The sequence below is a fragment of the Luteipulveratus halotolerans genome (genome assembly GCF_001247745.1).
Classification (GTDB): domain Bacteria; phylum Actinomycetota; class Actinomycetes; order Actinomycetales; family Dermatophilaceae; genus Luteipulveratus; species Luteipulveratus halotolerans.
This window is the reverse complement of record NZ_LAIR01000002.1, coordinates 3954464-4066264: the sequence shown is the minus strand read 5'-3', so window position 1 is coordinate 4066264 and position 111801 is coordinate 3954464. Positions and strand designations below refer to the sequence as shown.

Genomic DNA, 111801 nt, shown 5'->3' with positions numbered 1-111801 from the left:
TCGGCGGCAAGGCGATCGGGCCGCTCGACACCGACTCGCCACCGGCCGCACACGGCCACGGGGGCTCACCCTCGATGAGCGCGACCGACGCGTCCGGCCACGCCGGGCACGGCGGCGGTACGACGAGCGCGGCTCCGGCTGCTCCGGCGGCTGACGTCCCCGGTGGGCTGCAGGTCGCCCAGGCCGGCTACCGCCTGAGTCTCGACCGGCGTACGTCGCCGGCCGGCACGCAGACGGTCGGGTTCAGCATCACCGGGCCCGACGGCAAGCCGGTCACCCGGTTCGACGTCGAGCACGAGAAGCGCCTGCACCTGATCGCCGTGCGCCGCGACCTCACCGGCTTCCAGCACGTCCACCCGACGATGGACGCCCAGGGCCGGTGGACCGTCCCGCTCGACCTGAGCGCCGGTCAGTGGCGGGTGTTCGCCGACTTCACGCCGACCGGCGGGCCTGCGCTCACGCTCGGCGAGGACCTCGACGTGGCCGGTGCCTACCAGCCCGCCGCCGACCCCGGACCGCGCGCGACGAGCACGGTCGACGGCTACACCGTGCAGCTCACGGGTTCGCTCGCGGCCGGTCGCTCCGCGCCCCTGACGCTGTCCGTCTCCAAGGCAGGCAAGCCGGTCAACGACCTGCAGCCCTACCTCGGCGCGTACGGCCACCTGGTCGCGCTGCGCAGCGGTGACCTCGCGTACCTGCACGTCCACCCGTCCGGCACCCCCGGCGACGGGCGTACGAAGCCCGGTCCGACGGTGACGTTCGAGGCGACCGCGCCGAGCGCAGGCGACTACCGCCTCTACCTCGACTTCAAGCACGGCAACGTCGTCCGCACCGCCGAGCTCGTCGTACGCGTCGGATCCACTGGCACTCCTGCGGGTTCGCCGTCTTCGACCAACCACGAGGACACACCCCATGCCCACTGACCAGCACACCACCGACAGCGTCGAGCTCGCGATCACCGGCATGACGTGCGCGTCGTGCGCCAACCGGATCGAGCGCAAGCTCAACAAGCTCGACGGCGTCACGGCCACGGTCAACTACGCGACCGAGAAGGCGAAAGTCGAGTATCCCCAGTCGATCTCGACCGATGACCTGCTCTCGACCGTCGAGGCCGCGGGCTACAGCGCCGCACTCCCCCAGCCCCCTGCTGAGGCGGGTGCGGCCGACGAGGCCCGCGACCCGGCGTACGAGCACGAGCGTTCGCTGCGCGAGCGGCTGATCGTCTCGGCGATCCTGTCCGTCCCCGTCATCGTGCTCGCGATGGTGCCGGCGTGGCAGTTCGACTACTGGCAGTGGGCGTCGCTGACGCTAGCTGCGCCGGTCGTCGTGTGGGGCGCGTGGCCGTTCCACAAGGCCGCCTGGACCAACCTGCGCCACGGTGCGACCACCATGGACACCCTCGTGTCGGTGGGCACGCTCGCGGCGTTCGGCTGGTCGCTGTACGCGCTGTTCCTCGGCACCGCGGGCGAACCGGGCATGACGCACCCGTTCCGCATCTCGATCGAGCGCACCGACGGCGCGGGCAACATCTACCTCGAGGCCGCCGCGGGCGTCACGACGTTCTTGCTGGCGGGGCGTTGGTTCGAGGCGCGTTCGAAGCGGGCCTCCGGCGCCGCGCTGCGCTCGTTGATGGAGCTCGGCGCCAAGGAGGTGTCGGTGCTGCGCGACGGCCGCGAGGTCCGTACGCCGGTCGCCGACCTGGTCGTCGGCGACCAGTTCGTCGTCCGGCCGGGCGAGAAGATCGCCACAGATGGTGTTGTCGTCGAAGGTAACTCAGCAGTCGACGCGTCGATGCTGACCGGTGAGTCCGTGCCCGTCGAGGTCGGTGTGGACGACGCTGTCGTCGGCGCGACCGTCAACGCGGGCGGCCGCCTCGTCGTACGCGCCACCCGGGTCGGCGCTGACACGCAGCTGTCGCAGATGGCCCGGCTCGTCGAGGACGCCCAGAACGGCAAGGCTCAGGTGCAGCGGCTGGCCGACCGGATCTCCGGGTTCTTCGTGCCCGTCGTGATCGCTCTGGCGGTGGGCACGCTCGGGTTCTGGCTCGGTGCCGGCGAAGGTCCGACGGCGGCGTTCACCGCGGCGGTCGCCGTGCTCATCGTGGCCTGCCCCTGTGCGCTCGGCCTCGCGACGCCGACCGCTCTGATGGTCGGCACCGGTCGCGGCGCGCAGCTCGGCATCCTCATCAAGGGCCCCGAGGCGCTGGAGTCGACGCGCGCCGTCGACACGGTCGTGCTCGACAAGACCGGCACCGTGACGACCGGCGAGATGACGCTCGCATCGGTGACCGCCGTCGACGGCTCGTCCCGCGCGGAGGTGCTGCGCCTGGCCGGTGCGGTCGAGTCGGCTTCCGAGCACCCCATCGCACGAGCCATCGCGGCAGGAGCAGCCGCCGACGGCGATCTGCCTCCGGTCGAGTCGTTCGCCGCCGACGAGGGTCTCGGCGCGCACGGTGTGGTCGACGGTCACGCCGTCGTCGTCGGACGCCCGGCGCTGCTCGCGCAGTGGTCGGTGACGCTGCCGCCCGCGCTCGCCTCCGCGTTGGAGGAGGCGCAGTCGACCGGAGCGACCGCGGTCGCCGTGGCCTGGGACGGGTCGGCCCGGGGCGTGATCTCCGTGGCCGATCAGGTGAAGTCGACCTCGGCCGCCGCGGTGGCAGGGTTGAAGGACCTCGGCCTCCGGCCGGTGCTGCTCACGGGCGACAACGAGACCGTGGCCAGGAACGTCGCCGCCGAGGTCGGCATCGACGAGGTCATCGCCGACGTGCTGCCGGCCGACAAGGTCGATGTGGTGAAAAGGCTTCAGGGCGAAGGACGTTCGGTCGCGATGGTCGGTGACGGTGTCAACGACGCTGCTGCCCTGGCGCAGGCCGACCTCGGGCTCGCGATGGGCACGGGCACCGACGTCGCCATCGAGGCCAGCGACCTGACGCTCGTCCGCGGCGACCTGCGGGTGGCCGTCGACGCGATCCGGCTCGCCCGGCGTACGCTCCGGACGATCAAGGGCAACCTGTTCTGGGCGTTCGCCTACAACGTCGCCGCGCTGCCGCTCGCCGCTGCCGGTCTGCTCAACCCGATGCTCGCCGGGCTGGCGATGGCGTTGTCGTCGGTGTTCGTGGTCTCGAACAGCCTGCGGCTCAGGGGATTTCGCGCCACGGCGTCGACCACGCCCGTCCGCACACCGGAAGGAGCTGCCTGATGCGACGACTCGACCCCATGGCCGCGAGCGCCACGCTGCACTGCCTCACCGGATGTTCCATCGGTGAGATCGTCGGCCTGATGATCGGCACCCACAACGGCTGGTCCAACCTGCCGACGACCGTGCTGTCGATCGCGCTGGCGTTCGTCTTCGGCTACTCGCTGTCGGCGCTGCCCGTGGTGCTCGGCGGCCTGAGCGTCGGCGCCGCGCTCAAGCTCGTGCTCGCCGCCGACACGCTGTCGATCGCGGCGATGGAGCTGGTCGACAACGCCGTCATGAACGTCATCCCGGGCGCCATGGACGCCGGCCTCGACCGGCCGCTGTTCTGGGTGTCGATGGCGATCGCGCTGACAGCAGCCTTCGCGGCGGCGTACCCGGTCAACGTCTACCTCATGAGTCGCGGCAAGGGCCATGCGCTCACGCACGAGTTCATGGGCCACGACCACGCCGCGATGGATCACGCCGCTCCCGCTGGTCGAGGAGGGCGAGCCCCCCAGGGCGAGCCCGCCGCTCCCGCTGGTCGAGGAGGGCGAGCCCCCCAGGGCGAGCCCGTCTCGAGACCAGATGACGAGCACCACGGCCACGAGCACGCGGCACCGGACCGGCTGCAGCGTCGTACGAGCTGGACCGGGCCCAGCGCGTCCACCCTGGCCGTCGGGATCGCGGGCTTCCTGCTCGGCGGGCTCGTCGTGTCGGCCGGGGCGCAGGTGCAGGACGACGCGCCCGCGCCGCCCTCGCACTCGACGCCGACCGCTCACTGACCCCCGCGAGACGACCCGCTCTTTGTCAGACGACCCGCCGATCGGCGGGTCGTCTGACAAGGAGCGGGTCGTCTCGTCCGTGGGCGCCGTCAGCCGGCGCGGTCGAAGGCGGCCTCCACGATGGGCCACCAGTGGCGTACGTCGAGGTCGGGCCGCGCACCGTCGAGCGTCAGCCACTCACCGTCGACGACCGGCGCCGCGGCACCCTCGACAGTGAAGACCGGCACGTGCGCGTACGGCACCGGGTGCGGATAGCCGGCGTCGGGCTCGGGTACGACGTTGCGGACGTAACCGACACAGTGCGTCGTCGCGCCGTCGCGACCGACCGTCGTGCGCAGCAGCTTGGTCAGCCCGTCACCGGGCGTCATGCGCTCACCGTCACGGCCGAGCGGCTGGGTCGGGAGGTCGAGCCCCTTGACCGTCGGCACGCAGAAGAAGCGGTCGCCGCGGATCAACAGCAGCCGCACGATGATGCAGTCGTCGGGCACCTGGCAGTGCGCGCCCGCCCACACCTCGGCCGAGCTCCCTGTGGGGAGCCACTCGGCGTTCGGCGTCGTGGCGATCAGCTGTTCGTCAGTCACGGCGTGAGTCTCACACAGCAACGGCCGGGCCCGCGCCACCGTCGCCCGGCGCGGGCCCGCCGCCTGGCAACAGGGGGGTGTGAGCGCTGTGCACTGGTTCGTGTGGTGAGCCATGCGACCACGTGGTTCACCTGGCGAACCAGTGCACACTGCCTTGACCACCATCCTTCGCCTGCGCCAGGCCGAGCCGACGGCCTCAGGCTGACGAGTCGCCGATGAACGCCTCAGCTGCGGATCAGGTGGTCGAACGCGCTCAGCGCCGCCGTCGAGCCGGCACCGGTCGCGACGACAATCTGCTTGTACGGCGTCGTCGTGCAGTCACCGGCCGCGAACACGCCGGGCACGTTGGTCAGGCCGGCGGCGTCGATCTCGATCTCACCGTGCTTGGTCACCGCGACCGACTCCTTGAGCCACTCCGTGTTGGGCAGCAGCCCGATCTGCACGAAAACGCCTGACACGTCGAGCTTTCCGACGGCACCGTCGGTGCGCGACTCGTACGTCAGGCCGGTGACCTTCGAGCCGTCGCCGAGCACCTCGGTGGTGCGCGCGCTCAGGATGACGTCCACGTTGTCGAGCGAACGGACCTTGCGCTGCAGCACCTCGTCGGCGCCGAGCTGACCGGCGTACTCGATGAGCGTGACGTGCGACGCGAGGCCGGCGAGGTCGATCGCGGCCTCGACACCGGAGTTGCCGCCGCCGATCACTGCGACCGGCTTGCCCTTGAACAGCGGGCCGTCGCAGTGGGGGCAGAACGTCACGCCCTTGTTGCGGTAGTCGTCCTCGCCCGGCACGTCCATCGTGCGCCAACGCGCACCCGTCGCGAGCACGATCGTCTTGCCGCGCAGGGTCGGGCCCGAGTCGAGGCGTACGCCGAGGTGGCCGGCGTCGTCGGTCTCGGTCACCAGCTCGGCCGCGCGCTGCGACTTCACGATGTCGACCTCGTAGTCGTTGACGTGCCGCTCGAGGTCGGCCGCGAAGCGCGGGCCCTCGGTCTGTGACACGGACACGAAGTTCTCGATCGCCATGGTGTCGAGGGTCTGACCACCGAACCGCTCGGCGACGATGCCCGTACGAATTCCCTTGCGCGCCGCGTAGATTGCCGCTGCTGCGCCGGCGGGGCCGCCACCGATGACGAGCACGTCGTACGGGTCGGAGTCCTCCAGCGCGGACGCTGCGCGCTCGGCCGCACCGGAGTCGACCTTGCCGAGGATCTCCTCGAGGGTCATGCGGCCCTGGCCGAACACCTCGCCGTCCTTGAACACCGTGGGTACGGCGAGGACTTCGCGCGACTTGGCCTCGTCGGGGTAGACGCCGCCGTCGATCGCCGTGTGGGTGATGCCCGGGTTGAGGATCGCCATCAGGTTGAGCGCCTGCACGACGTCGGGGCAGTTCTGGCAGGACAGCGAGAAGAACGTCTCGAAGTGGTGCTCGCCCTCGAGAGCCTGGATCTGCTCGATCGTCTCCACGGCCTCCTTCGAGGGGTGGCCGCCGACCTGCAGCAGTGCGAGCACCAGCGAGGTGAACTCGTGGCCCAGCGGGATGCCCGCGAAAGTGACTGCCACGTCAGGAGATTCGGCGCGCACAATGTCGAACGACGGGCGGCGGGCCGCGTCACCGTCGTACTCGGCGCTGACCTGGTCGGACAGGCCGGCGATCTGGTCGAGCAGGCCGCGCAGCTCGGTCGACTTGGCACCGTCGTCGAGCGAGGCGCGCAGCACGATCGGCTGCTGGATCTTCTCCAGGTACGCCTTGAGCTGGGCGGTCAGGTTGGCGTCGAGCATGACGTACTCCTCTGAGGCAGAGTCGAATTCGAGTGGCGGCAACCGGTCGAGCGGCACCAGCCGCTGGTTGAGCCGGCCTTCGCTGGTTGAGCCGGCCTTCGCTGGTTGAGCCGGCCTTCGCTGGTTGAGCCGGGCCGGAGCGCTAGCGGAGGACCGTGTCGAAACCAGGTGCCGGTCGGGGCGAATCTCCCTCCACGACACCAGGTTTCGACACGGTCTCGCCTAGCGGCTCGACCGGCTCAACCGGCGGGTCGAACCGGTTCAACAGCGGGTGGTTCAGATCTTGCCGACGAGGTCCAGGCTCGGGGCGAGGGTCTCCTCGCCCTCCTCCCAGGCGGCGGGGCAGACCTCGCCCGGGTGGTTGCGCACGTACTGCGCAGCCTTGACCTTGCGGACGAGCTCGGTGGCGTTGCGGCCGATGCCCTCGGCGGTGACCTCGGTGAACTGGATGATGCCGTCGGGGTCGACCAGGAAGGTGCCGCGGTCGGCCAGGCCCTCGTCCTCACGCAGGATCTCGAAGTTGCGCGAGATCGCGAGGGTCGGGTCGCCGATCATGGCGTACTGGATCTTGCCGATGGTCTCGGACGAGCCGTGCCACGCCTTGTGGGTGAAGTGGGTGTCGGTCGAGACGGAGAAGACCTCGACGCCCAGGCGCTGCAGCTCGTCGTACTGCTCGGCCAGGTCGCCCAGCTCCGTCGGGCAGACGAACGTGAAGTCGGCCGGGTAGAAGAAGAAGATCGCCCACTTGTCCTTGACGTCGGCCTCGGTCACGTCCACGAAGCTGCCGTTGCGGAAAGCGGTCGCCTTGAAGGGCTTGATCGGGGTGTTGATGAGAGACAAGAGAGCTGCTCCTCGGTCGTGTCGACGGGGGTACGCCGCGCGCTCGGCACCGTTGGTGCGCGGACCTTTTCGTCCGCCGCGGCCTGGCCACGACCCTATGGCCTTTTCTGGAACGATTCCAGTTCAGGCAATGAGACCTGGATCACTCTTGTCGGGGCGTGCGCCGCGAGCCGCACCAGTCCTCGCCGAGAGGACGTAGGCCGTCAGAGCACGTCGTGGCCGGGGTGCGGCTCGCTCGGGATCGTGCCGAGCTTGCCGGCCTCGAAGTCCTCGAACGCCTGGATCAGCTCCTCGCGGGTGTTCATGACGAACGGCCCGTACGCCGCCACGGGCTCGCGGATCGGGCGGCCGCCCAGCACCAGCACCTCCAGGGACGGGTGGCGCGACTCCTGCCGGTCGGACGCGCCGACCTCGATGACGTCGCCAGGCCCGAACACCGCGAGCTGGCCGCTGCCGATGGGCCGCCGCTCGGAGCCGACGTAGCCGTCACCTGACAGCACGTAGACGAGTGCATTGAAGTCGGGCCGCCACGGCAGCCGGGCCCGCGCGCCCGGTGCGACCGTCGCGTGGACGACCGAGATCGGCGTGTGCGTGATGCCAGGGCCGGAGTGCCCGTCGACCTCACCGGCGATGACGCGCAGGAGGGCGCCGCCGTCCGGCGTACTGAGCAGCGCGACCTCGCCGCCGCGGATGTCCTGGTAGCGCGGGTCGGACATCTTCTGGTGGCTGGGCAGGTTGACCCACAGCTGAGTGCCGTGGAACAGGCCGCCCTTCATGACGACCTCCTCCGGCGGCGCCTCGATGTGCAGGAGCCCCGAGCCGGCGGTCATCCACTGGGTGTCGCCGTCCTTGATGACGCCGCCACCACCGTGGGAGTCCTGGTGCTCCATGACGCCGTCGATCATGTAGGTCACGGTCTCGAACCCACGGTGCGGGTGCCACGGCGTCCCCTTGGGCTCGCCCGCGGCGTACTCGACCTCACCCATCTGGTCCATGTGGATGAACGGGTCGAGGGCGGCCATGTCGACCCCCGCGAACGCGCGGTGCACCGGGAAGCCCTCCCCCTCGAAGCCACGCGGGGCGGTCGTGACGGACCGGACGGCCCGGGAGCGCGCGGTGACGTCGGGCTCGGTCACGCGCGGCAGAGTCAGGATGTTGTCGACGGTCACGGCAGGCATGGCATCTCCTCGAGTCGAACGGTCACTCGCGTCAACAGTAGTTGAAGATTAAACATTCCGCACCGGCTTCGTCAGCGCCGAGAGTGCAAGCCGTGTCGCTCCCGGAGACCTCGGAACGACCAGGCTTGCACTATCGGCCGGGTGAGGGCGAGGGGTCGCGCGTACGACGACCGCCGCCGCCCGCGCACGCCGCCAGTGCCGCGAGCGCGGCCATCACGACCGCCAGGCCGAGGAACGCCTGGTCGTACCCGTAACGCCCCACCACGCCGCCGAGGGCGATGGCGCCGATGCCGAACCCGCCGTCGTACGCGACGTTCCAGATCGTGCTCGCGGTGCCGGTGTGCTCACGGCCGAGCCCGTCGATCGTGTCGACGAACGAGTCGTTCTGAGCGGCGCCGAACCCGAGGCCGAGCAACGCGGCGCCCGCGAGCAGCACGGGCGCGCGCGAGGTCAGGGAGACGGCCATCAGCGCGAGTCCCGCTGCCGCGACCACGACCGCGACGAGCAGCACCCGCCCGGAGCCGAGACGGTCGCCGAGCACGCCCGCGCCGAGGCGACCGCACACGAGCGCGATCGACGCGGCCAGCAGCGTGGCCGCCGCGAGACCTGCACTCGGACCGGCGAGGGGCACGAACGTCGTCACCGCGCCGAACGCGGCCGACGACAGCACGAACAGCACGATCGTCACCGCGATCCGGCCGAGATCGCCGCCGGCGACGAGCGTGAAGCTGCTGCGTACGCCGGCCGGCAGACCCAGGGCGACGACCGCACCGACCAGCGACGTCGCCGCCGCCACCCAGAACACCGCGTCGAAGCCCCACGTCTCGACGGCCCACACGCCTCCGGCGAGCGCCGCCAGGTTGGGGAGAGCCGCGGCGACGCCGTACAGCGAGGACGCCGAGGCGAGTCGGCCGGGCGGTGCGAGGTGCGCGACGAGCGTGGCGCCCGAGATCACGACGAACGCGAAGCCGATGCCGCGCACGACCGTGATCGCGAGCACCGGTGCGAGCGCGTCCGAGGCGAGGTAGAGCGGTGTGGCGACGCCGAGCAGCACGGCGCCCGCGACGAACATCGCGCGCAAGGACAGCACCCGCAGCAGCCAGGGCATCGCGAGCTGGGTGGCGACGGTCGCGGCCATCATCGCGCCGGTCGTGGCACCGACCGCGACACCGAACGCACCACCGCCTGCAGCCCACAACGGCACGACCGGCAGCAGCGCGGCGTAGTCGATGAACGACAGGAACGTCGCTGCGAGCAGGACGGTGAGCCCGCCCGCGGGCCGCGTCGGTCGGTCGAGTCCGTGGTGCTCGGTCACCCCTTGGCGCGCTCGCGATGGGCGGCGGCCTTGACCCGGCTCTGGCAGCGGGTCGAGCAGAACCGGCGGCCGCTGTTCTTGGACGCGTCGACGTAGACGCGGTCGCAGCCGGGCGCCTCGCACACGCCGAGCCGGCCGCCCATGTCGCTGCCGAGGGCCATCGCGAGGCCGGCGGCGACGCCGGGCGCCCATCCGGCGTACAGCTCGGGGTCGGACCCGTGGAAGTGCAGGTGCAGCTCGCCGTCGTGGTCGTCGAGGCGCGGACGCGGGCCGGTCTCGTCGAGCAGGGCGTTGACCAGTCGTGCCGCGCGAGTGAGGTCGCTCGCGTCGGCGGCGACGAACACCTCGCGCAGCCGGCCCGCCAGCGCGAGGAAGCGCTCGGCCTGAGCCGCCGTGACCCGTGGCGCGTAGCCGTCGGAGCGCAGCGCTGTCTCGACGGCCGTACGCAGGTCGCGGCCCTCGGGGGCGTCGTACGGCTTGCCGCGGTCACCGCCGGGGGTCAGCGCGTTGACGAGCTGCTCGGCCGCCGCGAGCAGCCGCACCACATGACTGTCGAAACGCACTTGACCAGTCACACTCCTCAGTCTTAACGTGACCATCAATACTACTTTGACCAGTCACAGGGGTTCTCATGCCGTCAGCCACAGCCTCGCAGACGCTCACCTGGCGCGGAGTCCCTCGGCCCGTCCGCGTGCTCGTCCTCGCGCGGACCGTCAACCGGCTCGGCGCGTTCTCGATGGCCTTCCTCGGGCTGCTGCTGACCCGGCACCTGGGCGCGAGCCTCACGACCGCAGGGGTGGTCCTCGCGGCGTTCGGGCTGGCGACCGTGCCGTCGCGGCTGGCCGGTGGCCGGCTGGCCGACCGGATCGGCCGACGCCGCACGATCGTGCTCGGCCTGGTCGGGTGCGCCGTGAGCCAGCTGTGGATCGCCGCCTCGCCGACGGTTGCGAGCGCGGCGGTGGCCGCTGTCGCCTTCGGGCTCGCCTACGAGATCTACGAACCCGCGAGCCAGGCGATCATCGCCGACGTCAGCGCACCCGAGGACCGGCCGGCGGCGTACGCGCTCCTGCAGGCCTCGATGGCCGTCGCCGGGGTGCTCGCCGGAGGCATCGCCGCCGCCGTCAGCAGCCTCGACCTGCGGCTGCTGTTCGTGATCGACGCGGCCAGCTGCCTGGCCTGCGCGGCCATCGTGCGCGCGTACCTGCCCGCGGGAGAGGTGACGGCGCCGGCGTACGACGCGGTCCCCGTCCGGCCCTGGCGCGACACCCGGCTCCTGCTGCTGCTCGGGGTCGGGTCCGTGCTCGCCACGATCTACATGCTGCTGGTCATGGCGCTACCGCTGACCTTGGACGCCCGCGGGCTGCCGTCGTGGCACCTCGGTGTGCTGCTCGCGGCCTCCGCGGTGACGGGCGTCGCGGTCACACCGTTCGTGCCCGTGCTCACGGCCGGGCGCGACAGCTTCGCGACGATGCGTGCGGCGTACGTCGTGCTCGCGGTCGGGCTCGTCGCCTACGCGTACGCCGACCGGCTGAGCCTGTTCCTCGTCGGCACCGTCGTCTGCGGTGCGGCGGAGGTGCTGCTGCTCGGTCACGGCATGGCGCTCGCCGCCGGGCTGGCCCCCGAGCACGGGCGGGCGGCGTACCTCGCGGTGTTCGGGCTCTCGTGGGGAGTCGCGACGACGCTCGCGCCGCTGCTCGGCACCCAGCTGCTCGACCGGGGCGGTCCGGTCGCCGCCTGGCTGCTGCCCGCGGCCGCCGCGCTGGCGTGCGCCTGGGCACAGCCGGCCCTGCGCCGACGCCTCACGCCGTCTCACGATGCGTGCGAAGGGTGAGACACCCCGGATTTCCGCGCCGATCACTGCGAAGGTGGAACTCATGAGCCAGCAGACCGCCGTCGCGACCGAGGCGCCCACCGAGCGCCTCGAGGCGCAGCGCACCATCGCCGCCGAACCTCACGAGATCTTCGCCGTGCTCACCGACCCGCAGGGGCACGTGGCCATCGACAGCTCGGGCATGCTCCAGAGCGCCGACGGCGAACGCGTCGAGCAGGTCGGTGACACGTTCGTCGTCCACATGGACCGTGAGGCGTTGGGCGACCTGCCGATGGGCCGGTACGACGTCACCGTCACCATCACGACCTACGAGCACGACGTCGAGATCGCCTGGACGATCCTCGGCACCGTCCGCCCGCAGATCGGCCACGTCTACGGCTATCGGCTGGAGCCGACCGACGACGGTGAGAGCACCGTCGTGACGTCTTACTACGACTGGTCCGACACCAGTGACGAGTGGCGTGAGAGCGGCATCTTCCCGGTCATCCCGCAGAGCGCGCTGCGCGGCACGCTCGGCATCCTGGAGCGGGCGGTCGTGCGCGGCTACCCGCAGGAGTCTCCCCGCGAGTCCTGACCGCCCCCGGCACAAGCTGGCGAGCAGCACATCATACGTGTGCACGTCACCACCTTTCGCCGGTGGGGTCAGCCGTGCCAGCGGCCGAGGTCGACGAGATAGCCCCGCCGGTCGAGCGGATTCGCCTGCACCCGAGGGCGATCCGCGACCGCGGACCGCGCCGGCTCGTACCTGTCGAACACCGTCGTCAGCACTCCCTCACCGCTCGTCACCGACGGCAGCCGCTGCTGCAGCCCGTGCACCTGAGCCGCCGGGACATCGCCGCTGACGAGGTACGCCGACCCGCGCGGCTCGGTCTCGAGCGGCACCGCTCGCACGGTCGCGAGCAGTGACAACGCCGCGCTGAGGCCCCACTCGGGCACCTCCAGCTCGAACCGGTGCATCGGCTCGCACACCACCGTCCCGGCCTGCCGGAGCGCCTCCATGAGCACCAGCGGGGTGAGCCGACGGAAGTCGCCCGCCGTGCTCGACATGCTCGCGTCGAACGTGCCGTGCGCGTGGCTCTGCCTCGCCCAGTAGCCCGAATCGGTCATGGTGACAACACAGTCCGCGACCTGCCACCCGTGCAGCCCTTCACGGAACGTCTCCGTGATCGCCTCCTCGACGGCCGCGAAGAACGCCGGTGGCATCGACCCCAGCTCGACCCCGAGCTCGAACCGCACGCCGCTGCCCACCGGCCCCGGCTCGACGCGCAGCCCGACCGTCGCGAGGAACGGGTTCGGGTCGACGTCGATCACCTCGACCGCAGCACCGGCGCCCACCGGCCTCTCGATGCAGATCGTAGTTGTCTCACGGAAGGTCACGTCGACGCCGTACTCGTCGGCCAGCATCGAGGCGATGACCTCCTTCTGCACCTCACCGTAGAGCGACACGGCGACCTCGCCACGGACGTCGTCGCGGCGCAGCCCGATCAGAGGGTCCTGCTCGGCGAGCTCGGTGAGCCCGGCGAACATCGCGGTGCGGTCCGCGCTGTCAACCACGTCGACGACGGTCTCCAACGACGGCGGCGCGAAGTGGAAGTCCGCCAGCTTGCTTGTGCCACAACCGATCTCGTCGCCGATGCGCACCCCGGACAGCCCCCACACCTGAGCGACGTCCCCTGCTGAGGCCACGTCGGAGGGCACCGACGACCCGTCGCGGAAGACCCGGACGGCTGTGACCTTCGAGCGCTCACCGCCGACCTCGACCCGATCGCGCACTCGCAGCGCACCGCGCCGGACGTCGACGTACGCCACCCGCTCGCGAGCCTCGCCGCGCTCGACCTTGAAGACTCGTGCGTGCAGCGGTTCGTCGCTCGCGCCCTCACGACTCGGGAGCACCTCGGGCAGGGCGGCCATGAGGTCACGCACGCCCTGACCTGTGACCGCCGAGCCGACCAGCACGGGGTACGCCGACGCCCGGGTCGCCTTGTATGCCAACACTTCTCGAGCGTCGGCGGCAGTCGCCGTGCCTTCGATGAAGGCCGCCAGCAGGTTGTCGTCGTCCAACGCCTCGACGCACTCCTCCGACAGAAGGTGATCGTCGGCGTACGGCACGACGGCCGGCGAGAGGCGGGAGCGCAGCTCGCCGAGCACCCGCTCGGGGTCGGCACCGACCCGGTCGACCTTGTTGACGAAGATGACCGTCGGGATGCGCAGGCGTTGCAGAGCACGCATCAGCACCCGGGTCTGCGCCTGCACACCCTCGACCGCGGACACCACGAGCACGGCGCCGTCGAGCACGCCGAGCACCCGCTCGACCTCGGCGATGAAGTCCGAATGGCCAGGAGTGTCAATGAGATTGACCGTCGTGCCGCCGACGACGAACGACACGACGGCGGACCGGATGGTGATGCCGCGCTGCTGCTCGAGCGCGAGCGAGTCGGTCTGGGTCGACCCGTCGTCGACGCGACCGACGGCGTCGATGACACCGGCCTCGAAGAGAAGCCGTTCGGTCAGGCTGGTCTTACCGGCGTCGACATGCGCGACGACGCCCAGGTTGAGTGATGCCAAGAGAGCTCATGTCCTTTGCGAGGGTGCGGTGGGCCTGCGGCGAAGGCGGGCTCAGGTGGTTCGCGCAACGCCTGTGATGAAAGGTCAGGTGTTGCAGCATGTCTCGTCCTCGTCGTGGGAGGCCGCCGGTGCCGTGGGAGCGGCGTCGGCTGTTCTGGGAGGCGTTGGCCGGTGGTGAGTCGGTCGCGGTCGCGGCGGCCGCGGCGGGCGTGTCCGATCAGTCGGGGTATGTGTGGTTGGCCCAGTCCGGTGGTATTCCTCCGAGGGTGAGTGAGTCCGGTGGGCGCCTGAGCCTGGAAGATCGAGCACAGCTGCAGTGGTTGCTCTCACAGCAGCCGCGTCCGTCGTTGCGGGCGATCGCGGCGCAGCTGGGGCGGGCGCCCTCGACGATCACCCGGGAGCTGGTCCGGGCCGGGGTCGATCCGAAGGACCCGGTCGGTTATCAGGCCGCGCGGGCGCAGCGCCTGGCGCAGGACAACGCGCGGGCCGCCGGCGCGGCCCGGCACGCGGGTCGGCCGTTGAAGCTGAGCCCGGGGAGCCGGTTGTGGGCCGAAGTAGTCTCGGGGCTGAAACAGCGGCATAGCCCTGAGCAGATCGCTCACCGGCTGCGCACGGACTTCCCTGACGATCCGGAGATGCGGGTGTCGCACGAGACGATCTACCAGGCGCTGTACGTCCAAGGGCGTGGCAGCCTGCGCGCGCAGGTCGGTGACGCGTTGCGGTCCGGGCGGGCCCGGCGGATCCCGCGCGGCGCGGCTCGGGCCGGCAAGCACGCGAAGATCGTCGGGATGGTCAACATCAGCGAACGTCCTGCCGAGGCCGATGACCGGGCCGTGCCCGGCCACTGGGAGGGCGACCTGATCATCGGCGCTGGCAACCAGTCAGCGATCGGGACCCTGGTCGAGCGATCGACCCGGTTCGTGATGCTGCTGCACCTGCCCAACGGGCACACCGCCGAGCAGGTCGAGCAAGCCATGACCGCCAAGATCATGACCCTGCCCGAACACCTACGCCGGTCACTGACCTGGGACCAGGGCAGCGAGATGGCCCGGCACGCCAGCTTCAGCCTCGCCACCGGCATCCCGGTCTACTTCTGTGACCCGCGCTCACCCTGGCAACGCGGCAGCAACGAGAACACCAACGGCCTGCTACGCCAGTATTTCCCCAAGAGCACCGACCTGTCCCTGCACGGCCCCGGCATCCTGGACAACGTCGCAGCAGAGCTCAACGGCCGCCCCCGCAAGACCCTCGGCTGGGCCACCCCAGCCGAGAAGCTCAACAAGCTCCTCAACCAGCAAAACGTTGCGTAAACCGCTTGAGACCGCCCGAAGGCATGAACGCAGCTCGCATCACGAATCTCCTGGTCTCGGGTGTCGGTCACCCCAGGACAGCAGCCGCGCGTCGGCGCGGCAACCGATTAAGCGGCAGGGGCGAGGGCGCCGACCAGCGGCCGCGGCGCCCGCTCGGGGTCCAGCGCCTCGACGAGCAGCCGGCCGTAGCGGATCTTGCGCATCGACCGGGTGCCCATGAACCGGTGCAGCTGCTCGACGGCCGTCCGCTCACGCTGAGCGGGCTGCTGCTGGAACAGCCGGTACGACGTCAGCTCGCCCTCCGCCTCGAGCACCAGCTCGACGGCGGCGGTGCCCAGCGCCCGGATCAGCTCGTCCTCCATGTCCGCCACGCACGTGAAGAAGCCGTGCGCCTCGCGGTCGGCACGGCTGTCGACGTCGGTGATGCCGACCCGCCCCAGCCCGCGTACGACGTACCGCTCCTCGCCTGCGTCGCACAGGCCGGCGAGCTGCACGTCGTACGGGCGCAGCGCCTCCAGGAACCACGCGACGTTGGTGATGCCGCCCATCGCGACGACCGAAACGCGTTCGGCCGCAAGGCTTCTGCCCTGCTGGTCGGCCAGGGCTTCGAGGGCGGCCCGGTCGCTCGGACCCTCGACGAGCACCAGCCGGTCGGCCGTCCGGGCAGCGTCCCGCGCGGCGGCCAGGGCCGACGCGAGCGGCTCGGAGACCGTCGTACGGACGTCCGGATCGGCATCCACGCGTTCGAGTGTCACACGGGACCGTGCTCAGCAGGTGATCTTTTCGCGGGCACCCGCGTCCGCGGCGGCGATCGGGTGGTGGACTGGACCCGTCCGCACGGGCATCCTCCCCGAACCACCCGTGACGGCAACCCTCACCGGAAGGACCCTCATGACCGCGCTGCGCGACTTCTCCGCGACCACCCTCGACGGCACCGAGCAGTCGCTCTCGGCGTACGACGGCCAGGTCGCCCTCGTCGTCAACACCGCCTCCAAGTGCGGGTTCACACCGCAGTACGAGGGCCTGGAGCAGCTGTACGAGACGTACCAGGACCAGGGCTTCGTCGTCCTGGGCTTCCCCTGCAACCAGTTCGCGGGCCAGGAGCCGGGCGAGGCCGACGAGATCGGCGCGTTCTGCCAGAAGAACTACGGCGTGAGCTTTCCAATGTTCGACAAGGTCGACGTCAACGGCAAGGACACCCATCCGGTGTACGCGTGGCTGAAGTCGCAGCAGGGCGGTGCGCTGGGCAGCCGCATCAAGTGGAACTTCACCAAGTTCCTGGTCGGCCGAGACGGGCAGGTCATCAAGCGCTACGGCTCGACCACCAAGCCGCAGAGCATCAGCGCCGACATCGAGGCCGCCCTCACCCGCTGAAGACCGGCCCTCCAGCGGCGCCCTCGGGCTAGGCGGTCTCGGACTCCGTGCCCCGCGCCAGGGTGGTCGGCAGGAAGTAGAAGCCCTTGTCGTTCTCCTTGGTGCGGGCGCGGATCACGTCGTTGACGTGCAGGTGCTCGTCGACGTCGATGCGGCCCTTGACCCCCAGCAGCTTGCGGACGGCGTACGCCGGGATGAGACCCTGCCGGCCGCTCTCGTCGACCGCGAGCGCGAACCTCGGCCCCGTCGTACGCACCCGCACCTCGATGGCGTCGGCGTCGTCGAGGTCGGGCGCGTCGTCGGCGTCCGGCGCCGTCTGGGCGCTGGCATCGGCGGCCAGCGAGCCCTCGAGCTCGAGCGCCAGGTCGTCGGCCATGCTGTCGACGGCCGCGAGCATGGCGGCCATCGCGCGGGCGACCGAGCCGTGGAAGGGGCCCGGCTTCATGGCGGCACCCGGTTTGTAGAGGTCCTCGTGGGTCAGCTCGCCCCAGGCGTCCTGCAGGCGGGTCTTGACCTGCACCTCGACGAGCACCGGCTCGGCACCGTCGACGGGCACCTGCAGGATCACGTGGTGTGCGCGGTAGCCGCTCTCCTTGGGCGGGTCGACGAGGTCCTTGTGGTCGACCAGTCGCAGGTCGCCGAGCAGGGCCTCGTCGAGCAGCGCCTTGCACATCAGCGCCTGGTCACGCGGTGACTTGCACAGCACCTTGATGCCGACGATGTCGCGCACCCGCTGCTCGACGTCCTCGACGCTGCGGATCGCCTCGACCCGCCCCTCGGCGATGCGGCGGCGCAGCTTGTCGAGGGCGCGGTCGGCCGCCTTGATGCGGTGGTGCGACACGTCGAGCCGCGACTCGTCGCTCTCGTGCAGCAGGTCGCGGATCTGCACGCGCAGCCAGCGCCGGACGGTGTCGCGGGCGGCCTCCCAGTCGTCGCGACGCTCGCGGTAGGCGTCGTCGACCAGTGCCTCGAGGCGCTGTGTCTCGCGGTGCGTGCTCATCGTTCCCCAGACGGTTGCGGCTGCTGTGCGGTGCCAGCCTGCCCGGGCCGCCCGCCGTTGTCACGACGAATGGTGCACCGGCCCTGTGACAGGCCGGTGCACCAGGTGCTGTCGCGTCGGTCAGTCGGCCGGGTTGGGCGCCAGCAGCATCGAGTTGTACGGCGTGAGGTACGCCGGCACGGCCGTGCCCGCGGGCAACCAGTCGATGCACCCGGTCCCGTACGAACCCGTGCACAGGGTGGCGAGCGCGCCGCCGTACTGGTTGTTGACGATCATGTGTGTGCCGTACTGGTTGTAGAGCTTGTGCGACCCGTAGCTCCAGTAGACGTTCGACGGTCGGTCGCCGTTGTATCCGGCGTCCTGCGGATAGATGCAGACGGCGCCCCATGGACAGCCGTGCCACGACGAGCCTGCGATCTGAGCGGTGGACGGCTGAGCTGCATCGGCGCCGGGCGCGAGTGACGCGGCTCCCGCGAACGTGGCTCCCGCGGCGAGCGCGACGGCAGCAGCAGACTTGAGCAAACGCATGGATCCCCCGATCCGTTGAGGTGCGACCCCCTGTCGCACGACTCTCAACCTGGAAGAGACGTCCGAGAACCGCAAGGGCTGCAACGGAACTCGCGCCGGCAAACGCTCCCAGGTATCGAATTCTGTTGGGGCACAACGAAATTCGCTCACTCCACTTGACAGACCGAGTCAACCCGACGACCGACGTATCACAGGGCGGGGCCCAGGCCTCCTGGTCGAGCCTGTACGCAGGTGCAGTGTCCCCGTCAGTGGCCCGGCCCGTGCGGGCCTCTTCAGGTCGGGGGCTTGCCGTCCTTGCCCGGAGGCGTCGGACGGGGCTTCTTGGTGCGGCCGCTCCCCCGCGCGTCGGAGGTCGGTGTGCGACTGCTCGACGCCGGCTTCGCCGTGGGCCGGTCGGGCTTGCTGCCCGAAGACGTGCTCGACGCGGGCCCCGGGGTGCCACCGGCCGGGGCGTTCGGGCGGGGTGTCGAGGTCGCACTCGACGGGGCGATCGGTGCTGGCACGGCGTTGACTCCCCGCGGCAGCTCGATCGGGGTCGCCGTGTCGCCGGCCACCGCCGATCCGTCGCCGGCGGACGGAGTCGTCGCCGAGGGCGCGACCGTGCCGAACGGGTCGATCTTCTGCACCGGAGCGGTCGGGGTGGGCAGCGGCGCGGAGGGCTTGTCCATGCCGAGGCCGACGAACACGACGGCGGCCGCGCCTCCGGCGACCAGCAACCCGCCCAGGACACCTGCGACGGTCGCGATGCGACGGCGACGTCGGCGAGACAGCTCTCGCTCGGCGCGGCGCGTCGTCGTCATGGTCTCCCCTGGGCGATCGTTCGGCAGGAGTCTCGTGGATCGGCGGCGATTTGTCCGAACCTTGACGAATTTCGTCCGTGGCGTTCACCACGAACGCGGCGAGACCCGGTACGAGCAGGCGCGGGCGCTCGTACCGGGTCTCGTCAGGAGAGAGGTCAGACCGTGGCGTCGACCTCGTCGCGCACAGCCTCCTCGTCGTCGATCTTGCGGACCGTACGACGCAGGGGCACCTCCTTGATCGCCAGCACGCTGAGCAGCGTGGCGACGGCGGCGACCGCGGCGATCAGGAAGATCAGGCCGGTCGAGTCGCCGTACGCGCTGCGCACCACGTGGGCGATCGGCGCGGGCATGGCGTGCACGTCGAGCGTGCCCGTCGACCCTCCGCCGGACGCCTTGGCCGGGTCGACGCCGAGCGTCTGCAGTCCGGTGGCGATGCGGTCCTTGACGTCGTGGGCGAGGACGGCGCCGAGGACGGAGACGCCGATGGCGCCGCCGAGCGAGCGGAAGAACGACACGGTGCCGCTGGCCGCGCCGACCTCGGTGACGTCGACGGTGTTCTGGACGGCGAGCACGAGGTTCTGCAGCAGGCCGCCCATGCCGACGCCCACGAGCACCATGAAGACCGACACGTGCCACAGCGGGGTGGCGTGGTCGATCGCGCCGAGCAGGCCCAGACCGACGATCAGCAGCGCCGCGGCCAGGACCATGACGTTCTTCCAGCGGCCGGTGCGGGTGATGAACTGGCCCGAGCCCGCGGTGCCGACGAGCGACCCGAGCATCAGCGGGATCATCAGCAGACCGGCCTCGGTCGGCGTGTGGTCCCGCGCGATCTGGAAGTACTGACCCAAGAACACCGGCGCACCGAACATCGCGATGCCGACGGCGAGGCTGCCGACGATGGCGAGCGCGGTCGTACGGGTGCGCATGACACGGATCGGGACGAGCGCCTCGTGGTGACGTGCCTCCTGGACGAAGGCGAGGACGCCGGCGACGAGCGCTCCCCCGAGGAACGCCGCGGTCTGCCAGGACAGCCAGTCGTAGGAGCTGCCGGCGAAGGACACCCACACGAGCGGCAGGCCCGCGGTGATCGCGATCAGGATCGCGCCGAGGTAGTCGATAGTGACGTCACGTCGGACGGTCGTCACGTGCAGGTAGCGCTGCAGCATGTAGAGGCTGAAGACCGCGAGCGGGACGCAGACGTAGAAGCACCAGCGCCAGCCGAGCCAGCTGGTGTCGACGATGACGCCGCCGAGCAGCGGGCCGCTGACGGTCGCGAGCGCCATGACGCCGCCCATGTAGCCCGAGTAGCGGCCACGCTCACGGGGCGGGATGACCGAGCCGATGATCGACTGGGCGAGCGCGGTGAGGCCGCCCATGGCGACACCCTGGACACCGCGGAAGACGAGCAGCATCGGCACGTTGGTCGACATGCCCGCGAAGATCGAGCCGACCACGAACAGGATGATCGCCAGCTGGACGAGCACCTTCTTGTTGAACAGGTCGGACAGCTTGGCCCAGATCGGGGTCGTGATGGTCATGGTGAGCAGCGAGATGGTGACGACCCAGGTGTACTGGGTCTGGCTGCCCTCGAGCTCGCCGATGATGGTCGGCAGAGCGTTGGAGACGATCGTCGAGCTGACGATCGCGGTGAAGAGTGCGGCGAGCAGGCCCGCGAGCATCTCGAGGATCTCGCGGTGAGTCATCTGACTCTGCTCGGGTTCGGCGACAGCGGTCATGCGGTGGTGAGCTCCTCCGTGGTGGTGTGGTCTTCGGTGGTCGCCTCGGCGGGGCCGAGGCTGTCGGCCATCTCGTGGATCAGGTCGGCTGCGAGCGCGAGCCGTGCGGGGTCCCAGTGCGCCGTACGCCGCCCGAGGAAGTCCGCGAACGCCTGCGACGTCGCGGCGACCTGGGCCTGACCTGCGGCGGTGACCCGGACGAGTCCGGCGCGGCGGTCGTCGGGATCGATGCGGCGTTCGACGAGGCCCGCGGCCTCGAGGGCGCTGATCTGGCGGCTGATGACCGACGGGTGCACCTGGACGGCGGTGGCCAGGCAGCTCATCCGCACCTCGCCCTGGCTCTCGATGCACTTCAGGGTGGCCAGGTCGGGGCGGGTCAGCGTGCCGGCCGCGTGCTCCCAGTGAGCGGCGGACGCACGGGTGGCGCGGCCGAGCGCGGACAACGCGTCGACCAGGCGCTCATGGGGAGTGAGATCGGGCATGCAGAGACCTCGCGATGAAGGGGTGTGGTGGGCGGCACGACTCTGTGCCTAGCGCAACTATATATCAAATCTATGCATAATGCACATTTCCCGGGTCGGCGGGCGGTCAGGCGTCGCCGGGCAGGCCGGCGTACGCCCGCGCCAGCGCCGACAGCTCGTGGATCAGCTCTTCACGCGAGAGCACGGTCTCGTCGAGCACCCAGCGGGACGCGACAGCCTCGGCCGTGGTGACGAGCACCCAGGCGCGGCGTACGGCCTGAGCGCGATCGAGCCGACCGACGAAGGTCAGGTAGGCGGCCAGCATGTCCCCGATGCGCTGCCCCAGGGCCGCGCGGCGCTCCTTGAACCGGGCGATCGGCAGCTCCTCGGCCACCACACGCATCAGCGCGGCGTCCTGCTCGAGCGCGCCCACGAGTGCCTCGGCGACGGCCCGCACCGGATCGTCCTCGTCGGCGAGGTGTGCACTGAGCGCAGCCGCAACCCGGTCGGAGAACCGCTCCCAGTAGCGGTCGAGGATCACGTCGATGATCGACGCCTTGTCGGGGAAGTACTGATAAAGCGAGCCAGGGCTCACACCTGCGGCGTCGGCGACCCGGTTGGTCGTGAAGCGGCCGTACCCATCGGCAGCCAGGATCTGCTGACCTGCCAGCAGAATGCGTTCGACCGTCTGCCGGGACCGCTCCTGCTGGGGCGTCTTGCGCATGAAACGAATGGTATGCGAGTGATCATTCGCATCAGACTGATGTCATGACGGCACCTGCGCGGACGACGACGCCCACCCGGCACCGTGAGGCCGAGGCGCGCGGTGCCCGGCTGGGCCGTACGCTGCGCCGGTTCTCCGGCCTCCAGGACGAGCCCGTCGACGAGCAGCTGCTCGACCGGCTCGGCGAGGCGCTGCTCGAACGCGACGAGCTCGGCGCGGTGCTCGCGACTGCGATGCGGTTTCCGGCCGGCGACCCCGACCGGGTGACCCGCGCCGACCTGCGGGCGGCCCTGGAGTCCGACGGCGAGGTGCACGCCCCAGCGTCTCTCGCCGTGTTCATGGCAGAGGTCCGGACGCCGCCGCGCTGGGTCGACTGGGACCGTGTCGACGCGGGTGCGCGCGCGTTCAGCCGGCTCGGGCGCAACGCCGGAGACGTCCTGCTGCAGCTGTCGCTGATCGGCGGCTACCGGTTCGGTGGGCCGACCGACCTGCTGGTCGCCACGGGTGGTCTCACCGGCGACGACTCGCTCCGCAGGCTCGCCGAGACCCAGGACTGGACGCTCGGCCTCGCCCGGCCGCGCGCGCTCCGACCCGGAGGCGACGCCTGGCGCCAGACCGTCCACGTCCGCGTCATGCACGCGCTGGTCAACGCGTCGTACGAGAACGATCCGTCGCGCTGGGACATCGCGCGCTGGGGTCTGCCGATCAATCAGGCCGACCAGGCGGGCACGCTCGGCCTCTTCGACGCGACCCTCCTCGTCGGCTGCCGCGCCCTCGGCGTACCCGTGTCGCGCGCGGACGCCGACGACCTGCTCCACCTGTGGAAGTACGTCGGCTGGCTGATGGGCGTGCACGCCGACTTCCTCACCGACGACGAGCGCGAGCGCAACCGCATCAACCTGCACCTCCTGCTCGCGGCCGCCGAGCAGACGGCGGCCGGACGTGAGCTCGCGGCCTCGGTGGTCAGCGCGCAGACGTCCCGCGACTTCGGCTCGCCGACCCCGTGGCGGGCGCGCGTGCACGGCCGGTACGAGCAGGAGCGGCTGCTCAGCATGCTGACGGCCTTCCTCGGTGTGCGGAGCATGCGTGAGCTCGGCCTGCCCGTCCGGCCGCCGTGGGCGTTCGGCGCCCGAGCAGTCGGCAACGTCTGGCGCTACCGCGTCGTCGGCCGTGGGGCCCGCGGTCGACGCGCGCTCGAGCAGCGGGGTCGGGCCCAGCAGGAGCGGGTCGTCGCGTCGTACGCGCACGCCGGCTCGCGCGGTGTCGCTGCCCTGCCCGAGTGACGACCACCGACGCTCGAGGCCCGGGCCTCAGCCGACTGAGCAGCGACCGCAGACACCCGTGACCGAGGTCTCGGTGAAGCAGGTCGGGCAGATCGCACCGCGCCGCGCAGGGGCCTTGTCACGCTTGGCGTCCCGCACGGCAGCGGCCTTCGGCGACCAGGTCGGGCGGGCGTCGGCGGGGACGTCGTCACACCAGCGGCCGTAGCACTCCAGCCGCGCCTTCGCCGCGTGGTTCTCGCGCTCGGTCTCGTCAGTGATCGGGCAGTCGCCGCGCGCCGTGAGCACCGCGTCGTACGCCTCGCCGACCTGACCGTCGTCGCGGCTCACCACGAGGGCGGTCAGCGCAGGCTCGGACGCCGCGTGGCAGCGCTCGACGACGACGGCGAGGACCCCGTCGATCCAGCTGCGCACCGGCGTACGCGTGCGCAGCCCGGATCGGGACTGCACCTCCGCGGCCAGCTCGTGCTGGGTGATGTAGCCGTTGTAGGTACGGGCGGTCTCGACGAGGACGTCGTGAGAGTGCTCAGCCCACACGTCCCGCCCCTCAGCCGCGCGGATGGTCTGTGCGGGTTCGGTCACGTGCTGGGTCACCAGGGAGTCCTGTCATTGCCGACGGCGCGATTCCCACGCCGTGCCCAGTGTGACCCTGTTCGGGCTGCTCCGGCGCCAGCAGCCCGGACAACGGGACCCGTTCGATCCCGGCACGGTCCTCGCCTGCGGTGCAGATCGCGAGCGCCTCGACGTACACCGGTCGAGCGCCTGTGGGCACGATCGGGAATGCTGGTCGCCGTGGAGCCCTCTCGTCGCGCTGTGCTCACGGCAGCCACTGCACTCCCTCTGGCCGCCATGTCGTCGGGCTGCTCGTCCCGGTCGGACAGCGACTCCGTACGCCGGCCGGTCACGCCCACGTCCTCGCGCGGCACCTCGTCGGCCCATCCAGCGCCCCCAGCACTCGGGCCGATCGCGCAGAAGCACGCCGTCCGCCTCGGCGTCTACGCCGTCGACACCGGGTCGCGACGCGAGGTCAGGTTCCACGAGGACGAGCGGTTCGCGTACGCCTCGACCTTCAAGGCGCTCGCCTCGGGTCTGGTGCTGAAGAAGTCCGGGCTCGCGGGTCTCGAGACCGCGGTCGCCATCAGCGCTGCCGACCTGCGGCCCGCGTCACCGGTGTCGAGCAGGTACGTCGGCAAGACCATGACGATGCGCGAGATCATCGACGCTGCAGTGCGATTCAGCGACAACACAGCCGGCAACAAGCTGTTGACTGCGCTCGGCGGGCCTGCCGGTTTCGGCACGTCCCTGCAGGCCACACTCGGTGACCACGTCACCCGGCCGAGTCGCTACGAGGTCGAGCTGAGCGACGGCGTCCCCGGCGACGAGCGCGACACCAGCACCGCACGACAGCTCGCCACCGACCTGCGCGCGCTACTGGTCGACGACGTGCTGCCCAGCCCCGAGCGCGCCTTCCTGCGCGACACGATGTGGCGAAACACCACGGGCGACACCACGATTCGCGCCGGAGTCCCGAAGGGCTGGACCGTGGCCGACAAGACGGGTACGGCGTCGTACGGCGGCCGCAACGACATCGCCGTGATCTGGCCACCCGACCGGGAGCCCGTCGTGATCGCTGTGCTCAGCACACGCGACACCCAGGGCAGCAAGGGCGTCGACGCCGTGATCGCGGAGTCGACGCGCGAGGTGCTGCGCGCACTCGGGCTCGTGCCCGCGGCCTGACCCGACCGCTCGAGGGCCGCTCATGCCGACGCCGCCCGGGCCTGGCGGCCCACGATCAGCCGAGACTGCCCGCCTTGTCGCCGCCGCCCTGCACCCGCAGCATCACGTTCATGCGCGTCGCGGCGTTGATGAACGCGATCTGCGAGACGAGCACCATGAGCTCCTCCTCGTCGTAGTGCTTGGCGGCGGCCTCCCAGATCTCGTCGCTGACGCCGGCGCCGTCAGCCAGACGGGTGCCGGCCTCGGCGAGCTCCAGCGCCGCGCGCTCGGCGTCGGAGAACACGGTCGTCTCGCGCCACGCACCGACCAGGTTGATACGCAACGCGTCCTCGCCCGCACGCGCCGCCTCCTTGACGTGCATGTCGAGGCAGGCGCCGCAGCCGTTGATCTGGCTGACCCGGATGTTGACCAGCTCCATCGTGCCGGTCGGCACGGTCGTCGCGACGAGCTCATGGTGAGCGGCCTGGAGGTGTCGCGTGATCTTGGGGCCGATCTCCGTGGCGAACGGGTTGAGTCGAGCGGGCATGACGGGCTCCTTCGGGTTCGATCTGCTCGGACACCCCCATGACGACGCCGGACCGGCAGAGGTAACGCGATCGGCCGGGCGCGGCTTCGTCGTACGTCACCGATAGGCTCGGTGGTCTTGCGAAAACCTCGTGATACGAGGCGTTTTCGGCTGCCCTGACCGCCTTCGACCTTGGGACCACGACACGATGATGGGCCGTACGCACGCGCTCACGGGATGGTGCGCCGGCCTCGCTGTGGCGCCGCTCGTCGAGGCCCGATCGGTGCACCAGGCCGTCCTGATCGCCGCGACCACAGCGGGTTTCGCCCTGCTGCCGGACCTCGACCACCCGGGCGCGAGCGCCTCGCGGTTCCTCGGGCCGCTGACGGGTCTGCTGTGCCGCATCCTGCGCGCGTTGTCCGCAGCGACGTACGCACTCACGAAGGGCCCGCGCGACGAGGACGTCACGGGCAAGCACCGACATCTGACGCACACGCTGGTGTTCGCGATCGCTCTGGGCTGGGCCACCAACCTGGCCACGCAGGAGTGGGGTGCGCACGCGGTCGGCGTGGTCGTCGTGAGCGGCCTGCTGCTCGCCGAGGCGGTGCTCGGCGACTGGGTGCTGCTGCTCACCGGCGCGGGCGTCGTGGCCTGGCTCGGCACGGCCCACGACTACGTCGCCGACCTGGAGCAGGTGTCGGGCTGGCTCGGTGCCGCGGTCGCGGTGGGCTGCTTCACCCATTGCGTCGGCGACTCGCTCACCCGGTCGGGCTGCCCGTTCCTGTTCCCGCTGCCGATCGCGGGCGAGACCTGGTACGAGATCCGCCCGCCCCGACCGCTGCGCTTCCGCACGGGCACCTGGGTCGAGACCGGCCTGCTCGTGCCGGTGTTCGTGGTCCTGGGTGTGCTCCTGCTGCCCGGCGTGTGGACGGGTTACGTCGAGCCGTGGGTCACCGACGCGTGGGAGCAGGCCCGCGCCCGGGCGTCGGGCTGAGACACTGCGAAGGACGACGGGAGGCTCCCCACAACCGTCAACATCGTTGCGCATCACCGTCAACGCGGTTGACGTTCTAGGGACACCCCATCTCGACCGCCGCCGCGCCCTCCAGGCCACACAGGGGCTTCCGAGCAAGCGCAACCGTGTTGCGTATTCACGCAACCACGTTGCGGTTCTCTGGAGACTCCCCTATCTCCCTGGAGACCTCCTGCCGCCGCGTCAGAGCGCAGGCCCTCGAAGCACGTCTGCGCCCGCTCCGTCGAGGAAGGCTTCGTACGCCTCGCGCACGTCCTCGTCGACCGCGGGCGCCTGCGCGGAGTAGCGGCCGTCCGTGCGGTCCCGCTTGGGTCCGGACAGCCAGAAGCCCTCGCCGGTCGCGACGTCGTAGTAGTTCGCGTCGTCGCGCTGCGCGTACGCGATTCCCGTCGTCCGGTGCAGCGTCCGACTGTGCACGTACGCGGTGCGCCACGTCCGCGTGAACCGGACACGCGCGATCCAGGCCGGGCCACGATCGATGTCGTACCCCGTCTTCAGCTGGACGTACATGATCCGCTGGGGCATGACCGGAGCGTACGGTCGCCGCCCCGGGCCGGTCACCCGCACTTTCGGCGGCGGCCGCGCGCAGGCTGGAGAATTGGCCAGGATGAGGTGTCGAATCCGCACGGACGGTGACGACCACCAGGTACGCCGCGCCACCCGGGCGCTGCGAACTGAAGGAGCGAAGCCATGAAGTACGTGATCCTGATGCAGGTCGACCCCGCCGTCCTGGAGGGCCTGACCGAGGAGCAGGGCAAGGCGATCGGCGACGGCCACGAGGCGTTCATGAAGGCCACGCGCGAGTCGGGCGAGTTCATCGCGACCAACGCGCTCGGCGACCCGAGCCAGAGCAAGGTCGTGCGCTCCGTGGACGGCGCACCGGTCGTCACGGACGGGCCGTTCGTCGAGGCCAAGGAGTTCATGGGCGGCTACTACCTGCTCGACGTCGAGAACGAGGCCCGCGCGATCGAGCTCGCGAAGATGATCCCGGACGCGGGCATCGACGGGCTCGCACTGGAGATCCGCCCGGTCATGTTCTCCGCCGACGCCGACAGCTGATCGGGTCGGTCATGGCAGCGACGGGCGAGGACCGGTGGCGCACCCTGGCGCCGCAGGTCCTCGCTCGGCTGCTGCGCGCGCACGGCGGAGACCAGCTCGACGCCTGCGAGGACGCCGTCCAGGAGGCCCTCACCGAGGCGTACCTCTCGTGGCCGCACGACCCGCCGCACGACCCGCTCGCCTGGCTGGTGACCGTGGCGCGCCGGCGCTACGTCGATCACGTCCGTTCCGACGCTCGACGCCGTGCGCGCGAGGCACGGGAGGCCGCTCTGCTGGCCCCGCTCGACGACGCGTCCCCGAGCGCCGCCGACGACAGCCTCGGGATGCTGCAGCTGTGCTGCCACCCCGCGCTGTCGCCGTCGGCGCAGATCACGCTGACGCTCCGCGCGGCAGCCGGTCTGACCACGGAGCAGATCGCCACCGCGATGCTGCTGCCCGAGGCGACGGTGGCTCAGCGCATCACCCGCGCCAAGCGGCGAATCGTCAATGCTGACAAGGGTTCCCCCGAGCCGGGATCATCCACCGAACGCCTCGACGCCGTGCTGTCCGTCCTCTACCTCATGCTCACCGAGGCCCATCACACCGCGACCGGGTTGCCGGCGTACGACGTCGACCTCGCCGACGAGGCCGTCCGCTCGTCGGGTTCACCGAGCAGTCGGCGCTGACGCGGGCCGTACGCCGGTGGCACGGCGCGAGCCCCCGCGAGCTACGCGCCGAGGCCGGTCGCCACGCGCACCCGAGTGGCGCGCAGAGTTAAGAAACTGGCGTCCGAGGGCGAGACCTGCGTCACAGTGCCGGGCACTCTTGAGGGATGACGTTGACCGACACGCCCAGCGCTGGCACCAGCACGCCGCTCACCGAGATCGGCGCGCGCACCATCCCCGAGTTCGACGGCGTCCACGAGGTGTGGCCGCGCGGCGACCGACTTCAGGCCGTCCGCGACGCGACGACCGCGTACAAGAAGCGGTTCGTCCAGCAGGGCCAGGTGCGTGCGGTGAAGTCGGTCGACATCGCGGCTGCGCCGTACCCCGTCTCGTTCGCGTTCAACGGTGCCGTCGTGGCGCCGCACCTGCCGCTCATCGCGATGATCAACCGCATGATCGTCGTCCAGTACGACGACTGGGACGGCCGCGCACGCACGCTCGTCTTCGAGCCGACGATGCCCGAGGGCTCGGCCGAGGCGCCGTTCTACGACAACCTGCAGCGCACGATGGACAAGGTCCCGTTCGGTCTCAGCAAGAAGTTCGAGGGCTTCATGCTGAAGTACATGAACGAGCCCGACGACGTGCTGCGTCTCGTCGGTCTCACTCCGGACGACATCGACTTCTGCACGTTCGACCACCTGCACGTGCAGGACCCGCGCATGATCATGGGCTCCTCGAAGGCCATCCCCGGCGAGTCCGCGCCGCGCAAGCCGCTGTTCGGCGACGCGAAGATGCTGGTGCACGAGCGTGAGCTCGCCACCTTGCAGTCGATCCACCCGATGCAGTGGGCCTGGTACGTCGAGGACGGCCTCGACGGTGTCGACCCGAGCCGTTTCGCGACGTTCGACCGCGACATCGAGCTCGGCCCGGGCATCGCCCTGCTGTGGACCCCCGGCCACACCGACGGCAACCACTCGCTCGCGATCAACACCCCCGACGGCGTGTGGGTCTCGTCCGAGAACGGCATCTCGCTGGACAACTGGCAGCCCGAGCTGTCCACGATCCCCGGCGTGCGCTCGTACGCCCGCACCTACGGCCGCGAGATCTGCCCCAACTCCAACACGCTCGAGGACTCGCTCGACCAGTACGACTCCATGATCAAGGAGAAGATCATGGCCGACCCGTCCAAGCGCGACCCGCGCCGGCTGCAGATCCTGCCGTCGACCGAGCTCGCCCCGTGGAAGCGGTTCTGGCCGGTGCTGCCGACGTTCGTGCACGGCGGCATCGAGTACGGCCAGGTCCAGGCCGGCCTTCGCCAGGCGCAGGCGTGACCTCCCGTACGCCGATGGGCGGGGCCGTCGTCACCGGCGCCGGCCGTGGTCTCGGACAGCAGATCGCGCGGCTCCTCGTCGACCGCGGGTACGACGTGCTCGTCACCGACCTCGACGAGGGCGCTGCCAAGGCGACCGCGGCCGACCTCGGCGACCGGGCGACGGCGTACGCGCTCGACGTCCGTGACGTGGACGCCGTCGCCGCCGCGCGTGACGAGATCGTCTCTCGCGCAGGGCATCTCGCGCTCTGGGTCAACAACGCGGGCGTGCTCATGACCGGCCCCGCGTGGGAGCAGGACGCCGACACGCGCCGCCTCATCATGGAGGTCAACGCGCTCGGCACCATCAACGGCACGGTGGCCGCGATCGAGGCGATGAAGGGTCGCGGCGGGTACATCGTCAACATCGTGTCGCTCGCGGGTCTCAGCTCGGTGCCGGGTGAGGCGGTCTACGCGGCGTCGAAGCACGCGGCGATCGGGTTCAGCCTGAGCACGCTGTCGGACCTGCGGCTCGCGGGCATCACGAACATCGACATCTCCTGCGTCTGCCCGGACGGCATCTGGACGCCGATGCTGCACGACAAGCTCGACGACCCCGGCTCGGCGCTGTCGTTCTCGGGCAAGCTGTTGCAGCCGTCCGAGGTCGTCGAGGCGGTGGCGTCGGTGCTCGACTCGCCGCGTCCGGTGACGACCGTGCCGAAGTGGCGTGGAGCGCAGGTGCGCCTCGGCGACACGTTCCCGAGTCTGGCGCTGCGCATCATCCCGTCGGTCGTCAAGCAGGGCCGCCGCACCCAGCGCAAGCTGCTCAAGACCGGCGGCCCCAAGCCCCGCTGACCCCGGCACGGGCGCCCTTTTCCGCGCTCGCACCCCGCAGTCCCCCGGCCAACGCCCACTTCCCGGGCGAAATGTGACTTCAGACGCCGCTATAGCAGCCCTTGAACCCACATTTCGCCTGGTGAGTGGGCGTTGCGCTGCGGAACGATGCTGTCCGCCTGCCGAGTGACGATGCAGGCATGACGACATCCGCACCGCTTCCGTCCTTCGTCCTCGTCCCCGGTTACTGGCTCGGCGCCTGGGCGTGGGACGCCGTCGCCGACGACCTGCGCGCACGCGGTCACGACGTGCTCGCGCTCACGCTGCCCGGGCTGGATCCCGATGATCCGCAACGGTTCTCGGCGACCTTGGTCCAGCAGGCCGACGCGGTGAGCGCTGCAGTGAAGGCGGCATCACCACCGGTCGTCCTGGTCGCGCACAGTGGCGCCGGCGCGGTCGCTTCACTCGTGCTCGACCGCGACCCGGGATCGGTGGCTCGGGTCGTCTACGTCGACAGCGGCCCGTCGAGCGACGGGTCGGCGTTCGACGCCTCGCTTCCGGCCGAGGTCACGGAGCTGCCGCTGCCGCTGCCGGCGTACGACGACCTGGAGGCGAGTGTGGACGGTCTCACCGACGAGCAGCTCGCGACGTTCCGCGAGCGCGCGGTGCCCGAGCCGGCCGGCGTCGTACGAGCGCCGGTCGAGCTCATCGACGAGGCACGCCACGAGGTGCCGACGACGATCATCGCGTCGTCGATCCCGTCGGAGGTGATGATGCAGATGGCGCGTGACGGACACCCGATGATGGCCGCGGTCGCCGAGCTGCGCGACCTGCAGCTGGTCGACCTCCCGACCGGCCACTGGCCGATGTGGAGTCGACCGGCCGACCTCGCAGCGGCGATCGCGGACGCGTCGGTCGACGCCTGACCCGGTCCTGTCACCGGGCACCGTCGAGACAGCATCACCCTCCTGCCTCACCGACGACCCCAACGTGCAGCCGGGCTCAGCGGCACTCACCCCACCGGCGAGCGATGTGGTCCCGCGTGGGGGTGGGGCCGGCGTACCGCCCGATGCGGGAGGCTGGGCACATGACACTCCCCGCCGACACGACCCCGCCCGACGCCGAGCAGCCCGAACCGACCCGGGTGCGCGAGATGTTCGCTCGGGTGGCGCCGCGCTACGACCTGGCCAACCGCGTCATGACGCTCGGCCAGGACCGGCGCTGGCGGAAGGCGATCCAGGAGCACGCCGCGCTCCCCCGCGACGGGCGTCTGCTCGACCTCGCCACGGGCACGGGCCAGATCGCGTTCGACGCGCTCGAACGCTGCCCGTCCGCCCGCATCGTCGCCGCCGACCTGACGTCGGAGATGCTCGACGTCGCACGGCAGCGGCCCGGAGCCGACCGGATCGAGTGGCGGCAGCTCGACGCGCGCGAGCTGCCGTTCGACGACGCGTCGTTCGACGCCGTGACGCACGGCTACCTGCTGCGCTACCTCACCGACGACTTCGTCGGAGCGCTGCGCGAGCAGTGGCGGGTGCTCGCGCCGGGCGGTCGTCTCGTCGCGCTCGACTCCTCACCGGGCAAGCCCGGGCTGGTCGGTCGCGTCGCAGCCGGCGTCACGGCGTACTGGCCTCGGCTCGTGGGTTCGGTCGTCGCGGGCAACGCGCGCGACTACGAGTTCCTGCAGCAGTCGACGCTCGCGTTCCTCACGCCCGAGGCGGTGCTCGGCCGGCTGGAGGAGGCGGGGTTCGTCGAGTGCGGGCACCGCTCGTACATGCAGGGCATGCTCACGCTGTTCTGGGCGCGCAAGCCGTTGGACGCCTGACCCACGCACCGACGCGAGAACGGCACGGATGGTGCACGAGCGGCACGCCGTACGACGTGCCGCTCGTCGGGCTTCCGTGCCGCTCTCGGCTCGGCGGGTGACAGGTCCTGACAGAGTTGCCTCATGATGATCCGTCCGGCCGAGCAGGCTGCGATCAAGCGGGGCGACATCGACCTCGCGTTCCGCCGGTGGGCCTCCCCGCGCGTCGTCGTCGGTACGCGGATGCGCACGTCCGTGGGGCTCGTCGAGGTGACCTCGGTCGAGTCGGTGTCGCCTGACTCGTTGACCGCGGACGACGCTCGGCGGGCAGGCGCCGCGTCGCTCGACACCCTGCTCACCGCGCTCGCCGCCCGGCCGGACGACCCGATCTGGCGGGTCGGGCTCACGTACGCCGGGCCCGACCCGCGCGAGGCGCTCCGCTCGACCGTGCCCGACGCGGCCGGCATCGCCGAGATCGAGCAACGGCTGGCCCGCCTCGACCGGGCGTCGAAGATCGGCGCGTGGACACATCAGACGCTCGACCTGATCGACGAGAACCCCGAGCGCCGGGCGCCTGATCTGGCCGCGCAGGTCGGGCGCGAGACCGCCGACTTCAAGAAGGACGTGCGCAAGCTCAAGGAGCTCGGGCTCACCGAGTCGCTCGACATCGGCTACCGGCTGTCACCGCGCGGCGAGGCGGTGGTCGACGCCCGACTGCCCGCGCCGCGCGTACGTGTGCCGCGACCGTCGGGCACGCCGCTGCCCAAGATCGGCGCACCGGCGACGCGCGCGCTGCGGGCGGTCGGGGTGCGGTCGCTGGAGGCCGTGACGGCGTACTCGTCGGACGAGCTGCTGGCCATGCACGGCGTCGGCCCGATCGCGGTGGCTCGCCTGAAGGACGCGCTGCGCGACGCCGGCCTGGCGTTCAAGGACGCGGCCGGCTGAGCCGCCCGTCAGGTGAGGGCGTCGACCTTCACCGCGTCGCCGTGCTCCATCGATCGCGTCGGCCACGCCTGCGAGGACATCCGGAAGGCCTGCGCCAGATCGGCGATCAGGTCGGCCGGGTCCTCGAGCCCGACGGACAGGCGCAGGAGCGCGGCGTTCGGCTTGGCCTCGGCCGCGACGGGACGCTGCGTCAGCGCAGCCGCGTGCTCGATGAGGCTGTCGACCCCGCCGAGCGACACCGCGTGCGTGATGAGCCGGCACGACTCGGCGACGGCGGCGGCCGCCTCGGCCCCGCCGGCCATGGTGAAGGACAGGACGGACCCCGGCCCGGCCATCTGCGTAGCCACGAGTCCGGCCGAATCACATTGGGAGAGAACGGGATACGCGACATCGGCCACCTCTGGCTGGTCGACGAGCCACTGCGCGATGACCTGCGCGCCGGCCTGCTGTGTGCGTACGCGCATCGGCAGGGTCTGGAGGCCGCGGTGCAGCTGATAGGCGGCGGTGGGTGCGAGCACGCCGCCGGTCAGCGCGCGGACCTGGCGCAGGCGTACGGCCCAGTCGTCATGGGTAGCAACGACTCCGCCGAGCAGGTCGCCGTGACCACCGAGGAACTTGGTCGCCGAGTGCACGGCCAGCGCAGCACCCAGGGCGAGCGGTTGCTGCAGCACGGGCGTCGCGAAGGTGTTGTCGACCAGGACGGGCACGTCGCCGGCAGCCTTGACCACGGCCGCGATGTCGACCAGGTCGAGGGTGGGGTTGGCCGGCGACTCGACGACGACCAGGCCCGTGTCGGCGCGCACGGCGGCGGCGACTTCGTCAGCGGTGGCCCAGGTCACCTGGGTGCCGAGGAGCCCCGTCGCCAGGAGGTGGTCGGTGCCGCCGTAGAGCGGACGCACCGCGACCACATGCGGTCGGCCGGCGGACACGGTGGCGAGCAGGCACGCGGTGATCGCCGCCATGCCGGACGAGAACGCCACGGCCTCGTCGGCGCCTTCGAGGCGGGCCACACCGCGCTCGAAGCGGTCGACGTTGGGGTTCCAGAGCCGCTGGTAGACCAAGGAGTCGTCCTGGCGCGGACGACCGCCCGTGGCCATCTGCTCGTACGCCGCGCCGCCGGCCTCGACGGACGGCAGCGGGTACGTGCTCGACTGGTCGAGCGGGGGCACATGGACTCCGCGGCCGGCGAGGTCCTCGCGGCCGGCGTGGACGGCGACTGTGGCCACCGAGGGTGTGGTGGCGGTGTGGTGGCTGCTCGTGCGCATGCCGGAGAGCATCGGGGATCGCACGACAGGGCCGCAATCATTTCGTGGAAACCCCGACAGGAGTGGGTCTCTGACGGGATCCTGCGGGAATGCCCGCTCCTTCACGCACTCCGTCGCAGAATCCGCAGCCGACCGGCACGGCCGTTCCGGCCCGCCCTGTCGACGACCTCGACCGCGCGATCGTGACGCTCCTCATCGCCGACGGGCGGCTCTCGAACGCCGAGCTCGCCCGTCGCGTCGGCTGCCCGGAGTCGACGTGCGCGGGTCGCGTCCGCGCCCTGCGCGAGAGCGGTGTCATCGCCGGAGTGCACGCCGACGTCGACCATGCCGCCCTCGGTCGACCGCTGGAAGCGATGGTCGCGCTGCGCTTCGCCGGCCACACCCGCGCGTCGATGAGCTCGTTCCGCAAACGCATCGCCGCGGTCCCGGGAGTCATCGCGGCCTACCACGTGGCGGGCGCCGACGACTTCCTCGTGCACGTCACCGCACCGTCCAGCGACGGCCTGCGCGACCTGGTGCTCGAGCACCTGACGTCGGTCGAGGGCGTCAGCCATGCGCAGACCAGCCTCGTCTTCGAACGCATCCCCGGCACCCTCCCCGCGGGCTAGGTCACGGACCTTCTGGGTACGTGCGGTAACCGCGAGCAGCCCGCTTCAACGCGAATGGATCGCGCGGCTGATGACCGTTCGCAGGTTCGCGGCCACCCGCGCCTGCCTCCGAACCCGAAAGTGACCACACAGCACGGATCTCGCCCTGCACGGACACGATGCGTACGCGCGCGGAGGTATCAGCCGAAGTGGGACACCGCGAACGCGTGCGCCACCTCTCCCGAGTAGATCAGCCCATCGTGAGCAGCGCATCCCTTGAAGGAGAGAGGGCTTGGGCCTTTCGGCCGAGGATCACCGCCACGTCCGAGGACAGCACGGACTCGATCTCGTCGAGCTGTTCGTCCTCAGCATCAGCGCTCGCGGCCGTCACATCGGCGAACCGCCACCTCGCGCGCCTGCTGGGTGCGAGAGATCTCAGCGTCACCTGCGAGCGCCCCTATCTTTCCCACCCACGGCGCACGGACACGGCAACCTCCACGCCGGAGGTAACTCGCATCCTCCGATCGCGCATCTGCGCCGTCGCCATCAGGAGATGGTGGCTCGCTGCGACATACCTGAGATGTCGGCGCTACTTGGTAGCGTCAGCGCAGCGCGAGAGAGGACACCCAGAACCGTGACTACACCAGACGTGGACCCCACGCAGCTTCCCCGGTACTTGCGGTCGCTCGCGGACTTCCGTGCGTACCTCGACGACGAGTTCTCGAGCGAGACGAGTCCGAGCAAGGGAAATCGCTTCGTCAACGCAATGCTGCAGCTTCTACCCCACCTGCCGCAGGCTCAAGGTTTCGAGAGCTTCGAACTTAGCCCAACTGTCTCCCATGACGGAGGCGTGGACATCAGCTCACGGCAGAACGCCGATGGATCGGTCCTGCGAGTCCAGAGTCGCTACAAATTGGAACGGGTGGACGACTTAGACTCGATCTTATCCAAGTTCGAAGACTACGATCAGATCTCGATAGATGAGGACGCCGGAGTCCTGCCTTTGACATTCGAAGGCAATGGTCGCCCAGCGATGCCCGTATACATGGTCCTTACTTCCTCAGACGTCTCGAATATCGCAGCGATCTACGAATCAAAGGGACGCTCGTCCCTTCGCTTCTACAAGCGCCTCAAGTCCGAAGGGCGGCTGCACCTTGTCGGCGGGCAGGCCATTCTCGATACATTACGGCACCGGTTCGTAAAGTCATCACGCCTCCCAAACTCATTGACGTTGACCTCGCCGAAGGGCTGGCTCCGGGTTGGAGATGTTTATCTTGGCGTAGTCCGTGGACCGGACATGGTCGAGCTCTTCGATCAACACGGGGATGGTCTTTTCTTTGAGAACATTCGCGAATGGCTCGGCCTCGAGGAAGGCCGCGTGAACGCGAGCATCACGGCCACTGTGGTCGACGAGCCAGGACGCATGCTTGAGCGCAACAATGGCATCACGATTCGAGGCGAAGCGGTTCGACAAACCGACAACAACACCCTCGTTGCCGACAGAGCCGCTATCATCAATGGGTGCCAAACTACAATGTGCATTTGGCATGCTCGGCCAACTGATACCGAGCTCCTTGTTCAGATCAAGGTGGTCCAGACTCCCGCAAATGAGGATGCATGGACCATCGCCCGGTCGTCCAACTATCAGAACGACGTCAGCCAGATTGACCTCGAGCTGGCCAAGTACCTCCGGCCCCAACTCGTGAGCAGGGCAGCCGCCAGTCAAGGCCGTGGCTTGGAGTCCGCTCGGGATGACAGCCTGCCAAACCTGCTTGCCCAACTCACTGAGACCGAGGTATCCTTCGCGCTCACAAAATACGTCTTCCTAGGCCTTTTCTGCGCCCCGCCCAACCAGTTGTTCAACGACAACTATTCGAAGGTGCGCATGGACGTTCTCAAAGCTCTATATGCCTCCGATGCTGACGTCGAAGATCGCCTCTTTGCTACAATCTTCGACGCCGTTGAGGCGGGCCGCAATGCGAACGAGGAAGCAAAGGACGCCTACAAGGATGAGGCGTACGTGTCGCTATATCAGCGTCTCCTTGACTCCACCAAACACAAGTACTCTGCGTATCTGATCCTCTTGGCGGCCGCTGGCGCACTCAAGTTTGATCTCTCACAGCGCGAGTCTGATCCGGAGACAGAGGCCGCGCGCATCGACGGGTTTCTCTCCGACCTTGGGAGCCTCCTTCGCGAACGGAAGAACGAGTTCACGGAGGCATACCTCATCGCTTTCAAGGTTTACGCTGCCAGCACCGACCGCAGCCAAGAGGGCGACGAGAAGACAGCCCAGCGACTATCAGTACGACTCCAAGAGTCCTCGTTCTCGAACCTCTTTCGACAGATCCGTATGGAACTCGATGCACTGAGCCATATCCTGGAGCGTCGGGCAAAAGAGTGACCAGCGACGGATTCAACCGTATGCCACGATGCTCCCGTCCCTGGCCGGCGCCCAAGAGCGGGACCACCGCCTGACTCGTGCCGCTTGAGGGTCGAGTCAGGAAGCTGATGGCATGAGCTAACGACCGAACGACGACAGCGGAGGCGCCTCGCGCGGTCGAGCCGATTTCCTACCCGACGACTGGCGTCGCACGATCGGCTGGGATGCCCAACGGCACCTGCAGCAGGCGCAGGGCCGGCGGATCAGACCCGTTACGACATCTTCCTGTACACCGCATCCCTGACCGCCAAGAGTCCCTGCTTTGTCAGGACACCCCCTGTCGACACATAGGAGTCCAACCAGGCATCACCGGAGGCGGTTAGGATTTCTCGGGCGAGGCCAGATGCGCTGGCGGATACCACCAGTTTCTCCGAAATATCGCAAACTCGAGCGCACTCCCTCAGGACGCCGATATCTACCATGCCCCCAGCGCCCACGGCAGCCCCCGCGAAGGAAACCATCTCGGCGAGACTTTCAGCCACCTCAACTCTGGTCTCAAGAACTCCAACCAACGAAGGATCGACGGAGTATCCAATGGCCTGACCAGGACCAGTGTATGACGCACGGAGAGCGTCGCCCGCCGATTCAGACAAAAGCCCCTCTTCGATAAGCTCCAACTTTATCCTTGTGACCGGGAGGCTGAAACGCTTCAAGGACCGATCCTCAGGATAGTTGCCGATCTGAAATATTTGCTCTCTCGAGACAAAACCGTCCGGCGAATTTGCTGCGGCGTTGAGGACTGCGGCTTGCACTTGATAGCCGCCCTCCGCGAGCCTACGCAACAACTCGATATAGGCAGGACCATTCCAGGCAGCCGTCCCGGAAGGATCCACGGAAGCTTCAATGAGAGATGCGATGGCAGCCTCGTCCGCATCGCCAACAAGACGAACCATCACGTCGTAGAATTCATTCGGCGAGATGATGATAACCGGCTGTCCAACGCGCCGTCGGGCTTCAGCCACCAATTCTGGCCTGGCACCGCCACGTATATCTCGAGACCTCTCGAATTCTAGGCGCCAGTCCTCTTTCTCGTCTCGCGTAATAAAGACAAATGGCGAAGCAATTCCCTTCTCGTCAAGGTGACGCAGGGCCTGCTCCCAAAGTAGGAAGTCCCCAGTGCCGTACTCTGGCAGCTGGGATTCTTTGTCTTTGCCGTCCTTGTAACCCGGGGGGTATTTTCCTCGCAAAACGCTTTACGCCCTCCTTTATCATCTCATCTTCGTCGCCTAGTGGCTCGCCGACTTGAGAGTCCGGAAAGATCGAGGAAATTTCGGCTACGGCTGGGTCGTCGGCGGTATTTCGAAGTGCAGCCTTCCAGTCCAAGGAATCACCAGTAGCGTCGCGAATCTTGCGCTCGAGAGACGTAACGTCTTCTAGAATTTCTCTCTTCAGAATGCTGAGTTCTGTCGCGTGCCGAGAGGCTAGGGCGAGCCGGTTCATGTGCGCCGATATGTCATTTCGAAAGTCAGCGACTGGATCTTTAGCCTTCCCAATCTCAGCCAAGCATGCCGGTCGGTTCCGCCAGAACTCTCGTGCAACTTGGTGCGGCATCCATATCCGCTTTCCCATTTTCTCCAGGCACCGGATGGCAAGTAGTCGCGCTGGCCCCGGAAGGGAGTACAGGTCAAGAAGTACGTTGGTATCGACGATCACTTCGCCATCTCGAAGCGCGGCTTCAAGGCCCTCTCTTGAGACAGACGTATAGCCTTCAAATTCTCCGCCAAGAAAGCCAGATTTCATACTCGTCTCCGATGTTCTCATCGTCACTGGAACTCGTCGTTGTATGTGCTCACGATTGTCAGGTGTGGGCGCGGAGGTAGCGGCCGAAGTGGGGCACCGTGAACGCGATGCGCCCCCGCTCACCCGAGTAGATCAGGCCCTTCTTGAGCAGCGCATCCCTTGCAGGAGAAAGGGATTGGGGCTTGCGCCCCAGGATCACGGCCACGTCAGACGTCGCCACCGACTCGATCTCGTCGAGCTCAGCCTCGTCATCGGAGGCGATGGCGACGGCCGCGTCGGCCATGGCGCGCAGGTACTCGCGCTCGCCGGGAGTCGCTCTCTCGTAACGGGATCCGAAGAATCCGACCGCGAGCTCCGACTCTGCCTCGGGTGCGGCGACCGCGATGTCGTCGGCCGTGATCGGCGTACGCGGGGCGAGGTCCCAGGCGACCTTGCCGTAGGCCTGGATGAAGTACGGGTAGCCGCCGGTCGCGACGTACATCGCCTCCAGCGCCTCGGGCGTGAAGTCGGCGTCCTCCTCCTTGGCCGGCATCTGCAGCGCACGGTCGGCGTCAGCGCGCGGCAGCCGGTCGATGCGGGCGTAGCGAAACAGCCTCTCGCTGTAGGACTTCGACGCCGAGAGCACGGCCGGCAGGTGTGGCAGTCCGGCGCCGACGACGATGACGGGCAGCGAGGACTGGCTGATCTCGTGGCAGGCCGCGCACAGCGCCGAGACGTCCTCGGGGTGCAGGTCCTGCATCTCGTCGATGAAGATGCCGACGCCCTTGCCGACGTCGGCCGCGAGTCCGCCCACGTCAGAAAGGAGTTCGACGAGATCGATCTCGATGTCACCCGAGTCCGCGCGGCCCGAGATGGCCGGCGCGTCGATGCCCGGGTTCCACCGCTCACGCAGCTTCGCGCCCGGCTCGACCGCACGGTGCGCGAACGACTTGATGACACCGAGCACGTGGTCGACGTCGTCGGCCTGCGGGTGGCCGAGCTCGCGGACGGCGACGTGCAGGGCCGCCGACAGGGGACGCCGCAGCCGCTGGTCGGGGCGCGCCTCGAGCTTGCCGGTGCCCCAGTCGGCACGCACGGCCGCCGACCGCAGCGCGTTGAGCAGCACCGTCTTGCCGACGCCGCGCAGACCGGTCAGGACGACCGACCGCTCGGGGCGGCCGCGCGCGATGCGCTCCAGCACGACGGAGAACGTCTCGAGCTCGCTGTCACGACCGGCGAGCTCAGGAGGACGCTGGCCCGCGCCCGGGGCGTACGGATTCCTGATCGGGTCCACGATCGCAGCGTATGGGCGGCTCTAGCGTGAGCCCGAGATTTCGCTAGCAATGCCGATCGCGTGTCGCGAGTACCGTGAAGGGATGCGCATCGGCAACTCCGAGGTTCGCGTCGCGGGCGGTCTGCCCGGGTGCCTCGCGATGATCCTGGTCTCCGTCGTGCTGTCGATCCTGCTGACCGTGGTCCTCAACCTCCTGGCCTGACGAAGCCTCGACAGATACGTAACGTCACGGTTACGCTTTGTGTCGTGGACGTGTTCGCAGCGATCGCCGACGACGTACGCCGTCGCATCGTCGTCCTGCTCGCGCAGAGCCCGCGCACGGCCGGCGCTCTCGCCGAGCAGTTCCCCGACATCAGCCGCCCCGCGGTCAGCCGCCACCTGCGCGTGCTGCGCGAGTCCGGCCTCGTACGCGCCGAGCTCGTCGGCCGCGAACGTCGCTACGAGCTCGCCACCGAACCCCTCGCCGAGGTCGACCGCTGGCTGGCGCTCGCGCGCGGGCAGGCCTGGGAGCAGCGGCTGGACGCCTTCGAGACCGAGGTACGCCGGACGGTCCGCGACCGGCGTACGGCCCGACCCGCCACGCAGACCACCGACACCAGGAGCACCGGATGAGCCCCACCCCGACCGGCCGACTCGTCGCAGCGACGACCGGCACCGACCTCACGCTCACGCGCGAGCTGCGCGCCGGCATCGACGACATGTGGGCGAGCCTGACCGAATCTGACCGCACGGCAAGGTGGTTCGCGAGCTGGACGGGCGACGGGCGACCGGGCCAGACCGTGCGCATCACGCTGACCGCCGAGGAGGGTCAGCCCGAGAGCGACCTCACGATCATTGCCTGCGAGCCGCCGCACCGGCTCGAGGTCGAGACCGTCGACGAGTACGGCCGCTGGCACCTGGAGGCGACCCTCGCCGAGTCGGCGACTGGCACGACCCTGACCTTCACCCATCACCTCGACGCGTCGGCCGTCGTGGCCGAGGTCGGCCCCGGCTGGGAGTACTACCTGGATCGACTCGTGCTCTCCGTCGACGGCGGCGACGAGCCCGCCTGGGACGACTACTTCCCCGCACAGAAAGCGTACTACGAGGGCCTCAGCGCCGAGTGATCGCCTCGTCTGAGGCTGTCTAGCGTCAGCCCGATACAGCGCTAGCGGCGGCCATCGACCGCGGCCGCGCCGCGAGACGCCCGACTTCCATCACGAAACGACCCGCTCCTTGCGAGACGACCCGCGGATCTGCGGGTCGTCTCACAAAGGGCGGGTCGTTTCGCGAGCCCAGCCCGACGGCGTACAGGGGACGGGTGGCGGAGCGGACGGAACCGGGCGGAACCGGTCGGCACACCTCGGCGTCTTTGCTTCTGTAAATTTGCTGTCGCAAACCATGCAGGAGCTGATCCCGATGGCACGTCGCCTGTACCTCACCGCCCCGCTCATCGCGGCCGGCGGACTCGGCCTGCTCGCGGGTACGACGCCCGCGCACGCCGCGTTGACCACACCGCCGGCGGCCACCGCGGCGCCCGCGGTCACACCGGTCGCCGCCCAAGCCCGCCTGATGATGCTGCTCGACGCGTCGGGCTCGATGTCCGCCCCCGACTCGACCGGCAAACCCAAGATCGACGCCGCTCGCAGTGCGCTGCACCAGGTCGTCAACAGTCTCCCCGCTGACGCCAACGCCGGCATGCGCGTGTTCGGTGCCACGGTCAAGGACAAGGCCAGCCCGAAGGCCTGCACCGACTCCCAGCTCGCCGTGCCCGTCGCCACCGGCAACAAGGCCGCGCTGAGCACCGCGGTCGACGCGTACAAGCCGTTCGGTGAGACGCCGATGGCGTACGCGATGCAGCAGGCCGCGAACGACCTCGGCCCCAGCGGCAAGCGGTCGATGATCCTCGTCTCGGACGGTGAGGACACCTGCAGCCCCGACCCGTGCAAGGTCGCGCAGCAGATCGCCGACCAGGGCATCGACCTCAAGATCGACGTGGTCGGCTTCCGGGTCAGTGGCAAGGCGCAGAAGGACTTGCAGTGCATCGCCAAGATTGGACGCGGCTCGTACTACGACGCGAGCAACACACAGGACCTCACGGCCAGCCTGAAGACGTTGAGCACCAGGGCTTTTCGGCCGTTCGCCGTGTCGGGCAAGCCTGTCGCGGGGACGCCGATCGTCGACGGCGCCCCGACCATCACCCCCGGCCAGTGGACCTCGAAGATCGGCCAGGACGAGGACGTCCGCTACTACCAGGTGAAGCACACGCCCGGCACGACCCTGCACGTGTCCGCTGTCGGGCGGCCCGGCGGCACCGATGACAAGTCCCGGTCGATCAGTGTCTCGATCGACCGCACCGACGGATCCTCTTGCTACGGCAGCGATTCCGCGTGGAGCTCCGACTGGGCGAAGACCGCGATGCCGATCGGTGCGGTGGCCCGCGTCGATGCCAACGACGAGGAGTGCGGCCACGTGGAGAACCTCACCGTCAAGGTCAAGACCGGCGCAGGCGGCAAGCCGCAGCAGGAGCTCGGCCCCGACGCGATGCCGTTCGAGCTGCGCGTCGTCGAGGAGAACCCCGTCACGAACGTGCCGTCGCTGCCGGCGCCCGCCGAGAGCACGTCCGACTCGCCCGCCGACTGGTCGTACAGCCTCACGGGCGCGCCCGCGACCGGCGGTGCAGGCTTCAGCGACGCGCTCGAGCTCAAGCCCAACACCACGTACGCCGCCACGCTGCTGCCCGGCGAGGTGCAGATCTTCAAGGTGCCTGTGCAGTACGGCCAGACCCTGGTCGCCCGCACCAACGTCGCACCGCCGTCACTGCCGATGAAGGCGGCGCTCGAGACGTCGAAGGAGTCGCTCGACGTCCGGATGGGCCTGTTCAACCCGGAGCGGCAGTCCTACAGCGGGTACGACTCGGTCAGCCTCAGCGAGTACACGACCGACCGAGCCGACATGGCCAGCGACACCCGCGTCGTCAACTGGCGCAACCGCGAGGACGGCATGACGCCCACCTACCTCGCCGGCGACTACTACATCGCAGTCACCGCCGAGGACGTCCCGACGGGCGGCGCTCCCATCAGCTTCCTGGTGCGGGGAGACGTGACGGGTACGCCGACCGGCCAGCCCGCGTACGGCGCACCGGGCGCCACCCAGGCCGAGGGGCCGGACGAGGACGCGACCCCGAGCGGCTCGCCCTCCTCGTCCGGTACGCCGACCGGTTCCGCCTCCCCGACCGGCGGGTCCTCGCAGGTCGCCGTCGCTCCGGTGGCGGACGACGGTGACGACGGCGGGCTGCCGATGCCGCTCCTGGTCGGTGGTGGCGTTGCTCTGATCGCTGCGCTGATCGGCGGCGGCGTGTGGATGGCGTTGCGCAGCAAGGGTTCTCAGACTCCGCCGAACGCACCGCAGTCCATCGGCCAGACCTGGCAGTACTGAGCAGCACCGCACACCGCTGGTCGAGCCGAACCGCCGCTGGTCGGGCCGAACCTCCGCTGGTTGAGCCGGGCGGAGCGCAAGCGGAGCCCGAGTCGAAACCAGGTGACCGCGAGGGAGACTCTCCCTCGCGGTCACGGGGTTTCGACTCGGTCTCGCCCTGGGGGCTCGACCGGCTCAACCAGCGGGCGGGCGGGCTCGACCGGCTCAACCAGCGGGACGGGACGGCTGGAACCGCAGGCGGCGTCGACCCGTCTCGGCTCCGGCAGCCGAACAACCTGGAGCACCCATGCAACGCACCATCAGCCTGATGCAGAACGCCCTCAACCGGGCGAAGTACGTCTTCGCCGCCCTCGTCCTCGTCGACGCGAGCGCAGGGATCGCGTTCAGCGTGATCGAGCGCAAGACGGTCCTGGACGGTCATTGGTGGGCGGTCGTCACGGGTTTCACGGTCGGCTACGGAGACCTCTATCCCGAGACCGCGGCCGGGCGCGTCGTCGGCATGGTCTACATCCCGCTCATGGCGCTGCTGTGGGCGTTCCTGATGGCGCACATCATCGCCGCGATCATCGAGAACAAGCACCTGTTCTCCCACGACGAGCAGGAGCGTATGGAGGCGTGCCTGCTCGAGATGAGCCAGCGGATGGGTGTCGTCCCCGCCGAGTTCCGTGAGCTGCCCGACCTCGACTGGTGGGAGCGGCAGCACGCGTTCGCGTCGGACCGGCCGAGCGAGGGCTGACACCGGAAGAGCGTGCGGCGCCCTCTCGCTACGCCGTCGCGACGAGCTCGGACTGCGCGCGGGCGTGCTTGATCGACCGGATCGTCACGTAGGTCATCACCGCGAACGCCAGGATCTGCACGACCACGGACGCACCGACCGCGACGTCGACCGGCGTGGTGTAGATCAGCACCACCCGCACCAGCGCCTCCAGCACCAGCCCGAACCCCCAGAACGCCGAGAGCAGCCGGAACATCTGCCGGAACTGGGCGGACTCGTCCCACCCGCGCGCCAGGTCGTCCCGTGACTCCGGCGAACCCGCGAGCCGGCGCGCGACGGCGTAGCAGAGCGGTTTGCCCCACCTGCACGAACCGAGGAACACGGCGCCGGCGACCGCGGTGAGCACGGCGTTCTTGAGCAGCATGAAACGCGGGTCACCGGTCGCGAATGACGCCGCCGTGCCGGCCGCGAAGATGAACAGCATGAAGGCCGCGAACGCGTCGACCTCCTTGGTGCGCCACATGACCCACAGCAGCCGCAGCCCGGCGACGATCGTGCCGGCGAGCAACGCGTTGAAGGTGCTCAACCCGGCCGCGCGCGCGACGTAGTACGCCACCACGGGCAGCCCGACGTCCCACAGCAGCATCGTGACCAGCCCGCCGAGGCGCACGTCCTTGCCGTACGCCCCCGCCGCGGCCATCGCGTCGTTCGCCTCCGACCTCATCCTCGGACGGTAACCGACATAGCCTGCCCGCATGGCCGATCCGCGTCCGTCGTCCCACGTCACCGAGCCGTCCACCCGGTCGCTCCGGCTGCGTCGCCTCACGCCGGCCGACGTCGACGACCCGGTGATCGTCGGCTGGCACACGGCGGCCGAGGGCTACGCCCTGATGAACGAGGAGCCGTACGACGACGCCGACGCCCACGTGGTCCTGCAGCGGTGGGTCGACGCCTGGGACCGTGACGGCTACGGCTACTGGGTCGCCGAGCGCCTCTCGGACGGTACGCCGGTCGGCGTCGGTGGCGTACGACGGACCGCCGGCCCGGGACGCGACTACCTCAACCTCTACTACCGCCTCTCACCCGACGCCCGAGGCGAAGGCTTCGCTCATGAAATTGCCTCTGCAGCAACGGCTTTCGCACACGAGTGGCTGCCGGGACTGACGGTCACATGTCGGATCAACCCGCGCAACGAACCGTCCCTCGCGACCGCCGCCCGAGCGGGCATGGTCGACATCGGTTCGTGGCGGGCCGACCTGGACCCGCTCGACGAGCCGGACTCTCGCCTGCTCCGATCGCCCGACGTCGCGACGGGTCTCGTCGAGCCGGGCACGGCGGCGTACGACGAGCTGGTCGATCTGTGGGTGCGCGTCAACGACGCGGGTGGTGCGGTCGGGTTCGAGCCGGGCGCACCGCGTGCCCAGGTCGCAGCGTCGCTCGACCGACGCCTCGCCGACTGCGCCGAAGGTCGGGCCGAGCTCGTCCGACTGGTCGAGCCCACGATCGCGTCCTGGGACGACCCGTCGGCGTACGGGCCGGTGCTCGGCTTCGGGTTCGTCGACCTGCCCCAGCCGCGCAACATCGCGCACCGCACTCGCCTGTACGCCGTGATGGTCGACCCGCAGCGACGGGGCCGCAACCTCGGCCGCCTGCTGCTCGGATCGCTGCACGCGTGCGCGCGCGAGCACGGGCGCGAGATCGTCGACCTCGGCTACCGCGGAGGCACCGGGCTGGGCGACTTCTACGCGACGTGCGGCTACGTCGAGACCGGGCGGATCCCGGGCGGCCTGCGGCTGAGCACCGGCGACCGCGACGACGTGACGATGGCCCGACGGCTGGACGGCCATCCGTTGCACGGCTGAGGTGACAGGCGGCGCTCCGGGCATGTCGGTCGGCGTCGCGCCGGCCGGTCTCACCTCGCCGAGGTCCGCGTCGTCGGCGACCACGGCCAACCCGTAACCCGAACCACGCAACAGCTCGCTGACTGAGGCCGACGTCCCGTCGGTGACTTCTGATCGCCGGCGCGACGTCATCGGCAAGGTCTGCGCGGGCGTACGCCTCGTCCACCGCCCGACTGAAGCCGGCGACTCTGGTTCGCTCTGCGTGACGGCCGATGCGAAGCGTCACGCACACCACACCACCGCACACTGCCCGCCAAACCCCTCCCATCGTGGGCGCCGAGTGCCCGCCAAACCCCTGCCTCTGGCCCGACCGCGAAGGCCGGTCGAGCGTCTTCATTTGCGCTCCGAATGAGAATCGTTATCGTTCTCTCTCGTGAACGCACTCGCTCACGCCTCCACTCGGCGTCCCCTCGACACCGCGCTGCACCGCCGCAGCGCAGCAGCCGTTCTCGGCGTACTCCTCGTGCTGTCAACGGTTTTCGCGATCTCAGCGGGCGCCACCTCGTTCTCCGCGAGCGAGACCATGCGCTTCCTGACCGCCGCGATCACCGGGGGGAGCATCGACGCGGACGACCACACGGCGTACACCGTGGTGTGGGACATCCGCACCCCGCGCGTCCTGCTCGCAGCGATCGTCGGGGCCGGCCTCGGTCTGCTCGGCGTGGCCACGCAGGCCATGGTCCGCAACGCCCTGGCCGACCCGTTCATCCTCGGCGTCTCCAGCGGGGCCTCGGTGGGCGCGAGCGCCGTGGTTTCTCTCGGGCTGTTCGCCGGTCTCGGGATGTACGCCCTCTCGGCTGCCGCGTTCCTCGGAGCCCTCGCAGCATCGGCCGCTGTGCACCTGTGTGCACGCAGCAACGGCGGCGTGGCGCCGATGCGTCTGGTGCTGACGGGCGTCGTGCTGGCGTACGGGTTCCAGTCACTGATGAGCCTGATCGTGTTCGTGGAGCCGCGCGGTGACGCCGCCCGCACGGTGATGTTCTGGCTGATGGGCAGCCTCGGCGCCGCAGCGTGGAGCGCCGTGCCGGTCGCCGCAGCCGCGCTCGTGTTCGTCGCGGTCTGGCTGGGCCGCCACGCCGACGGCCTCGACGTGATGGCGCTCGGCGATGCGACCGCGCACAGTAGCGGTGTCGACTGCGACCGCCTGCGACTGCGCCTGTTCGTCCTGACCGCAGTCGGCACCGGTGCGCTCGTGGCGGTCAGCGGGGCGATCGGCTTCGTCGGGCTGGTCGTGCCCCACGTCGTACGCCTCGTGGTCGGCCCCCGACACCGGGCCGTGCTCACGCTCGCACCACTGGTCGGTGCGCTGTTCCTCGTCTGGGTCGACCTGCTGTCCCGGGTTCTCGTGCCGCCGCGCGAGCTGCCGCTCGGCGTGATGACCGCCGTGATCGGCGTACCCGTGTTCCTGCACCTGATCCGGCGCCGCGCCTACACGTTCGGAGGCAGTCGATGACGGTCACCGTCCGGTCGGTGTCCGTCGAGCTGGGCGGGCAGCGCCTCGTCGACGACGTGTCGTGCGACGTGCCGGCCGGTACGACACTCGGCGTCGTCGGTCCCAACGGCAGTGGCAAGTCGACCCTGCTGCGCACGATCTACCGCGAGCTCGCGCCGACGTGCGGCGCCGTGCTCGTCGACGGCACCGACGTCACCGCGCGGGCGCTGCTCGACCACGCCCGCCGCGTGGCTGCGCTCGCTCAGCACGACGGGCTCGACCTCGACTTCACGGTGGCCGAGGTCGTCGGCCTGGGACGCCACCCGCATCCGCGCGACGACACCGCCGACCGTGCCGCCGTCGCCGCGGCACTGGCCGAGACCGAGGTCGCCCACCTCGCTGAGCGCAGCGTGCTGACCCTCTCGGGCGGTGAGCGGCAGCGGGTCATGCTCGCCCGCGCGCTCGCCCAGGCGACTCCCGTGCTGGTGCTGGACGAACCGACCAACCACCTCGACCTGAGACATCAGCTGCGGGTCGTCGCCCGCATCGCGACCTCACCCCGCACGGTCGTCGTCGCGCTGCACGACCTCAACCTCGCCGCAGCCTTGTGCGACCGGCTCGTCGTCATGGACGCCGGCCGGGTCGTCGCGGCGGGAGAGCCCGACAACGTGCTGCAGCCCGAGCTCGTCGAGACGGTCTACGGCATCCGCCCGCTGCTCGTGGACCACCCCGAGACCGGCCGACCCCAGCTGTTGTTCAGCCCTGACGTGCACCCCGCACCCGATGAAAGGCACCACCATGCACAGCCCCAGCCCTCGTAGCCGACGAACTGTCGCGCTCGCGCTCGCCCTGCCGCTCGTCCTCGCCGGATGCGGAGCCGACGTCGACGCGGCTGATGACCCGACCCGGGACACCAGCGAGGTCACCAACTGCGGTGTCTCCCAGTCGTACCCGACGCCCAAGGCCGCCGTGGCCTACGACGTGTCGTCGATCGAGAAGATGTTCGCGCTGGGGCTCTCCGACCGGATGCGGGGCATCGTGCTGCCCGCCACGGTCAAGAGCGTCGCCCAGACATCGCCCTACAAGAAGGACTACGCCGCGGTCGACACGATCGCCACCGACGTCCTCAGCCAGGAGCAGGTCGTCTCGGCCAAGGCCGACTGGGTGTTCGCAGGGTGGCAGGCCGGCTTCAGCCAAGAGCGCGGCATCACGCCGGACTCGTTGTCCCGCTTGGGGATCCAGTCGTACATGCAGGAGGAGACCTGCTTCTCGTACGACAAGGGCAAGCCGGCCGCGGCGTCGTCCGGCCTGCTCGCCCTCGACGCGACGTACCGCGACCTCACCAACCTCGGCTCCGTGTTCGGCGTGCAGAGCACGGCGAAGTCGGTCGTCGACGGACTCGAGAAGCGACAGCACGCGCTTCAGCAGCGCCCCGCACGCGAGACCACGCCGACGGTGTTCGTCTACGACTCCGGCACGTCCGAGCCCTACACGGCCGGCCGGCGTACGGCACCGAACGACATCATCACCCTGGCCGGCGGACGCAACGCCGCCGCCGGGCTCGACGCCCGTTGGGACGTCATGGGCTGGGAACCCGTGGTCCAGACCGACCCCGACGTGATCATGGTCGTCGACTACGACAAGGAGCCGCTGGCCCGCAAGCTCGCCTACCTCAAGAACCAATCGCCCCTGAAGAACTCAAAAGCCGTGGAGAACAACAGGATTCACGTCATCGACTACGGCAAGGCCGTCAGCGGACCGCGCAATCTCGACGCCGCCGAGGAGCTCGCCCGCTACCTCGACCAGCAGGGGTTCTGACATGACCGTCGACGAGCTCGTCGCACAAGCACGCAGCGAGACGGGTGCCTGCGATCTGACCGCCCGCAGCGTGTTCTGGGTGCAGCACGGCACGCGGCTGGCCGGGAGCCCACAGCTGTTCCGCAACCGGTACGTCCTCGTCCGGGTCGAGAGCGCGTTCGGCGCATGCGCGGTCGAGGAGGGCGAGCTCGACGGCAGCGTCGCCGACCTGTCCGGGTCGACCGTCGCTGACCTGCTCGCGCATCCGGCACTGCCCGTACGGGTCGCCGCGCTCGACGCGCACCTCGGCGCGCGCAGCCCGCACCGCGACGACCCGCGCGCCGAGCGCGTGCTCCTCCCGACTGGCACGCCCGACCAACGCGCGGTCGCGCGCGACGCCGCGGTCGCCTCACTGCTCGACATCACGCCCGGCAGTCGCGTCGCGCTGATCGGTGTCGTCAACCCGCTCGTGGCCGCGATCCGCGAGCGCGGGGGCGAGTGCCTGCCGTGCGACCTCGCACTCACCCGTACGCACTGGGGCGACCCCGTGACGTCCGACATGGCTGCGGTGCTGGAGCGCGCCGACGCCGTGCTCGCGACGGGCATGACGATCGGCAACGGGTCGTTCGACACGATCCGAGAGACCTGCGCACGCCGTGGCGTCCCGCTCACGGTCTACGCGCAGAGCGCCGCCTCCGTCGCTCGTGCGCTGCTGGGGCGAGGCGTGACCGCACTGTCGGCCGAGCCGATGTCGTTCTCCCAGCTGAGCGCCGACGAGTCGCCGCTGTACCTCTACCGCCACCACCGCGGGGCCGCATGAGTACGCCGACCCGGCAGGACGTCGTACCCCCGGACCACCGCATGGTGCGTTCGCTGGCGCCGCTGCTCGGCGCGGCGGCGCTCGGGCTGGTGCCGTTCACGGTGTTCAGCACGTTCCTGGTGCGGATCGCCGACGACAGCGGCTCCGGCGTCGACCTGATCGGGAGCCTGCGCGGCCTCGGAGGACTGGCGGCGCTCGCGGTCGGGGCCCTGGCCGCACCGCTCGTCGACCGGCTCAGCCGGCCTCGCGTCGCCGCGGGTGCTCTCGTCGTGCTCGCAGCCGGGTGCGCGCTCGCCGTGACGGGGTCGACGGCCACCTGGGTGCTGTTCTGCCTGCTCATCGGGGCCGGGACGGCACTGCTCAACCCGGCCCTGACCGCGCTCGCCGCCGACCCCTACGACGGGGAGGCGGCTGCGGGGCGCGCCGCGACCCTCGTCTCGTCGACGACGACGCTCACAGCGGTCCTCGCGGCGCCTGTGCTGGCGGCCCCTGCTCTGTGGTGGGGCTGGCAGGGCGATCTGGTCGCGGCCGCGGTGGCCTGCACCGTCGTCGCCGCAGTGATCGCGCGACGCCCTGGTGACGCTGCCGGCGCGAGTGAGTCACCGTCGTACGGTCGGGCGTTCCGCACGGTCGCCGCCGTGCCGGGTGCGGTGCCGCTGATCGCGATCTCGACGATCCGGACGACCTGCTTCATGGGCCAGCTCGCTTATGCCGCAGCGTATTTCGACGAACGTCACAGGCTGACTGCGTCGACGTTCACCTTGGTGTGGACCTTGTCGGGTGTCTCGTTCTTCGTCGCCGGCTGGTGGGCTGGTCGACGACTCAGCCGGAGTGGCAACGCCCGGCCCCTGCTCGTGGCCGGTGCCGCGATCGGTGGCGCTGGCGCGCTCGTCCTGTTCACCGCCGGCGGGCTCATCCTTGCCCTGGCCGGGGTCGTGGCGGTGGCAGCCGGGCATGCCGCGGTCGCTGCGTCGGTCGTGACGCTGCTCGTCCGGCGCAGCGGCACTGTCCGCGGAACAGCGTTGAGCCTCAACGCATCCGGCCAGAGCCTGGGCGTCTTCGCCGGTGCCGCACTGGTCGGCGGCGCGTTACACGTCGGCGGCTGGACGACGGTCGGCTTCGCCCTGGCGGGCCTGATGGCGGTGGCGGTCGGGCTGGGAGTCGCACGATGAGGACGACACCCGCCGCCGGCGTACGCATCGGCGTCGGCAGCGCACCCGCACATCATGGCGAGCTCCTGCAGGGTGTCGTCACCGACCGCGGCCTGACCACCCCGGCGCTGGTCACGTTGCCGCTCGCCGTCGACGGCGCGCGAGCGACGTTCGCGCCGGGTGGCGACCGGCTCGTCGTCCATCCGTCCGACAAGGTGCACGCCCGTCAAGCCGTCGAAGGGCTGCTGCATCATCTGCGCGCCACAGATCCCACCGTCGTGGCCTCCGGAGTACTTCGCGTACGCAGCCATGTGGCGGTCGGTATCGGCATGGGATCGTCGTCTGTCGACGTCCTCGCCTCGCTGCGCGCCGTCGCGGATGCCGTTCGTTCTCAACCGGATTCGTCTATCTTCTGCGCGCACGCGGCCCGGGTCGAGGGTGCGTGCGACCCGCTCGCCCACGTGCCGGAGGTCGTGCTGTTCGCGCAGCGCGAGGGGCGGATCATCCAACGTCTCGCAGCCTCCTTGCCGCCGATGGTGGTCCTGTCGTGCGAGACCGACCTGGGCCGGCCCGTCGACACGCTGCGGTGTCCGCTCCCGGATGCGCACACGGCGCCGGCGTACGACCTTCTGCGCGATCGCCTGCACCGTGCGGTCGCCACGGCGGACCTCGATGAGGTCGGCGCGGTCGCCACCACCAGCGCCGAGCTCAACCAGGAGCGCCTGCCCAAGGCCGAGCTGCCCGCGCTGGTCCGCGCCTGCCGGCAGCACGGCGGCCTCGGTGTCCAGGTCGCCCACAGCGGCACGGTCGCCGGCGTCCTGTTCGCCGGACGCTCGGTCGAGCAGGTCGACCGGCTCCTGCTCTGCGCCGCGGCGCTCGAACGCGCCGGCGTACGCGTGCGCGGCTGGTACGACGTCGCGACGGGGGCCTGACATGGACGTCCTCCTGCACGCCGGCGAGGCGATCGGACGCCCCGACCTCATCGCGCTCGGCACCGGCACGTACGCCCTGCGGTTCGAGTCGATGAAGGTGCTGTCCGCCCGCGCCGCGCTGCAGCACCTGATCGACGAGGGCCGGCTGCGGCCCGGCGACACCGTCATCGACAGCTCGAGCGGCATCTATGCGCAGGCGCTCGCGCTGGCCTGTCACGAGCTCGAGATCCGTTGCCGCATCATCGGATCCACCACCATCGACCCCGTCCAACGCGCCCAGCTCGAGCTGCTCGGCGTCGATCTGGAGCAGATGCCAGCGACCGACAGTCTGCGCCAGGACCAGGACCGCCGGGTGGCCCGCATCCGAGCGATCCTCGACGCCGAGCCCGGCGTGCACTGGATGCGTCAGTACCACGACGCGGTCCACGACCACGGCTACCGGCCCGTCGGGTGCGCGGTCGCCGAGGCACTCACATCACGAGGTCACGATCGGGTCCAGCTCGTCGCGGCAGTCGGCTCGGGAGTGTCGAGCTTCGCTGTGCGACAAGAAATCTCGCGTGTCCTCCCGTGCGATCTGGTCGGCGTGCAGCCGTTCGGCAGCGTGACGTTCGGCTCTGATCACGTCGACGACCCCGACATGCTGATCGCCGGCATCGGCAGCTCGATCCCGTTCGGCAACGTGCGGCACGCGGCGTACGACGTCGTGCACTGGGTGTCGTACGACGTCGCCCGCAGCGGTGCCGTCGACCTGCTGCGCCGCCACGCGGTGTTCGCCGGGCTCTCCAGCGGAGCGGTCCACGCCGTCGCGCGCAGCGAGCGACCGTCGTACGCCGGCGCTCAGGTGCTGATCGTGCCCGACACGGGGCACCGGTACGCCGACGTCGTCCACGCGCGTCACCGGGACGTGCGGCCGCTCGAGGAGCACGCACCGTGCACCGTCGGTGAGCTCGCAGAGCTCGCACTGCCCTGGAGCCGGATGGAGTGGCGCGGCCGTGCGGCACCCAGGCAGGCGTCGTACGACCGTGGCTGAGTAGGACTGGTACTGCTGCGGATCCGCGCGCAGCGCCTTGAGCTGTCGAGCGCGTGACTACGACAGTCTGGTGACCTCGAAGCGGCCGCTCGGGTGGGCGATCGCGTCCTGCGCCTGCACCAGCTGCAGCTCGCGAGCGCCTGCCTCGTAGGTGGTCTCGACGATGCTGAACATCGAGTCGGCCGTCCTGCCGAGCGCCGCTGCGGGGCCGTCGGTGAGGACGTGTGCGAGGAAGATCGCAGCCGTCGCGTCGCCGCCGCCGCTGAGGTAGAGCGGCAGCAGCGGCGTGGTCACGAGCCAGGCGCCGCCACCGGTGACGACCGCCATCTGCACGGTGTCGGCGGGCGTCGAGTCGGTCTGGACCGAGGTGACCAGCACGGTCTCGGGCCCCTTGGCGCGCAACGCCTGCGCGGCCGCGACCACGTCGGCCTGCGTACGGACCTCGGCGCCCGTCAGGAACTCCAGCTCGAACTGGTTGGGCGTCACGATGTCGGCCGCCGGCACGACACGGTCGCGGATGAACTCCGGGATGCCCGGCTGCACGAAGAACCCGCGCCCGACGTCGCCCATGACCGGGTCACAGCAGTAGACGGCCTTCGGGTTGGCGTCCTTGACCCGCGCGACCGCGTCGAGCACGACCTCACCGATGGCCGAGGCGCCCTGGTAGCCCGACAGCACCGCGTCGCACTCGGGCAGCACCCCGCGCTCCTCGATGCCGGTGATGACGTCGGCCACCGTCGACGGCTCGAACACCACGCCCCGCCACTGGCCGTAGCCGGTGTGGTTGGAGAAGTGCACGGTGTAGACCGGCCACACCTCGTGGCCGAGACGCTGCAGCGGGAAGACGGCCGAGCTGTTGCCGGCGTGGCCGTACGCCACGGACGACTGGATCGAGAGGATCTTCACTCGCGCGAGGTTAGTCGCCACCCGCGGGTCGCCCGCTCGGACGGTGTGGTCAGGGCGCGGGCGCGAGCGCTCGTACACCAGGAAGACTGACCCTGTGCGCGATGTCTTCCACGGCCAGATCCTCGGCGTCGGCTCCACGAGCGGCGTCCGCGTCGTCGTCGGGCGCTGGCTCGACTCACCGCTCGGCGCGTTCGCCGACGTGATGGTCGCCGACGCGACCGGTCGGCGTACGCTCCTCGCCCCCACCGCCGAGGTCGCCGACTACGTGACCGCGACCTACACCTTCGACGCCGTACGCCAGGTGCCGGTCACGGTGTCCGCAGGCCCGGACGCGTGGTCGGTCGACGCAGGACCGTTGCAGCTCACGGTGGCGCTCGGTGGTCGTACGCCGCTCGGTCGCCTCCTGTCCGTGCTGCCGCCGTCCGTGGCCCACAGCCCCGCCCTCGCCTCCCTCACCGATCCGGTCGCCCGCGTCGTGCTGCGTGGGGTGCGGACGAGGGGCACCGCCGGCAACGGTCGTCGCGAGTTCTACGGCGCGACCGATCAGCGTGCGGTGACCGAGGCGGACGGCAGCTGGGACGGCACGCCGCTCGGCCGGCTGGCACCGGTTTGGCCCGAGCCGTCGTTCGGCTTCAGCAGCACGCCGCGCCGTCCCAGCCTGGTCACCCTCGCCACCACCGTCGACCGCACGCGATGAGTCTCCCCACGCGTCCGGTGGTTTCGGCACGGTCTCGGCTGGCGCCTCGACCGGCTCAACCGGCGGTGGAGGCTCAGCGGCCGCTCTTGGCGCGCTCGATCGTGGTGGTGAGCACCGGCGTACCGTCCTGCGGTGTGCCCTCGGCGCCCGGATCGATGCCGCCCGCGGCGAGCTTGTCGAGCGTGCGCATGCCCTCCTCGGTGACGTGCCCGAAGACGGTGTAGTCAGGGCGGAGGCGCGAGTCCTCGTACACCAGGAAGAACTGGCTGCCGTTGGTGTCAGGGCCGCCGTTGGCCATCGCGAGCGTGCCACGCGAGTAGACCTTGCGGCTGCCGTCGGTCGTGCCCGGCCAGTTGGGCAGCGCCTGCGCGCTCGTGAGCTCGTCCTTGAACGCGTAGCCCGGGTCTCCCCAACCCGTGCCGAGCGGGTCGCCGCACTGCAGCACGGACAGCGCCGACGGCGGGGTCTGGTAGGCGGTGAGCCGGTGGCAGGTCGTGCCGTCGAAGTAGCCGCGGTGCTGCAGGAACGAGAAGTTCTGCACCGTGCACGGAGCCTTGGCGCGCTCGAGCACGATCGGGATGTCGCCCTGCGTGGTCTCGAGCGTGGCCTTCGCGGTGCTGCGGTCCGGAGTGTGCGCGGGATCCTGCGGCAGCCCGACCCAGGTGGAGTACGTCTGGTCCGCCAGCGGTGTGTACGCGCACGGTCCCGTCGTCGGCGGTGTGTCGGCGGGCGCCTCGGCCGCGTGTGCAGTGGCAGGTACGACGAGGCTCGCCGCGCCGAGCGCGACGGCGGCTGCGATGGTGCTCAAGGTCCGCATCGGGTTCCTCCGGTTCATCACGGGTGGCCGGTTCTCGGCCTCCTCCGAACACTAGGGATCGGCAAGGCACGATGGGGGTATGAGCGACCAGCCGACCACTCCGCAGGCCCTTTCCGACGACGCCGTGCTGCTCGACGTGCGCGAGCAGGACGAGTGGGACGCCGGCCACGCGCCGGGCGCCGTCCACATCCCGCTGTCCGAGGTGCCCTCGCGCCTCGACGAGCTGCCCGACGCCGAGCCGCTGCCCGTGATCTGCCGCAGCGGTGGCCGCTCCGGCCGCGCGGTGCAGTGGCTGAGCGCCCAGGGCTACGACGTGGTCAACGTCGACGGCGGCATGAAAGCCTGGGACCAGGCCGGCAAGCAGGTCGTCACCGACAACGGGCAGGCGCCCGAGATCCTCTGACCCGGCCCTGCGAGCCCTGCGTCAGAACTGAGTTCTGGTGTTCTGACGCAGTTCGAACTCGGTCAGATCACCAAGACTCAGTTCTGACCGGGGCTGGCCCGCCAGGACTCAGTTCTGGTGGGCCCAGGACCCGAGCGGGCCGGGCGGTCGGCGCTGTCCTCAGCGGGGCGGGCGCGGCAGACGAGCGAGCTGGCGCGACTGCGCGACGAGCGTGTCCTCGCTGTCCCAGACCTGGCAGTCCTCGACGAAGTGACCGGCCGCGACGTGCTCGGTGAAGTGGACGACCCGCAGCCAGCCCGGCGCCGGCTTGGCGAGCACGTGCACGGTGAACTCCAGCGTCGGCGCCCAGCCGAGCTTGCCGAGGTCCATCGACACCGGCGGCAGCACGTCGCACACGAACGGCAGCGCAAGCACGTCGGGCTCGCGACCGTCGACCAGCCGCCACCAGCCCTGGATGCGGCCGTTGCCCGACGGCTTGCCGACCGCCCACATCGCCGTCGCCGGGTCGAGGCGCAGGTCGCTGCGCTGCAGCAGGTCGGCCTCCTTGAGCACCTCGGGAGGGGCATCGGACGCGCGGATGCACTTCTCCAGCGGCGGCAGGTTGGGCGGGGTCAGGCGTACGTCGGTCTCGCCTGCGGCCTTGTCGAGGTCGGTGAACGTCGCGAGCACCTTGATCGACTCGACCCGCTCGCCGTCAGCGCCCTGCTGGACCAGGGTGGCCGACGCGACCGAGACGCTGCCGCCCTTGCGCACGATCGACGTCTCGACGGTGGCCGGGCCGGGGCGTCCGGGCGCGAGGTAGTACGCAGAGATCGACATCGGGTCGGGGTGACCGCCGGCGCCGAGCGCGTCGGACAGCGCGTTGCTGATGACCGACAGCAGCAGGCCACCGTTGATGCCACCGCCGATCGTCCAGGCCCGGTCGAGGCGGACGTCGTACGAACCCGGCGCGTCCGCGGGTGTGAAGGCGATGGCGTCGTCGAACTCACTCACGGTCGCAACCTAGCCCGTGCTACCGGTCAGTAACAAGGGCTACTTGAGCAGTCGGGACATCCGCCGGTCGGCGAGCGGTTTGCCGCCGGTCTGACAGGTGGCGCAGTACTGCAGCGACCGGTCGGCGAACGACACCTCACGCACCACGTCACCGCAGACCGGGCACTTCTCGCCGGTACGACCGTGCACCCGCATGCCCGCGCGCTTGGCGTCCTTGAGGTCCTTGGCGGGCTTGCCCGACGCGGCGGCGACCGCGGTCTGCAGGGTCTCGCGCAGTGCGGCGTACAACCGGGAGACCTCCTCCTCGGTCAGCGAGGACGCGATCGCGAACGGCGACAGCTTGGCCGCGTGCAGTGCCTCGTCGGAGTAGGCGTTGCCGACGCCCGCGATGACCGACTGGTCGCGCAGCAAACCCTTGATCTGAGTACGCCGGCCGCTCACGATCGCGGCGAACGCCGCCTCGTCGAAGTCGTCCGACAGCGGGTCGGGCCCGAGAGAGGCGATGCCGGGCACGTCCTGCGGGTCGCGGACGAGGTAGGCGGCCAGGCCCTTCTTGGTGCCGGCCTCGGTGAGGTCGAAGCCGGACCCGTCGGAGAACCGGCAACGCAGCGCGATCGGCGACTTGCCCGGCCGCAGCATGGTGTTGGGCATCGACTCCGACCAGCGCAACCAGCCCGCGCGGGCCAGGTGGAACACCAGGTGCAGACCGTCGGCGTCGACGTCGACGAACTTGCCGTGCCGGCGTACGTCCGTGACCAAGAGGCCCGAGAACGCTTGCGGCGCAGGGTCGTACGTCTTGAGCACGCTGAACGACCCGAGCTCGATCGAGGTGATCGCGAGGTCGACGACGCGACCGCGCAGGAAGTCGGTGAGGCCTTGGACCTCGGGCAGCTCAGGCATGGCTTCGGGACCTCCTCATGGCCTGCGTGACCAGCCGGTGCAGGGCGTAGCCGTCGGGGCCTTCGAGGGTCGGGACCTTCTGCGGCCGACCGGAGACGTCGTCGTGCGAGAGCGGGTGGCCGTGCGAGAGCACCTGCTGGGCCGCGGTGAGCTGACGGATCGCGACGCACTCGACGTGGTCGGGGTGCTCGGCGGCGAAGTCGTCATAGATCTCGGGGTCGTGCTGACCGTCGTCGCCGACGAGAACCCAACGGATGTGCGGGAACTCGGCGGCGAGCCGGCGCAGCTGCGAGCGCTTGTGGGCCTGGCCGCTGCGGAACCACGACGTCTCGGTGGGCCCCCAGTCGGTGAGCAGCAGCGCGCCCGACGGGTAGCCGTGCCGCTTGAGGAACCGGGTGAGCACGTCGTGGGTGTTCCAGGCGCCGGTGGACAGGTAGACGATCGGGGCCCCGGGGTGGTGCGCGAGCAGCGAGCGGTACATCGCCGCCATCCCGGGCACGACACGGCGGGCGGTCTCCTGGCGGACGAACGAGTTGTACGCCGCGAGCATCGGTCGCGGGAGCATCGTGACCAGGCAGGTGTCGTCGATGTCGCTGATGATCCCGAACGTCACGTCGCCCGAGATGACCTGCACAGGAGTGGTGACCACGACCTCGCCGCTGGAGAGCGTCGCCTGGTGCCAGCCGGGGTCGAGCCCGTGTCCCTGCAGGTCGGCGTCGAAGTAGCCGCCACGGTCGGAGACCACCTGCACGCGAGCCGCTCCGAACGTGATTGTCACCGGGATGTCGCTGACCGGGGCGGCGAGGAACGCCCGGATGCCACGCCGGTCGGACTCGCCCTGGGCCGTGCCACCGCCCGCCGCACGGCTGAGGGCGACGCGACCCAGAACCCGCGCGCTCCCGGCGTTGCCGTAGCCGTTGTAGGGCAGGATCCGGTGCGCCCAGCCGCGTCGGCCCAGGCGGCGCGCGCGCTGGGTGTTGAACGCGTCCTCGGCGCGCGACGCCGGGTGCGGCTTCACCATGACCGACAGCCTATGCGCGTACGCCGACCGGGACGGCCGAACGAGCGCTGCCACCGGCCGAGGTCCCACGGGTTGACACGGGACGGCCGACCTAGACTTCCGGGCATGGTCGGGGACGGGGACAGTCATGCCCACCCGCCCCGTCGCACCGTGCTCCGGGGCGCAGCGGCGGGCCTCGTCGTCGCCGGTGCGGCCGGCGGCGGCGCGACCTGGTGGTGGCGCGGCCGGCACGAGCAGCCGCCGCTCTACTCCGAGACCGTCGCGCTGACCTCGCCCACCACACGTGAGCTCGTCCCCGCCGGGCGGCCCGAGCTGGTGTTCCCCGGCAGCCGCGTGCTGAAGTCCGCCGCCCACGCCCAACAGCTCAATCGCCAGCAGCAGCAATGGATCTCGTCGTCCGCCGCCTGGACCCGTGATCTCGGCGAGTACGACGGGCTCGCTCAGTCGGCGCTGCTCGACATCCACGCGCTCACCACCGGCGTACCAGGCGGAGCGACCGTCGCCGGGTGGACGCCGCTGTGGCGCTACGTGTGGCCGCGTGACTGCTCGGCCAGCGCGGTCGCGCTCGCGGTCGCCGGTCACCCCCGCGAGGCGATCTCGACGCTGACGTTCCTGCAGCGCGTCCAACGCGCCGACGGGTGGTTCGAGGCGCGCTACGTCCCCGGCACCGACCAGGCGCCCGACGACCGCGTCCGCCAGCTCGACGGATCGGGGTGGGTGCTGTGGGCGATCGCCCACGTACGCCGCACCCTCGACTCCGCGTCCGGTGTCGCTCTCGTGCAGTCGATGCGGAGGATGATCACGCGGTCGGTGGGCCGAGTTCTCATCAGTACCAACACTTCTGACTTCCTCCCGTCCCCCTCGCCCGACTACTGGGAGCTCGACGACGAGAGCGCCCTCACCCTCGGGACGGTCGCGCCGCTCGTGGCCGGGCTCGAGGCCGCTCCGGGGCTGCTGACCGAGCTCGGCGAGCACGAGCTCGCCGCGGCCGCGACCGGTCGGCGTACCGAGCTCACCGACGCCGTCGAGCGCGAGTTCGGCGCGTACGGCTGGCCGCGCGAGAAGCGCGGCTCCGAGCTCGACGCGGCCATCGCGTTCGCGCTGCCGCCCTACGTCGCCTCGGCACCCGCTGGTGCGACCGACGCCCTGGTCAAGGCCGCCGGCCAGATGATCCGCCCGGCGGGCGGCCTCGCGCCCGGTGCCGCGTGGAAGGACGACGGCATCAGCTGGACCCCTGAGACCGCGGCGTTCGCCCTGGCCTCGGCGGCAACGGGTGACCGGAAGGCTGCCGAGAGCCGCCTGCGCTGGCTGGCCGAGCATCGTACGAGCGCAGGGTCGTTCCCCGAGAAGGTCCTCGCCGACGGAGCGCCCGCCGCCGTGGCGCCGCTGTCGTGGACCGCTGCCCTGACGCTGCTCGCACTCCACGAGCTGAAGAGCTGACCGCCGGGAGAGTTTCACCTGCGCGCCGCCCGACGTTCGGCGTACCGGGCCAGAGTGGGAGGGCTGCCCCCGACCGAGAGGCCCACCATGTCGTCCATCGACCGCCGCCGCTTCCTGCAGATCGCAGGAGGAGCCGCCGCCGCGACCGCCCTCACCGACAGCCTGACCGCGAGCGTCGCGCGCGCCGCGTCGATCCCGGCGAACCGCACGCACGGCTCGCTGCAGGACGTCGAGCACATCGTCGTGCTGATGCAGGAGAACCGGTCGTTCGACCATCTGTTCGGCACGCTGCGCGGTGTGCGCGGCTTCGGCGACCCGCACCCGGCCGTGCTGCCCAGCGGCAAGTCGGTCTGGCACCAGGCCAAGGGCGGCCAGGAGACGCTGCCGTTCCGTCCCGACCACGACGACCTCGGCCTGGCGTTCGTGCAGGACCTGCCACACAGCTGGCCCGACGCTCACCAGGCGTTCGCGGACGGTCGCTACGACCAGTGGATCGCGGCCAAGGGCACCACGACGATGGCGCACCTCACCCGCCCGGACATGCCGTTCCACTTCGCGCTCGCCGACGCGTTCACCGTCTGCGACGCCTACCACTGCTCGTTCATGGGCTCGACCGACCCCAACCGCTACTACATGTGGACCGGGTGGACCGGCAACGACGGCAAGGGCGGCGGGCCCGTGCTCGGCAACAACGAGGCCGGGTACGACTGGACCACCTATCCCGAACGCCTTCAGGCTGCTGGGGTTTCGTGGAAGATCTACCAGGACGTCGGCGACGGCCTCGACGCCGCGCACGGCTGGGGCTGGATCGAGGACGCCTACCGCGGCAACTACGGCGACAACTCGCTGCTCTACTTCAACCAGTACCGCAACGCGCAGCCCGGCAACCCGCTGTTCGACAAGGCACGCACCGGCACTGACGCCCGCAAGGGTGAGGGCTTCTTCGACCAGCTGCGCGCCGACGTCCAGGGCGGACGGCTGCCACAGATCTCCTGGATCGTGGCGCCCGAGGCGTTCACCGAGCACCCGAACTGGCCCGTCAACTACGGCGCCTGGTACACCGCGCAGGTCCTCGACGCGCTGACGTCCGACCCCGACGTGTGGAGCCGCACGGCGCTGCTGATCACGTACGACGAGAACGACGGGTTCTTCGACCACGTCGTGCCTGCGTACCCGAACTCCGTTCAGCTGCAGGGCGATTCGACGGTCTCGACGGAGAACGAGATCTACTCCGGCCCGCTCGGCGCGACCGGACCGTACGGTCTCGGGCAGCGCGTGCCGATGCTCGTCGTCTCGCCCTGGAGCACGGGCGGCTGGGTCTGCTCCGAGACGTTCGACCACACCTCGATCCTGCGGCTGATGGAGCAGCGCTTCGGCGTGCAGGAGCCGCAGATCACGCCGTGGCGCCGCGCGGTGTGTGGTGACCTGACGTCGGCGTTCGACTTCAGCGGCTCGCAGACGACCGTGCCGTCACTGCCTGACACGGCGGCGTACGAGCCGAAGGACTCCGTACGCCACCCGGACTACGTGCCGACGCCGCCGAAGAACGGCTCACTTCCTTTGCAGGAGAAGGGAACTCGTCCGTCGCGTGCGCTCGGTTACGGCATCGAGGTGGCAGCCGCGGTGAGCGGCTCGACGCTCAAGGCGACCATGCGCAACACCGGCCGTCTCGGCGTCCACCTGCAGGCGCGGTCGCTCGACGTGGCCGGTGCGCCGTACTCGTACACCATCGGCGCCGGGGACTCGCTCAGCCCGCAGTGGGCGCTGGGCCGCACGTACGACCTGTCGCTGCACGGCCCGAACGGGTTCTTCCGTCGGTACGCCGGCACGACCGCCCGCGCGGGTGTCGAGGTGTCGTCGTCGGTCGAGCGCGACGGCGCGCTCGTGCTGACGCTGAGCAGCAGCGATGGTGCCGAGGTGGGCGTCACTGATGCGCAGAGCACGAAACGGACCCGCCCGATCACCCTGCGCCCCGGCAAGACTCACACGGTGCGCATCGACACGCGCCGCGCGCACGGCTGGTACGACGTGACGGTCACGGTCACCGGCGACGCGTCGTACGCGCGTCAGCTCGCCGGGCGGATCGAGACGGGCAAGCCGTCGGTGAGCGACCCGCGGCTCGGTCGCTGACCCACGCTGGTTGAGCCGGGAGGGCGCCGACCCGGACCGCTGGTTGAGCCGGGCGAGCCCCACAGGGCGAGCCCGTGTCGAAACCACGGCGACCGCGGACACACGAGTCTCCCTGCGCCGCACCAGGTTTCGACACGCTCTCGCGCCAGGGCGCTCGAGCGGCTCAACCAGCGAACACCGCCGAGGGGCGCTGCAGCGATATGGGCCTCGACGCGTGCTGTGCACTGGTTCGTGTGGTGAGCCAGCCACCGACCTGGCTCACCACACGAACCAGTGCACAGCACGCGTCAGCCCCCCCAAGCCCCGGACCCACCGGCAAAAGTTGACGATGCGTACATCCATGTGCACCTCGCCAACTTTTGCCGGGAGAACGCCGGACCGCTGGTTGAGCCGGGCGAGCCCCCTAGGGCGAGCCCGTGTCGAAACCACGGCGACCGCGGACACACGAGTCTCCCTGCGCCGCACCAGGTTTCGACACGTTCTCGCGCCAGGGCGCTCGAGCGGCTCAACCAGCGATGGTGAGGCTCAGTCGCGCCGGGCGCGGTGCTCGCTCGACTTCTTGGAGGAGTGCGTCCGCGGCTCGGTGGACTTCTTGTCGTCGCGCTGGTCGCGCGACCGGTCCGAGCCACGGTCACGGCGCTCCGAGGAGTGACGCTCCGAGGAGTGGCGCTTCGACGTCTTCGTGGCGGTCTTGGGCTCGGCCTGGGTGGCGGGGCGGTTGGGTCGCCAGATCTCGAAGATGTGTGACTGGGCCTCGGTGGTGGCGTAGGAGCCGGTGATGACACCGGAGGCGGGGTCCTTGGCCTCGAGCGTGGACTTCTCGACCGGGTTGAGCACGATCGCGACGTCACCGACGGCGTTCGGGCCGCGGTAGCTGTCGGTGAAGATCAGGTCACCGGGCTGCTCCCGGCCCGGGATGACCCGCGACCCGTGACCCTGGGCGAGCCAGTCACGCTGCTGGGCTGCGGTGCGGGGCATCTGCACGTCGATCTGGTGGTAGGCGTGCTGGGTGTACGACGACGCGTCCCAGGTGCGCGGCCCGACCGCGCCCAGCTGGTGAGCATCACCCACGTGCTCCTGCGCCCAGGTCAACACCGGCTCCACGGCCGGGTCGACCATCGAGGACAGCCCGTCGGCACCGCCGGGCACGCACGCACCCGCACCCCCGGCGTACTGGTCGGCGTAGGCCAGCACGTCGTTGACGTACCAGTCGGCGTGGTTGTACGCGAACAGCGCCCGGCGTACGCCCTCGGCGCCCTTGCGGACACCCGAGCGGGTCAGGTAGTTGGCCGCCGACATCGCACTGTCGGCGTCGTTGCTGATGTCGGCCCGCCCGTCGCCGTCACCGTCGACACCCATCAGCGCCCAGGTGGAGGGCATGAACTGCATCAGCCCCTTGGCGCCGGCGTAGGAGGTCGCATCGACCCGCCCGTGCAGCGTCTCCTCCATGCCGATGCCGGCCAGCAGCGTCCACGGGATGTCGTAGGCCTGGCCCGCGGCGACGTACAACCGCTTAACGTCCTGCGGGATCGCCATCGCCTGAGTCTTCAGCGTGTGCTTGCGGGGCAGGCCCGGCTTGGGCAGCGGCGTGCCGGTGACCACGCCACCCTTGCCGTCCTTGCCGCCGGCGCCCGGCCCGGTCACGTCGCCGTTGAGCGGTGCGCCGTGCTGCCGCATGAACGGGATCGGGTCGGTCGCGACACCGTTGACGCGCACTTCGAAGTGCAGGTGATCACCGGTGGCCTTACCGCTGGAGCCCTCCAGGCCCAGCACCTGCCCCCCGGAGACCTTGTCACCCCGGCGCAGACCGTCGGCGATCGAGGCGAGGTGCCCGTACGTCGTGGTGATGCCGCCCTTGTGCCGGATCGTGACCGCGGTGCCGAGACCGCCATACGCGCCGACCCGCACCACCACACCGTTGGACGCAGCCACGACCTGCTTCTGCTGCGGCGCCGAGACCAGGTCGACACCCGCGTGCAACCGGTTGACCTTGTCGATCGGATGGAACCGCTCACCGAACCGGCTCGAGATCGCGTAGGTCTGCGTGAGCGGCGAGCGCCAGGTGCCGTCGGCGCTGATCACCTGGCAGGTCGTGTCGGGGGCCGAGTCCTTCTTGTCGGCCAGCGCGCGAGGGATGACCACCGCCGAACCGACCGATGCCAGCAGTGCCGGAGTTGCCACGAACGCGACCAACCCCCTGCGGGTGTGAGCACGCCGCTCGCTCAGCTCGTGCTGACAGCTGTGCCGTCCCACCCTGCTGGCCCCTCCCGGTCGCCGGGCAGCGCTCGTCCGTGAGCGCTCCCGGGGGATCTCTGCTGGCGAGTATGCCTAATGAACGCGACCGGCAACAGGGTTGTTCGATCAGTTCCCTCCAGGAGCAGCAAGCGTCGGGATCGGCAGGCCCTTCCAGTCGCCCGGGATGTCCGGGACGCCCGGTCCGCGCCTGGGCTCAGGGGCCGGCTTGGGCGCCGGCTTCGGCGCGGGCTTCGGGGCGGGCTTCGGCGCAGGCTGCGTCGGCTTGGGCGCGGGCTGCGTCGGCTGGGGCGTGGGCTGCGTCGGCTTGGGCGCGGGCTTCGGGGCCGCGACCGGTGCGGGCTCGGCCACCCGCCAGATCTCGAAGATCCGCTGCTGACTCTGCGCACCGGCGTACGAGCCGCGGATGACACCGGTCTGCGGGTTCTTGGCCTCGAACGTCGTCTTCTGCTCGGGGTTGGCGACGAGCGCGACGTGCCCGATGACGTTCGGTCCGAGGTAGCTGTTGAAGAAGAGCAGGTCGCCGGGACGCTCCTCACCGGGCTGCACCCGCATGCCGTGGCCGCCCGTGGCCAGCCAGTCACGCTGCTCGGCGGCCGTGCGCGGCAGCGTCACCCCGGCCTGGGCGTACGCGTGCTGGGTGTACGACGACGCGTCCCACTCGTGCGGGCCGTTGGCCCCGAGGCGATGGCCGTCGCCGACGTGGTCCTCGGCCCAGCGCAGCACCGTGCCGACCTTCTGGCCGGAGATCGCGTGCTGGTCGGGCGCGCGGACCGGCTTCGGCGCCGCCTTGCAGGGTGTCGAGCGGACGCCGACGGTGCCGCCGCCGTACTCGTCGGCGTAGAACAGCACGTCGTTGACGTACCAGTCGGCGTGGTTGTACGCGAAGATCGCGTCGCGCACGCCCTGCGCGTCCTCGCGGGCGCCCGAGCGGACGAGGTAGTTGGCGGCCGACATCACGCTGTCGGCGTCGTTGTTGATGTCGGCCTTGCCGTCGCCGTCGCCGTCGACGCCCACCCAGTCCCAGGTGGCCGGCATGAACTGCATCAGGCCCTGGGCGCCTGCCGACGAGGTGCGCTTGTGCTTGCCGTGCGCAGTCTCCTCCATGCCGATGCCGGCGAGCAGCGTCCACGGGAGGCGGTAGCGGTCGGCCGCACGCTCGTACAGACGCTTGATGTCAGCAGGGACGGGGAGGGTCTTGTTGTACGCCGACGCCTTGCGCGGCGAGCCCGGCCCCGGGAGCGCGAACCCGCCCGTGACGGGCGAGGGCGCGACGGCCTTGCCGTCGAGCGGCGCGTGGTGCTGCGCCATGAACGGCTTGGGGTTGATCGGCTCGCCCTTGCGGTGCACCTCGAAGTGCAAGTGCTCACCGGTCGAGTCGCCCGTGGTGCCCTCGCGGCCCAGACGCTCACCGACCGGGACCGTGCGACCGACGCGGATGTCGTCGTCGATGGAGGCGAGGTGCCCGTACAACGTCGAGATGCCGTCGGCGTGCTTGACCTCGACGGTGTTGCCGAGGCCGCCGTAGCGACCGGCGCGGGTGACGGTGCCTGCTGCTGCCGCGACGACCGGGCCAGGGCCGGGCTGGGAGACGAGGTCGATACCGGCGTGCAGCTTGTCCTTGCCGGTGATCGGGTGGACGCGGTGCCCGAAGCCGCTGCTCACGCGGTAGGACTGCTGGAACGGCGGGCGCCAGTCGGCCTTCACGGTGCCGGTCGTGCAGGCATCGGCGTGGCCGGGGTTGAGGAGGCCGACGCCCGCAGCGGCACCGGAGAGGGTCACGGTCGCGACCAGCGCGCCCACTGCGTACCGCTGCTTGCCCGTCCACCTGCTGCTCACGAGTGCCCCAATCCGGTTGTGCTGCAGGTGTTTTCGGGCAGCACGCATCGCACCGGGGGTCGGTGGGAGGTGAGTCCGAGCGGCCGGGGGGCCTGCTGCAGCGTCTCGGGAGTAGTGACGCGAGCGCGGACGACCCGGTTCCGCACTCGACCGGCGATGCCGTCGCGATGAGGAAGCGCCTCTGCGGGAGTCTGATTGCGCGGCCACGAATTAGGAGGCTAATATCGTGGCGAGAGGACCAGGTGATGCCGACCATGACCGCACTCACGCCCGACCAGAAGCAGCTCGTCGCACAGGCCCAGATCCACCGCATCCGCGAGGACATCGCGCGCATCGACACCCAGCGGGCGATGCTCGCGGCGATCGCCGGCGGCATCCGCCAGCAGACCCTCGCCGACGCCCTCGGCGTCTCGCAGGGCGCCGTGAGCCAGCGCCTCAAGATCGCCCGTGAGGCGACACCGCCGCCGGACGGGTTCGTGGGCGCGACGCCCCTGGAGATCGCCCAGCGCTACGCGCTCCGACTGATCGACCGGCCGATGATGATCCAGCAGCTCGCCGACTGGGACTACCCGCCAGTCGATCGGTCGCGCGCGCTCGTGGAGTGGAACTACATCGCCGACCCGGACCAGTGGGACGACGTGAGCACCGCCCGCGAGCGTCGGCTCATCACGGACGCAGACTACGACGAGATCCTCAACCGCCGCGGGTACGGCCCATGAGGAGACGACGCCGCCTCAGGATCATGCGGACGCCGCACCCCGGTCAGAACTGAGTTCCGGTGGTCTGACGCAGTTCGAACTCGGTCAGACCGCCAGGACTCAGTTCTGACGCCGCGGGGCGAGGGGTGCCGGGCCTGGCCGCAGGCGTCAGGCCTCCGACAGCGAGACGGCCTCGGCCTCCTCGAGCAGCTCCTCCTCGGCCGGCTCTTCGTCGTCGAGGTGGGAGAGGTGACCGCGGCCGGCGTACAGGACGACCATCGCGAGCACCACGGCTCCGGCGCCCACCCAGAACGGCAGGTGCGGGCTGACCTCCTCGCCGAGCTTGCCGGCGAGGTACGGCGCGACCGCGCCGCCGAGGAACCGCACGAAGCTGTACGCCGCCGACGCGACGCCGCGCTCGATCGGCGCGGCCTTCATGACCGACTCGGTGACGAGCGTGTTGTTGATGCCGAGGAAGAAGCCGGCCAGGATCACGCAGACGATCAGCACCGGCTTGCTGTCGGTGAACAGCGCCATGATCGCGAGCAGCACGGCGAACCCGGCGAGTGCACCGAGAATCGACGGCAGGGTCCCGAAGCGGGCCTGGAGCCGGGGTGCCACGACGACCGAGCTGATCGCGAGCAGCAGACCCCAGCCGAAGAAGATGAACCCGACCGGGATCGCGCCGAGGCCGAGCGGGAACGGCGTGAACGCGAGCAGCGTGAAGAACCCGAAGTTGTAGAGCAGCGCGGTGATCGCGACGGTCAGCAGGCTGCGGTGGCGCAGGGCACGGAAGGGCTCGGTGAGCGACGTCGGCCGACCGGTCGTGGGCGTCTCCGGCAGCATGAACGACGTCAGCAGGAACGCCAGCACCATCAGCACCGCGACGCCGAAGAACGGCCCGCGCCACGAGATGTTGCCGAGCACACCGCCGACCAACGGGCCCGTCGCGATGCCGACACCGAGGGCGGCCTCGTACAGGATGATCGCCTGCGCGGTGGAGCCGCGGGCCGAGCGCACGATCGTGGCCAGCGCGGTCGCGACGAACAGCGCGTTGCCGAGACCCCAGACGGCGCGGAACATCACGATGCCGTTGACGGAGTCCTGCAGACCGGCGAGCGCGGAGCCGACGACGATGATCGCCAGGCCCGCGAGCAGCGTGCGCTTGGCACCGATCCGGCTGGAGACGGCACCCGTCACGATCATCGCGACGCCCATCACCGCCATGTAGCTCGTGAACAGCAGCGAGACCTGCGACGGGCTCGCGCCGAGGTCGTCGGCGATGGGCTTCAGGATCGGGTCGACGAGACCGATCCCCATGAAAGCGATGACCGAGGCGAACGCCACGGCCCACACCGGTTTGGGCTGACGCCACATGGGGTGTGCTCACATCCTCTCTCTATATTGAAAAACTAAGTATGAGACCGGCCGCAGCCGCGCACGGGGCGCGGAGACGGTGGTCCGGTCAGTCGCGCGAGGTCGCGACCATCTGGTGCATGATCTGCGCGGCGCGCTCGAGAGTGGCCTTGTCCTCGTCGCTGAGGGCGTCGAGCAGCGGCTGGATCGCCTTGCCGCGCTCTGCTCGCGCAGCGCGCAGGATCGCGCGGCCCTCAGGCGTGATCTGCACCAGCCAGGCGCGCGCGTCGGCCGGGTCGGCCTCACGCGTCACCCAGCCGTTGGCCTCGACCCGCTGCACCTGCGTGGTCATGGTCGGCTGGCTGCAGTGGTCGGCCGCGGCGAGGTCGCCGATGCGCGACGGCCCGAGCTCAGCGACCAGGGCGAGCAGCCGCCCCTGTGCGGACGGCAGGTCGAGGTCGGCGTGGCGAGTGGCCCAACGGTGCACGCGCGCCACTGCGGAGAGCAGCTCGTCGCCGCGTCGGGTGCTGGAAGTCATGCTTCCGCATATTACATAGGTTTACTAAGCAGTTCAAGCCGGGTTCGCCGGCCGCTCCCGCAGCTCGCGCTTGAGGATCTTGCCCGAAGCCCCCTTGGGGAGCGCGTCGATGACCTCGACGGTGCGCGGGTACTTGTACGCCGCCACACGCTCCTGGGTGAACGCGCGAAGCTCGTCAGGAGTTGCCGACGTCTCAGGTGCCAGGACGACGAACGCCTTGACCTCCTCGCCGTAGTGCTCGTGAGGTACGCCGACGACCGCCGCCTCGACGACGTCAGGGTGCTCGTACAGCACCTCCTCGACCTCACGCGGATAGACGTTGTAGCCACCGCGGATGATCATGTCCTTGGACCGGTCGACGATGAAGTAGTAGCCGTCCTCGTCGCGGCGCGCCAGGTCGCCGGAGTGGAACCAGCCGTCCTTGATCGCCTCGGCGGTCGCATCGGGGCGCTTCCAGTAGCCCTTCATCAGCAGGTGCCCGCGAATCGCGACCTCACCGATCTCGCCCGGCGCGACCTCGCTGCCGTCCTCACCGACCAGGCGCATCTCGACACCCTCGACCGGCGTACCGATCGACCCGGGCTTGCGCACCGTGTCGGGGTGGTTGAACGACGCGACCGGCGACGTCTCGGACAGGCCGTAGCCCTCCAGGATCGTGCAGTCGAACCGTTCCTCGAACTTGCGCATCAGCTCGACCGGCATCGAGGACCCGCCCGAGATGGCCGTACGCAGGGAGGACAGGTCGACCTCGACGTCGGCCCCCGCAGCCAGCATCGCGCCGAACATCGTCGGCACGCCGAGGAAGATCGTCACCCGGTCGCGCTCCATGATCTGCAGGACCTTGGCCGGCTCGAACCGCGCGATGAGCGTCAGCGTCGCGCCGTGCGCGACGGCCGTGTTGAGGCTGCACGTCATCCCGAATACGTGGAACAGCGGCAGGCACCCCATCAGCACGTCGTCCGCCGTGAGCTTGATCAGCGTGCGCGCCGTGACGTCCTGGTTGGTGTTGAGCGAGCCGTGCGTGAGCTCGGCACCCTTGGGCCGCCCGGTCGTGCCCGAGGTGTAGAGGATGACGGCGGTGTCGTCGTCGGCACGCTCGGCGATCCCGGCCAACGGCTGCTGCTGCGCGAGGAGGCCGGGCAGCTCGTCAGCGGTGACGAACGGCGTACCGACCGTCGCCGCACCTGTCTGCGCGTCACCGGGCAGGCCGAACATCACCGACGCCTCGGCGTCCTGCAGGTAGTACTCGACCTCGCGCGGCTTGAACAACGGGTTCATCGGTAGCGCCACCGCACCGAGCCGGAGGATGCCGTAGTAGACGACCGCGAACGCCGGCACGTTGGGCAGCGAGATCGCGACACGGCCGCCGGCCTCGACGCCCTGGGCCGACAGGTACGCGGCGACCCGTGCCGAGGCGTCGTCGAGCTCGGCATAGGTCAGGGTCGTGTCATCGAGCCGGAGCGCGACACGGTCGGGATGACGCTCGACGGTCCGGGCCAGGTTGGTCGCGAGGTTGGTCATGGCGTGAGAGTAATCACCAGACGGCGAGATGCCTACGGAGGCGGAGGGCAGGGGGCAGCCGGAGGAGCATGGCGGGTCTGGCGGGAGGCCGAGCTTGCGAGGCCGGATGGTTTGCGACGCAGGCGGCCCCCTGGCCGGAGCCGGAGGCGACCGAACCGCACACCGGCGCGATCACTCAGCGCCGAGGGCGCAGCTGGAGCCAGAAGATCCACAGGAACGCGACGGCCAGCACGACCGCGAGGACGGGCAGCTCGGCGAACCACAGCGCGGCCACGCCGGCGCCGAACCACAGCAGCCACAACGCCATTCGCGCGACGCCGTAGACCGGACGACGTGCGTGCGGGCTGCCGTAACGAGCCCAGATGAGACCCATCACCGCGATCGCGGCCAGTGCGAGAGCGGCCTTGAGCACGACGTTGTCGACCAGCCTGTACGCCCACCAGGCGACCGCGACGTAGACAGCGAGCTCGAGCACGAACAACGCCACGTCGGCGAGCCTGACTCGCGACGTGCCGGCACGGGTGGACATGGACGATCCCTCTCAGGTCAACGAAACGGTCGCCACCGTCTCATGTCGTGGGCGTCCGTGCGGGCCTTCCCCGAGATGCGACGCGAACAGCGTGACCTCGTCGGCGACCCACTGCGGGCCCTCGTAGGTGTCGAGCACCTGCACCCAGCGCGACTGCTCCTGGACGCGCCTCAACCGGCTGACCGTCAGGTGCGGCCGGAACGCCCGGCCCTCGGGTGGGGCCCCGGCGTGCTGAGCGCCGTTGCGGACGTTGGTGGCGAGGCGGCCCAGCCCGGCGACGTCACCGGCGAGGCCCATCCACAGCACCTTCGCCGCCCAGGCCTCGGGGAAGGCGCCGCCGCCACGCAGCTGCAGCCGCATCGGCGTACGCCGTCCGGTCACCGACTCGAGCCCCTCGACCAGGCCGTCGAGGGCGAAGTCCGGGACGGCAGGCATGAACGCGAGCGTGATGTGCCACTGCTCGGGATCGATCCAGGGATGCTCGGACCGGGGTTCGAGGAACGTCGCGAGATCGTCCCGGACCGGGGCCGGGGGTACGAGCGCGACGAACATCCGTTGAGCCATCGCGCTCCCCCCTGTCAGCCGGTGCGGCCTGCGAGCGCCGCAGAGACGACCCCGTCGCTCGCGGCGAGCAGGGCCTGCGAACCGCGCGCGTCGCGGCCCGTCAGGAGCATGACGATAGCGACCTTGGTGCTGCCGTCGGCACGGTCGAGGGCCGCGCCCGCCGTGGCGACGTCGACGTCGGCCGCGGCCGCCACGATACGGCGGGCCCGGTCGAGCAGCTTGCCGTTGGTGGGCCGCATGTCGACCATGAGGTCCTTGAACGTCTTGCCGTTGCGCACCATCGAGGCGGTGGTCAGCATGTTGCAGACCATCTTCTGAGCAGTGCCGGCCTTGAGCCGGGTCGAGCCGGTGAGCACCTCCGGGCCGGTCACGACCTCGATCGCGACGTCGGCGTGGCCGCTCACGACCGAGCCGGCGTTGCACGAGATCGACACCGTCGGGGCACCGAGCTCGCGAGCGCGGTCGAGCCCGGCCACGACGTACGGCGTACGGCCGCTCGCCGTCAGGCCGACGACGGTGTCGAGTGGTCCGACACCTGCGGCGTCGATGTCCTGTGCCGCGGCGTCGGTGTCGTCCTCGGCGCCCTCGACGGCCTGGGTGAAAGCCTGCTCGCCACCGGCGAGGAGCGTGATGACCTGGGCCGGGTCGGTGCTGAAGGTCGGCGGGCACTCGGCCGCGTCGAGCAGCGCGAGCCGCCCGCTGGTGCCGGCGCCGATGTAGACGAGGCGCCCGCCGTCGTGGATCGAGCGCGCGACGAGGTCGACCGCGGCGGTGACCTGGGGCAGTGCCTGCGCCACCGCGGAGGCGACACCGGCGTCCTCGGCGTTCATCAGCGCGACGAGCTCGGCCGTGGTCATCCGGTCGAGACCCTGGGACGAGGGGTTGCGGCCCTCGGTGGCGAGCCCGGCGAGTGCCGGGTCGACGGGCGATGAGGTCACGCGCGGCTCCGGCCGTCGCTCGTACGCGACGTCGGCAGTCGGCGGGCGGTGACAGCGTCGTGCGTCTTGCTCAGTGCGTCGGTGGAGGCCGACAGGTCGAGGCGGGCCACCGCGACGAACAGGATGTCGACGACCGCCAGCTGAGCGGTGCGGCTCGCGGTGGCGCCCGACCGGAACGTCGTCTCGCGGGCAGCGGTCGTCAGGACGATGTCGGCGGCGTCGGCGAGCGGCGACCCGTCGAAGTTGGTGATCGCGACCGTCGTGGCGCCTGCGTCGCGGGCGCGGGTGAGGGGTTCGACGGTGTCGACGGTGGCTCCGCTGTGGGAGATGCCGACGGCGACGTCGCCCTTGCCGAGCAGCGCCGTCGCGGTCGCAGCAGCGTGAATCTCGGTCCAGCAGAACGCGATTCGGCCGATGCGCTGCAGCTTGGCGGACAGGTCGGTGGCGACCGCGCCACTGGCACCGACGCCGAAGACGTCGACGCGGCGAGCACTGCCGATCGCGTCGACGGCGGCCTGCAGCTGGTCGAGGTCGAGGTGCTCGGCGGTCTCCTGCAGAGCACGTGTCTCGTGGTGGACGATCGAGCCGACGACATCGCGCAGCGAGGCGGACTCGTCGAGCTCGGCCGGGGGCTGCCGGCCGGCCACACCGAGCAGGACGTCCTCGCGCGCCGCCGCACCCGCGAGCGCGATGCGCAGCTCGGGATATCCGTTGAAGCCGGCTTTTCGGGCAAACCGTGCCACGGTGGCCACGGACGTGGCAGCCTCTTCGGCGAGACCCGTGATCGACAGATGAGCCGACGACGCGGGATCGCTGATGACGACCTGGGCGACCCGCTGCTCAGCCGGCTGCAGACTCGGCAACGATGACCTGAGGCGCACCAGCACGTCGCTCTGGCGACCACTGACGGCGGAACCTGCCGACTTCGTTGTGCGTGGCATGGCGCAACCCTCCGCTCCTGAATCTGGGGTCACCCTAGCCACCTGGAATGGCAACAACCAACCTTCGACCTCTGGAGGCGGGAAATCGTTGACATCTGCTGAGGCCCACCAGCAGGCTGACCCGGTGACGGATGTGGTGCTCGACCTGGGCAAGACCCGGTGCCGGGCCCGCAGCGGCGGAGCGATCGGCGAGGCCGTCGGCGCTCCTGGCCTGAGCACTCCGGCCGGAGCCGGAGCCGCGCTCGCCAGTATCCAGCAGGCAGTGACCGCCACGGGTGTGACGTCCGTACGCCGGCTCGCCGTCGGCGCGGCCGGCGCGCTCACCGACCCCGACGCCGCACAGCATCTCGCCGAGCGGCTGCACACGACGTACGCCGGCGCCTCGGTCGCCGTGACCAGCGACGCCGTGACGGCCCACGCCGGTGCGCTCGGCGGTACGGCCGGGGTGGTCGTCGTCGCGGGCACCGGCGCGGTCGCGGTCGCGGTCGGTCCGAACGGTGCAGTCGCGGTCGTCGACGGGCTCGGCCCGGTCGACGGCGACGTCGGAAGCGGAGCCTGGATCGGGACGGCGATGATCACCGAGGCGGCGCACTCGGGCAGGTGGGCGGACGTCGTACGCCGACGCCTCGGTGACACGTGGCGCGAGCTGGCGGGCGACCGGTCGTACGAGCACGCTCGGCGGCGCGCCTCGCTGGTGCCCGACCTCGGCGCCCTGGCGGCTGACGGTGACGCGGCGGCCGCGGCACTGATCGCCTCAGCGGCCTCGGCCCTGGCGCGTACGGCGACCGAGGCGGCCGACGAGGTCGGCGGAGTCGACAGCGTCGCCGTCGTGGGCGGGCTCACCGGTCTCGGGTCGGCCCTGCTCGCGCCGATGGCCGAGGCGGTCAGGCCGCTGCGGTGGCGCGCGGCGAGCGGCTCAGCGCTCGACGGCGCCCAGCTGCTGCTCGACCGCCACGACCTGCCTCACGAGCGCCACGTGCACCGGCTCAGGCGTTGATGCAGTGGCCGTTCTTGTCGAGGGACTTCGCGACGCGCTCGGCGTCAGCCTTCGACGGCACCTCGAGGCTGCTCTGGTCGAGATAGCGCCGCGCGTCTTCGTGCGCCACGCCCTGAGCCACGCGCTGCACGATCGGGTTGGACGTCAGCTCGGCGTCATGGGCCGAGAGCGGGGCGCCCGATGCGTCCTTGGTGCAGCCGGTCGTGGTGTCGGAGGGCCACACCTTCGCGGCCACCAGCACCACGACGAGCGCGACGGCGGCGAGCACCGCGATGAGGCGGCCGCGGCCGCGTACGAGATCTCCCACAGCACTCCCCCTGTTTCGACCTGGCCGGTGTGGCCCCGAAGGTAGCAGCGGACCCTCGCCCGCGCGCTCACCGAGAGGCACACCGTTCGGCGAGAGGCAAGGCCCAGGGGTGTGCCTCTGGGCGAACGGTGTGCCTCTCGGCGGGCGATGTGTCAGTCGCCGAGGGCGGCCTTCATCGCGGCCACCTGGTCGTCGGGCATCGCATAACCGTGCTCGGGCGCGGGGTAGGCACGCGAACGGACCTCGTCGGCGTACGCCGCGACGCCGGCGTCCATGGCGTCCTGCAGGTCGGCGTAGCGCTTCACGAACTTGGCGCCCTTGCCCTCGCGGATGCCGAGCAGGTCGTGGAAGACCAGCACCTGCCCGTCGGCGGCCGGACCTGCGCCGATGCCGATCACGACAGCGCGGTCCATGCGGGTCATGATCGCCTCGGTGACCGGGCTCGGGATGCACTCCAGCACCACCGAGAAGCAGCCGGCGTCCTGCAGCGCGACCGCCTGCTCGACGATCTTGGCGGCGTCCGCTCCGACGCGGCCCTGCGCCTTGTAACCACCCAGCGCGGTGGCGGTCTGCGGGGTGAGGCCGATGTGGCCCATCACCGGGATGCCGGCGGCGACGATCGCCGCTGCGCGCGCGACCGACGTGGGCTCGCCGCGCTCGAGCTTGACCGCGTGCGCGCCGGCCTCCTTGACGAACCGCATCGCCGTCTCGACCGCCTGCTCGTCAGACACCTCGTACGAGCCGAACGGCAGGTCCGTGACCAGCACCGGAGTACGCAGGCCGCGGCGCGTCGCGCGGGTCAGCATCAGCATCTCGTCGACGGTCGCCGGCACGGTGGAGTCGTAGCCGAGCACGGTCATCGCACCGGAGTCGCCGACGAGCACGATGTCGGCGCCGGCGTGCTCGGCCGCGACCGCCGACGGGTAGTCGTACGCGGTGACCATGACGACGGGTGTGCCCTCCGCCTTGAGCGCACGGAGCGCAGGAAGAGAGAGCGGTGCTCGCTCGTCACTGGAAGCACGAGAAGCGTTGGGACGGCTGGACATTCGAGAGATCTCCGATCAGCGGATCACAGCGTTGTCGATGAGTCGGACCGGGCCGACGGGAGCGGCGATCACGACGAGCGCGCCTGCGTCGACCTCCGTCAGGGGCTCGAGCGTCACCGGGTCGACGACCGCGAGGTACTCGGGCTCGACGTCGTACGTCTTCATGGCGGCGACCCCCGCCTCGACGAGGGCGGCACCGTCACGCGACCCACCGTCGTACGCCGACTGGGTCGCGTCGAGCGCAGCCTTGAGGGCGAGCGCCCGCCGCCGGTCGTCACCCTTGACGTGGATGTTGCGGCTCGACATCGCCAGGCCATCGGGCTCGCGGACCGTGTCGACGACGCGGATCTCGACGGGCAGGTTGAGCTCGCGCACCAGCGCCTGCACCACGAGCACCTGCTGGGCGTCCTTCTGCCCGAAGTAGGCGTGCGTCGGCTGGGCGATGTTGAACAGCTTGGCGACCACGGTCGTCACGCCGTGGAAGTGGTCGGACCCGCGGTGCGCGCCCTCGAGCGTGTCGACGAGCGGCCCGTCGAGGCGGACCTCGATCGACGAGCCGGAGGGGTACATCTCGGCGACGTCCGGCACGAACGCGATGTCGACACCGTTGCGCTCGGCCGCGGCGAGGTCGGCCTCCTCGGTGCGCGGGTAGCGCTCGAGATCGGTCGGGTCGTTGAACTGCGTCGGGTTGACGAAGATCGAGATGACCACGACGTCGCACTCTCGGCGGGCCTGCTCCATCAGCGCCTCGTGCCCGTGGTGCAGCGCCCCCATCGTGGGCACGAGGCCGATCGTGGCCTCCGCACGGCGGGCAGCACGCAGGGACTCACGCAGGTCAGCGACGGTTCGGACGACAAGCACCCCCAGACGGTACCGTCCGGCCATGATCGTCGTCGGCATGATCTCGGGCACCTCGATGGACGGGCTCGACGTCGCGGCGGCGCGGTTCGCCGGGGCCGAGTCCGGGGCGCTGACGATGGAGCCGCTCGCCGCGCGCACGTGGGAGTGGCCGTCATCGCTGCGGTCGCGGCTGCTCGCGCTGCTGCCTCCGGCGGGCACGACGGTCGCCGAGGTCGCGCAGCTCGACGAGCTCGTGGGGCGCGAGTGCGGGCGGGCCGCCGCCTCCCTGATCGCGTCCATCGGTGATGCCGACCTCGTCGTGAGCCACGGGCAGACGGTGTTCCACTGGGTATCGCCCGCCGGCCGGGCTGAGGGCACGCTGCAGCTCGGCCAGCCCGCGCCCATCGTGCAGGCCACCGGGCTGCCCGTGGTCTCTGACGTGCGGGCGCGCGACATCGCTGCGGGCGGCCAGGGGGCGCCGCTGGCGGGCACCCTCGACATGCTCTGGCTGCGCGGGCTCGGCGGCGGAGCAGCCCTCAACCTCGGCGGCATCGCCAACGTGACGGTCGTGACGCCCTCCGGATCGGCTGTTGCCTTCGACACCGGTCCGGCGAGCTGTCTCATCGACGCCGCCGTCACGCGCATCACGGGCGGGCGGTCGTCGTACGACGTCGACGGTCGGCTCGCTGCCGACGGCTCGGTGCGCGCCGACCTGCTCGACCTGATGCTCGCCGAGCCGTACTACGCGCTCGCGCCACCGAAGTCGACCGGGCGCGAGCTGTTCACGCTGCCGTACGTCGACCGGTTCGTCGCGCAGGTTCGTCCGGTCTCGGACGCTGACCTGGTGGCGACGCTGACCGAGCTGACGGCACGCACTGTGGCGGACTCCCTTGATCTGCAGCCGAACTCACGTCTTGTCGTCTCCGGTGGCGGAGTGCACAACCCGGTGCTGATGGCTCGGTTGCGGGCGCTGCTGCCCGACGTGGAGGTCGGCCCGAGCGACGCGTACGGGTTGAGCGCCGACGACAAGGAGGCGTACCTCATGGCGCTGGTCGGCTACCTCACCTGGCACCAGGTGCCCGGTGTGCTGCCCGGCATGACCGGCGCCGACCGGCCGCGCGTGCTGGGACGGGTCTCGTTGGGGGACAAGCCGGTTCGCCTGCCCGAGCCCGGCGTCGAGCCGCGCATCCTGACAGTCGTCCCAGGGTCCGCTGGTTGAGCCGGGAGACTCCGCTGGTTGAGCCGGGAGACTCCGCTGGTTGAGCCGGGAGACTCCGCTGGTTGAGCCGGGGCGGAGCGCTAGCGGAGTCCCGAGTCGAAACCACCGCAACCGCGAGGGAGACGCTCCCCACATGTCACCTCGGTTTCGACACGCTCTCGCCTAGCGGCTCGACCGGCTCAACCAGCGATGGGCTCGACCGGCTCAACCAGCGATGGGCTCGACCGGCTCGACCGGCTCAACCAGCGATGGGCTCGACCGGCTCGACCGGCTCAACCAGCGATGGGCTCAACCAGCGCGGGCCCGCTCAGCCGGCCACGCGGCCGGCCGACTCGTTACCGACGCGGTCGACCGCGGTGACGACATACGTACCGCCGTCCGCAGCCGGGTCCGTCCACGACTGGAACGCACCCTGCGAATCACGAACAGTGGCAACCAGATTGCGCGCATCGGCCAGGTCGCACGACCCAGGTCGACCCGCTACCCGGTAGATCGCGTACGACGTCGCTCCCGGCGTCGCCACCCACGTCACCTGGCCACCGCGCGCATAGGCGACAACCGGCGTACGCGGGGCGGCGGGCTCGTCGTCGAGCCACGGCGAGGCGGGCGTGAGGGCGGGCCTGGAGTACCACTTCTCGTTCAGGAGAGAGGTCGCGCCGAGACGGTCGGCCTTCACCTGCACCGCGGAGAAGTAGATGTTGCCCTGCACCTGCGGGTAGCGCGTGTTGAAGTCAAGGTGCGACGAGAGCTCCTGCGGCTCAGACCATTTCGGGTCAGCGTTCTGCGCCACCTTGTACGTCGCCTGACCGATGTAGAGGTGTACGCGCGTGCCGGTCACCTGCCTGGCCCACCAGTCGGTGACCTTCTCGTAGTCAGCCGCCGCGAACCCGCGCGACCAGTAGACCTGAGGCGTGATGTAGTCCAGCAGCTCGTCCTTGACCCACTTGCGGGTGTCGGCGTAGAGGTCGTCGTACGTCTGCGCGCCGGCCGTGGTGTCCGAGCCCTCGGGGTCGGTCGCCTTGTTGCGCCAGATCGCGAAGGGCGAGACACCGAGCTGCGCCTGCGGCCGGTACTTCCGGATGCCGTCGCGGACCTCGCGGATGAACGTCGTCACGTTGTCGCGCCGCCAGTCGGCGAGGGACATGCCGTTGCCGTACCTCGCGTACTCGGCCGCGTCGTCGAACGTCTGTCCTGCAACGGGATACGGGTAGAAGTAGTCGTCGAAGTGGACCGCGTCGATGTCGTACTTCTTGACCGCGTCGAGGATCGCGTTGACCGAGTACTGGCGTGCCTCGGGGTTGCCGGGGTTGTAGTAGAGCTTGCCGCCGTACGCCTTCACCCAGTCCGGGTGCAGCCGCGCCGGGTGGCTCGGCGACAGCGCATTCACGTTGGTGTCCATGGAGATCCGGTACGGGTTGAACCACGCGTGCAGCTCGAGGTTGCGCCGATGAGCCTCGCGGACGGCGTACCCCAACGGGTCCCATCCGGGGTCCTGCCCCTGCGTGCCGGTGAGGTACTTCGACCACGGTTCGTACGACGACGGCCAGAACGCGTCCGCGGTCGGGCGCACCTGCAGGATGACGGCGTTGTGGCGCTGCTTCACCGCCAGGTCGAGCCAGCCGGTCAGCTCGTCCTGCTGCTGCTTCGGGGTGAGACCAGGCTTGGACGGCCAGTCGATGTTGGCGACGCTCGCCACCCACATCGCCCGCAGATCACGCTTGGGTGTGGTGGCCTGTGTCGGGCACGCACCGGGTGACGGCTGGGGTACGACCGTCGGCGGGCTCGCCGCAGGGGCCGCGGCCGGCGTACCCGCACCGGCGCTCGTCACCCCCGACACGACCAGCAGGGTCGCGAACAGCGCGACGAGGACGGGACGCAACGACTTCGGCATGTCAGCCTCCGGGTGGCAATCGTTACCGCACAGTGCGCACAGACTGGCACAGATTGCCCTCCACCGGGCCTCTCACCGGCAAAAGTTGGGCGGGTGCACATCCATGCGTGTGCTGTTCGCTAGCTTTCGCCGCCTCCGGCGAAAGTTGGGCAGGTGCACAGGCGGTCTCAAGCGGTTTACGCAACGTTTTGCTGGTTGAGGAGCTTGTTGAGCTTCTCGGCTGGGGTGGCCCAGCCGAGGGTCTTGCGGGGGCGGCCGTTGAGCTCTGCTGCGACGTTGTCCAGGATGCCGGGGCCGTGCAGGGACAGGTCGGTGCTCTTGGGGAAGTACTGGCGTAGCAGGCCGTTGGTGTTCTCGTTGCTGCCGCGTTGCCAGGGTGAGCGCGGGTCACAGAAGTAGACCGGGATGCCGGTGGCGAGGCTGAAGCTGGCGTGCCGGGCCATCTCGCTGCCCTGGTCCCAGGTCAGTGACCGGCGTAGGTGTTCGGGCAGGGTCATGATCTTGGCGGTCATGGCTTGCTCGACCTGCTCGGCGGTGTGCCCGTTGGGCAGGTGCAGCAGCATCACGAACCGGGTCGATCGCTCGACCAGGGTCCCGATCGCTGACTGGTTGCCGGCGCCGATGATCAGGTCGCCTTCCCAGTGGCCGGGCACGGCCCGGTCATCGGCCTCGGCAGGACGTTCGCTGATGTTGACCATCCCGACGATCTTCGCGTGCTTGCCGGCCCGAGCCGCGCCGCGCGGGATCCGCCGGGCCCGCCCGGACCGCAACGCGTCACCGACCTGCGCGCGCAGGCTGCCACGCCCTTGGACGTACAGCGCCTGGTAGATCGTCTCGTGCGACACCCGCATCTCCGGATCGTCAGGGAAGTCCGTGCGCAGCCGGTGAGCGATCTGCTCAGGGCTATGCCGCTGTTTCAGCCCCGAGACTACTTCGGCCCACAACCGGCTCCCCGGGCTCAGCTTCAACGGCCGACCCGCGTGCCGGGCCGCGCCGGCGGCCCGCGCGTTGTCCTGCGCCAGGCGCTGCGCCCGCGCGGCCTGATAACCGACCGGGTCCTTCGGATCGACCCCGGCCCGGACCAGCTCCCGGGTGATCGTCGAGGGCGCCCGCCCCAGCTGCGCCGCGATCGCCCGCAACGACGGACGCGGCTGCTGTGAGAGCAACCACTGCAGCTGTGCTCGATCTTCCAGGCTCAGGCGCCCACCGGACTCACTCACCCTCGGAGGAATACCACCGGACTGGGCCAACCACACATACCCCGACTGATCGGACACGCCCGCCGCGGCCGCCGCGGCCGCGACCGACTCACCACCGGCCAACGCCTCCCAGAACAGCCGACGCCGCTCCCACGGCACCGGCGGCCTCCCACGACGAGGACGAGACATGCTGCAACACCTGACCTTTCATCACAGGCGTTGCGCGAACCACCTGAGCCCGCCACATCCATGCGTGTGCTGTTCGCCAAGCTTTGCCGGAGGCCGTGTCTGGTCAGAGCCAGGAGACGTGGTCGCGCAGCAGCGCGTAGCCGACGAAGGCGATCGTGTCGAGCAGCGCATGCGCGATCACGAGGGGCATGACTCGGCGCGTCCGCAGGTAGACCGCGCCCATGATCAGCCCCATCACGACGTTGCCGACGAAGCCGCCGAACCCCTGGTAGAGGTGGTACGAGCCCCGGATCAGGGCCGACACGACCAGCACCTGCGGCAGCCGCCACCCGGCCTGCGTCCAGCGGGTGAAGAGGTAGCCGATCATGATGACTTCCTCGAGCACGGCGTTCTGCCACGCAGACAGCACGAGCACCGGCAGACTCCACCAGTGCTGGCCGAGGTCGGCGGCCACCACCTGCGTGTTGAGGCCGGCCGAGCGAGCGATGAGATAGAGCGCGAGGCCGGGGACGCCGATGACCGCGGTGAGGCCGAGACCCCACCGCAGGTCACTGCTCGGGCGACGTCGGTCGAGGCCGAGAAACCTTGCAGGAGAGTCGATCTCGCGGTGCAGCAGGTGCAGTGCGAGCAGCACCGGCACGAGTGCGAGCGCGATGTCGGTGAGCTGGTAGGCGAGGTCGAGCCAGGACTGCGCGGCGCGGCTCACGTTGAGCTGCGACGCCTGCTGGTTGAGCGGTCGGTTGTCGGCGAGACGCTTGAGGATCGACAGGGCCGACCAGATCGCCGACGCCCCAAGGCTGACGCCGAGCACGAGCCAGGTCTCGTGCAGCAGCCGGCGGCGGTCGAGCGGCGTCGCGGGCACGGTCAGCGGCCCCTGCCACCACCGTGCGGACAGGGCGCGCAGGCGCGCGTGCTCGGCGGACATGCCGCCCATTCAACCTGCCCCTCCCGGCGAAAGCTGGGGAGGTGCACACGCATGGATGTGCATCTCCCCAAGTTCTGCCGAGGGCCCGTGCCGCGAATCTCGTCTGTCCGGCACTCCATGCACTGCCGAACAGACAGCTTTCGCGGCAGTGGCCCGGGCGAGGGAGACCTGGCCGGCGCGTACGAGAGCCGGGCGCCGCGCGTACGACGGCCGCCCCCGTACGACGGTCGGGCGCCCCGCGTACGACGCGTATGGCGCCGCGCGTACGACGGCCGCCCCGCGTACGACGGGCGCCCCGCGTACGACGAAGGGGCCGGCCGCCCGGAGGCGACCGACCCCTTCAACCGATCATGCGATCAGCGCTTGCGGTGGTCCCAGTGACGGAAACCGGCCGCGCGAGCAGCCGCCTCGTCCTTGAACCAGACCTCGGCGATGGTCGCCTTGAACCCCGGGCTGTCCTCCGTGTGGAAGAGCATGGAGTCGGCGTTGCCCTTGACGGTGTAGTCCGCGGACGGAGCTGCACCACCCTCGAGCGGCGAGGCCGCACCCGCACCGAACTGCGCGGTGATCGGGTCGGTCTCGTCAGCCTTCGCAGCACCCCTGTCGTCAGCACCCGCGCCGGTGGCCGCGAGGCCGGCCGTGCCGGTCGCTGCGGCCGCCGTGCCGGTCGCCGTAGCGGCCGTGCCCGCGCTGGACGAGGAGCCGCCAGCGGCCTCAGCCTTGGTCGCGCGCCGCTTGTGGTCCCACGGCTTGAATCCGGCTGCCTCGGCAGCGGACTCGTCCTTGAACCACACCTCGGCGACGGTCGCCCGGTAGTTGGGCGACGCCTCCGAGTGGTAGAGCTCGGAGTCGAGGTTGCCCTTGACCGTGTAGTCACCCGACGGCGCCTTGCCACCCTCGAGCGGCGAGGCAGCGCCCACACCGTACTTCTCGGTGAGCGGGTCGGCCTTGGCCGGCTTCTCGGCAGCAGCGCCACCGGCGAAGCCCGCGGTGCCCGACGCGGTGGACGAGCCACCGGCCGACGAGCCACCCGCACGACGCTTGTGGTCCCAGGCCTTGAATCCGGCTGCCTCAGCAGCGGACTCGTCCTTGAACCACACCTCGGCGACCGTCGCCCGATAGCTCGGGCTCTTGTCGCTGTGGTAGAGCATCGAGTCGGCGTTGCCCTTGATGACGTAGTCGCTCGACGGAGCCTTGCCACCCTCGAGCGGCGAGACGGCACCGGCGCCGAAACGCTCGGTCATCGGGTCGGACCCGCCGGCCTTGGCGTCACCGGCGGAGGTGCCGCCGGCAGCCGAGAACAGCGTCGGCTCCTCGTGCTTCGGCGAGCCCGCGTCGGCAGAGCCGGCGCCGGTCGTCGTACGCGAGCTGTCGGTGCCCGAGCCCGCCGACGTGGCCGCAGCCGCACCGGTCAGGCCTGCAACGCCGGCCGCCGCGGTCGTACCCGCGCCGGTGCCGGACGTGCCAGCGCCCGTCGTACCCGTGCCCGTCGTACCGCCGGTCGACGAGGTCGAGTCAGCGGTCGTGGACGCGGCGGAGGACGTGGACGACGACTTTCCGCCGCGACGCTTGCTGCGGTCCCAGTGCGCGAATCCCGCACTCTCCGCAGCGGACTCGTCCTTGAACCACACCTCGGCCTTGGTCGCGGTGTAGCGCGGGCTGTCCTGCGTGTGGAACAGCATCGAGTCGGCGTTGCCCTTGATGACGTAGTCGCTCGAAGGAGCCGAGCCGTCGTCCTGAGGCGAAGCCGCACCCGCACCGAAGCGCGCGACCATCGGGTCCTCGCCCTCGGCCTTGTCGGCCTTCGGGGCGTCGACCTTCGAGCTGGCCGCGTCGTCCTTGCCGTCACGCGAAGCCGCGACGCCGGCACCGACAGCACCGGCCCCGACCGTCGCGCCACCGACCGCACCCGCGGTGGTGTACGACGAGCGGTCGCCGTCGACCTTCGCGGTGTCGGTGGCCTTCGCGGTGTCGGTGGCCTTCGCGGTGTCGGTGGCCTTCGCGGTGTCGGTGGTCGACTCGTCAGCCGCGTGACGCACGACCGGGATCGCCGTGGTCGGCGCGTCGTGGTCGACCGGCTGAGCGGACTCGGCCGGCTTGACCAGCGGCACCGCCGCGGTCGGGGCGTCGTGGTCGACCTTCTCGACCTCGGCGTCGTCGACCTCGATCGGGTGCAGCTCGTCCTTGTCGGTGCTGCGCGCGACCGTCACGTCGTCGTCAGCGGCCTTGTGGCGACCGGCGACGTACGCCGCGCCGCCGACCGCACCCGCACCCGCGGCGGCCGTGCCGAGACCCGGGCCGTCGACGTCGCTCTCCTGGTCGTAGAGCTCGGTGTCGGGCTTCTTGACACCCGAGCGACGCACCTCGGCGTTGGGGGTGTCGATGTTGGGCTTCGTCGCCGGCTTGTCGACGACCGGCGTGGACGCGGCGGCGACCGGCGTGGTCTCCACCGGCTTGGCCTCGACCGGCTTGGTCTCGACCGGCTTGGCCTCAGCCTTGACGGGCTCGACCTTGTCGGCCTTCTTGTCCTTGCGCTTGTCGGCGACCTTCTTGGCGCCGACGGCGCCCGCTCCGACTGCGGCAGCGCCGGCAGCCGCGCCGCCGACCTTCAGGTCACGCTCGGTGCGTGTCTTGGTGCGGGGCACCTCGCGCGACACCTTGTGCACCATCCACAGCCACGTGAGGATCGCGCCCAGCAGGAAGCTGAGCAGAATCCAGAGCCACTCCTGGCTCAAGAGCCAACCCATCAGGATCGACCTCCCTTGTGATCAACGGCGGTCTCGAGGTCCTCGAACGCCTTGCGCTCGGTGGGCACGAGCAGCACGGCCAGCAGCCACGCCACGAGTGCGCCCACGATGAACGCGATCAGCATCCAGAACCAGGTCTGTGCGAACAGCCAAGCCATGTCAGCCTCCCTGGACCGTGATGTCGACACGGCGGTTGGCGTCGCGGCCGGCTGCCGTGGTGTTGGGCGCGATCGGCTTGTCCTGGCCGAAGCCCGTCGCGGTGATGTTGGCGGCCTTGACGCCCTGACCGCTCAGGTAGGTCTTCACCGCGTTGGCGCGACCCTGCGAGAGGGTCTTGTTGCGCGCCGGCGTACCGGTGTTGTCGGTGTGACCCGCAATGGTGACCTTCGCGTCGGGGCACGCCTTGATCGCGGCGGCGACCTTGTTGAGGGTCGGCTTCGAGGCACTGACCAGACGCGTCGAGTTGTCCGCGAACGTCGGGTTGTTGCCCTTGACCAGCGCGGTCACGGTCTGGTCGACCTTGCCGCAGTCGGCCGCAGCAGCGCCGCCCTTGACGGTCAGCTGGTTGTCGACGGTGACGCCCGGGAAGTCGCCCGTGGCCTTGTCGCCGGCAGCCTTCTTGGCAGCGTCGTCGGCGACCTCGCCCGTGAGCGTGACCTTCTGGCCGTCGAAGTCGAGCTTGACGCCCTCACCTGCGGGCAGCGAGCTGAAGCCCTTGGCCAGCTGTGCGGCGTCGGGGGCCGGAGCGCCCGCCTTGACGGTGACCTTGTCGATGACCTTCGTGTCGCCGGCGGCCTTGGTGGCAGCGTCGACGACGGTCTTCTTGGCAGCCTCGTCGGGCACGACGCCCTCGACCACGACCGAGTCGCCCTGGTTGGTGAGAGCGAAGGTGCCCGCGCCTGCGGCCGGAGCCGGAGCAGAGGTCGCCGGGGCCGAGCTGGTCTCCGACGGAGTCGCCGGAGCTGTGTCGGTGGCGCTCGGTGCAGCGGCAGCAGCACCACCCTTGACGTCAGCGACGCGCACGCCGTCGACGTTCTCGACGATGTTCTTGGCCTTGGCGGCGTCGGCACCGGCAGGCAGCGTGATCGTGCCGTCGCGGCCGTCGAAGTCGACGTCGGCACCGGTGATGCCCTGACCGTTCAGCGCTTTGAGCGAGTCGGCCTTCAGGTCGTCCTGGATGCCGCCGCGCTGGATGAACGACGCGAGCGCGGCCAGGATGAGGGGAACGGCCAGCAGCGCCAGCCACCACCATCCACCCAGACCTCGACGTGCGCGTTTGGTGACGGTCTCGTACTCGACTTCGTGCGTGGTGCGGGACGTGGACGACGTCGGGCCGTCCACCTTCCCACTCCGATCGGCGTTCTTTCGCGACTCGGCGTCGCCTGTGGGATCCACAGCGATCTCCTCCGCTCTCAAGGAATCAGGCAAGCGGAACCTACTGGCCCCGCGTTGGGCCTGGCGACTCTCGAAAACAGCAATTCGCAGTACTCACCTGGCTATTTACCAAGACTTGATGCCTTCGTGACTCTTTGACCTCGGCCATCATGTCGGCTCGCTGAGGTCATGTCGACGATTGCGGCCCGATGAAATTCATCACGATCTGGTGGACATCGACCCAACGGTCGACGCTCAGTCGGTGATCCGTGTGAACGGCACCGCCTGCTCGATCTGCGGCGCTGCCTGCAGCAGCAAGGCGTCGGCGCCACGGCGCGCGGACAGCATGGTGCCGATGGGCCGTCCGTCCTGAGTTCGACCGGTTGGCAACGAGATTGACGGTGCACCGGTCGCGTTGTGCAGAGGCGTGAAGCCGCAGTAGTCGAGCGTGCGGCTGAAGCACTCCTCCCACGGCAGCGTCGGGTCGATGTGCCCGAGGCGCGGTGTGGTGTGGCAGAGCACGGGTGACAGCACCAGGTCGACGTCGCCGAAGTTGCGCTCGTACAGCCTTGCGGATGCGGCGAGTCGCGGGATGTACGCCGGTGCGCGCCACAGGTGCGCGCGCCCGTTGGATGCGAGTCCGTTGGTGATGGGCTCGAGCTCAGAAGGGTCGAAATCCTTTCCGAACAAACGCTTTCCGGAGTCGCGGACCGACATCGCGAGGAGGCTCCAGTAGTCGACGAAGTCGCCCTTGAAGGATGAGGGGACCTTGGGGTCGTACGGCGCGACGTGGTGCCCGAGTGACTCCAGCGCTGCGGCGAGTTCTTCGACGGCAGAACGGGTTTCGGAGTCCGTGGCGGGCGCGAACGGTGAGTCGAGCGTCAGCCCGATGCGCAGCGGTCGGTCGAGCGGGCGGTCGACGAGCCCCATCGCGGGGAGCCGCTTGTGCTGGTAGACCTTCTCGGCCTCGGCGTAGAAGAGCGCGGTGTCGCGCACCGTCCGGGTCAGCACTCCGTCGGTGACGATGCGCACCGGCATCGTCGCCGCCGACTCACCGATCCGCAGTCGACCGCGCGTGGGCTTCAGACCGACCAGCCCGCAGGCCGCGGCGGGGATACGGATCGAGCCGCCGCCGTCGTTGCCGTGAGCGATCGGCACGACACCGGCGGCGACGTACGCGGCCGAGCCGCCCGACGAGCCACCGGCGGAGTAGCCCGTGTGCCAGGGGTTGTGGACCGCTGTGCCGTCGGCGCGCTCGGTGGTCGGCAGCCAGCCGAACTCGGGCATGCGCGACGTCGCGATCGGGATCACGCCCGTACGCAGGATCTGCGCCACGACCTTGCCGTCGGTGCGCGCCGGCTGGTGCGGCACCGCGTGCGATCCTTCGGTCATCGGCAGGCCGGCGACCTGGACGTTGTCCTTGAAAAGGCTTGGTACGCCTGCAAGTCCGCCGCTGCGAGAAGCGCGAGCTCGGTCACGGGCCCGGTCGAAGTCTGGTCGCTCGAGGGCGGTCAGCCGCGCCTCGACCGCACCGCTACGGGCGATGGCCGCGTCGACGGCCTCCTCGGCGGAGAGGTCACCCCGTCGGATGCGCTCGGCGATGGCCGTGGCGTCGTCGTCCCCGAGGGCGTCGTCGCGGAAGGCGTGGATGCGCGTGGTGACCTGCGTCTCGCTCATACCGGGTGAAGTTACTCCCCGGTCACGACGAACGGGCCCGTCCGCGGCAGCCGTCTTGCGTGGTGGCTGCCCGGACGAGCCCGTCCCGGGTTTTGCGTACGAGAGTGCTCGCCTCAGCGACCGCCCTCCGGCGGGTTGCCCTCCGGCGGCTGACCGTAGGGCGGGTTGCCCTGCGGGGGCTGACCGTGGGGCGGGTTGCCCTGCGGGGGCTGCGCACCACCGGGTCGGCCGAAGCCACCCTCCTGGCCGGGGAAGCCACCCTGACCGCCGGCCGGGTTGGTGAAACCGCCCTGCTGGCCGGGGAAGCCACCCTGACCGCCGGCCGGGTTGGTGAAACCGCCCTGCTGACCGGGGAAACCGCCCTGCCCGCCGGCCGGGTTGGTGAAGCCGCCCTCCTGGCCGGGGAAACCACCCTGGTTACCGCCCGGGTGGGTGTAGCCACCCTCCTGACCGGGACGCCCACCCTGATGACCGGGAGCACCGGGGTAGCCGCCCTGCTGACCCGGCTGGCTGCCCGGGTAGCCGCCGACGGCCGGGTATCCGCCGCCGTCGACCACGCCATCGCCGCCCTTGGGGTCGGGACCGTGCTGGTTGGGGTGACGCTGACCCTCCTGAGCCCAGAACACGATCAGGATGATGAAGCCGACACAGGGCACGAACGCGATCAGCTGCCACCAGCCCGAACGGTTGGTGTCGTGCAGGCGCCGCGCGCCCACCGCGATGTTGGGGATCAGCGTCGCCAGGCTGTACAGAACACTGAGGAGCCCGCCCGATACATAGAAGCCCGTCGTGCCCTCAGGCTTGTCAGGAGCCAGTCCGAGCGCGTTGTCCACGGCCACGAGGACGAGTCCGATGATGAAGTTGACGAGGAAGAACTGCCAGAACTCCCGGCGTCGCGCCCTGCCGTTGAAGTCGGCGTACTTCTTGAGCACCCTCACGTAGTTGTCGATCAGCTCCATGCTGAGTCCCTCCGTTTGCGACTAGTCCTGCGCGTGAGCATGGCGGCTACCCACTGGTCCAGCAACCATTTCGCCGGTTCGGGGCCGGATCGATTCCGCACCGGCCGGCGTACGACGGCCCTAGCGTGTGGCGAGCAGCCCGCCCGAGGAGGACCATGCGTACGCCGACGAAGGACTCCCCCGCTGCGCGACTCGTCGGATTCCTCGTCTGCGTCGAGCTCGCGAGCGGCGTGCTGCAGGGCTACTACACGCCGATCTTCACCGACATCGCACGCCATCTGTCGATCCACGACGCCGACGTCAACTGGTTCGAGGCGGCCCAGCTGGTCGTGTCGGCGCTGCTCGTGCCACTGCTCGCCCGACTCGGTGACCTCGTCGGCCATCGCACGGTGCTGCTGTGGTCGACGGTCGCGACCGCGGTGGCGTCGTGGGCGGTGGCGTTCGCACCGTCGTTCGGGACGTTCCTGGTCGCGTGGGCGCTGCAGGGTTTCTACGTCGTGTGGTTGCCGCTCGAGATCGCGATCATCCACCGGCGCAGCGGCGGCGGCGAGCGGCGTACGAGGTTCGGTGCCGGTGTGCTCGTCGCCGCGCTTGAGCTGGGTGTGATCCTCGGCGCGGGCGTGTCTGGTGCACTCGCCGGCGGTCCGTCGATGACTGTCGTGCTCGCGATGCCTGCAGTCGCCGTCACGCTGGCGTTCGTCGCGATCTGGTACGGCGTCCGTGGTGACCACGAGGGTCAGGACGGCACCGTCGACTGGCTCGGATTCGCTTGGCTCACAACGGCACTCGCGCTCGTGATGGGCGGCTTGATCCTACTGCGCACCGAAGGTGTCGCGAGTCCGTGGCCGTGGCTGGTGATCGTCCTCGGCCTGGCTACGCTCCTACCCTTCGCGCGCCACGAGCTGTCGACCGACCATCCTCTGGTCGATCTTCGCGTGCTCGGCGGTTCGGCCCAGTGGCCGGTGCAGCTGACGGCCGGGCTGTTCGGGGCATCGGTGCTCGGGGCGCAGATCCCGCTGTCGACGTTCGCGCGGGCTGACCCCACTGAGACGGGCTACGGCCTCGACGCGTCCGCCGGCACGGTGTCGCTGCTCGTCGCGGGCTACGTCATCGCCATGGCGGCCGGCGCGGGGCTGCTGCCGTGGGTGGCGGGGCGGATCGGACCTCGTACGACGCTCGTGGGCGCGGCCGGCCTTGTCGCCTTCGGCTACCTGCTGTTCCTGCCGCTGCACGAGCACGTGGCGTCGCTGATGCTCAACATGCTGCTCGTCGGCATCGGGTCGGGCGCGCTCGTCGCCGCGCTGCCGGCGTCCGCTGCAGCTGCCGCTCCCGCGACGCACACCGGGTTCGCGACCGGCATGACCAACACCACCAAGACCGTGGGCGGCGCGATCGCGTCGTCGGTGTTCGCGATCGCACTGGCGTCGACAGGCTCGCTCGACGAGCCGTCGGAGCACGCACCACTCGGCGGCTACTACGCGGTGTGGGCGATCTGCGCGGCCACCGCGGCCGTGGCCGCCGTCGTCCTCATGACGACCCGCTCGCGCTGAGAGCCGAACCCCTCCCCAGCGGTTGAGCCGAGCGGCTCGCTCTCGGGGCTCGCCTGCTCGACCAGGGGAGGGGCCCACCGCTCGATCACCGGGGCCCGGACCGGCTCAGTCAGGGGTAGGGGTGGCGAGCGCTGTGCACTGGTTCGTCAGGTGAGCCGTGCAAGCGGGCGTGGCTCACCACGCGAACCAGTGCACACTCCCCGTCCCCCCCGGCGGCCGGACCCACCGGCAGGACCACTGCAGCGCCGGCTTGCGCGATCAGGGTCGGGTGAGGCGGTCGCGCAGGCGCGTGAGGTCGTCGTCGGTCCAGCCCTGCGCGGACAGCCAGTCGGGCACCGAGCCCGCGGCACGGCGTACGGCCTCGAGGAGCCGCGGGATCGTCTCGGGGTCGGGCACGTGGTCCGACAACGGCCGGTCGCGCAGGTTGTCGGCGTACGCCGGGGTCGCCTTGAGGCGGTCGACGACGCGTTCGATGCGCTCGCGGGTCGCGAGGTAGTCGGCGGTGATGTCGTCATCGCTGACGCCTGCGACTGAGAGCGCCATCGCGGTGACCGTGCCGGTGCGGTCCTTGCCCGCGGCGCAGTGGACGACGGTCGCGCCGGCGCTGCGCGACACCACGTCGAGCGCTGCGGCGACCGAGTCGGGCCGGTCGGCGAGGTAGCCGAGGTAGTGGCTGGTCCAGTGGTTGTCGTCGCGGGTCTCCTCGACCCGGTCGTGCCACGGCAGCACGAGCGCGTCCTCGACCGTCACGTCGACGAGGTCATCGGCGAACAGCGAGTGGTGATGGTGCGTCAGCGGCTCGACCTGCACCAGCGGCCCCGGGCCGGTCATCGCGAGCTCGGCGCGGCTGCGCAGGTCGACGATGTCGGTGACGCCGTGGTCGAGCAGCACCTGGACGTCGGCCGTCGTGAGCTCCTGGAGGTTGTCCGACCGCACCAGTCGACCGTGCTGGACCTGCCTGCCGTCCTGGGTGGGCAGCCCGCCCACGTCACGCATGTTGGCCAGTCCGTCGAGGTCGATCCACGCAGCAGTCGTCACGGGTTCCAGGGTAGGTCGGCCCGCTGACGGCCCGGGCGTTACGTTGGACGGGACGCGGGGTGCCGGTCCGACCGGCTGAGAGACACCCGTCGAACCTGATCTAGCTCGGACTAGCGGAGGGACGTCGATGACGACGCCACGCCCTGCAGACCTCGGCGCGGCCATGACCGCGCTGCGTGATCGGCAGCCGCTCACCCAGTGCCTCACCAACATCGTCGTCGCACCGTGGACCGCCAACGTGCTGCTCGCCGCAGGCGCCGCACCGGCCATGGTCGACAACTCGCACGAGGCGGGTGCGTTCGCGCAGGTCGCGGGCGGCGTACTGGTCAACCTCGGGACGCCGTACGACGACACGACGACTGCGATGGACGCAGCGGCTGGCGCAGCGCACGAGCACGGCACGCCCTGGGTGCTCGACCCGGTCGCGGCCGGCCTCCCGTGGCGTACGACGATCGCGACCTCGCTGCTGGACCTGCGCCCCACGATCGTGCGCGGCAACGCCTCCGAGGTGCTCGCGCTCACCGGCGGCTCGGGCGGGCGGGGCGTCGACTCCACGGCGTCGGCGCAGGACGCGCTCGCCGCCGCACGTGCGCTCGCGGAGCAGACGGGTGGCGCCGTCGCCGTGAGCGGGCCGGTCGACCACCTCACCGACGGCTCACGGGTCGTACGCCTCGGCAACGGGCACGTGTGGATGACGCAGGTGACCGGGGTCGGCTGTGCGCTCGGCGCTCTCATGGCCGCGTACGCCGCGGTGACGGACGACGCCCTCCTGGCCGCTGCCGCAGCCACCGCACACCTCACCGTGGCGGCCGAGCTCGCCGCCGAAAGATCCTCAGGGCCAGGGTCTTTCGCCGTCTCGCTGCTCGACGAGCTCGCCGCGCTCACACCCTCCGACCTGGAAGCCCGAGTGACCCTCACATGACCCGCACGCCGCTCGACCTCACGCTCTACCTCGTCACGGACACCGACATGTGCGGCGACCGCGGCCTCGTACGCACCGTGCGCGAGGCCGTCCGCGGTGGGGCGACCATCGTCCAGCTGCGCGACCCGGACGCGTCCGACGACGAGATGGTCGCTCTCGGCAAGCTCGTCCGAAAAGCGTTGGAGAACACCGGGATTCCGCTGATCATCAACGACCGCGTCCACCTCGTCGACGACATCGGCGCCGACGGGGCGCACATCGGTCAGGACGACATGCCCGTGGCCGAGGCGCGTTCGCTGCTCGGCTCGAACGCCTACCTCGGCCTGTCCGTGCACACACCCGACCAGCTCGAGGCCGCGTTGCGTCACGGGTCGGCGCTCGACTACCTCGGGGTCGGTCCGGTCTGGCGCACCCACAGCAAGCCCGACGCCGCCGAGCCCATCGGCCTGTCCGGGCTGCGCGACATCGCGAGCGCCAGCCCGTGGCCGTGCGTCGGCATCGGCGGCATCACCGCGCGGCGTGCGAGCCGCGTCGCGCGCACGGGTATCGCTGGTATGGCTGTGATCTCGGCGATCTGCGGCCAGCCCGATCCGGCCGCGTCAGCGACCGCGCTGCGCCACGCGTGGAGCGCGCGATGACCCGGCCACCCGTCGTACTCTCCATCGCCGGGAGCGACCCGTCGGGCGGCGCCGGCATCCAGGCGGACCTCAAGACGTTCAGCGCGCTCGGGGCTTACGGCTGTGCGGCGATGACTGCCCTGACTGCGCAGTCGACCCAGGGCGTGACCGGGATCCATGTCGTGCCAGCGGATTTCGTGCGTTCTCAGGTCGAGACGCTGGTGGCTGACGTTCGCCTCGACGCCGTCAAGATCGGGATGCTCGCGGCGGCCGACGTCGCCGACACGGTGTCGGCGCTGATCCCTTCGCTGCGCTGCCCGGTCGTGCTCGACCCGGTGATGGTGTCGACGAGCGGCTCGCGGCTGCTCGACGAGGACGCGATGGCCGCCGTACGCCGGCTCGTACCCCTCGCCTCCGTGATCACGCCCAACCTGCCCGAGGCGGCCGAGCTGCTCGGCGGGCCGGTGGCGACGTCGGTCGGCGAGATGCGTGCTCAGGCGCGGGCGTTGCTCGACGACGTCGGCGCTCAGCGGGTGCTCCTCAAGGGCGGTCACGGCAATGGCCCCGAATCCGTTGACGTCTGGGCCGATTCGTCGTCCACGGTCGAGCTGACCGCGCCGCGCGTCGACACCGCCAACACGCACGGCACCGGCTGCACCCTCTCGTCGGCGATCGCACCGCTTCGGCCTGCGTACGACGAATGGCTGCCCGCCGTACGCGCCGCGAAGGTCTGGCTGACCGGCGCGCTGCAGGCGGCCGACGAGCTCTCGATCGGGCAGGGCGCCGGGCCGGTCCACCACTTCCACCAGCTCTGGCCGGTCCTGTCGACCGCCGGTTGAGCCGGGCGAGCCGCACCGCTGGTTGAGCCGGTCGAGCCGCTAGGCGAGACCGTGTCGAAACCCGGTGCCGCACAGGGAGACCCAAGCGGACGAGTCACCGGGTTTCGACACGGACCTCCGCTAGCGCTCCGGTCCGGCTCAACCAGCGGGAGGGCCGGCTCAACCAGCGGAAGCGGACGGATCAGGCTGGGGTGGCTACGGATTCGCGGTCGGGGTCCTGCACCGCTCCATGACCGGCGCCGTCGTCGAGCATCGTGGTCTCGTCGAACGGGTCGTCCCCGGCGAGCACGCGGTCGAGCCTGCCTCGGTCGAGCGAGTCGGTCCACGAGCCGATCACGACCGTCGCGACCGCGTTGCCGGCGAAGTTGGTCAGCGCGCGAGCCTCCGACATGAACCGGTCGATGCCGACGATCAGACCCACGCCGTCGACGAGCTCGGGTCGGTGGGAGTTGAGGCCGCCCGCGAGCGTGGCCAGGCCCGCGCCGGTCACGCCGGCAGCGCCCTTGGAGGCGATGATCATGAACACCAGCAACGAGATCTGCTCGTGATGCTCAGGGGGTCGCCCATGGCGCGAGCGATGAACAGCGAGGCCATCGTCAGGTAGATCGCGGTGCCGTCGAGGTTGAACGAGTAGCCGGTCGGGACGACGACGCCGACGGTCGGCTTCGACACACCGGCGTGCTCCATCTTGGCGATCAGGCGGGGCAGTGCCGACTCCGACGACGACGTCGACAGGATCAGCAGGAACTCGCGGGCGAGGTACTTCAGCAGCTTGAAGATGTTGACGCCGCTGGTGACCCGCAGCACGAGCGCGAGGATGCCGAACACGAAGATCGCGCAGGTGGCGTAGAACCCGAGCATGATCACGGCCAGGCTCTTGAGCGCGTCGACACCGGTGGCACCGACGACGGCGGCCATCGCACCGAACGCGCCGATCGGGGCGAGCCACATGATCATGGCGAGCACCCGGAACACGACCTTCTGGATGGCGCCGATGCCCCGCAGCACCGGCTCACCGGCAGGGCCCATCGCCTGCAGCGCGAACCCGACGAGGAGTGCGACGAGCAGCGCCTGCAGCACCTCGCCGGACGTCAGCGACGACACCATCGTGTCCGGGATGATGCCGAGCAGGAAGTCGACGGTGCCCTCGGACTCCTTGACCTGGCTCGCACCGGACTTCGCCGTCTCGGCCGTGATGTGCAGGCCGCTGCCGGGGTGCAGCACGTTGCCGAGGACCAGGCCGATCGCGAGCGCGAACGTCGACATCGTGAGGAAGTAGCCGAGCGCGAGGCCGCCGACCTTGCCGACCTGGGCCGCGGATCGTACGGACCCGATGCCGAGCACGATCGTGCAGAAGATGACCGGGCCGATCATCATCTTGATGAGGTTGACGAAGCCGGTGCCGAGCGGCTTCAGCGACTCGCCGAGGTCGGGCCAGATGAGGCCGACGGCGATGCCGAGCAGCACCGCGACGATCACGGCGATGTAGAGGAAGTGGGTGCGGTCCGTGCGCCGTGCTGGAGCCGTGCCCGAGGTGGTTGTGGTCATGGTGGACCTCCTTCGCCGGGCGAGTCTGGTGCGGGACCGCTCGGCGCCGCGCGTTGTGTTCGTAGTGTTCGTGACGTGGGTCACATGCTGGGCGGACGTGCACAATGCGGGTGATGGCTCGACGACGTCCCCGCACCGTGGCGGCCCAGATGCTGGTGTGGCAGCTGGCGATGCTCGTCCTGCTCGTGACGATCGGACTGGTCATCGCCTACGCCGATGCGCGGCACGACGCGTACGGCGACGCCCGCGCCCGGGCCCTCGACATCGCCCGCTCCGTGGCCGACGGCCCACAGGTCGCCACGGTGATCAGCACACCGCAGGCCACCGACGTGCTCCAGCCGTACGCCGAGCGCGTCCGTCGCGACACCGGCACCGACTTCGTCGTGATCATGAGCCCGAAGGGCATTCGCTTCACGCATCCCGACCCGACGCAGATCGGCGGCACGTTCCGCGGCACGATCGCGGGTGCCACCGAGGGCCGCGAGGTGACCGAGACCTACACCGGCACGCTCGGACCGTCGGTGCGCGCCGTCGTACCGATCACCAACGACGGTCGGGTCGTCGGGCTGGTGTCGGTGGGCATCCGCATGGAGACGGTGCAGCGCACGACGCTGGACGCCCTGCCCGGTCTGCTGCTGGTCGCGCTCGGGGTCGGCGCGATCGGTGCGCTCGGGGCGTGGTTGGTGCAGCGGCGGCTGCGTCGGCAGACCCACGGCCTCGGTGAGGTCGAGATCACCCGGATGTACGAGTACTACGACGCGGTGCTGCGGGCCGTCCGAGAAGGGCTGCTGCTGCTCGACGGCGACGGCCGGGTCATGCTCGCCAACGAGGAGGCACGCCGCCTGCTCGACGCGCCGGACTCGCTGGAGGGGCAACGGCTCGCCGACGTCGGGCTGACCACGGATGACGCCGAGCCGGCCGAGGTGCACGACCGCCCGGTCGTGCTGCGCGATCGCGTGGTCGTGATGAATCAGGCGCCGGCGCAGTGGAACGGCCGGTTCGTCGGCTGGGTCGTGACGCTGCGTGACCGCACCGAGCTGCAGGCCGTCACGGCCGAGCTCGACACCGTACGAGGCATGGCGACCGCGCTGCGCGCCCAGAACCACGAGGCCGCCAACCGGCTGCACACCATGGTGTCGTTGGTCGAGATGGGTGAGACCGACGCCGCGATCGACTTCGCGACCGCAGAGCTGGAGATGACGCGTTCGCTCGCGGACACGGTCGTCGCGGCGGTCGACGAACCCGTGCTCGAGGCGCTGCTGCTGGGCAAGACGTCGCAGGCCCAGGAGCGCGGCGTACGCCTCACCGTCGACGAGGCGACCTCGGTCGAGCGCTCCCGGCTCACCGCGCACGAGCTGGTCACGGTCGTCGGCAACCTGCTCGACAACGCGATCGACGCCGCTCAGGCGGCCGGCCCCGACGGGCAGGTGCACGTGCTGCTGCACGGTGACGAGGCCGGCCTGGACGTCGTCGTCGACGACAGCGGCGCCGGCATCCCCGAGGACCTGCGCTCGCGGGTCCTGGCCTCGGGCTGGTCGGACAAGCCCGACCCGTCCGGACAGGGCCGCGGCGTCGGGCTCGCGCTCGTCGGTCAGGTCGCGCGGTTGCACGGTGGTGAGGTCACGATCGGCGCGAGCGACCTCGGCGGTGCGTCGGTCACGGTGTCGTTGTCGACCGCGGCGGGGAGCGCGTCGTGACCGCCGTCCGCGTGCTCGTCGTCGAGGACGAACCCGTCGCGGCCCGCGCCCACCGCACCTACGTCGAGCGGGTCGACGGCTTCGAGGTCGTCGGCACGGCTGCGACGATGGCCGACGCCGTACGCCTCCTGTCCAGCACCGAGGTCGACCTCGTGCTGCTCGACATGCAGCTGCCCGACGGCCACGGCCTCGACCTGCTGCGTCGGCTGCGGGCCGCCGGCCACCCCGGGCACGTCATCGCCGTGACGGCGGCACGCGACGTCGACGTCGTACGCCGGGCCGCCGCGCAGGGCGTCCTCGGCTACGTCATCAAGCCGTTCACGGCGGCGATGCTGCAGGCCCGGCTGCGGGGCTACCTCGACTTCCGTGAGGCGCTGTCGTCGGACGCAGCACTCGACCAGCAGACCCTCGACGCAGCGTTCGCGGCGATGCGCTCGTCGCGCGACACGGCGTTGCCCAAGGGGCTGAGCCCTGAGACGTTGCAGCAGGTTCGCGAGCTGCTGGGCGCCGGCTCGAGCGCCTGGACGGCGAGCGAGGTCGGTACGCAGGTGGGCGTCTCACGCGTGACGGCCCGCCGCTACCTGGAGCACCTCGTCGAGCTCGGCACACTGCGTCGCACCCAACGGTCGGGCGGTGCCGGCAGGCCGACGGTGATGTACGAACCCGCCCTCTCCGCTGGTTGAGCCGGGCGAGCGCCCTGGCGCGAGCCCGTGTCGAAACCGAGGTGAGTCGCGGGGAGACCCTCCCTCGTCGGCACCTTGGTTTCGACACGGCCCTCGGCTAGGGCCTCGGACCGGCTCAACCAGCGGGTCGGACTCAGCCGGCCTGGATCTTGGGGCCGGTCGGCTTCGAGCTCGGCGGCGTGGACGTGTCGCCGCCCTGGTCGGAGCCGCTGCTCTTGCCGTCGCACCAGCGCGACACCTGGTCGGCGAAGTTCGCGGCGTCCTTGCTGTTCATCGTCAGGACCTTCTCGAAGAGGTGAGTGGGTCCTTCGCGGTAGACCACGATCGAGAAGTCGTCGTTCGTGCCGGTCCACTGCAGTGGCGCTGCCGGCAGTGCACCGCTCTGGAAGTCGATGTCCTTGGGGACATAGGTCTTGGAGCCGCCGCCTGCACCCTCGATACGAATGCGCCAGCCCCACGCCTTGGTCGCAGCCTCCTCCGGTGCGGAGAGGATCACGCTGGTCGTACGCAGGTGCTCCTGCGTCTGCGGCGGTGTGCAGTAGCCCGGGTAGGCGTGCAGCGTGTAACCGTTCTCGCTGACCGTGAGCCCAGCGGTCGGGGACGGCGGGTCAAGTCGGCCACCGTTGCTGGTGGGCTCTTCGGCGGTCGAGGACGACGATGCGGACGGCGTCGTGGTCTCGGCCGGCTCGGTGGGCTTCGTGCTGGTCTCCGACGGAGTGTCGTCGGACGGCGAATCCGTAGACGTACCAGTGGTGCTCGCCTCGTCAGCCGGTTCGCTCGTGCCGTCCGCCGGCGCGTCGGTGGCGGACGGCGTGGCCAGCGGCGGCGCGACCGTGACGGTCGGCGTACCGGCACCACCCGCGGCCGGCATCAACCCGGCCCCACCACCAGAACCTCCGGCCGACGTGAATGCCAGCGCCGCGATCGTGGCGACCCCGGCGACTCCACCGAGCAGTGCGTTGCGGTTGCTCTTGTGCATGACTTCCCCCTGCTGACGTGACGCCCGGCCCCCTGCCTGCGTCGTACACCCGTCAAGACGCCCGACCGACGCCGAGGTTGCACGGCTGGCGAACTTTCGTCATCGAGCCAGGTGGGGTCGGCGCAGCAGCGAGGGCAGGTACGCCGCGCCGGGTGCGCGTTCGTCGTTCGCCGCCTGGTCGTCGGGGTTGGTGAAACCGCACGTCGCCATGGACAGGCAGCCGCAGCCGATGCAGCTCTCGAGTCCGTCACGCAACCGCTCCAGCGCCTTGATCTGCTCGTCAAGCCGACCACGCCAGTGGTGCGAGATGCGTTGCCAGTCAGCACGATTCGGCGTACGACCGTCAGGCAGCTGATCGAGCTCGACCCGGATCTCGTCGAGCGACAGACCGACGTTGCTGGCCGCTCGGATGAACGCCAGCCGTCGGAGAACGCTGCGCTCGTAACGGCGCTGGCCACCGCTCGTCCGCACCGCGGTCACCAGACCCTGCGCCTCGTAGTAGCGCAGCGCCGACGGTGCGAACCCGCTGCGCTGGGCCACCTCACCGACCGCGAGCTTGTCGTGCTTGTTGATCGGAACCAACCCCTTGACCTCAAGTTGCCTTCACGTTTCAGGATGCATGACAGAAGCGCCGACCACAAGGAGAACGTCATGCCTGTCGCACTCATCACCGGAGGCTCCGCAGGTCTCGGGCTCGAGCTCGTCCGCACCCTGGCGAGCGAGCACTGGACCGTGATCACCGACGGCCGGGACGCCGACCGCCTGGCCGAGGCGACCGCCGGGCTGGACGGTGTGGTCGCCATCTCGGGCGACGTGACCGATGCCGCTCACAAGGACGATCTCGTCACAGCCGTGGAGCGCGCCGGCGGTCTCAACCTGCTCGTCCACAACGCCAGCACGCTGGGTCGGCTGCCGATGCGACCGCTCGCCGGCACCACCGTCGACGAGCTGAAAGCGTTGTGGCAGACCAACATCGGTGCACCCCTGATCCTGACCGGCGCGCTGCTGCCGCATCTCACGGCCGCGCACGGCGTGCTCCTGTCGATCACGTCCGACGCAGCCGCCGAGCACTACGAGACGTGGGGGCTGTACGGCGCGAGCAAGGCGGCGCTGGAGCACATGACCCTCACGTACGCCGCCGAGAACCCCGCCATCACCGCGTACGCCGTCGACCCGGGTGACATGCGCACCCAGATGCACCAGGACGCCTTCCCCGGCGAGGACATCTCCGACCGCCCCCTGCCGGCGACCGTCGTCCCGCACCTGCTCGGCCTGCTCGACGCGCGGCCCTCGTCCGGCCGCTACAAGGCCGCCGACTTCCCCGCCCTGTCGCTGGCCGAGCCCGCCGATCGACAAGACGAGTCCGCCGGTCGAGTAGACGGAGCGCTAGCGGAGTCGTATCGAGACCAAGGAGCCCACGCATGACACTGCTCGACACCCACCCCACCACGCGTTTCCGCGCCCCGGACGACACGACCGCACCCGCACCCGCCGAGGCACGCGGGCTGACTCGCGACGGCGTACGCCTGCTCGTCGCGAGCGCGGACGGCATCCACCACGGGCGCTTCCGCGACCTGCCCGACGAGCTCGGCCCGGGCGACCTCGTCGTCGTCAACAACTCCGCGACGACCGCCGCAGAGATCGACGGGTGGCGTACGGCGCACGGCCGGGTCGTCGTCCACGCCGCCACACCGCTGGACGACGGCACCTGGGTGATCGAGCTGCGTACGGCACCCGACGCAGCCGCGCCCGTCCTCGACGCGGTCGCCGGCGAGCACATCGAGGTGAGCACGCTCGTCCTCACCCTCCTGGAGCCGTACCCGCGTGCCGACTCCTCACCGACCGGTGAGGGCAACCGGCTCTGGCGCGTCAGCGTCGACGGTGACCTCGATGACGCGCTTACGCGGCACGGGCGACCGATCGCGTACGGCTACCTCGACCGTGCGTACCCGCTGTCGGCGTACCAGGCGGTCTTCTCCACGGTTCCCGGTTCGGCCGAGATGCCTTCTGCTGGAAGGCCTTTCACCGACCAGATCATCACCAGGCTGATCGCCAGAGGCGTGGGCGTCGCACCCATCACGCTGCACACGGGCGTGTCGTCGCAGGACGCGGGCGAGGCACCCCAGGCCGAGAGGTTCGAGGTGCCCGACGCGACCGCGCGGCTCGTCAACGCCACCCGCGCGACGGGTGGGCGCGTCATCGCCGTCGGCACGACGGTCACGCGGGCCCTCGAGTCGGCTGTCGCCCCCGGCGGTCGCGTGGTGGCGGCGCGGGGCTGGACCGAGAGGGTCATCTCACCGGCCGACCCTGCACGCGTGGTCGACGGGCTCATCACCGGGTGGCACAACCCCGAGGCGTCGCACCTGTTGCTCGTGGAGTCGATCGCGGGTGCCGAGCTGACGCAGGCGGCGTACGACGCGGCCGTGGCCGAGGGCTACCTGTGGCACGAGTTCGGCGACTCGGCCCTCCTCCTCCCCTGACCCGAGGGCCGACTGAACCTGCCCAATTGAACAGTGTTCAGGAGATGGTGCACAATCGCCGTTGTGACCTCGACCACGACGACGACGTCCATCCTCGACCGCGCCCGCGAGCAGGTGCTCGACCGCGGCGAGGCCCTCGACGAGCAGCAGATCCTGGAGGTGCTGCAGACCTCCGACGACCAGCTCGAGCCGCTGCTGGCTCTCGCCCACGAGGTCCGCATGAAGTACAACGGGCCCGACGTCGAGGTCGAGGGCATCGTGTCGCTCAAGACCGGCGGCTGCCCCGAGGACTGTCACTTCTGCTCGCAGTCGGGCCAGTTCACCTCGCCTGTGCGGTCGGTGTGGCTCGACATCCCCGAGCTGGTGCGCGCCGCGCAGCAGACCCGCGAGACCGGCGCGTCGGAGTTCTGCATCGTCGCAGCCGTACGCGGACCGGACGCGCGCCTCATGAAGCAGATGCGCGAGGGCGTCGCGGCCATCAAGGCGGCCGTCGACATCAACGTCGCCGCCTCGCTCGGCATGCTCACCCAGGAGCAGGTCGACGACATGGTCGACATGGGCGTGCACCGCTACAACCACAACCTCGAGGCCGGCCGCTCGTACTTCCCCAGCGTCGTCACCACGCACTCGTGGGAGGAGCGCTGGGACACCTGCACCATGGTCAAGGACTCCGGCATGGAGCTGTGCTGCGGCGGCCTGGTCGGTATGGGCGAATCCCTCGAGCAGAGAGCCGAGCTCGCGGCTGACCTCGGCCGACTCGAACCCCACGAGGTGCCGCTCAACTTCCTCAACCCCAGGCCCGGTACGCCGTTCGGTGACCTCGAGCCGATGTCGGCCGACGACGCGCTGCGCACCATCGCGGCCTTCCGACTCGCCCTGCCGCGCACGATCCTGCGGTACGCCGGTGGGCGCGAGCTCACCCTCGGCGACCTCGGCACCCGCGACGGTCTGCTCGGCGGCATCAACGCCGTGATCGTCGGCAACTACCTGACGACGCTCGGCCGTGACCCGAAGGAAGACCTCACGCTCCTCGACGGCCTCAAGATGCCGATCAAGGCCCTCAACGAGACCCTGTGAACGAGCCGACCGCCGGTCGAGTAGGCGAGCCTGCACCGCCGGTTGAGCCGGGCGAGCCTGCACCGCCGGTTGAGCCGGGCGAGCCTGCACCGCCGGTTGAGCCGGGCGAGCCGCTAGGCGAGACCGTGTCGAAACCTGGTGCCGCACAGGGAGACTCGCGCGGAGGAGTCACCGGGTTTCGACACGGACCTCCGCTAGCGCTCCGGTCCGGCTCAACCAGCGACGGGTCCTGCTCAACCAGCGACGGATCCTGCTCAACCAGCGACGGGTCCTGCTCGACCAGCGACGGATCCTGCTCGACCGGCGAGCGGGCCGACTCGACCGGCGAGGGCGTGGACCGACCGTTCTGCGGGCACTGCGGGCAGGACGCGAAAACCGTTGACCACCAACGCTGTACGACGCTGCTCGCCCTCGAACCGCCACGCTACTGCGAGGCGTGCGGTCGGCGTACGAAGGTCCAGGTCACCCCGACCGGCTGGTCGGCCGACTGCTCGCGCCACGGTCGTACGACCTCCGCCTGACCGGGCCGATCGGGTGTGGTCAGGCCTCGGTCAGGCGGCGTGCTCCGTCCTCGACCACGAAGGTCTTGTCCGTGAAGACCCGCACGTCGGCGTACGACGTCTTGTCCACGTCGTCGACGCAGCGGAAGTCCGCGGTGAGCGATGACGCGGTGACGGTGGCCCGCACGTACCCGCGCCAGTTCTTCCCGTAGAGCACGTTCGGGGAGGCCGAGATGTTCGGATCCCCTTCAGTGCCACGGATTCCCGTGCTCGAGATCGATGACGTGATCAGCTCGGCACCGATCGGGTCGGTGAGGTCGCTCGTCCGGCACACGTTCGCCGCGAAGTGGCGGTGCACGTCGCCCGTGAGCACGACCGGGTTGCGTACGCCGGCCGCGACCCAGCCGTTAGCGACGGCATCGCGCTCGGGTCGGTAGCCGTCCCAGGCGTCGGTGTTGACGTCGCAGTGGTTGGTGGAGTTCTGCTTCGGCGAGAAGATCACCTGCTGGCCGATCAGGTTCCACTGCGGTGTGCGGTCGGCGAACCCGTCGAGCAGCCACTTCTCCTGGGTCTTGCCGACGAGCGTGCGACCCGCGTCGTCGATGACGGTGCAGGCCTTCGCCTCGGCCTGCTTGTCGCGGTACTGGCGCGTGTCGAGCATGTCGAACCGCGCGAGCGTGCCCCACGGGACGCGGCGGTAGGACTGGATCGTGCCGTCGCCGGGAGGGGCCGCGACGCGTACGGGCATGTTCTCGTACCACGCCTGAAAGGCCGCGGCTTTGCGCGTGATCGGGTCGTCGGCGGTGTTCTCGGCGTACCAGTTGTTGCGCACCTCGTGGTCGTCGTAGACCACGATCCACGGCGCCGCCCGGTGCGCGGCCTGCAGCTGCTTGTCGGTCTTGTGCTCGGCGTGCCGGATCCGATACTCGACGAGCGTGTCGATGTACGCCGACCCGCGCGAGTCCGGGCCCGTGATCGACGGCACGCCCTTGAGCGGGCGGATCGCACCGGTCTCCGTGGGGTATTCGTAGATGTAGTCGCCGAGGAAGACCACGAGGTCGGGGTGGTCGTCGGCCATCGCCTGGTACGCGTGGTAGTAGCCCTGGTCGTAACGCGCGCACGAGGCCGTCACGAACTTCAGCGACGCGGGCTTCGTCCCGGGCGCCGGCGCCGTGCGGGTGATGCCGACGGGCGAGGTGTACGTCGTGGTGCCCGACTTCGCGTGGAACCTGTAGTAGTACGCCGTCCCGGCCGCGAGCCCGGTGGCGTCGACGTGCGCGGCGTACCCACCCGCCGCGGTCGTCGTGACGGTGCCGGAGCGTACGACGGTCGCGAACGTCGCGTCCTTGGCGACCTCCCACGCGACGTCGACCGGCGCGGTGCCCATGCCTCCGGGCGAGGCCGTCGAGAACGGGTCGACAGCCAGGCGGGTCCACAGGATCGCGCGGTCGCTGAGCGGGTCACCGGAGGCGACACCGAGGGTGAACGGGTTCGAGGCGGCCGCGGCGGCGTACTCCAGCCGCGACGACAGGAACGCGAGCGTGGCGGTCGCGCCGGACCCGATGAGCAGGTGGCGCCGGCTGAGCTGCAGGCCACTCATGCGTAGTCCCGGATGCCGCCGCTGCACGTGCCGGCGAGGTCGGCGCCGTCGTTGCTGAGGCAGACGGTGTAGACGATCACCGTGCCCTCGGGCAGGTCGAGGTTGACGTCGACGACGGCCCCGTCGGCACCGTTGCGGTTGTACGCAGTCTTGGTGACGCCGTTGATCGTGTAGTGCACGGCGGCCGAGTGGCCGTCGGCGACACGGTCGTCGATGTAGAGGTGCTCACCCTCGGACTGGAACCACGCCAGGCCGGCGCACGAGGTCGACTGCGGTCCACCCAGGGGTCACCCACCCTCGCCGAGAGGCAGTCAGGTGGCGGGTACGACGGCCGGTGCGGGCTTGGCCGAACGCGCCAGCCCGCGCGTGAGGGCGGCGGTCGTGACGAGCGAGAGCAGAGCCATCACGGCCATGGCCCAGCCGGCCGCGCGTGGCCCGTCGAGCACCTGGGCGATGCCGCCGGCGATGGCTGCACCGAACGCCTGGCCCGACATCAGGCCGATGCCCGACATCCCGAAAGCCTGCCCCCGGACGTCCTCCGGCGTGTGCCAGACCAGCCGCTCCTGCAGGGGCAGCGCCGCGGGATAGCCGAACGCCGAGATCGTCACCAGCACGATCACGACCGGCATCGGCAGATCGAGCGGGAACGCCAGGAACGGCGCGGCGAGCAGCACGCGCAGGGGCAGCACCATCCGGTCGCGGACGTCCTCGCGGATGAAGCGGCCGATGACGACGTCGCCCGCGAGCATGCCGACAGCACCGGCGGCGAACAGGTAGCCCGCGTCGTCGGACGCGTACGGGATGAACAGCGCCTCGCACCCGACGACCAGCCCGTTGGGCACCCACATCATCAGGTAGAGCGGGCGCAGCACCGGCGACCCGAGCAGCTCGCGGTTGATGCGGCGGCTGCGTTCGACGACCTTGCCCTCGGCGCGCGGCGGGTGGTCGCTGATGCCGAGGCGGACGATCGTGCCGGACACCACGCCGACCACGACCGCGATCGCGAACAACCACGACGGGGAGAACGCCGCGAGCAGGACGGCACCGACGCCGTACCCGAGGATCTGCATGCCGCCGACGGTGATGTTCATCGTCGCGCGCGCGAGGACGAACGCCTCCTGGGGGACGATGTCGGACAGCAGCGCGATGACCGTGCCGGACGTGGCCGCGAGCGCGACGTAGCCGGCGGCCAGGATCACGAACCTCATCCACCAGGTCAGCCCCGGGATCAGCTGGAGCGCGGCGGTCGAGGTCGTCACGGCGGTCGAGAACAGCATGGCCGTACGCGGACGCATCAGGTCCGAGGACGCCAGGAGGTAGCGGGCGGTCACCAGCTGCACGAGCGGACCGCCGAACAGCGAGATCGCGGTCAGCAGAGGCGAACCCGTCTGGTCGTACATGACGGTGCCGAGCGCCAGGTTGGACACGACGACGCCGATCATCGTGAACAACCGGGCGATGAAGAGGATGCGGAACTCTCGGATCGCGAACATCTCGCGGTAGGTCGTCATTGGTCGTACTCTGACGCGCACGGCAGCCGAAGGCCATCTCTTCGCGTGGAGGCGAAACATGGGCACATGGCAGGTGCCGGCGTCCGTGCTCGCGAACGCCCGGTTCGACATCTCGCCGATGGCCGAGGTGACGGGTGCACTCGGCCATCTCGGACGTGACCCGCTGCGCGGCGACCCGGCGTTCGTGGCCGCGCACCAGGAGGCGTACGAGCGGATGCTCGCCGAGCACCCCGGTCGAGCTGCCGTCGCTCACCACCACTTCCGGCGGGGCTGGCTCGCCGACTTCCTAACGCTGCCCTCGGACCGGCCGTCGCCGTCGTTCGAGGACGAGCTCGCATTGATAGAAGGCTTGGGAGACAAGGAGATTCGTGCTCAGCTGCGCGAGTCGACACCGACCGAGCTGCCGCGCATCCTGACCCGGCCGGGCGTCACGGCGTACACGGTCGAGCTGCTGGAGTGGCTGTGGACGCACACGATCGCGTCGGACTGGCCACGCCGCGAACGCATCCTGCGCGCCGACATCGTCGCGCGCACGTCCCGGCTCGCGAGCCACGGGTGGGCGGGCGTGCTGCGCGACCTCGGACGCGATCGCGAGTGGCTGGCCGGAGACGAGCTGCGCATCAACCGGTACGACTACCCGACCCGGCGTCTCGACGCCGACGCGCGGCTGACGTTCGTGCCGGTCGGCTGGGTCGCGAGCTGGGTCGGGTACGTCGAGCCCCAGCGGTACGCCGTCTACTACCCGGTCACCGGAGCGCTCGCGCCGGTCGGTGGCGCGTCGGACGGTCTCGCTCGCCTCGTCGAGCCCAACCGGGCGCGCCTGCTGACCGAGCTGGACGCCCCGGCGAGTACGACGGCGCTCGCCACGCGTACCGGCCTGCCGATCGGGTCGGTCGGCAACCACCTCAAGGTGCTGCTCGACAGCGGGCTCGTGCTCCGGCGGCGCTCGGGGCGCGAGGTCCTCTACTGGCGTACGGCCCTCGGCGACGGCCTCATCGCCGCCGGCACCTGAGTCACGCGAGCGCGGCGTCGATCGCCGCCTCGACGTGCAGGGCCGTCGTCGGGAACACCGGCACCGGCGAGTCGTCTGCCCCGATCAGCATCTCGACCTCGGTGCAGCCGAGAACGATGCCTTCTGCACCCCGGTCGACCAGACGCGTGATCACGTCGCGGTACGCCGCCCGCGACTCCTCTCGCACGATGCCCTGGCAGAGCTCGTCGTAGATGATCCGGTGGACCTCGGCACGGTCGTCCGCCTCGGGCACCAGACAGTCCACACCGAGGGACGCCATGCGCTCGGCATAGAAGGGCTGCTCCATGGTGAATCCGGTGGCCAGCAGTCCGATCTTCGACATCCCTTGTGCGCGAACGCAACTCGCAGTCGCGTCAATAATGTGCAGCAGGGGGATGTCGACGGCGCTCTCGATCTGCGGAGCGACCAGGTGCATCGTGTTGGTGCAGAGCACGAGCAGCTCGGCGCCCGCCTGCTCGAGGCGGGCCGCTGCGTCGGCCAGCAGTCGCCCGGCCCGCTCCCACTCGCCGGCGACCTGTAGCTCCTCGATCGGCGCGAAGTCGAAGGAGTGCAGCAGGATCGGCGCCGAGTGCAGCCCGCCTTGTCGTTCGCGGGTCAGCTCGTTGGCCAACCGGTAGTAGATCGCGGTTGACTCCCAGCTCATCCCGCCCAGCATCCCCACAGTGCGCATGACGATCAGCCTCGCACCCCCACGCCTCGGCTTCGACACGGTCTCGCCCTTGGGGCTCGCCCGGCTCAACCAGCGGTGTCGGGCTCGCGCGGCTCAACCAGCGGTGTCTGCTCCGATCCGGGGAGGGTGTCGGCGAGCAGTGTGCACTGGTTCGTGGGGTGAGCCACGCACTCAGATGGCTCACCACACGAACCAGTGCACAGCGCGCGTTGACCCCCTCCCTCGCGGCGAGCCGACCACCGCCGGTCGAGTAGGCGAGCCGACCACCGCCGGTCGAGGAGGCGAGCCGACCACCGCTGGTCGAGTAGGGCCGGAGCGCTAGCGGAGGCCCGTATCGAGACCAACGGGCCCCGCTGTCACGAATCGCAGGTGGCCGTTGTCGGGGAGGTGTCAGCACTCGTGCGAACCGAGAAGGAGCACCACCATCTCGGGTTCAATGTTCCCCATGGCTGCGCGAGCGATCCATCACCTCGACCTGTGGGTCGACGACTTCGCCACGGCGGGTGACGAGTGGTCCTGGCTGCTCGGGCACCTCGACTGGGAAGCCGACCTGAGCTGGGACTCCGGCCGGTCATGGGCGCACCCCGACGGCACCTACCTGTTCATGGAGTCCTCCACCGACCAGGTCGGCGCGCACGACCGGATGCGCGCGGGCGTCAACCACATCGCGTTCACCGTCGAGACGCGCGACGTGCTCGACCGGATGCGGGCCGAGTCGTCCGGGCATGGCTGGCACGAGCTGTTCGCCGACCGTTTCCCGCACGCGGGCGGCGAGGAGCACACCGCGCTCTACCTGGAGAGCTCGGAGGGGTTCGAGGTCGAGATCGTCGTCGAGCCCTGACGCCGCCCCCGCGAAACGACCCGCTCGTTGCGAGACGGCCCGTAGATCGGCGGGTCGTCTCGCCATGTGCGGGTCGTTTCGCGGGGAGGTGTCGCCCGGCTCGATCGGCGCGTCTGCGCTCGTATCGGCCTGACGCTAGACAGCGAAATACGCCGGCAGAGCGTCCGGACATGGAAGCGACCACGTCCAGCCGCTGGGGCTGATCCGTGGTCGTGACTCCAGAGTAGCGCCGGGATTCCGGTCCTGTACGCGGTTCGCGGATCTTTCAACTACCCGTTCTCGCGGGCGATGCGCGAGGGCGCATGAGCCATTCCCATGTAGACGCCGCCCTCGCGCAGCTCGTCGAGCATCTGGTCGAGGCGCTTGCGTCGGGTGTCGTCCTGCTTGGCCTTGCCGATCCACCCGAGGTAGTCGTTGCGCTGGTACGCCGGCCGGGCGTCGTACGCCTCGCGCAGCCCGTGCTCGTCGAGCGCCTCTGCGATGTCAGCGGGCATCGGCTGATCGGGTCGAGTGCGGCGTGAGGTGTCGGCCATACGCCGCATCTTCGTCCGACGTCGACGGCCTGGCAACCCCCGAGTTCGCAGGTATCAGAACGGGATTCGCGTCCTCCTGAGTCGCACAGGCCGCACCAGCGACGCCGGCCCTGGCACCGCGTCGGCCTCTGCACGAGAGGCGGCCGGCCATGGTCGACATCACCAGCATCAGCGTCACCATCCAGACCAGGCGCACCAGCGGGGCAGGGACCGACGGCGACGTCTACCTCGGGTTCTGCGGGCGCGAGTTCTACCTCGACAGCGACGCAGACGACTACGAGTCCGGGTCGGCCCGCGAGTACGTCCTCGGCGACGGCGGCAACACGCACAACGCAGGGCGCAACGACCCGCGTACGCCGCAGCTGCAGGTCGAGGACGCGGACGGGCTGCCGGCGTACATCAGGTTCGAGCCGACGGGTCGCGACGACAACTGGGCGTTGCAGCGGGCGACCGTGCGCGTCAACGGCGACCTCTTCCCGATGTGGGACAGCCTGGAGCTGTTCGACCAACGCGTCGGGCTGTGGCTCGGGACGCGATCAGGACTGGTCGCCCACCTGCCGAAGCACCAGGACGGCAAGGTCACGCAGGCCGACGTCGCCAGGTGAGCGCGGCGTGGGCGGCGACGACCGCGAAGGCCACGACCGTGAAGGCGATCCCACGACCACGCTCCCCAGTCGGCACCGCCGGCGACGTCGGCGCCCCATTCCTGCAGGGCCGAATGTCCTGAGCAAAGCGGACGCGGGCTGCGCGCGACCGGCGTACGTTCGAGAAAAAGTCGCATGTATCAGCGGCCCGGCGACCCACTCCTGGGCGGTGAGAGGCTCACGGGGGTCTCGATCGTCGAGTGCCGGAGAGGAGGTCAGCATGACCGTCGAGAAGACGTCCACGGCTCCTGCGGGGGAGAGTGTGTGGACGATGGCAGCTGGCTGTTTCCGGCGGTGGTCCGAGGGGGACCCACGGGGGCTCGACGAGATGGTGCGGGTGCTGAGCCCGGTGCTGTGGCAGGTCGTTCGCGCGTACGGTCTCGACCGTGACCGCGCGGAGGACGTCGTCCAGAGCACCTGGCTCGCACTCGTCCGTCGCCGCGACTCGATCAACGACGCGCAGGCCGTCGGGTCCTGGCTGACGACGACCGCGCGCCGCGAGGCGTGGCGGGTGTCGCGGCTCGAGGGCCGCAGCCAGCCGGTGGGTGACGACGTGCTGGAGGCGCGCGTACCCGAGCTGCGATCGGCCGAGTCGGAGGCGATCGCGCACGACGAGGGGGACCGACTCTGGGCGGGGGTGTCGCAGCTGTCCGAGCGTTGCCAACGGCTGCTGCGCGTCATCGCCTTCTCCGACCGACCTGACTACTCCGGACTGGCTCTCGAGCTGGGTATGCCGGTGGGAAGCATCGGCCCGACCCGGGGCCGCTGCCTGGACAAGCTGAGGACCCTCCTCGCCGAGCACAACACCGATAGGGGCCCCCATGACGCATGACGTCACCTACGACGACCTCGCCACGATGTGGGCGACGCGCGACCCGATGCCCGAAGGGGTCGTCGAGAAGGCGCTCGTCTCCATCGCGATGGAAGACCTGGACGCCGAGTACGAGCTGATGCACCTCGTCGAGCGCAGGCGCGAGCTCGCCGGCACGCGCCGCGACAACGACGAGACGCTGACCATCGTGTTCTCCGGCAGCACCTGCTCGTTGATGATGCGGGTCAGCTCGTTGGGCGACGGCGTACGCCGGGTCGACGGCTGGGTCTCGCCGCCCCGCCGCGTCCGGGTCACGATGAAGCAGGAGGCTGGCGAGCACGCCGCCGAGTCCGACGGCAAGGGCCGGTTCGAGATCGAGCGGGTGCCCGGCGGGTTCTCGCGGGCGGTCATCACCGACCTGGGCGACGTCGACGCTGAGAGCGACGACGACAGCCAAAGCCTTTTCGCCACACCGACATTCGAGCTCTGACGCTGACGCGCCTCGCCCGGTGGGGCGGGGTGCGTACGAGCGCGTTGAAACGGCCACATCAACGAGGGGAATGCACGTGACCGACGCGAAGACGCCCGACATGATCAGCCTGCCGCAGCGACCGGATCGCGATCCGGATCTGCCCTCGCGCAAGGTCATGGGGGATGCGGACGGCCGCATCCTCGATCCACGCAGCGCGGTCGCTGTAGCTGACGTCGAACCCCGTTCGACCGCCTACATCGGTTCGCGGC

General features: G+C 70.3%; 109 protein-coding genes, 3 pseudogenes and 1 riboswitch (2 of these 113 only partly in view). Of the genes and pseudogenes, 54 read left to right on the top strand and 58 right to left on the bottom strand.

All coding sequences use genetic code 11. From position 1 onward, the window contains the following. The 3 genes in view from VV01_RS20390 to VV01_RS22575 are tightly spaced (each overlapping or abutting the next) and all read left to right on the top strand, a layout consistent with a single transcriptional unit that may run on beyond the window. Positions 1-923 carry the 3' portion of a hypothetical protein gene (locus VV01_RS20390; protein WP_050671498.1) on the top strand. It extends 76 nt beyond the left edge of the window, so 923 of the gene's 999 nt are visible here — the last part of the coding sequence; its start codon lies off the left edge, out of view; its stop codon occupies positions 921-923. Further along, on the top strand, positions 913-3198 hold the full coding sequence (locus tag VV01_RS20385; protein WP_050671497.1) for a heavy metal translocating P-type ATPase: 2286 nt from the start codon (positions 913-915) through the stop codon (positions 3196-3198). The genes VV01_RS20390 and VV01_RS20385 overlap by 11 nt, the downstream gene beginning before the upstream one ends. Continuing rightward, positions 3198-3959, top strand: a complete 762-nt coding sequence (locus VV01_RS22575) for a DUF4396 domain-containing protein (protein WP_071606474.1) — start codon at positions 3198-3200, stop codon at positions 3957-3959. Before VV01_RS20385 ends, VV01_RS22575 begins: the two co-directional genes overlap by 1 nt. Before the next feature lie 89 nt (positions 3960-4048). On the opposite strand, the gene VV01_RS20375 is transcribed toward VV01_RS22575, so the two are convergent. From VV01_RS20375 to VV01_RS20350, 6 genes are all read right to left on the bottom strand, one after another. Beyond that, positions 4049-4540 (bottom strand): hypothetical protein, encoded by a 492-nt coding sequence (locus VV01_RS20375; RefSeq protein WP_050671496.1) that lies wholly within the window; start codon positions 4538-4540, stop codon positions 4049-4051. 224 nt (positions 4541-4764) lie between these two features. After that, positions 4765-6321 (bottom strand): alkyl hydroperoxide reductase subunit F, encoded by a 1557-nt coding sequence (ahpF, locus tag VV01_RS20370; RefSeq protein ID WP_050671495.1) that lies wholly within the window; start codon positions 6319-6321, stop codon positions 4765-4767. Positions 6322-6597: 276 nt separating this feature from the next. Continuing rightward, on the bottom strand, positions 6598-7161 hold the full coding sequence (gene ahpC, locus VV01_RS20365) for an alkyl hydroperoxide reductase subunit C (protein ID WP_050671494.1): 564 nt from the start codon (positions 7159-7161) through the stop codon (positions 6598-6600). Positions 7162-7364: 203 nt separating this feature from the next. Beyond that, complete coding sequence (locus VV01_RS20360; protein ID WP_050671493.1) at positions 7365-8339, bottom strand: pirin family protein; 975 nt, start codon at positions 8337-8339, stop codon at positions 7365-7367. 130 nt (positions 8340-8469) lie between these two features. Continuing rightward, positions 8470-9654, bottom strand: a complete 1185-nt coding sequence (locus tag VV01_RS20355) for an MFS transporter (RefSeq protein ID WP_050671492.1) — start codon at positions 9652-9654, stop codon at positions 8470-8472. Further along, positions 9651-10217 (bottom strand): CGNR zinc finger domain-containing protein, encoded by a 567-nt coding sequence (locus tag VV01_RS20350; RefSeq protein ID WP_050671491.1) that lies wholly within the window; start codon positions 10215-10217, stop codon positions 9651-9653. Before VV01_RS20350 ends, VV01_RS20355 begins: the two co-directional genes overlap by 4 nt. Before the next feature lie 68 nt (positions 10218-10285). On the opposite strand from VV01_RS20350, the gene VV01_RS20345 reads away from it, so the two are divergent. Both VV01_RS20345 and VV01_RS20340 read left to right on the top strand, forming a co-directional pair. Beyond that, positions 10286-11485, top strand: coding sequence for an MFS transporter (locus VV01_RS20345; RefSeq protein WP_050671490.1), 1200 nt, complete (start codon positions 10286-10288; stop codon positions 11483-11485). A gap of 43 nt (positions 11486-11528) precedes the next feature. Next, positions 11529-12059, top strand: a complete 531-nt coding sequence (locus tag VV01_RS20340) for an SRPBCC family protein (RefSeq protein ID WP_050671489.1) — start codon at positions 11529-11531, stop codon at positions 12057-12059. Between the two features lie 68 nt (positions 12060-12127). On the opposite strand, the gene VV01_RS20335 is transcribed toward VV01_RS20340, so the two are convergent. Then, positions 12128-14050: an elongation factor G gene (locus VV01_RS20335; RefSeq protein WP_050671488.1), complete on the bottom strand. Its 1923-nt coding sequence runs from the start codon at positions 14048-14050 to the stop codon at positions 12128-12130. A gap of 98 nt (positions 14051-14148) precedes the next feature. Here VV01_RS20335 and VV01_RS20330 point away from each other — a divergent pair, with 98 nt between their 5' ends. Then, on the top strand, positions 14149-15360 hold the full coding sequence (locus VV01_RS20330; RefSeq protein ID WP_071606473.1) for an IS30 family transposase: 1212 nt from the start codon (positions 14149-14151) through the stop codon (positions 15358-15360). A 107-nt stretch (positions 15361-15467) separates the two neighbouring features. Here the strand turns inward: VV01_RS20330 and VV01_RS20325 are convergent, their stop codons facing one another. Beyond that, positions 15468-16100: a TOPRIM nucleotidyl transferase/hydrolase domain-containing protein gene (locus VV01_RS20325; protein WP_231635294.1), complete on the bottom strand. Its 633-nt coding sequence runs from the start codon at positions 16098-16100 to the stop codon at positions 15468-15470. 151 nt (positions 16101-16251) lie between these two features. On the opposite strand from VV01_RS20325, the gene VV01_RS20320 reads away from it, so the two are divergent. After that, positions 16252-16734, top strand: coding sequence for a glutathione peroxidase (locus VV01_RS20320; protein WP_050671486.1), 483 nt, complete (start codon positions 16252-16254; stop codon positions 16732-16734). A 28-nt stretch (positions 16735-16762) separates the two neighbouring features. Here the strand turns inward: VV01_RS20320 and VV01_RS20315 are convergent, their stop codons facing one another. The 6 genes from VV01_RS20315 to VV01_RS20290 all read right to left on the bottom strand — a co-directional run bounded on the left by VV01_RS20315 (position 16763) and on the right by VV01_RS20290 (position 21983). Beyond that, positions 16763-17734, bottom strand: a complete 972-nt coding sequence (locus VV01_RS20315; protein WP_050671485.1) for a GTP pyrophosphokinase — start codon at positions 17732-17734, stop codon at positions 16763-16765. A gap of 120 nt (positions 17735-17854) precedes the next feature. After that, positions 17855-18262, bottom strand: a complete 408-nt coding sequence (locus tag VV01_RS20310; protein WP_050671484.1) for a hypothetical protein — start codon at positions 18260-18262, stop codon at positions 17855-17857. Between the two features lie 272 nt (positions 18263-18534). Beyond that, the gene (locus tag VV01_RS20305; protein ID WP_050671483.1) at positions 18535-19062 is read right to left on the bottom strand and encodes a hypothetical protein; all 528 of its coding nucleotides are present in this window, start codon (positions 19060-19062) and stop codon (positions 18535-18537) included. Positions 19063-19217: 155 nt separating this feature from the next. Then, a complete protein-coding gene (locus VV01_RS20300) occupies positions 19218-20798 on the bottom strand; it encodes an MDR family MFS transporter (protein ID WP_197275124.1) in 1581 nt (526 codons plus the stop codon). Then, on the bottom strand, positions 20795-21280 hold the full coding sequence (locus VV01_RS20295) for a MarR family winged helix-turn-helix transcriptional regulator (RefSeq protein ID WP_050671482.1): 486 nt from the start codon (positions 21278-21280) through the stop codon (positions 20795-20797). Before VV01_RS20295 ends, VV01_RS20300 begins: the two co-directional genes overlap by 4 nt. A gap of 106 nt (positions 21281-21386) precedes the next feature. Continuing rightward, a complete protein-coding gene (locus tag VV01_RS20290; protein ID WP_050671481.1) occupies positions 21387-21983 on the bottom strand; it encodes a TetR/AcrR family transcriptional regulator in 597 nt (198 codons plus the stop codon). A gap of 44 nt (positions 21984-22027) precedes the next feature. On the opposite strand from VV01_RS20290, the gene VV01_RS20285 reads away from it, so the two are divergent. After that, positions 22028-23266, top strand: coding sequence for an oxygenase MpaB family protein (locus tag VV01_RS20285; protein ID WP_050671480.1), 1239 nt, complete (start codon positions 22028-22030; stop codon positions 23264-23266). A gap of 27 nt (positions 23267-23293) precedes the next feature. On the opposite strand, the gene VV01_RS20280 is transcribed toward VV01_RS20285, so the two are convergent. Next, positions 23294-23857 (bottom strand): hypothetical protein, encoded by a 564-nt coding sequence (locus tag VV01_RS20280; protein ID WP_231635293.1) that lies wholly within the window; start codon positions 23855-23857, stop codon positions 23294-23296. Between the two features lie 198 nt (positions 23858-24055). On the opposite strand from VV01_RS20280, the gene bla reads away from it, so the two are divergent. Then, a complete protein-coding gene (bla, locus tag VV01_RS20275; protein ID WP_197275123.1) occupies positions 24056-25000 on the top strand; it encodes a class A beta-lactamase in 945 nt (314 codons plus the stop codon). A 55-nt stretch (positions 25001-25055) separates the two neighbouring features. Here the strand turns inward: bla and VV01_RS20270 are convergent, their stop codons facing one another. Further along, positions 25056-25526 carry a carboxymuconolactone decarboxylase family protein gene (locus VV01_RS20270; RefSeq protein ID WP_050671478.1) on the bottom strand — a complete coding sequence of 157 codons (471 nt, stop codon included), beginning with the start codon at positions 25524-25526 and terminating at the stop codon, positions 25056-25058. Between the two features lie 190 nt (positions 25527-25716). Here VV01_RS20270 and VV01_RS20265 point away from each other — a divergent pair, with 190 nt between their 5' ends. Next, positions 25717-26499: a metal-dependent hydrolase gene (locus tag VV01_RS20265; protein ID WP_071606472.1), complete on the top strand. Its 783-nt coding sequence runs from the start codon at positions 25717-25719 to the stop codon at positions 26497-26499. A 222-nt stretch (positions 26500-26721) separates the two neighbouring features. On the opposite strand, the gene VV01_RS20260 is transcribed toward VV01_RS20265, so the two are convergent. Next, positions 26722-27063, bottom strand: a complete 342-nt coding sequence (locus tag VV01_RS20260) for a hypothetical protein (RefSeq protein ID WP_050672057.1) — start codon at positions 27061-27063, stop codon at positions 26722-26724. 165 nt (positions 27064-27228) lie between these two features. Here VV01_RS20260 and VV01_RS20255 point away from each other — a divergent pair, with 165 nt between their 5' ends. From VV01_RS20255 to VV01_RS20225, 7 genes are all read left to right on the top strand, one after another. Further along, positions 27229-27597: a YciI family protein gene (locus VV01_RS20255; RefSeq protein WP_050671476.1), complete on the top strand. Its 369-nt coding sequence runs from the start codon at positions 27229-27231 to the stop codon at positions 27595-27597. A gap of 11 nt (positions 27598-27608) precedes the next feature. After that, complete coding sequence (locus VV01_RS20250) at positions 27609-28262, top strand: sigma factor (protein ID WP_050671475.1); 654 nt, start codon at positions 27609-27611, stop codon at positions 28260-28262. Positions 28263-28408: 146 nt separating this feature from the next. Then, entirely contained in the window at positions 28409-29572 is a 1164-nt protein-coding gene (locus tag VV01_RS20245) for an MBL fold metallo-hydrolase (protein WP_050671474.1), read from the top strand. Further along, positions 29569-30405 carry an SDR family NAD(P)-dependent oxidoreductase gene (locus VV01_RS20240; RefSeq protein ID WP_231635292.1) on the top strand — a complete coding sequence of 279 codons (837 nt, stop codon included), beginning with the start codon at positions 29569-29571 and terminating at the stop codon, positions 30403-30405. The genes VV01_RS20245 and VV01_RS20240 overlap by 4 nt, the downstream gene beginning before the upstream one ends. Positions 30406-30584: 179 nt before the next feature. Next, positions 30585-31310 carry an alpha/beta fold hydrolase gene (locus VV01_RS20235; RefSeq protein ID WP_050671473.1) on the top strand — a complete coding sequence of 242 codons (726 nt, stop codon included), beginning with the start codon at positions 30585-30587 and terminating at the stop codon, positions 31308-31310. Positions 31311-31471: 161 nt separating this feature from the next. Next, positions 31472-32209 carry a ubiquinone/menaquinone biosynthesis methyltransferase gene (locus VV01_RS20230; RefSeq protein ID WP_050671472.1) on the top strand — a complete coding sequence of 246 codons (738 nt, stop codon included), beginning with the start codon at positions 31472-31474 and terminating at the stop codon, positions 32207-32209. A gap of 123 nt (positions 32210-32332) precedes the next feature. Continuing rightward, positions 32333-33133: a helix-hairpin-helix domain-containing protein gene (locus VV01_RS20225; RefSeq protein ID WP_050671471.1), complete on the top strand. Its 801-nt coding sequence runs from the start codon at positions 32333-32335 to the stop codon at positions 33131-33133. Between the two features lie 8 nt (positions 33134-33141). Here VV01_RS20225 and VV01_RS20220 read toward each other — a convergent pair whose 3' ends face one another. Continuing rightward, the gene (locus VV01_RS20220) at positions 33142-34398 is read right to left on the bottom strand and encodes a trans-sulfuration enzyme family protein (protein WP_050672055.1); all 1257 of its coding nucleotides are present in this window, start codon (positions 34396-34398) and stop codon (positions 33142-33144) included. A gap of 89 nt (positions 34399-34487) precedes the next feature. Between VV01_RS20220 and VV01_RS20215 the strand changes: the two genes are divergently transcribed. Next, positions 34488-35006, top strand: a complete 519-nt coding sequence (locus VV01_RS20215) for an Lrp/AsnC family transcriptional regulator (protein WP_050671470.1) — start codon at positions 34488-34490, stop codon at positions 35004-35006. A 229-nt stretch (positions 35007-35235) separates the two neighbouring features. Here the strand turns inward: VV01_RS20215 and VV01_RS23555 are convergent, their stop codons facing one another. Next, positions 35236-35376: a hypothetical protein gene (locus tag VV01_RS23555; RefSeq protein WP_157508986.1), complete on the bottom strand. Its 141-nt coding sequence runs from the start codon at positions 35374-35376 to the stop codon at positions 35236-35238. 243 nt (positions 35377-35619) lie between these two features. Here VV01_RS23555 and VV01_RS20210 point away from each other — a divergent pair, with 243 nt between their 5' ends. Continuing rightward, complete coding sequence (locus VV01_RS20210; RefSeq protein ID WP_197275122.1) at positions 35620-37386, top strand: AIPR family protein; 1767 nt, start codon at positions 35620-35622, stop codon at positions 37384-37386. Positions 37387-37637: 251 nt separating this feature from the next. Here VV01_RS20210 and VV01_RS23550 read toward each other — a convergent pair whose 3' ends face one another. The 4 genes and pseudogenes from VV01_RS23550 to VV01_RS20200 form a co-directional block, all read right to left on the bottom strand. Next, the gene (locus VV01_RS23550; RefSeq protein WP_157508984.1) at positions 37638-38387 is read right to left on the bottom strand and encodes a hypothetical protein; all 750 of its coding nucleotides are present in this window, start codon (positions 38385-38387) and stop codon (positions 37638-37640) included. A gap of 54 nt (positions 38388-38441) precedes the next feature. Then, positions 38442-38612 (bottom strand): annotated as a pseudogene (locus tag VV01_RS24995) (PIN-like domain-containing protein); the annotation flags it as partial. A 4-nt stretch (positions 38613-38616) separates the two neighbouring features. Continuing rightward, positions 38617-39165: pseudogene (locus tag VV01_RS24990) on the bottom strand (PIN-like domain-containing protein); the annotation flags it as partial. Positions 39166-39223: 58 nt separating this feature from the next. Further along, on the bottom strand, positions 39224-40438 hold the full coding sequence (locus VV01_RS20200; RefSeq protein WP_050671467.1) for an ATP-binding protein: 1215 nt from the start codon (positions 40436-40438) through the stop codon (positions 39224-39226). A gap of 246 nt (positions 40439-40684) precedes the next feature. Between VV01_RS20200 and VV01_RS20195 the strand changes: the two genes are divergently transcribed. The 4 genes from VV01_RS20195 (at position 40685) to VV01_RS20180 (ending at position 44591) form a co-directional block, all read left to right on the top strand. Then, positions 40685-41050 carry an ArsR/SmtB family transcription factor gene (locus tag VV01_RS20195; RefSeq protein WP_050671466.1) on the top strand — a complete coding sequence of 122 codons (366 nt, stop codon included), beginning with the start codon at positions 40685-40687 and terminating at the stop codon, positions 41048-41050. Further along, complete coding sequence (locus tag VV01_RS20190) at positions 41047-41544, top strand: SRPBCC family protein (RefSeq protein WP_050671465.1); 498 nt, start codon at positions 41047-41049, stop codon at positions 41542-41544. Before VV01_RS20195 ends, VV01_RS20190 begins: the two co-directional genes overlap by 4 nt. 292 nt (positions 41545-41836) lie before the next feature. After that, positions 41837-43855 (top strand): vWA domain-containing protein, encoded by a 2019-nt coding sequence (locus VV01_RS20185; protein WP_197275120.1) that lies wholly within the window; start codon positions 41837-41839, stop codon positions 43853-43855. Between the two features lie 286 nt (positions 43856-44141). Beyond that, positions 44142-44591, top strand: coding sequence for a potassium channel family protein (locus tag VV01_RS20180; RefSeq protein ID WP_050671463.1), 450 nt, complete (start codon positions 44142-44144; stop codon positions 44589-44591). 28 nt (positions 44592-44619) lie between these two features. Here VV01_RS20180 and VV01_RS20175 read toward each other — a convergent pair whose 3' ends face one another. After that, positions 44620-45294, bottom strand: coding sequence for a VC0807 family protein (locus tag VV01_RS20175; RefSeq protein WP_157508983.1), 675 nt, complete (start codon positions 45292-45294; stop codon positions 44620-44622). A gap of 31 nt (positions 45295-45325) precedes the next feature. Here VV01_RS20175 and VV01_RS20170 point away from each other — a divergent pair, with 31 nt between their 5' ends. The 8 genes from VV01_RS20170 (at position 45326) to VV01_RS20135 (ending at position 53633) form a co-directional block, all read left to right on the top strand. Further along, a complete protein-coding gene (locus VV01_RS20170; RefSeq protein WP_050671461.1) occupies positions 45326-46432 on the top strand; it encodes a GNAT family N-acetyltransferase in 1107 nt (368 codons plus the stop codon). Positions 46433-46844: 412 nt separating this feature from the next. Further along, positions 46845-47924: a FecCD family ABC transporter permease gene (locus tag VV01_RS20165; protein WP_082221124.1), complete on the top strand. Its 1080-nt coding sequence runs from the start codon at positions 46845-46847 to the stop codon at positions 47922-47924. Next, a complete protein-coding gene (locus tag VV01_RS20160) occupies positions 47921-48724 on the top strand; it encodes an ABC transporter ATP-binding protein (RefSeq protein ID WP_050671460.1) in 804 nt (267 codons plus the stop codon). The genes VV01_RS20165 and VV01_RS20160 overlap by 4 nt, the downstream gene beginning before the upstream one ends. Next, positions 48687-49721 carry an ABC transporter substrate-binding protein gene (locus tag VV01_RS20155; protein WP_231635291.1) on the top strand — a complete coding sequence of 345 codons (1035 nt, stop codon included), beginning with the start codon at positions 48687-48689 and terminating at the stop codon, positions 49719-49721. The genes VV01_RS20160 and VV01_RS20155 overlap by 38 nt, the downstream gene beginning before the upstream one ends. Before the next feature lies 1 nt (position 49722). Continuing rightward, positions 49723-50520, top strand: a complete 798-nt coding sequence (locus VV01_RS20150; RefSeq protein WP_050671458.1) for a Rossmann-like domain-containing protein — start codon at positions 49723-49725, stop codon at positions 50518-50520. After that, positions 50517-51692, top strand: coding sequence for an MFS transporter (locus VV01_RS20145; RefSeq protein WP_050671457.1), 1176 nt, complete (start codon positions 50517-50519; stop codon positions 51690-51692). The genes VV01_RS20150 and VV01_RS20145 overlap by 4 nt, the downstream gene beginning before the upstream one ends. Then, positions 51689-52603 carry a GHMP family kinase ATP-binding protein gene (locus VV01_RS20140; RefSeq protein WP_050671456.1) on the top strand — a complete coding sequence of 305 codons (915 nt, stop codon included), beginning with the start codon at positions 51689-51691 and terminating at the stop codon, positions 52601-52603. Before VV01_RS20145 ends, VV01_RS20140 begins: the two co-directional genes overlap by 4 nt. 1 nt (position 52604) lies before the next feature. After that, a complete protein-coding gene (locus VV01_RS20135; RefSeq protein WP_050671455.1) occupies positions 52605-53633 on the top strand; it encodes a pyridoxal-phosphate dependent enzyme in 1029 nt (342 codons plus the stop codon). Between the two features lie 57 nt (positions 53634-53690). Here the strand turns inward: VV01_RS20135 and pdxY are convergent, their stop codons facing one another. After that, positions 53691-54539: a pyridoxal kinase PdxY gene (gene pdxY, locus VV01_RS20130; protein ID WP_050671454.1), complete on the bottom strand. Its 849-nt coding sequence runs from the start codon at positions 54537-54539 to the stop codon at positions 53691-53693. A gap of 94 nt (positions 54540-54633) precedes the next feature. On the opposite strand from pdxY, the gene VV01_RS20125 reads away from it, so the two are divergent. Then, positions 54634-55236: a hypothetical protein gene (locus VV01_RS20125; RefSeq protein ID WP_050671453.1), complete on the top strand. Its 603-nt coding sequence runs from the start codon at positions 54634-54636 to the stop codon at positions 55234-55236. 73 nt (positions 55237-55309) lie between these two features. On the opposite strand, the gene VV01_RS20120 is transcribed toward VV01_RS20125, so the two are convergent. Continuing rightward, entirely contained in the window at positions 55310-56044 is a 735-nt protein-coding gene (locus tag VV01_RS20120; RefSeq protein ID WP_197275119.1) for a peptidylprolyl isomerase, read from the bottom strand. Between the two features lie 88 nt (positions 56045-56132). On the opposite strand from VV01_RS20120, the gene VV01_RS20115 reads away from it, so the two are divergent. Then, positions 56133-56456 (top strand): rhodanese-like domain-containing protein, encoded by a 324-nt coding sequence (locus VV01_RS20115; protein WP_050671451.1) that lies wholly within the window; start codon positions 56133-56135, stop codon positions 56454-56456. 159 nt (positions 56457-56615) lie between these two features. Here the strand turns inward: VV01_RS20115 and VV01_RS20110 are convergent, their stop codons facing one another. The 3 genes from VV01_RS20110 to VV01_RS20100 are packed head-to-tail and all read right to left on the bottom strand — an operon-like array spanning position 56616 to position 59370. After that, complete coding sequence (locus VV01_RS20110; RefSeq protein ID WP_050671450.1) at positions 56616-57449, bottom strand: thioesterase family protein; 834 nt, start codon at positions 57447-57449, stop codon at positions 56616-56618. A gap of 39 nt (positions 57450-57488) precedes the next feature. Then, entirely contained in the window at positions 57489-58349 is an 861-nt protein-coding gene (locus VV01_RS20105) for an Fpg/Nei family DNA glycosylase (RefSeq protein ID WP_050671449.1), read from the bottom strand. Beyond that, positions 58342-59370: an App1 family protein gene (locus tag VV01_RS20100; protein ID WP_050671448.1), complete on the bottom strand. Its 1029-nt coding sequence runs from the start codon at positions 59368-59370 to the stop codon at positions 58342-58344. Before VV01_RS20100 ends, VV01_RS20105 begins: the two co-directional genes overlap by 8 nt. Positions 59371-59475: 105 nt before the next feature. Between VV01_RS20100 and VV01_RS20095 the strand changes: the two genes are divergently transcribed. Together VV01_RS20095 and VV01_RS20090 are read left to right on the top strand one after the other, a co-directional pair. After that, positions 59476-60810, top strand: a complete 1335-nt coding sequence (locus VV01_RS20095) for a glycoside hydrolase family 15 protein (RefSeq protein WP_050671447.1) — start codon at positions 59476-59478, stop codon at positions 60808-60810. 87 nt (positions 60811-60897) lie between these two features. Then, positions 60898-62940 (top strand): phosphocholine-specific phospholipase C, encoded by a 2043-nt coding sequence (locus tag VV01_RS20090; RefSeq protein ID WP_050671446.1) that lies wholly within the window; start codon positions 60898-60900, stop codon positions 62938-62940. 525 nt (positions 62941-63465) lie between these two features. Here the strand turns inward: VV01_RS20090 and VV01_RS20085 are convergent. Together VV01_RS20085 and VV01_RS22980 are read right to left on the bottom strand one after the other, a co-directional pair. Next, the gene (locus tag VV01_RS20085; RefSeq protein ID WP_157508981.1) at positions 63466-65121 is read right to left on the bottom strand and encodes a peptidoglycan DD-metalloendopeptidase family protein; all 1656 of its coding nucleotides are present in this window, start codon (positions 65119-65121) and stop codon (positions 63466-63468) included. Between the two features lie 180 nt (positions 65122-65301). Beyond that, positions 65302-67032 (bottom strand): peptidoglycan DD-metalloendopeptidase family protein, encoded by a 1731-nt coding sequence (locus tag VV01_RS22980; RefSeq protein WP_197275118.1) that lies wholly within the window; start codon positions 67030-67032, stop codon positions 65302-65304. A 245-nt stretch (positions 67033-67277) separates the two neighbouring features. On the opposite strand from VV01_RS22980, the gene VV01_RS20075 reads away from it, so the two are divergent. After that, positions 67278-67751, top strand: coding sequence for a helix-turn-helix domain-containing protein (locus tag VV01_RS20075; RefSeq protein WP_050671443.1), 474 nt, complete (start codon positions 67278-67280; stop codon positions 67749-67751). 147 nt (positions 67752-67898) lie between these two features. Here VV01_RS20075 and VV01_RS20070 read toward each other — a convergent pair whose 3' ends face one another. From VV01_RS20070 to VV01_RS20040, 7 genes are all read right to left on the bottom strand, one after another. Continuing rightward, positions 67899-69107, bottom strand: a complete 1209-nt coding sequence (locus tag VV01_RS20070) for an MFS transporter (protein WP_050671442.1) — start codon at positions 69105-69107, stop codon at positions 67899-67901. A gap of 88 nt (positions 69108-69195) precedes the next feature. Beyond that, positions 69196-69624 (bottom strand): MarR family winged helix-turn-helix transcriptional regulator, encoded by a 429-nt coding sequence (locus VV01_RS20065; RefSeq protein WP_050671441.1) that lies wholly within the window; start codon positions 69622-69624, stop codon positions 69196-69198. 33 nt (positions 69625-69657) lie between these two features. Then, positions 69658-71145 (bottom strand): long-chain-fatty-acid--CoA ligase, encoded by a 1488-nt coding sequence (locus VV01_RS20060; protein ID WP_050671440.1) that lies wholly within the window; start codon positions 71143-71145, stop codon positions 69658-69660. A gap of 175 nt (positions 71146-71320) precedes the next feature. Next, the gene (locus tag VV01_RS20055) at positions 71321-71674 is read right to left on the bottom strand and encodes a YrdB family protein (protein ID WP_050671439.1); all 354 of its coding nucleotides are present in this window, start codon (positions 71672-71674) and stop codon (positions 71321-71323) included. Positions 71675-71686: 12 nt separating this feature from the next. Further along, positions 71687-72238: an RNA 2',3'-cyclic phosphodiesterase gene (gene thpR, locus VV01_RS20050; protein WP_050671438.1), complete on the bottom strand. Its 552-nt coding sequence runs from the start codon at positions 72236-72238 to the stop codon at positions 71687-71689. Between the two features lie 14 nt (positions 72239-72252). Then, positions 72253-73176, bottom strand: a complete 924-nt coding sequence (murQ, locus tag VV01_RS20045) for an N-acetylmuramic acid 6-phosphate etherase (RefSeq protein ID WP_050671437.1) — start codon at positions 73174-73176, stop codon at positions 72253-72255. Beyond that, positions 73173-74117: a MurR/RpiR family transcriptional regulator gene (locus VV01_RS20040; protein ID WP_050671436.1), complete on the bottom strand. Its 945-nt coding sequence runs from the start codon at positions 74115-74117 to the stop codon at positions 73173-73175. Before VV01_RS20040 ends, murQ begins: the two co-directional genes overlap by 4 nt. A gap of 124 nt (positions 74118-74241) precedes the next feature. Here VV01_RS20040 and VV01_RS20035 point away from each other — a divergent pair, with 124 nt between their 5' ends. After that, positions 74242-75114, top strand: coding sequence for a hypothetical protein (locus tag VV01_RS20035; RefSeq protein WP_071606471.1), 873 nt, complete (start codon positions 74242-74244; stop codon positions 75112-75114). Here VV01_RS20035 and VV01_RS20030 read toward each other — a convergent pair. The 3 genes from VV01_RS20030 to panC form a co-directional block, all read right to left on the bottom strand. Next, on the bottom strand, positions 75104-75421 hold the full coding sequence (locus VV01_RS20030) for a hypothetical protein (protein WP_050671434.1): 318 nt from the start codon (positions 75419-75421) through the stop codon (positions 75104-75106). The genes VV01_RS20035 and VV01_RS20030 overlap by 11 nt on opposite strands. Positions 75422-75573: 152 nt before the next feature. Beyond that, on the bottom strand, positions 75574-76467 hold the full coding sequence (gene panB / locus VV01_RS20025) for a 3-methyl-2-oxobutanoate hydroxymethyltransferase (protein ID WP_050671433.1): 894 nt from the start codon (positions 76465-76467) through the stop codon (positions 75574-75576). A gap of 15 nt (positions 76468-76482) precedes the next feature. Next, complete coding sequence (gene panC, locus VV01_RS20020; protein ID WP_050672053.1) at positions 76483-77328, bottom strand: pantoate--beta-alanine ligase; 846 nt, start codon at positions 77326-77328, stop codon at positions 76483-76485. Between the two features lie 22 nt (positions 77329-77350). On the opposite strand from panC, the gene VV01_RS20015 reads away from it, so the two are divergent. Continuing rightward, positions 77351-78526, top strand: a complete 1176-nt coding sequence (locus tag VV01_RS20015; protein WP_071606470.1) for an anhydro-N-acetylmuramic acid kinase — start codon at positions 77351-77353, stop codon at positions 78524-78526. A 307-nt stretch (positions 78527-78833) separates the two neighbouring features. Here VV01_RS20015 and VV01_RS20010 read toward each other — a convergent pair whose 3' ends face one another. The 8 genes from VV01_RS20010 to VV01_RS23545 form a co-directional block, all read right to left on the bottom strand. Continuing rightward, positions 78834-80417: a glycoside hydrolase family 10 protein gene (locus VV01_RS20010; RefSeq protein WP_082221121.1), complete on the bottom strand. Its 1584-nt coding sequence runs from the start codon at positions 80415-80417 to the stop codon at positions 78834-78836. 176 nt (positions 80418-80593) lie between these two features. Beyond that, positions 80594-81805: an IS30 family transposase gene (locus VV01_RS20005; protein WP_071606428.1), complete on the bottom strand. Its 1212-nt coding sequence runs from the start codon at positions 81803-81805 to the stop codon at positions 80594-80596. Positions 81806-81908: 103 nt separating this feature from the next. Next, the gene (locus VV01_RS20000) at positions 81909-82730 is read right to left on the bottom strand and encodes a CPBP family intramembrane glutamic endopeptidase (RefSeq protein ID WP_082221269.1); all 822 of its coding nucleotides are present in this window, start codon (positions 82728-82730) and stop codon (positions 81909-81911) included. Positions 82731-83086: 356 nt separating this feature from the next. Continuing rightward, positions 83087-85477, bottom strand: coding sequence for a channel accessory protein ArfC (gene arfC / locus VV01_RS19995; RefSeq protein ID WP_050671432.1), 2391 nt, complete (start codon positions 85475-85477; stop codon positions 83087-83089). Beyond that, positions 85477-85635 carry a hypothetical protein gene (locus VV01_RS24090; RefSeq protein ID WP_197275117.1) on the bottom strand — a complete coding sequence of 53 codons (159 nt, stop codon included), beginning with the start codon at positions 85633-85635 and terminating at the stop codon, positions 85477-85479. The genes arfC and VV01_RS24090 overlap by 1 nt, the downstream gene beginning before the upstream one ends. A gap of 1 nt (position 85636) precedes the next feature. Beyond that, positions 85637-86818: a channel-forming protein ArfA/OmpATb gene (gene arfA, locus VV01_RS19990; protein WP_157508979.1), complete on the bottom strand. Its 1182-nt coding sequence runs from the start codon at positions 86816-86818 to the stop codon at positions 85637-85639. A 288-nt stretch (positions 86819-87106) separates the two neighbouring features. Next, positions 87107-88528 carry an amidase gene (locus tag VV01_RS19985; RefSeq protein WP_050671430.1) on the bottom strand — a complete coding sequence of 474 codons (1422 nt, stop codon included), beginning with the start codon at positions 88526-88528 and terminating at the stop codon, positions 87107-87109. 113 nt (positions 88529-88641) lie between these two features. Further along, the gene (locus VV01_RS23545; protein ID WP_071606469.1) at positions 88642-89487 is read right to left on the bottom strand and encodes a DUF805 domain-containing protein; all 846 of its coding nucleotides are present in this window, start codon (positions 89485-89487) and stop codon (positions 88642-88644) included. A 155-nt stretch (positions 89488-89642) separates the two neighbouring features. Here VV01_RS23545 and VV01_RS19975 point away from each other — a divergent pair, with 155 nt between their 5' ends. After that, a complete protein-coding gene (locus VV01_RS19975) occupies positions 89643-91037 on the top strand; it encodes an MFS transporter (protein ID WP_050671429.1) in 1395 nt (464 codons plus the stop codon). Between the two features lie 258 nt (positions 91038-91295). On the opposite strand, the gene VV01_RS19970 is transcribed toward VV01_RS19975, so the two are convergent. Further along, positions 91296-92075 (bottom strand): tyrosine-protein phosphatase, encoded by a 780-nt coding sequence (locus tag VV01_RS19970; protein WP_231635289.1) that lies wholly within the window; start codon positions 92073-92075, stop codon positions 91296-91298. A gap of 45 nt (positions 92076-92120) precedes the next feature. Continuing rightward, a riboswitch (TPP riboswitch) is annotated at positions 92121-92214 on the top strand. Between VV01_RS19970 and thiM the strand changes: the two genes are divergently transcribed. The 3 genes from thiM to thiD all read left to right on the top strand — a co-directional run bounded on the left by thiM (position 92203) and on the right by thiD (position 94453). After that, entirely contained in the window at positions 92203-92997 is a 795-nt protein-coding gene (gene thiM, locus VV01_RS19965) for a hydroxyethylthiazole kinase (RefSeq protein ID WP_050671428.1), read from the top strand. (Overlaps the previous riboswitch by 12 nt.) Further along, complete coding sequence (gene thiE, locus VV01_RS19960; RefSeq protein ID WP_050671427.1) at positions 92994-93635, top strand: thiamine phosphate synthase; 642 nt, start codon at positions 92994-92996, stop codon at positions 93633-93635. The genes thiM and thiE overlap by 4 nt, the downstream gene beginning before the upstream one ends. Further along, positions 93632-94453, top strand: a complete 822-nt coding sequence (gene thiD, locus VV01_RS19955; RefSeq protein WP_050671426.1) for a bifunctional hydroxymethylpyrimidine kinase/phosphomethylpyrimidine kinase — start codon at positions 93632-93634, stop codon at positions 94451-94453. The genes thiE and thiD overlap by 4 nt, the downstream gene beginning before the upstream one ends. A 181-nt stretch (positions 94454-94634) precedes the next feature. Here thiD and VV01_RS19950 read toward each other — a convergent pair. Further along, positions 94635-96001: pseudogene (locus VV01_RS19950) on the bottom strand (cation:dicarboxylate symporter family transporter). A gap of 113 nt (positions 96002-96114) precedes the next feature. Between VV01_RS19950 and VV01_RS19945 the strand changes: the two are divergent. Together VV01_RS19945 and VV01_RS19940 are read left to right on the top strand one after the other, a co-directional pair. Further along, complete coding sequence (locus VV01_RS19945) at positions 96115-97698, top strand: sensor histidine kinase (protein WP_050672048.1); 1584 nt, start codon at positions 96115-96117, stop codon at positions 97696-97698. Beyond that, positions 97695-98381 carry a response regulator gene (locus VV01_RS19940; RefSeq protein ID WP_050671425.1) on the top strand — a complete coding sequence of 229 codons (687 nt, stop codon included), beginning with the start codon at positions 97695-97697 and terminating at the stop codon, positions 98379-98381. Before VV01_RS19945 ends, VV01_RS19940 begins: the two co-directional genes overlap by 4 nt. Positions 98382-98514: 133 nt before the next feature. Here VV01_RS19940 and VV01_RS19935 read toward each other — a convergent pair whose 3' ends face one another. After that, positions 98515-99360: a hypothetical protein gene (locus tag VV01_RS19935; protein WP_050671424.1), complete on the bottom strand. Its 846-nt coding sequence runs from the start codon at positions 99358-99360 to the stop codon at positions 98515-98517. A 99-nt stretch (positions 99361-99459) separates the two neighbouring features. Continuing rightward, positions 99460-99942, bottom strand: coding sequence for a redox-sensitive transcriptional activator SoxR (gene soxR / locus VV01_RS19930; RefSeq protein WP_197275116.1), 483 nt, complete (start codon positions 99940-99942; stop codon positions 99460-99462). Positions 99943-100011: 69 nt separating this feature from the next. On the opposite strand from soxR, the gene VV01_RS19925 reads away from it, so the two are divergent. The 4 genes from VV01_RS19925 to bsaP all read left to right on the top strand — a co-directional run bounded on the left by VV01_RS19925 (position 100012) and on the right by bsaP (position 103438). Beyond that, complete coding sequence (locus VV01_RS19925; RefSeq protein ID WP_071606467.1) at positions 100012-100785, top strand: SDR family oxidoreductase; 774 nt, start codon at positions 100012-100014, stop codon at positions 100783-100785. After that, positions 100782-101840, top strand: coding sequence for an S-adenosylmethionine:tRNA ribosyltransferase-isomerase (locus VV01_RS19920; RefSeq protein WP_050671423.1), 1059 nt, complete (start codon positions 100782-100784; stop codon positions 101838-101840). Before VV01_RS19925 ends, VV01_RS19920 begins: the two co-directional genes overlap by 4 nt. A 63-nt stretch (positions 101841-101903) precedes the next feature. Next, on the top strand, positions 101904-102917 hold the full coding sequence (gene bioB / locus VV01_RS19915) for a biotin synthase BioB (protein WP_071606466.1): 1014 nt from the start codon (positions 101904-101906) through the stop codon (positions 102915-102917). Between the two features lie 332 nt (positions 102918-103249). Further along, positions 103250-103438 (top strand): biotin synthase auxiliary protein BsaP, encoded by a 189-nt coding sequence (gene bsaP, locus VV01_RS22545; RefSeq protein ID WP_071606465.1) that lies wholly within the window; start codon positions 103250-103252, stop codon positions 103436-103438. Positions 103439-103457: 19 nt separating this feature from the next. On the opposite strand, the gene VV01_RS19910 is transcribed toward bsaP, so the two are convergent. The 3 genes from VV01_RS19910 to VV01_RS19900 all read right to left on the bottom strand — a co-directional run bounded on the left by VV01_RS19910 (position 103458) and on the right by VV01_RS19900 (position 106528). After that, positions 103458-105017, bottom strand: a complete 1560-nt coding sequence (locus tag VV01_RS19910) for an alkaline phosphatase D family protein (protein WP_050671422.1) — start codon at positions 105015-105017, stop codon at positions 103458-103460. After that, positions 105014-105196, bottom strand: a complete 183-nt coding sequence (locus VV01_RS19905; protein ID WP_050671421.1) for a hypothetical protein — start codon at positions 105194-105196, stop codon at positions 105014-105016. The genes VV01_RS19910 and VV01_RS19905 overlap by 4 nt, the downstream gene beginning before the upstream one ends. A gap of 132 nt (positions 105197-105328) precedes the next feature. Then, positions 105329-106528: an MFS transporter gene (locus VV01_RS19900; RefSeq protein ID WP_050671420.1), complete on the bottom strand. Its 1200-nt coding sequence runs from the start codon at positions 106526-106528 to the stop codon at positions 105329-105331. Positions 106529-106586: 58 nt separating this feature from the next. Here VV01_RS19900 and VV01_RS19895 point away from each other — a divergent pair, with 58 nt between their 5' ends. Further along, on the top strand, positions 106587-107540 hold the full coding sequence (locus VV01_RS19895) for an ArsR/SmtB family transcription factor (RefSeq protein ID WP_050671419.1): 954 nt from the start codon (positions 106587-106589) through the stop codon (positions 107538-107540). A 1-nt stretch (position 107541) separates the two neighbouring features. Here VV01_RS19895 and VV01_RS19890 read toward each other — a convergent pair whose 3' ends face one another. Continuing rightward, positions 107542-108231, bottom strand: a complete 690-nt coding sequence (locus VV01_RS19890) for an aspartate/glutamate racemase family protein (protein WP_050671418.1) — start codon at positions 108229-108231, stop codon at positions 107542-107544. Positions 108232-108676: 445 nt separating this feature from the next. Here VV01_RS19890 and VV01_RS19885 point away from each other — a divergent pair, with 445 nt between their 5' ends. Then, positions 108677-109072: a VOC family protein gene (locus VV01_RS19885; protein WP_071606464.1), complete on the top strand. Its 396-nt coding sequence runs from the start codon at positions 108677-108679 to the stop codon at positions 109070-109072. Between the two features lie 269 nt (positions 109073-109341). On the opposite strand, the gene VV01_RS19880 is transcribed toward VV01_RS19885, so the two are convergent. Beyond that, positions 109342-109605 (bottom strand): YdeI/OmpD-associated family protein, encoded by a 264-nt coding sequence (locus VV01_RS19880; protein WP_050671416.1) that lies wholly within the window; start codon positions 109603-109605, stop codon positions 109342-109344. A 149-nt stretch (positions 109606-109754) separates the two neighbouring features. Here VV01_RS19880 and VV01_RS19875 point away from each other — a divergent pair, with 149 nt between their 5' ends. The 4 genes from VV01_RS19875 to VV01_RS22965 all read left to right on the top strand — a co-directional run. Beyond that, entirely contained in the window at positions 109755-110210 is a 456-nt protein-coding gene (locus tag VV01_RS19875) for a hypothetical protein (protein ID WP_050671415.1), read from the top strand. 259 nt (positions 110211-110469) lie between these two features. Next, on the top strand, positions 110470-111081 hold the full coding sequence (locus VV01_RS19870; RefSeq protein ID WP_050671414.1) for an RNA polymerase sigma factor: 612 nt from the start codon (positions 110470-110472) through the stop codon (positions 111079-111081). Further along, entirely contained in the window at positions 111071-111550 is a 480-nt protein-coding gene (locus VV01_RS19865) for a hypothetical protein (protein ID WP_050671413.1), read from the top strand. Before VV01_RS19870 ends, VV01_RS19865 begins: the two co-directional genes overlap by 11 nt. 76 nt (positions 111551-111626) lie before the next feature. After that, positions 111627-111801 carry the 5' end (the start) of a S8 family peptidase gene (locus tag VV01_RS22965; protein ID WP_157508978.1) on the top strand. It continues 1544 nt past the right edge of the window, so only the first 175 of its 1719 coding nucleotides appear in the window; its start codon is at positions 111627-111629; its stop codon lies beyond the right edge, outside the window.

Bases quoted from the DNA above. Each gene is read 5' to 3' on its own strand.
- VV01_RS20070 (WP_050671442.1), bottom strand. From the start codon at position 69,107: ATGTGGCGTCAGCCCAAACCGGTGTGGGCCGTGGCGTTCGCCTCGGTC.
- VV01_RS20360 (WP_050671493.1), bottom strand. From the start codon at position 8,339: ATGCCTGCCGTGACCGTCGACAACATCCTGACTCTGCCGCGCGTGACC.
- VV01_RS20135 (WP_050671455.1), top strand. From the start codon at position 52,605: ATGGACGTCCTCCTGCACGCCGGCGAGGCGATCGGACGCCCCGACCTC.
- VV01_RS22575 (WP_071606474.1), top strand. From the start codon at position 3,198: ATGCGACGACTCGACCCCATGGCCGCGAGCGCCACGCTGCACTGCCTC.
- VV01_RS20175 (WP_157508983.1), bottom strand. From the start codon at position 45,294: ATGAGGTCGGAGGCGAACGACGCGATGGCCGCGGCGGGGGCGTACGGC.
- VV01_RS19925 (WP_071606467.1), top strand. From the start codon at position 100,012: ATGCCTGTCGCACTCATCACCGGAGGCTCCGCAGGTCTCGGGCTCGAG.
- VV01_RS19875 (WP_050671415.1), top strand. From the start codon at position 109,755: ATGGTCGACATCACCAGCATCAGCGTCACCATCCAGACCAGGCGCACC.
- panB (WP_050671433.1), bottom strand. From the start codon at position 76,467: ATGTCCAGCCGTCCCAACGCTTCTCGTGCTTCCAGTGACGAGCGAGCA.
- VV01_RS20190 (WP_050671465.1), top strand. From the start codon at position 41,047: ATGAGCCCCACCCCGACCGGCCGACTCGTCGCAGCGACGACCGGCACC.
- thiE (WP_050671427.1), top strand. From the start codon at position 92,994: ATGACCCGCACGCCGCTCGACCTCACGCTCTACCTCGTCACGGACACC.
- VV01_RS20220 (WP_050672055.1), bottom strand. From the start codon at position 34,398: ATGCGCACGAGCAGCCACCACACCGCCACCACACCCTCGGTGGCCACA.
- VV01_RS20225 (WP_050671471.1), top strand. From the start codon at position 32,333: ATGATGATCCGTCCGGCCGAGCAGGCTGCGATCAAGCGGGGCGACATC.
- VV01_RS20055 (WP_050671439.1), bottom strand. From the start codon at position 71,674: ATGTCCACCCGTGCCGGCACGTCGCGAGTCAGGCTCGCCGACGTGGCG.
- VV01_RS19985 (WP_050671430.1), bottom strand. From the start codon at position 88,528: ATGAGCGAGACGCAGGTCACCACGCGCATCCACGCCTTCCGCGACGAC.
- VV01_RS20170 (WP_050671461.1), top strand. From the start codon at position 45,326: ATGGCCGATCCGCGTCCGTCGTCCCACGTCACCGAGCCGTCCACCCGG.
- VV01_RS20095 (WP_050671447.1), top strand. From the start codon at position 59,476: ATGGTCGGGGACGGGGACAGTCATGCCCACCCGCCCCGTCGCACCGTG.
- VV01_RS19975 (WP_050671429.1), top strand. From the start codon at position 89,643: ATGCGTACGCCGACGAAGGACTCCCCCGCTGCGCGACTCGTCGGATTC.
- VV01_RS20230 (WP_050671472.1), top strand. From the start codon at position 31,472: ATGACACTCCCCGCCGACACGACCCCGCCCGACGCCGAGCAGCCCGAA.
- VV01_RS20040 (WP_050671436.1), bottom strand. From the start codon at position 74,117: ATGCCACGCACAACGAAGTCGGCAGGTTCCGCCGTCAGTGGTCGCCAG.
- thiD (WP_050671426.1), top strand. From the start codon at position 93,632: ATGACCCGGCCACCCGTCGTACTCTCCATCGCCGGGAGCGACCCGTCG.
- VV01_RS20285 (WP_050671480.1), top strand. From the start codon at position 22,028: ATGACGGCACCTGCGCGGACGACGACGCCCACCCGGCACCGTGAGGCC.
- VV01_RS20255 (WP_050671476.1), top strand. From the start codon at position 27,229: ATGAAGTACGTGATCCTGATGCAGGTCGACCCCGCCGTCCTGGAGGGC.
- VV01_RS20185 (WP_197275120.1), top strand. From the start codon at position 41,837: ATGGCACGTCGCCTGTACCTCACCGCCCCGCTCATCGCGGCCGGCGGA.
- VV01_RS19880 (WP_050671416.1), bottom strand. From the start codon at position 109,605: ATGGCCGACACCTCACGCCGCACTCGACCCGATCAGCCGATGCCCGCT.
- VV01_RS20010 (WP_082221121.1), bottom strand. From the start codon at position 80,417: ATGCCGAAGTCGTTGCGTCCCGTCCTCGTCGCGCTGTTCGCGACCCTG.
- VV01_RS20150 (WP_050671458.1), top strand. From the start codon at position 49,723: ATGACCGTCGACGAGCTCGTCGCACAAGCACGCAGCGAGACGGGTGCC.
- VV01_RS20310 (WP_050671484.1), bottom strand. From the start codon at position 18,262: ATGCGTTTGCTCAAGTCTGCTGCTGCCGTCGCGCTCGCCGCGGGAGCC.
- VV01_RS20290 (WP_050671481.1), bottom strand. From the start codon at position 21,983: ATGCGCAAGACGCCCCAGCAGGAGCGGTCCCGGCAGACGGTCGAACGC.
- VV01_RS20065 (WP_050671441.1), bottom strand. From the start codon at position 69,624: ATGACTTCCAGCACCCGACGCGGCGACGAGCTGCTCTCCGCAGTGGCG.
- thiM (WP_050671428.1), top strand. From the start codon at position 92,203: ATGACGACGCCACGCCCTGCAGACCTCGGCGCGGCCATGACCGCGCTG.
- VV01_RS19945 (WP_050672048.1), top strand. From the start codon at position 96,115: ATGGCTCGACGACGTCCCCGCACCGTGGCGGCCCAGATGCTGGTGTGG.
- VV01_RS20260 (WP_050672057.1), bottom strand. From the start codon at position 27,063: ATGCCCCAGCGGATCATGTACGTCCAGCTGAAGACGGGGTACGACATC.
- VV01_RS20090 (WP_050671446.1), top strand. From the start codon at position 60,898: ATGTCGTCCATCGACCGCCGCCGCTTCCTGCAGATCGCAGGAGGAGCC.
- VV01_RS20180 (WP_050671463.1), top strand. From the start codon at position 44,142: ATGCAACGCACCATCAGCCTGATGCAGAACGCCCTCAACCGGGCGAAG.
- VV01_RS20300 (WP_197275124.1), bottom strand. From the start codon at position 20,798: ATGACCGCTGTCGCCGAACCCGAGCAGAGTCAGATGACTCACCGCGAG.
- VV01_RS19935 (WP_050671424.1), bottom strand. From the start codon at position 99,360: ATGCACAAGAGCAACCGCAACGCACTGCTCGGTGGAGTCGCCGGGGTC.
- VV01_RS20270 (WP_050671478.1), bottom strand. From the start codon at position 25,526: ATGCCCGCTCGACTCAACCCGTTCGCCACGGAGATCGGCCCCAAGATC.
- VV01_RS20320 (WP_050671486.1), top strand. From the start codon at position 16,252: ATGACCGCGCTGCGCGACTTCTCCGCGACCACCCTCGACGGCACCGAG.
- VV01_RS20015 (WP_071606470.1), top strand. From the start codon at position 77,351: ATGATCGTCGTCGGCATGATCTCGGGCACCTCGATGGACGGGCTCGAC.
- VV01_RS20345 (WP_050671490.1), top strand. From the start codon at position 10,286: ATGCCGTCAGCCACAGCCTCGCAGACGCTCACCTGGCGCGGAGTCCCT.
- VV01_RS20245 (WP_050671474.1), top strand. From the start codon at position 28,409: ATGACGTTGACCGACACGCCCAGCGCTGGCACCAGCACGCCGCTCACC.
- VV01_RS20330 (WP_071606473.1), top strand. From the start codon at position 14,149: ATGTCTCGTCCTCGTCGTGGGAGGCCGCCGGTGCCGTGGGAGCGGCGT.
- VV01_RS19910 (WP_050671422.1), bottom strand. From the start codon at position 105,017: ATGAGTGGCCTGCAGCTCAGCCGGCGCCACCTGCTCATCGGGTCCGGC.
- VV01_RS20155 (WP_231635291.1), top strand. From the start codon at position 48,687: ATGAAAGGCACCACCATGCACAGCCCCAGCCCTCGTAGCCGACGAACT.
- VV01_RS19900 (WP_050671420.1), bottom strand. From the start codon at position 106,528: ATGACGACCTACCGCGAGATGTTCGCGATCCGAGAGTTCCGCATCCTC.
- VV01_RS20250 (WP_050671475.1), top strand. From the start codon at position 27,609: ATGGCAGCGACGGGCGAGGACCGGTGGCGCACCCTGGCGCCGCAGGTC.
- VV01_RS20315 (WP_050671485.1), bottom strand. From the start codon at position 17,734: ATGAGCACGCACCGCGAGACACAGCGCCTCGAGGCACTGGTCGACGAC.
- VV01_RS20385 (WP_050671497.1), top strand. From the start codon at position 913: ATGCCCACTGACCAGCACACCACCGACAGCGTCGAGCTCGCGATCACC.
- VV01_RS20115 (WP_050671451.1), top strand. From the start codon at position 56,133: ATGAGCGACCAGCCGACCACTCCGCAGGCCCTTTCCGACGACGCCGTG.
- VV01_RS24090 (WP_197275117.1), bottom strand. From the start codon at position 85,635: ATGGCTTGGCTGTTCGCACAGACCTGGTTCTGGATGCTGATCGCGTTC.
- VV01_RS19865 (WP_050671413.1), top strand. From the start codon at position 111,071: ATGACGCATGACGTCACCTACGACGACCTCGCCACGATGTGGGCGACG.
- VV01_RS23545 (WP_071606469.1), bottom strand. From the start codon at position 89,487: ATGGAGCTGATCGACAACTACGTGAGGGTGCTCAAGAAGTACGCCGAC.
- VV01_RS19895 (WP_050671419.1), top strand. From the start codon at position 106,587: ATGGGCACATGGCAGGTGCCGGCGTCCGTGCTCGCGAACGCCCGGTTC.
- VV01_RS20340 (WP_050671489.1), top strand. From the start codon at position 11,529: ATGAGCCAGCAGACCGCCGTCGCGACCGAGGCGCCCACCGAGCGCCTC.
- ahpF (WP_050671495.1), bottom strand. From the start codon at position 6,321: ATGCTCGACGCCAACCTGACCGCCCAGCTCAAGGCGTACCTGGAGAAG.
- VV01_RS19920 (WP_050671423.1), top strand. From the start codon at position 100,782: ATGACACTGCTCGACACCCACCCCACCACGCGTTTCCGCGCCCCGGAC.
- VV01_RS20145 (WP_050671457.1), top strand. From the start codon at position 50,517: ATGAGTACGCCGACCCGGCAGGACGTCGTACCCCCGGACCACCGCATG.
- VV01_RS20295 (WP_050671482.1), bottom strand. From the start codon at position 21,280: ATGCCCGATCTCACTCCCCATGAGCGCCTGGTCGACGCGTTGTCCGCG.
- VV01_RS20100 (WP_050671448.1), bottom strand. From the start codon at position 59,370: ATGGTGAAGCCGCACCCGGCGTCGCGCGCCGAGGACGCGTTCAACACC.
- VV01_RS20000 (WP_082221269.1), bottom strand. From the start codon at position 82,730: ATGTCCGCCGAGCACGCGCGCCTGCGCGCCCTGTCCGCACGGTGGTGG.
- VV01_RS20105 (WP_050671449.1), bottom strand. From the start codon at position 58,349: ATGCCTGAGCTGCCCGAGGTCCAAGGCCTCACCGACTTCCTGCGCGGT.
- thpR (WP_050671438.1), bottom strand. From the start codon at position 72,238: ATGGCTCAACGGATGTTCGTCGCGCTCGTACCCCCGGCCCCGGTCCGG.
- VV01_RS19885 (WP_071606464.1), top strand. From the start codon at position 108,677: ATGGCTGCGCGAGCGATCCATCACCTCGACCTGTGGGTCGACGACTTC.
- VV01_RS20215 (WP_050671470.1), top strand. From the start codon at position 34,488: ATGCCCGCTCCTTCACGCACTCCGTCGCAGAATCCGCAGCCGACCGGC.
- VV01_RS20075 (WP_050671443.1), top strand. From the start codon at position 67,278: ATGCCGACCATGACCGCACTCACGCCCGACCAGAAGCAGCTCGTCGCA.
- VV01_RS20060 (WP_050671440.1), bottom strand. From the start codon at position 71,145: ATGACCAACCTCGCGACCAACCTGGCCCGGACCGTCGAGCGTCATCCC.
- VV01_RS20235 (WP_050671473.1), top strand. From the start codon at position 30,585: ATGACGACATCCGCACCGCTTCCGTCCTTCGTCCTCGTCCCCGGTTAC.
- VV01_RS20005 (WP_071606428.1), bottom strand. From the start codon at position 81,805: ATGTCTCGTCCTCGTCGTGGGAGGCCGCCGGTGCCGTGGGAGCGGCGT.
- VV01_RS20140 (WP_050671456.1), top strand. From the start codon at position 51,689: ATGAGGACGACACCCGCCGCCGGCGTACGCATCGGCGTCGGCAGCGCA.
- VV01_RS20160 (WP_050671460.1), top strand. From the start codon at position 47,921: ATGACGGTCACCGTCCGGTCGGTGTCCGTCGAGCTGGGCGGGCAGCGC.
- VV01_RS20305 (WP_050671483.1), bottom strand. From the start codon at position 19,062: ATGACGACGACGCGCCGCGCCGAGCGAGAGCTGTCTCGCCGACGTCGC.
- VV01_RS19890 (WP_050671418.1), bottom strand. From the start codon at position 108,231: ATGCGCACTGTGGGGATGCTGGGCGGGATGAGCTGGGAGTCAACCGCG.
- VV01_RS19870 (WP_050671414.1), top strand. From the start codon at position 110,470: ATGACCGTCGAGAAGACGTCCACGGCTCCTGCGGGGGAGAGTGTGTGG.
- VV01_RS20265 (WP_071606472.1), top strand. From the start codon at position 25,717: ATGGGCCGTACGCACGCGCTCACGGGATGGTGCGCCGGCCTCGCTGTG.
- arfC (WP_050671432.1), bottom strand. From the start codon at position 85,477: ATGGGTTGGCTCTTGAGCCAGGAGTGGCTCTGGATTCTGCTCAGCTTC.